62 protein-coding genes and 1 tRNA gene (1 of these 63 running past the window's edge) are annotated in these 94,305 nt (G+C 55.3%); 28 read left to right on the top strand and 35 right to left on the bottom strand.

All coding sequences use genetic code 11. From position 1 onward, the window contains the following. The first annotated feature begins 380 nt into the window (after positions 1–380). The 3 genes from AC5DDB_RS02315 to AC5DDB_RS02305 all read left to right on the top strand — a co-directional run bounded on the left by AC5DDB_RS02315 (position 381) and on the right by AC5DDB_RS02305 (position 6,463). Complete coding sequence (locus tag AC5DDB_RS02315; protein ID WP_491738051.1) at positions 381–1,904, top strand: sulfatase; 1,524 nt, start codon at positions 381–383, stop codon at positions 1,902–1,904. A gap of 126 nt (positions 1,905–2,030) precedes the next feature. Continuing rightward, positions 2,031–3,869 (top strand): arylsulfatase, encoded by a 1,839-nt coding sequence (locus tag AC5DDB_RS02310; RefSeq protein WP_491738050.1) that lies wholly within the window; start codon positions 2,031–2,033, stop codon positions 3,867–3,869. 92 nt (positions 3,870–3,961) lie between these two features. Continuing rightward, positions 3,962–6,463 carry a multiheme c-type cytochrome gene (locus AC5DDB_RS02305; RefSeq protein ID WP_491738058.1) on the top strand — a complete coding sequence of 834 codons (2,502 nt, stop codon included), beginning with the start codon at positions 3,962–3,964 and terminating at the stop codon, positions 6,461–6,463. A 32-nt stretch (positions 6,464–6,495) separates the two neighbouring features. Here AC5DDB_RS02305 and AC5DDB_RS02300 read toward each other — a convergent pair whose 3' ends face one another. Both AC5DDB_RS02300 and moaC read right to left on the bottom strand, forming a co-directional pair. Continuing rightward, on the bottom strand, positions 6,496–7,488 hold the full coding sequence (locus tag AC5DDB_RS02300; protein WP_491738049.1) for a polyprenyl synthetase family protein: 993 nt from the start codon (positions 7,486–7,488) through the stop codon (positions 6,496–6,498). A 91-nt stretch (positions 7,489–7,579) separates the two neighbouring features. Further along, the gene (gene moaC / locus AC5DDB_RS02295; protein ID WP_491738048.1) at positions 7,580–8,071 is read right to left on the bottom strand and encodes a cyclic pyranopterin monophosphate synthase MoaC; all 492 of its coding nucleotides are present in this window, start codon (positions 8,069–8,071) and stop codon (positions 7,580–7,582) included. Between the two features lie 249 nt (positions 8,072–8,320). Here moaC and aroF point away from each other — a divergent pair, with 249 nt between their 5' ends. The 5 genes from aroF to AC5DDB_RS02270 all read left to right on the top strand — a co-directional run bounded on the left by aroF (position 8,321) and on the right by AC5DDB_RS02270 (position 15,829). Continuing rightward, entirely contained in the window at positions 8,321–9,349 is a 1,029-nt protein-coding gene (gene aroF / locus AC5DDB_RS02290; RefSeq protein WP_491738047.1) for a 3-deoxy-7-phosphoheptulonate synthase, read from the top strand. 113 nt (positions 9,350–9,462) lie between these two features. Further along, positions 9,463–10,917: a Gfo/Idh/MocA family protein gene (locus AC5DDB_RS02285; RefSeq protein WP_491738046.1), complete on the top strand. Its 1,455-nt coding sequence runs from the start codon at positions 9,463–9,465 to the stop codon at positions 10,915–10,917. 99 nt (positions 10,918–11,016) lie between these two features. Continuing rightward, positions 11,017–13,215, top strand: coding sequence for a DNA helicase RecQ (gene recQ / locus AC5DDB_RS02280; protein WP_491738045.1), 2,199 nt, complete (start codon positions 11,017–11,019; stop codon positions 13,213–13,215). Between the two features lie 10 nt (positions 13,216–13,225). Next, positions 13,226–14,911, top strand: a complete 1,686-nt coding sequence (locus tag AC5DDB_RS02275) for a hypothetical protein (protein ID WP_491738044.1) — start codon at positions 13,226–13,228, stop codon at positions 14,909–14,911. 18 nt (positions 14,912–14,929) lie between these two features. Next, positions 14,930–15,829: a sugar phosphate isomerase/epimerase family protein gene (locus AC5DDB_RS02270; protein WP_491738043.1), complete on the top strand. Its 900-nt coding sequence runs from the start codon at positions 14,930–14,932 to the stop codon at positions 15,827–15,829. 98 nt (positions 15,830–15,927) lie between these two features. Here AC5DDB_RS02270 and AC5DDB_RS02265 read toward each other — a convergent pair whose 3' ends face one another. Next, positions 15,928–16,803 (bottom strand): sugar phosphate isomerase/epimerase family protein, encoded by an 876-nt coding sequence (locus AC5DDB_RS02265; protein ID WP_491738042.1) that lies wholly within the window; start codon positions 16,801–16,803, stop codon positions 15,928–15,930. 270 nt (positions 16,804–17,073) lie between these two features. On the opposite strand from AC5DDB_RS02265, the gene AC5DDB_RS02260 reads away from it, so the two are divergent. After that, on the top strand, positions 17,074–19,485 hold the full coding sequence (locus tag AC5DDB_RS02260) for a CehA/McbA family metallohydrolase (RefSeq protein WP_491738041.1): 2,412 nt from the start codon (positions 17,074–17,076) through the stop codon (positions 19,483–19,485). 82 nt (positions 19,486–19,567) lie between these two features. Here the strand turns inward: AC5DDB_RS02260 and AC5DDB_RS02255 are convergent, their stop codons facing one another. Then, on the bottom strand, positions 19,568–20,410 hold the full coding sequence (locus AC5DDB_RS02255) for a sugar phosphate isomerase/epimerase family protein (protein ID WP_491738040.1): 843 nt from the start codon (positions 20,408–20,410) through the stop codon (positions 19,568–19,570). 434 nt (positions 20,411–20,844) lie between these two features. Between AC5DDB_RS02255 and AC5DDB_RS02250 the strand changes: the two genes are divergently transcribed. Together AC5DDB_RS02250 and AC5DDB_RS02245 are read left to right on the top strand one after the other, a co-directional pair. Further along, positions 20,845–21,810, top strand: a complete 966-nt coding sequence (locus tag AC5DDB_RS02250) for a hypothetical protein (RefSeq protein ID WP_491738039.1) — start codon at positions 20,845–20,847, stop codon at positions 21,808–21,810. Between the two features lie 191 nt (positions 21,811–22,001). Continuing rightward, positions 22,002–22,511: a fasciclin domain-containing protein gene (locus AC5DDB_RS02245; RefSeq protein WP_491738038.1), complete on the top strand. Its 510-nt coding sequence runs from the start codon at positions 22,002–22,004 to the stop codon at positions 22,509–22,511. Between the two features lie 91 nt (positions 22,512–22,602). Here the strand turns inward: AC5DDB_RS02245 and AC5DDB_RS02240 are convergent, their stop codons facing one another. Continuing rightward, the gene (locus AC5DDB_RS02240) at positions 22,603–23,922 is read right to left on the bottom strand and encodes an outer membrane protein assembly factor BamB family protein (protein WP_491738037.1); all 1,320 of its coding nucleotides are present in this window, start codon (positions 23,920–23,922) and stop codon (positions 22,603–22,605) included. A 22-nt stretch (positions 23,923–23,944) separates the two neighbouring features. Here AC5DDB_RS02240 and AC5DDB_RS02235 point away from each other — a divergent pair, with 22 nt between their 5' ends. Both AC5DDB_RS02235 and asnB read left to right on the top strand, forming a co-directional pair. Further along, positions 23,945–24,130, top strand: a complete 186-nt coding sequence (locus AC5DDB_RS02235) for a hypothetical protein (protein ID WP_491738036.1) — start codon at positions 23,945–23,947, stop codon at positions 24,128–24,130. A 15-nt stretch (positions 24,131–24,145) separates the two neighbouring features. Continuing rightward, complete coding sequence (gene asnB, locus AC5DDB_RS02230; protein ID WP_491738035.1) at positions 24,146–26,047, top strand: asparagine synthase (glutamine-hydrolyzing); 1,902 nt, start codon at positions 24,146–24,148, stop codon at positions 26,045–26,047. On the opposite strand, the gene AC5DDB_RS02225 is transcribed toward asnB, so the two are convergent. After that, a complete protein-coding gene (locus AC5DDB_RS02225; protein WP_491738034.1) occupies positions 26,048–26,755 on the bottom strand; it encodes a 3-keto-disaccharide hydrolase in 708 nt (235 codons plus the stop codon). 106 nt (positions 26,756–26,861) lie between these two features. After that, positions 26,862–28,199: a PhoH family protein gene (locus tag AC5DDB_RS02220; RefSeq protein ID WP_491738033.1), complete on the bottom strand. Its 1,338-nt coding sequence runs from the start codon at positions 28,197–28,199 to the stop codon at positions 26,862–26,864. A 380-nt stretch (positions 28,200–28,579) separates the two neighbouring features. Between AC5DDB_RS02220 and AC5DDB_RS02215 the strand changes: the two genes are divergently transcribed. From AC5DDB_RS02215 to AC5DDB_RS02180, 8 genes are all read left to right on the top strand, one after another. Continuing rightward, positions 28,580–29,008: a hypothetical protein gene (locus tag AC5DDB_RS02215; protein ID WP_491738032.1), complete on the top strand. Its 429-nt coding sequence runs from the start codon at positions 28,580–28,582 to the stop codon at positions 29,006–29,008. Between the two features lie 36 nt (positions 29,009–29,044). Then, positions 29,045–29,713: an RdgB/HAM1 family non-canonical purine NTP pyrophosphatase gene (gene rdgB / locus AC5DDB_RS02210; RefSeq protein WP_491738031.1), complete on the top strand. Its 669-nt coding sequence runs from the start codon at positions 29,045–29,047 to the stop codon at positions 29,711–29,713. A 131-nt stretch (positions 29,714–29,844) separates the two neighbouring features. Further along, the gene (locus tag AC5DDB_RS02205) at positions 29,845–30,279 is read left to right on the top strand and encodes a GntR family transcriptional regulator (protein WP_491738030.1); all 435 of its coding nucleotides are present in this window, start codon (positions 29,845–29,847) and stop codon (positions 30,277–30,279) included. After that, positions 30,276–31,238, top strand: coding sequence for an ABC transporter ATP-binding protein (locus tag AC5DDB_RS02200; protein WP_491738029.1), 963 nt, complete (start codon positions 30,276–30,278; stop codon positions 31,236–31,238). Before AC5DDB_RS02205 ends, AC5DDB_RS02200 begins: the two co-directional genes overlap by 4 nt. After that, the gene (locus tag AC5DDB_RS02195) at positions 31,235–34,057 is read left to right on the top strand and encodes a hypothetical protein (RefSeq protein ID WP_491738028.1); all 2,823 of its coding nucleotides are present in this window, start codon (positions 31,235–31,237) and stop codon (positions 34,055–34,057) included. The genes AC5DDB_RS02200 and AC5DDB_RS02195 overlap by 4 nt, the downstream gene beginning before the upstream one ends. Positions 34,058–34,102: 45 nt before the next feature. Beyond that, a complete protein-coding gene (locus AC5DDB_RS02190; RefSeq protein ID WP_491738027.1) occupies positions 34,103–34,540 on the top strand; it encodes a secondary thiamine-phosphate synthase enzyme YjbQ in 438 nt (145 codons plus the stop codon). 131 nt (positions 34,541–34,671) lie between these two features. After that, on the top strand, positions 34,672–35,742 hold the full coding sequence (locus AC5DDB_RS02185) for an NHL repeat-containing protein (protein WP_491738026.1): 1,071 nt from the start codon (positions 34,672–34,674) through the stop codon (positions 35,740–35,742). Between the two features lie 7 nt (positions 35,743–35,749). Further along, positions 35,750–36,121: a DNA polymerase ligase N-terminal domain-containing protein gene (locus AC5DDB_RS02180; RefSeq protein ID WP_491738025.1), complete on the top strand. Its 372-nt coding sequence runs from the start codon at positions 35,750–35,752 to the stop codon at positions 36,119–36,121. A gap of 9 nt (positions 36,122–36,130) precedes the next feature. Here AC5DDB_RS02180 and AC5DDB_RS02175 read toward each other — a convergent pair whose 3' ends face one another. Further along, positions 36,131–36,847 (bottom strand): hypothetical protein, encoded by a 717-nt coding sequence (locus AC5DDB_RS02175; protein ID WP_491738024.1) that lies wholly within the window; start codon positions 36,845–36,847, stop codon positions 36,131–36,133. 323 nt (positions 36,848–37,170) lie between these two features. On the opposite strand from AC5DDB_RS02175, the gene AC5DDB_RS02170 reads away from it, so the two are divergent. Then, positions 37,171–38,424, top strand: a complete 1,254-nt coding sequence (locus tag AC5DDB_RS02170; RefSeq protein ID WP_491738023.1) for an outer membrane protein assembly factor BamB family protein — start codon at positions 37,171–37,173, stop codon at positions 38,422–38,424. Between the two features lie 12 nt (positions 38,425–38,436). On the opposite strand, the gene AC5DDB_RS02165 is transcribed toward AC5DDB_RS02170, so the two are convergent. The 3 genes from AC5DDB_RS02165 to lpxD all read right to left on the bottom strand — a co-directional run bounded on the left by AC5DDB_RS02165 (position 38,437) and on the right by lpxD (position 41,715). Then, on the bottom strand, positions 38,437–39,534 hold the full coding sequence (locus AC5DDB_RS02165; RefSeq protein WP_491738022.1) for a dienelactone hydrolase family protein: 1,098 nt from the start codon (positions 39,532–39,534) through the stop codon (positions 38,437–38,439). Positions 39,535–39,639: 105 nt separating this feature from the next. Then, the gene (locus AC5DDB_RS02160; RefSeq protein ID WP_491738021.1) at positions 39,640–40,542 is read right to left on the bottom strand and encodes an LpxI family protein; all 903 of its coding nucleotides are present in this window, start codon (positions 40,540–40,542) and stop codon (positions 39,640–39,642) included. 84 nt (positions 40,543–40,626) lie between these two features. Beyond that, complete coding sequence (lpxD, locus tag AC5DDB_RS02155) at positions 40,627–41,715, bottom strand: UDP-3-O-(3-hydroxymyristoyl)glucosamine N-acyltransferase (protein WP_491738020.1); 1,089 nt, start codon at positions 41,713–41,715, stop codon at positions 40,627–40,629. A 299-nt stretch (positions 41,716–42,014) separates the two neighbouring features. Between lpxD and AC5DDB_RS02150 the strand changes: the two genes are divergently transcribed. Further along, a complete protein-coding gene (locus tag AC5DDB_RS02150; protein WP_491738019.1) occupies positions 42,015–42,509 on the top strand; it encodes a hypothetical protein in 495 nt (164 codons plus the stop codon). A gap of 3 nt (positions 42,510–42,512) precedes the next feature. Here the strand turns inward: AC5DDB_RS02150 and AC5DDB_RS02145 are convergent, their stop codons facing one another. From AC5DDB_RS02145 to AC5DDB_RS02135, 3 genes are all read right to left on the bottom strand, one after another. After that, positions 42,513–43,331, bottom strand: coding sequence for a lipopolysaccharide kinase InaA family protein (locus tag AC5DDB_RS02145; RefSeq protein ID WP_491738018.1), 819 nt, complete (start codon positions 43,329–43,331; stop codon positions 42,513–42,515). Beyond that, complete coding sequence (locus AC5DDB_RS02140; RefSeq protein WP_491738017.1) at positions 43,300–44,139, bottom strand: glycosyltransferase family 2 protein; 840 nt, start codon at positions 44,137–44,139, stop codon at positions 43,300–43,302. Before AC5DDB_RS02140 ends, AC5DDB_RS02145 begins: the two co-directional genes overlap by 32 nt. Before the next feature lie 66 nt (positions 44,140–44,205). Then, positions 44,206–44,802, bottom strand: a complete 597-nt coding sequence (locus AC5DDB_RS02135) for a fused DSP-PTPase phosphatase/NAD kinase-like protein (protein ID WP_491738016.1) — start codon at positions 44,800–44,802, stop codon at positions 44,206–44,208. 285 nt (positions 44,803–45,087) lie between these two features. Between AC5DDB_RS02135 and AC5DDB_RS02130 the strand changes: the two genes are divergently transcribed. Both AC5DDB_RS02130 and tsaE read left to right on the top strand, forming a co-directional pair. Further along, entirely contained in the window at positions 45,088–46,005 is a 918-nt protein-coding gene (locus AC5DDB_RS02130) for a DNA-methyltransferase (RefSeq protein ID WP_491738015.1), read from the top strand. An 11-nt stretch (positions 46,006–46,016) separates the two neighbouring features. Next, positions 46,017–46,502, top strand: coding sequence for a tRNA (adenosine(37)-N6)-threonylcarbamoyltransferase complex ATPase subunit type 1 TsaE (gene tsaE / locus AC5DDB_RS02125; protein ID WP_491738014.1), 486 nt, complete (start codon positions 46,017–46,019; stop codon positions 46,500–46,502). On the opposite strand, the gene AC5DDB_RS02120 is transcribed toward tsaE, so the two are convergent. The 3 genes from AC5DDB_RS02120 to AC5DDB_RS02110 form a co-directional block, all read right to left on the bottom strand. Next, on the bottom strand, positions 46,488–47,309 hold the full coding sequence (locus AC5DDB_RS02120; RefSeq protein WP_491738013.1) for a ThuA domain-containing protein: 822 nt from the start codon (positions 47,307–47,309) through the stop codon (positions 46,488–46,490). The genes tsaE and AC5DDB_RS02120 overlap by 15 nt on opposite strands. Before the next feature lie 40 nt (positions 47,310–47,349). Further along, on the bottom strand, positions 47,350–48,936 hold the full coding sequence (locus AC5DDB_RS02115) for a hypothetical protein (RefSeq protein ID WP_491738012.1): 1,587 nt from the start codon (positions 48,934–48,936) through the stop codon (positions 47,350–47,352). Positions 48,937–49,099: 163 nt separating this feature from the next. Beyond that, on the bottom strand, positions 49,100–50,521 hold the full coding sequence (locus tag AC5DDB_RS02110; RefSeq protein WP_491738011.1) for a sulfatase family protein: 1,422 nt from the start codon (positions 50,519–50,521) through the stop codon (positions 49,100–49,102). A gap of 171 nt (positions 50,522–50,692) precedes the next feature. Between AC5DDB_RS02110 and AC5DDB_RS02105 the strand changes: the two genes are divergently transcribed. Further along, positions 50,693–52,183: an arylsulfatase gene (locus AC5DDB_RS02105; RefSeq protein ID WP_491738010.1), complete on the top strand. Its 1,491-nt coding sequence runs from the start codon at positions 50,693–50,695 to the stop codon at positions 52,181–52,183. 18 nt (positions 52,184–52,201) lie between these two features. On the opposite strand, the gene AC5DDB_RS02100 is transcribed toward AC5DDB_RS02105, so the two are convergent. From AC5DDB_RS02100 to tssK, 15 genes are all read right to left on the bottom strand, one after another. Beyond that, on the bottom strand, positions 52,202–52,972 hold the full coding sequence (locus tag AC5DDB_RS02100) for a hypothetical protein (RefSeq protein WP_491738009.1): 771 nt from the start codon (positions 52,970–52,972) through the stop codon (positions 52,202–52,204). A 123-nt stretch (positions 52,973–53,095) separates the two neighbouring features. After that, positions 53,096–58,162, bottom strand: a complete 5,067-nt coding sequence (locus AC5DDB_RS02095; RefSeq protein WP_491738008.1) for a carboxypeptidase-like regulatory domain-containing protein — start codon at positions 58,160–58,162, stop codon at positions 53,096–53,098. Between the two features lie 59 nt (positions 58,163–58,221). Further along, the gene (locus AC5DDB_RS02090) at positions 58,222–58,515 is read right to left on the bottom strand and encodes a PAAR domain-containing protein (RefSeq protein WP_491738007.1); all 294 of its coding nucleotides are present in this window, start codon (positions 58,513–58,515) and stop codon (positions 58,222–58,224) included. Positions 58,516–58,608: 93 nt separating this feature from the next. Next, a complete protein-coding gene (locus tag AC5DDB_RS02085; RefSeq protein ID WP_491738006.1) occupies positions 58,609–59,553 on the bottom strand; it encodes an FHA domain-containing protein in 945 nt (314 codons plus the stop codon). Between the two features lie 23 nt (positions 59,554–59,576). Then, positions 59,577–61,436, bottom strand: coding sequence for a type VI secretion system Vgr family protein (locus AC5DDB_RS02080; protein ID WP_491738005.1), 1,860 nt, complete (start codon positions 61,434–61,436; stop codon positions 59,577–59,579). A 5-nt stretch (positions 61,437–61,441) separates the two neighbouring features. Then, on the bottom strand, positions 61,442–62,572 hold the full coding sequence (gene tssG, locus AC5DDB_RS02075) for a type VI secretion system baseplate subunit TssG (protein WP_491738004.1): 1,131 nt from the start codon (positions 62,570–62,572) through the stop codon (positions 61,442–61,444). Continuing rightward, positions 62,536–64,434 (bottom strand): type VI secretion system baseplate subunit TssF, encoded by a 1,899-nt coding sequence (gene tssF, locus AC5DDB_RS02070; RefSeq protein ID WP_491738003.1) that lies wholly within the window; start codon positions 64,432–64,434, stop codon positions 62,536–62,538. Before tssF ends, tssG begins: the two co-directional genes overlap by 37 nt. Continuing rightward, positions 64,431–64,958, bottom strand: a complete 528-nt coding sequence (gene tssE, locus AC5DDB_RS02065; RefSeq protein WP_491738002.1) for a type VI secretion system baseplate subunit TssE — start codon at positions 64,956–64,958, stop codon at positions 64,431–64,433. The genes tssF and tssE overlap by 4 nt, the downstream gene beginning before the upstream one ends. Positions 64,959–65,084: 126 nt before the next feature. Next, a complete protein-coding gene (locus AC5DDB_RS02060; RefSeq protein WP_491738001.1) occupies positions 65,085–65,573 on the bottom strand; it encodes an Hcp family type VI secretion system effector in 489 nt (162 codons plus the stop codon). A 77-nt stretch (positions 65,574–65,650) separates the two neighbouring features. Beyond that, positions 65,651–67,138: a type VI secretion system contractile sheath large subunit gene (gene tssC / locus AC5DDB_RS02055; protein ID WP_491738000.1), complete on the bottom strand. Its 1,488-nt coding sequence runs from the start codon at positions 67,136–67,138 to the stop codon at positions 65,651–65,653. Between the two features lie 3 nt (positions 67,139–67,141). Beyond that, positions 67,142–67,669, bottom strand: coding sequence for a type VI secretion system contractile sheath small subunit (gene tssB / locus AC5DDB_RS02050; protein WP_491737999.1), 528 nt, complete (start codon positions 67,667–67,669; stop codon positions 67,142–67,144). A 282-nt stretch (positions 67,670–67,951) separates the two neighbouring features. Further along, positions 67,952–69,022 (bottom strand): type VI secretion system protein TssA, encoded by a 1,071-nt coding sequence (tssA, locus tag AC5DDB_RS02045; RefSeq protein WP_491737998.1) that lies wholly within the window; start codon positions 69,020–69,022, stop codon positions 67,952–67,954. After that, a complete protein-coding gene (locus tag AC5DDB_RS02040; RefSeq protein WP_491737997.1) occupies positions 69,006–70,550 on the bottom strand; it encodes a hypothetical protein in 1,545 nt (514 codons plus the stop codon). Before AC5DDB_RS02040 ends, tssA begins: the two co-directional genes overlap by 17 nt. A 53-nt stretch (positions 70,551–70,603) precedes the next feature. After that, complete coding sequence (locus tag AC5DDB_RS02035) at positions 70,604–71,245, bottom strand: DotU family type IV/VI secretion system protein (RefSeq protein WP_491737996.1); 642 nt, start codon at positions 71,243–71,245, stop codon at positions 70,604–70,606. A gap of 115 nt (positions 71,246–71,360) precedes the next feature. After that, positions 71,361–72,836: a type VI secretion system baseplate subunit TssK gene (tssK, locus tag AC5DDB_RS02030; RefSeq protein ID WP_491737995.1), complete on the bottom strand. Its 1,476-nt coding sequence runs from the start codon at positions 72,834–72,836 to the stop codon at positions 71,361–71,363. 372 nt (positions 72,837–73,208) lie between these two features. Here tssK and AC5DDB_RS02025 point away from each other — a divergent pair, with 372 nt between their 5' ends. Beyond that, positions 73,209–74,561 carry a transporter gene (locus AC5DDB_RS02025; protein ID WP_491737994.1) on the top strand — a complete coding sequence of 451 codons (1,353 nt, stop codon included), beginning with the start codon at positions 73,209–73,211 and terminating at the stop codon, positions 74,559–74,561. Positions 74,562–74,711: 150 nt separating this feature from the next. Beyond that, complete coding sequence (locus AC5DDB_RS02020; protein ID WP_491737993.1) at positions 74,712–79,472, top strand: vWA domain-containing protein; 4,761 nt, start codon at positions 74,712–74,714, stop codon at positions 79,470–79,472. Between the two features lie 303 nt (positions 79,473–79,775). Here the strand turns inward: AC5DDB_RS02020 and AC5DDB_RS02015 are convergent, their stop codons facing one another. The 3 genes from AC5DDB_RS02015 to AC5DDB_RS02005 form a co-directional block, all read right to left on the bottom strand. Then, positions 79,776–80,027, bottom strand: coding sequence for a hypothetical protein (locus AC5DDB_RS02015; protein ID WP_491737992.1), 252 nt, complete (start codon positions 80,025–80,027; stop codon positions 79,776–79,778). A 263-nt stretch (positions 80,028–80,290) separates the two neighbouring features. Then, positions 80,291–80,364: transfer RNA gene (locus tag AC5DDB_RS02010), tRNA-Val, on the bottom strand. A 188-nt stretch (positions 80,365–80,552) separates the two neighbouring features. Continuing rightward, a protein-coding gene (locus tag AC5DDB_RS02005) for a Calx-beta domain-containing protein (protein WP_491737991.1) crosses the window boundary here: on the bottom strand, positions 80,553–94,305 show its 3' portion. Its footprint extends 1,643 nt past the window's final position; 13,753 of the gene's 15,396 nt are visible here — the last part of the coding sequence; its start codon lies off the right edge, out of view; the stop codon is at positions 80,553–80,555.

Genomic DNA, 94,305 nt, shown 5'->3' with positions numbered 1-94,305 from the left:
CCTGGACCTACGGATTAAAAGTCCGTTGCTCTACCAACTGAGCTACGCCTTCGGGGTGGTTGTTGAACTGTTGGGAGAATGTTAGCGTCTTGGTTCCGAAATGCAAACCACAAAGCGAGGGGAAACAAAGGGTTTGCTGGAATTCGCTTGGTGACTCGCCCGAAATTCCGCCTGATGTCCAAGTTTCGTTCAGGGAAGAGTCCATTTTGTCACGGAAGGTTCGCAGTTTTTTCGGCATTTCTGTCTGACTCGTTTTTCTAATCGGGATTTGTGATCAATCGCATGCCGAACGCCAGGTCGGTTGGGAATTCGGTTCAATTTGGGTACATATGAGGAAGCATTTCTGCACCGAGATTCGTCCGAAGCCCATTGGAGACAACATGCAGCTTCCACGCATTCCCGAATCTTGCCAGCGTTTGGTTGCCGATGTGTTTGTGATAATCGTTCGACACCAGCGATTAATCTCGTGCGTGTTGATCATCGGCTGCCTGCTGATTCCCGCCGATTCAACGGCTGAGGAGCGTCCCAACGTTGTTGTGTTGCTTGCCGATGATCTGGGTTACAACGGTCTCGGCTGCTTCGGAAGTGATCTTTACGAGACTCCGAACCTCGACCGGTTAGCAATGCAAGGGATGCGGTTTACAGATGCATATTCCGCCTGCACGGTTTGTTCACCGACACGAGCCTCGGTGATGACGGGCTTGTATCCGGCGCGTCTGCATTTGACCGACTTCATCGCCGGGCAGAATCGACCGGACGAACCCGTTCTTCCACCCGCGTGGACGAAGTATCTTCCGCACGAAACTACGACAATCGCCGAAGTGCTGCGGGACGCAGGCTATTCGTCGGCACAGGTCGGCAAATGGCATCTCAATCCGAGGAACGATCGCAAACGCGAATACGATCCGACCGATCATGGTTTTGATGTTCAGGTCCTCAAACCGCCGGCCAAAGGGTACTTCCTTCGAGCAAATGATCAGCTCGGTATTTCGGAAGGCGAGTACTTAACCGAATATCTGACCGATCAAGCCGTCAATCTGATTCAGAAATGGCAGGATCGACCGTTCTTCTTATATATGGCTTATCATGTGCCTCATACGCCGATCCAAGCGCCGGCGGATTTGGTCAAACGCTATGAACAGATTTTGGAGGAGCGGGACACCCCCGATGCCGTCCACAAGAATGCCGTTTATGCAGCGATGGTTCATCAACTCGATGTCAGTGTCGGGCGAATCCTCGAACAACTGGAGTCATCAGGGATTAGCGATCGGACGATCGTGTGGTTTACGTCAGACAATGGCGGATTGACCCATCGTTATGGTCCCGAAACTGGTTTCACGGATAACTCTCCATTACGTCGCGGCAAAGGTTCCGCGTATGAGGGGGGAATTCGCGTTCCGTTGATCGTGCGTTGGCCCGGGCATGTGCCCGCTGGGAAGGTGTGTGAAACTCCTGTTTCGACCATTGATATTCTGCCGACCGTTATGGAACTTGCTGGTGTCACGCAAACGATACCCACGGACGGGGTGAGCCTTCGCCCGGTGCTTACGCAACGGAAGGCGAAGCTGTTACGGTCGGAGTTGTATTGGCATTATCCGCATTACCATGCCGGTGGCGACGGACCACATGGCATCGTGCGGTCCGGCGATTGGAAACTGATCGAACGGTACGACGGACAACCCGTGGAACTCTACAACTTGCGAAATGACCTGAGTGAGTCACGGAATCTGGCGGCGATTAATCCCGAGGTGACGACGCGATTGACTCAACTCTTGGCTGACTGGCGAAAAGAAGTCAACGCCCAAATGCCAATTCCGAATCCGCAAGCCGATCCGAAACGTGCTAAGGCGGTCGTCGAACGCAACCTACGGCAGTTGCAACGGGAAACCAATTCATCCCGGTGAGATGAGGTTTCACGTCAAATACGGAGACGTGAAACGCGTTTCGTTCTGTGGTAGCGTGTCGACTTGCCAATCATGCTACCTTCCGAGTGTCGCCGGCCGATAACACCTTCGACGAGTAACGCACACATGCTGAATTTACGATATCGGGCGGCCTTCGCTCTGCATTTTTGCACGACAATTTCGGCGTTGTTGATCGCTTTCGCACATCCCGCGTTGTCTGCGGCAGACTCGCCGAATGTGGTCCTGATTTTGACGGACGACCAAGGTTATGGCGATCTCAGCATTCATGGGAACCCGTACCTCAAAACACCGGTTCTCGACAAGTTTGCTCGCGAGGGCGTCCGGTTCGATCGTTTCTATGTGAACTCATTCTGTGCACCGACGCGGGCGGCGTTGTTGACCGGTCGTTATCCACTCCGCTGTGGTGTGTGGGGCGTTACCCACAACAAAGAAGCCATGCGGCCCAGCGAAGTTACGATTGCCGAGGCTTTGAAAACCGCGGGATATCGCACGGGATGCTTCGGCAAATGGCATAATGGCGAACAATTCCCATACACACCCAATGGCCAAGGGTTCGACGAGTTCTTCGGCTTCTGCAACGGCCACACGAATGCATACTTCAATGCAGAACTTACTCAGCAATCGAGTCCGGTGCAGACAGAAGGATACATCACCGATGTTCTCACAACGCAAGCGGTGAAATTCATCGAGCAAACCGAGAAACAGCCATTCTTCTGTTATGTTTCTTACAACGCTCCCCATTCTCCTTACCAGGTGCCCGACGAATACTACGACAAATTCCGTAAACAGGGTTTCGACGAGAAAACGTCGGCTTTCTACGGAATGTGTGAGAACATCGACGAAAACGTGGGGCGGATTCTTGAGACATTGGAGAAACGCGAAATTGCCAAGAACACGATCGTGTTGTTTCTTACAGACAACGGCGGAACGGCTGGCGTTAAGCACTACAACGCGGGGATGCGTGGAGGCAAAACCAGCGTGCATGAAGGCGGATGTCGAGTGCCGTTATTCGTGCGGTGGCCGGGGAAACTCCCCTCATCGAGCACGGTCACGCAGTTAGCATCCCATATCGATATTTATCCGACTCTGCTGGAATTGTGCGGTGTCGAACCGCCTGTCGGTCCGCCGATTGATGGATTGAGTCTGGTGCCGTTACTCAAGAATCCGCAGGCAGACTGGGAAGATCGCGTCCTGTTTACTCATAATCCGATCTCGCAGTCGAACCGATATCCCGGTGCAGTTCGCACACAGCGGTATCGTTTGGTGCGGACGATTCCCGGTCCTCAAGGCGGATCCAGTGCGCGGCCCAAAGATGACAACGCCTCCGCATGGAAACTCTTCGACATGCAGAACGATCCCGGCGAGAAAACGGATATCGCCGAACAACATCCGAATGTCGTCCAGGAACTGAGTCAGCAATATGAGGCTTGGATCGATGACACATCGCGTGTGCCACTTGAGCGTTTTGCGATTCCGGTTGGTTATCCTCAGGAAAACCCGGTGATCCTTCATGCACCACAAGCGTATGCCGATCCGCCGCTGAAATACGATCACGGTCCCGGGTTTGCCCACGATTGGCTAACCGAATGGACCGATGTGAATGCGAAGGTTTGGTTTGATCTCGAGGTGCAACGCCCTGGGCGTTATGAAATCGAACTGCTCTACGGCTGTTCCGAATCGAATGCGGGTTCTCGCATCCAAATTCAAATCGGTGACGAGACGCTCAGCAAAACTCTGCCAGGTGCGGAAGCGAAGGTTCTGGATCTGCCGAACCGAGATGAACGTAGCCGACAACGATACGTCAATCGAGATTGGGGGCGTCTTGAATTCGGTGAAGTCGATTTGCAACCCGGTCGGCGACGGTTGGAAATCGAGGCGACTGAATTAGTCGGGCAGGAAGTCATGGATCTCAAAGGGATTGTCATGACGCGGCGAGCTGACTGATTCGCGGCGGAGGATTGCATGTCCGGGGCGGTTCGAACTATGGTGGTCCTGCCGACCCCGTCGCTTCCTATTCGGATCCCAACTCGGTGAGCATGCAATACTGCGATCAAGTCCATTCACGTTGTCCATCTCGATTTCGGGCTGTTATCTACAGTGCTTTGACGGTTTGGATCATCCCTGCCGCCGCGATCATTGCCCAAGATCGGCTGGTCGATCATTTTCCCGAGGCTGCGCAATCTGGCTGCATGACCTGTCATGGTGAGATCGAACCGATCCGCGAGATCGGTTCTGAAATGCTTTCGCAGATCATGACGCGAGGCAAAGCGGCAGGCGACCCGGCCGGGTGCATCGTTTGTCACAATGGCGACGCAACCGAGACCGAAGACAAAGCGATCGCCCACGGCGGAGACGATTTCTACCCTGATCCTGGAAGTCCATGGGTCAACGAGAAAACTTGTGGTCAATGTCACACGGAACAAGTTCGTGTGCAGTGGCAAAGTTTGATGATGACCGAGGCGGGAAAGATTCAGGGCACGTGTTGGTCGTTCGGTGCGTTGACAGGGTACGAGCACAAGTACGCGAACTATGCGGTCGAGAATCCGCAGAACTATAAAGATCGCCTCGGCACCGACACCTATCGACGTTACATGGAACGGCTCAAGAAACTCGAACCAAACGTCTTCGTCGATTCCCACGAGCCGTTGCCCGATGCGTTGGGTTTCGATGAACTCGATCAACTTCGCGATCACCCCGAAAAGGCCGTCTATACGTACATTCGTCAAGAGTGCAACCGTTGTCATCACGCGGTCAAGGGACGTTCCAAACGTGGCGACTTCCGGGGCATGGGGTGCTCTTCGTGTCACATTCCCTACAGCAACGAAGGTTTCTACGAAGGCCGTGACAAAGCCATTCCGCAAGACGAACCGACACATCCACTAACACATCAAATTCAAGGCACGCGGGAAGCGACGGTCACGATTCACGATGTCAGTTACCACGGATTACCTGCAGAAACATGTACGACGTGTCACAACCGCGGTAAACGCATTGGGGTGTCGTTTCAGGGACTGATGGAAACCCCGTATGCCTCTCCATTCACTGCGGAAGGTGAGAATCAGCCGGGTCTGCACACGAAGCATTACATCGCGATGGATCAGGACATTCATTATCAAAAGGGAATGAAATGTCAGGACTGTCACACGTCGATTGATGTGCACGGCGACGGTTTTCTTGCAGCGACAAACTTGGCGGCTGTGCAGATCGAGTGTGCGGATTGTCATGGTACGCCCGATGCATTTCCTTGGGACCTTCCACTGGGGTTCATGGATGAGTTTGACACCAAACCCGCAACCGGAAAGCCGCGGGGCGTCGCCGAGAAACAGTTGCCGCACACTTGGGCGGGAACCGCTTACGAAAAGAAGGACGGATATTTGCTGACGACTCGGGGCAACCCATACGAGAACGTCGTGCGAGACGGTGATGAGGTCATCGTTCACACCGCTGCGGGAAAAGACTTACGGTTGAAACCCCTCAAGAAATTGGTCGACGAAAAGGCCATCAGTCTCCGTGGCTTGGTTTCGATGAAGGGCGTCTCGAAACATCTGGATCGCATGGAGTGCTACACCTGCCACGCAAGTTGGACACCGCAATGTTATGGTTGTCATGTCCATGTCGATTACAGCCAGAAAGACCAGTGCCCTGAGATTTCCGAATCCCGCAAAGGTTTCGACTGGATTGCCGCAGGACGCAAACATCAAGAGCCGGCCTATCGGGCCGACGATGGCGAAGCCGATTACGACTTGATGATCCCTGGTAAAGTCAGTGAGCAACGAAGTTATTTGCGGTGGGAAGAACCGATTTTGGGGGTCAACGGAGAAGGTCGAGTGACGCCGTTAGCTCCCGGATGTCAACCGGCGATTACGATCATCGGCCCGGAGGGCGAACCGATTTTACGGAATCACATTTTCAAGACGCCGGCAGGTCTCGAGGGCAGCGGTGACGACGGGCAATTGGCGATCGACATGAGTCCCACGCAACCGCACACCATGACGAAAAATGCCCGGACCTGTGAATCCTGTCATGCGTCAGACAAGGCATTGGGATTAGGGATCGACGGGACACGACCTTGGAACGAAAAGCATTTTGTCGACTTGGAAACGACCGACGGGACGGTCCTTTCACGGAAGGCAGTTCCCCAGATGGAGGCGATCACCAATCTCGACCATGATTGGTCACAAATCGTGGACCGTGACGGTAATCAACTTGCGACGGTCGGGCATCATTGGAAGTTGTCGCGTGCGTTCAACAAAGATGAGATTGAACACATGACACGCACCGGCACCTGCCTGGCGTGTCACGAGGAAATCCCGGAGAAGTCGCTGGCGATCAATCTATTGCATCACGTCGCCGAGTACACCGGTCAAATTCCCAAAACCAATTCCGAACACAGCGGCCTCATCAATAAAATCGCTGTCACGTTTGCCTGGGTCCAGGTAGTGGGAGGCGGGATGTTGGTGCTGTGCGTGATTGGTGGATTCGTGTGGTGGCGAAAACGTCGCGGCTCACGATCCGCAAGTGAAACCACCCTACCCTAAAGATCGGTCGAAGGACGACGCGACTTACCAGTTCAGAAAGATCGATGGAGCACGAAGTCCGTCAGCGATTCCAGAATTCGCCGGGCGGGTGAATCGGGCAGGATCGACAAGCGTGAGTTGGCGGCCAAGATCAATTCTTCAGCGCGTTCTCTGGTGTAGCTTAGAGCGTCGGAGGCTTCGAGGAACGGCAGCAACTTTTCGCCGGTGTGTTCATCGGGTTCCGCGATCAACGAGCGAATCGTCACCGCATCTTCGGCGTTCGCCGTTGCGAGTAACCGAATCACCGGAAGTGTGAGTTTCTGCTTGAGCAAGTCGGAACCGAGCGTTTTGCCGGTCCGGTTTTCGTCACCCGTGAGATCGAGCAAGTCGTCGGCAATCTGAAATGCCAAACCGAGTGAGCGACCGTAATCGGACAATGCGTCGATCACGTCATTATTGGCACCAGCATACATGCCACCGAGTTGTCCACAGAGGGCACACAACTCTGCCGTTTTGCCATCGATAATCTCGAAGTACCGCTCTTCGGTGAGATCGAGATTCCCTCGTTCGGAAATTTGCGTCAGTTCACCCTCACAGACGACATTGGTCGCATGTCCGATCAGTCGACAAGCGGTTGTGGAGTCCAAACTTGCCGCCAAATGAAAGGCATGGGTAAAGAGATAATCCCCGAATAGCACGCTCGTTTCGTTGTTCCACCGAGCGTTGACAGTGGCGACGTGTCGGCGAGTCTCCGCTTCGTCGAGGATGTCATCATGTACCAGCGTCGCGGTGTGGATCATTTCGACAACCGCCGCGAGGACGTGGTGGTCCTTGCGAATTCCACCGCTGGCCGCCGCAGACAGCAACAACAACATCGGCCGCAGCCGTTTGCCTTGGAATTGTACGGCATGACCGAAAATGTCTTGGACGCACGGACGACGACTTCTCAACTCCTCGCGAAAGATGCGATCGGCTTCTTCCAACGATCCACCGAGAAACTGGTGGATACGGGCGAGCAAGTTCGGTCCGGATACTTGAGGATTCATAGGCCAACCGCCTGACTGAAAAGTGATCGTCAAGCCAATGTTTAAATGGAATCGTTAGGGGCGAAACGCCACTGTGTGAGTCGCTGGGAATTTAACGGGGCTCGTTGTCGGTATTACGCTGAAAGTCTCCGCTTTTGCCGCCGCGTTTTTCGAGAAGCTGGATCGGCCCGATCACCATTTCCCGATCAACCGCCTTGCACATATCGTAGATTGTGAGTGCGGCGATACTGGCCGATGTAAGGGCTTCCATCTCCACACCTGTGCGAGCACTGATTTTAGTCGTCGCCAGAATTCGCACAGTACGTTCGTCCCGAATATCGAAGTCGATCGTAGCCGAGTCGAGTCCGAGCGGGTGACACAGCGGAATCAATTCAGCTGTTCGTTTGCTCGCCATGATTCCCGCCAACCGTGCGACCTCGAACACGTCTCCCTTGGCAAATTTGCGGTCACGGATGAGTTGCAGCGTTTCGGGCTGCATCGTAATGCACGCTTCCGCAACCGCGACCCGCGTCGTAATCGGTTTTTCACCGATATCGACCATACGGCTGGCACCGCGTTCGTCAAAATGGGTTAAATCGGCCATCGAAGTTTCGACTGTGTTCAGGCGGTTAAAACGGCTTCACAAATGCCGCTGCACTATAGTCCCGCCACTTTCGACCGACAACCCCGCCGCATAGTTCGATCTGGGGAACCACACCGTTAGGCGGCGTACGCCGTAAAACACTCACGATCGGAGTTTTGCCGGTATCTGGAAAATCCGGGTCAACTCTGCGAGGATTCGTTTCAAAGTTCTATTCATTAATTGCTCGTTCTCTGGCTGAGGAATATTGGGATGATTGTCGTTTTGCATCCGGGACGCTCCGAGGACGAAATTCAGCGGGTGGCCGCTCGCGTGGAAAGTCTCGGTCTGAAAGCCCATGTGATTGTCGGAACCGAGCGGACCGTCGTCGCGGCAGTCGGGTCAAAACGGCGTGACGAAGATCGGGAAGCGTTGGAACGACTTGACGAAGTCGACAAAGTGGTGCCGATTCTTGCTCCCTATAAGGTTGCCAGTCGAGAGACAAAGCCAGAGCCGTCGGTTGTCAAAGTTCGTGATCTTGTGTTCGGTGGCGGTCACGTTGGTGTCGTCGCGGGGCCATGTTCCGTGGAGAGCGAAGAACAAATCATCGAGACGGCTCGGTACGTCAAAGCAGCGGGTGCAACGGGGCTGCGTGGTGGTGCTTTCAAACCACGAACAAGTCCATACGCCTTCCAAGGGTTGAAAGAAGAAGGATTGAAATACCTGTCGGCCGCCCGGGAGGAAACCGGCTTGGCGGTCGTCACGGAAGTGATGACGCCCGAGCATGTCGATTTGGTCGGGAACTATGCGGATGTCCTCCAAATCGGAGCCCGCAATATGCAAAATTATCATCTTCTGCAGGCGGTCGGCGAAACGCAGATACCGGTGCTCTTGAAACGTGGACCGTCTGCAACAATGGACGAGTTCTTGCTCGCAGCCGAGTACATTTTAGACCAAGGGAATCAGCAGGTGATTCTCTGCGAACGCGGAGTGCGGACATTCGAGTCTCACACGCGTTTCACGCTCCCGTTGGCCACGGTCCCTTACTTGCAAGAACGGACCCACTTACCGATCGTGGTCGATCCCAGTCACGGGACGGGGATTGCGTCGTTAGTACCGTCCATGTGTCGTGCCGCCGTCGCGGTCGGTTGTGACGGGTTGTTACTCGAAGTTCATCCGAATCCGGCGGAAGCCGTTAGCGATGCCGCTCAAACGATTTCGCCGGACACATTCGCCACGATCATGGACGAATGCAGGAAAATTGCGGGTGTTCTCGGGCGATCCGTTGATGGACAGGCTTGAAGATTCCCGTTCGGGACGAGTAGACTGGTCGAGAGCGTCGTCGGTCGTCCTCATCCACTCGTCGGCCACCCGCCAGTTATTGTCCCGCCATTCTGAATTCAGGAGTGTTGCTGATGACCAATCGCAGCCGTCGTGAGTTTCTTGAAAACTCGATGTTCGCAACCGCTGCCGCTGTCGCCGCTGGTGCATCGTCTCAAACTGTTCTTGCGAAGGACGGACAGTCCGACAGTCCGAACGAGTTGTTACGGGTTGCGGTTGTGGGTGTTCGCGGTCGTGGACGGTCGCACTTGAGTGCATTTTCCGGTCGTAAAGACACCGAAGTCGCGATCATCTGCGACGCCGATGAAGCCGTCGGTCAGGCTCAAGTGGAAGAAATCCATAAGAAGACCGGCAAGAAGCCGAAGTACGTCAAAGACATGCGGGAAGCTTACGACGATAAAGACATCGACGTCGTCAGCATTGCGACTCCGAACCACTGGCACGCGTTGGCCACGATCTGGGCCGTGCAAGCCGGCAAAGACGTGTACGTCGAAAAACCCGTCAGCCACAACGTCAGCGAAGGCCGACGGATGGTGCAAGCCGCTCGGAAGTACGACAAGATCGTGCAAACCGGGACGCAATGCCGTTCGACAAAGGCCACTACGGAAGCCGTCGAGTACGTGCAATCAGGACAAATCGGCGATTGCAATTTCGCTCGTGGTTTGTGTTACAAACCGCGTGGCCCGATCGGACCGGCCGGCAAATACGATGTGCCCGGCAGCGTCGATTACGACCTTTGGACCGGACCGGCCGCTCTCCAACCATTGACCCGTCCGAAATTGCACTACGATTGGCACTGGGTGTGGAACACCGGCAACGGCGACTTGGGCAACCAAGGTATCCATCAAATGGACATCTGTCGTTGGGGGCTTGGCGCGACGTCCGTGGGCAAACGCGTGATGGGTTTCGGGGGACGCTTCGGTTATGAAGACGCCGGCGAAACCGCCAACACCGAAGTTACCTTTCACGACTACGGCGACAAAAAAGTCATCTTCGAGGTTCGTGGATTGAAGACCGGTGCCGAACGCGGTGCGAAGATCGGTGTGATCTTCTACGGCAGCAACGGATATGTTGTGATGACCAGCTACAACGGCGGAGCCGCCTTCGATCTCGATGGCAACGTCGTCAAGAAGTTCAGTGGTGGTGACGATCACTTCGGCAACTTTGTGACCGCTGTCCGCAGCCGCAAAGTGAGCGATTTGAACGCCGACATCGAAGAAGGCCACTACTCATCCGCAATGTGTCACCTCGGCAACATTTCGATGCGGATGGGCGAAATGGTCACTGCGAAGGAAGCCGAAGCTCGTTTGTCGGACGATAGCGAACTGGCCGAAACGTACGATCGGTTCTCGTCGCACCTCCGCGAAAACGGTATCGATCTGAGCCAAAACAAAATGCACTTCGGACCGATGCTCGAAATCGATCCTGAAACCGAAGAGTTCATCGGCGAACACGCACGAGCCGCGAATCCTTGGCTGACGCGTGAATATCGCAAGGGCTACGAAGTTCCCAGCGAAGCAGATTTGTAATCGAAACTCAGTTCCGCGATGGCGGAATTGATTCTCATGGAATGATGAAACCCGGTTTCTTTGGGGGCCGGGTTTCTTTTATGACGGAGCACCATGCGGATGGCGGACGCATCGCCCAATGATTCGACGGACCGACTGCGCGCGTGTCTCAAGCAGTACTGGGGCTACGACGATTTTCGCCCTCTCCAAGAGCAGGCGATGCGATGCGTCATGGAAGACCGCGATTCCGTAGTCGTGTTGCCAACTGGCGGCGGAAAATCGCTGTGTTACCAAGTTCCCGCGCTGTGCCGAGATGGCTTGGCGGTCGTGGTGTCGCCCCTCATCTCACTGATGAAAGATCAAGTCGATGCATTACGCGGTTGCGGTGTGTCGGCGGCGTGCGTGAACAGTTCACTTTCGGCATCCGAACGCAAGGAGGTTGCCTCCGCTGTGAGGCGAGGTGAAATCCGCATTCTCTATGTCGCTCCCGAGCGAATCGTCCAAGAACGCACGAAGGACTTCTTGGAAGAATCCAATCTGAGTTTTATCGCCATTGACGAGGCCCATTGTATCAGCGAATGGGGCCACGATTTTCGTCCCGAGTACCGCGAACTCAAAGCGCTTCGGCAACGATTTCCCGATGTTGCCTTTCACGCTTACACCGCTACCGCAACCGAACGTGTCCGTTCTGATATCGCTGAGAACCTCGGTCTCAATGATCACGAACTACTAGTGGGTTCGTTCGATCGCTCGAACTTGTTCTATCGGATTGAACGACGGCGGAATCGGCTGGTGCAGATTCAACAAGTGCTCGACCGTCACAAAGGGGAATCGGGAATTATCTACTGCATCAGTCGGCGGGACGTCGACGAACTCAGCGGCACCTTGAACGATCTGGGTTACAAAACGCTGCCGTATCATGCGGGGATGGATGCGGACGAACGGCAACGAAATCAGGATGCATTCATCGAGGACCGCACGGACACCATTGTCGCGACGGTCGCGTTTGGCATGGGGATCGACAAGCCCAATGTCCGTTATGTGATTCACGCGGGAATGCCGAAAGCTTTGGAGAACTATCAGCAGGAAAGCGGCCGCGCCGGTCGCGATGGTCTGGAAGCAGAATGCTGTCTGTTCTACTCCGGTAGCGATGCTCAACTGTGGCGACGAATCATCGGTGAGGAGTCTGCCGGGAACGTCGATGCCGCCATGGAATCGCTCGAAGCCCTCGATCAATTTTGCACCGGCGTGACGTGTCGTCATCGGTCGTTGGTAACGTACTTCGGGCAGGACTGGCCCGACGAACCGTGCAACGCATGTGATGTGTGCGTCGGCGATCTCGACATGCTTAGCAATCCGTTAGAGACCGCGCAAAAAATTGTCTCGGGAGTTGTGCGACTCGATCAGCGATTTGGTGGTGATTACGTGAGTTTGCATTTGTCCGGGTCGCGTGACAAACGGCTTTTGGACAACGGTCACGACCAACCAAGCACCTATGGAATTTTGCAGGAACACGATCGGCGAGCCATTCGGGACTGGATCGAGCAACTGGTTTCGCAAGGTTTCCTCGAAAAAGTTGGGGAGTATCGTGTCGTCCAGGTCACTCCGAAAGGGCGAGAACTTCTGCGGGGCGATGCGTCGCCGAGATTGCTCCAGCCACGGAAACGGAAATCGACGGCGCAGGCATCAGCCGAGGTTCGGCGGGAGAATTGGGAAGGTGTCGACCGCGGTTTGTTCGAGCGGTTACGCGAACTTCGGAAGGAACTGGCCGACGAACGGGGAGTACCCGCCTACATCGTGTTCGGCGATGCAACGCTCCGGGAGTTGGCCCGTGAGAAGCCAACCTCGATCGAGGAGTTTCAAGAAGTTCGCGGCGTGGGTGAGAAGAAACTCCGTGACTACGGCGAGGTCTTCGTCGAAAACATTCGGTTGTATCTTCAGGGGGAAGCCGATCCGAACCCTGTGAAAACGAGCGGTGTCGCTAAGAAAGCGGGGCGGAAAGTCTCGGCGTCCTCACGTCGTGCCTGGCAGTTTTTTCGCGATGGCATGTCGATTGGGGAAGTCGTCGAGACCACTGGTCGAGCAAGTAGCACTGTCACAGGTTATCTCTGCGATTTTCTAGAATCCGAAGGCCGGACCGATCCGTTGCCCTGGGTGAAGGCGGACACGTTCGAACGCATTCGCGCCAAAGCATTAGAGTTGCAAACTGATTCGGCCAAGCAAGTCTTTGAGGTTCTGAACGAATCGGTTGCCTACGACGATATCCGCATTTCCTTGTCATGCTTGGTCAGTGAACTGGAGTCATGTGCCCGGCAGTAGGAAGCGAGAAATGAGCGACGAAAACCTGGACATCGAACCTCCAATTGAAGAACTTGCGGAGCCATTGCCACGTTGCAATGTTTGCGGTCGGGAGTTGGAATTTGGCACGGGTGAATCGCGTCCGGGGTTAATGCTCAGGTGCGTTTCCCGGCATTGCGGAGTTGTTTTGGAACAGCAGATCGACGGGGATTTCCGCACGAGGACGTTTCAATTCGCATCGACGGAAGATACAGATTCGGGACGGCATGTCTCGAACAATTACTCACTCTTGGTCCTGCCATTCTTGTTGGACGATGCGGACCGCAAACAACCGTTTGCTGCGATCGAGAAGTCAGCCCGTTGGCAGCGTCGCGAGTTTTCTCCGACCGTAAAAAGCGATGTCGACCGCACGGAATATTTTCTCCCATACATTCGCCGGTTTTTGTTCCCCAGCTTGTTCAAATCGGCGATGGATGGTCCGGAACTGCAAACCTGTCGACACTATGAGTTCCCCCTGGAGCTACTCGGCGGAAATAGTGAGGGGCTGCAATTCGACGTGGGGTGTTGGGATACCTTCAAAGAATTCAACCAGACGTTTCCGGTCAGTTTAGACCGTATCGAGTTGACCGTATTCAGCTACCGCGTGGGATTCTTGATTCTCCGAGTCCGCTGCAACGACGAGGAAGCCACTTTCTTCGATCAGATGAAACTGGCACACACATTACGATTTATCCGCAAACCACACGACGATTTCGCATTGCCAATTTTGTGTCCGAAGTTGGCTGCTGGTCATGGTGATCCGACACAATCGACGGCCTACGATATGCCAAGATTGGTGTCCTGGTTGCTGGATGAGTTTCGTCGTGATACCAGGCCATCCGCAAACACACCGACCGAACAACCAACAGGCGGGCCGTCGCTTCATAGTCGCTTACCCGTGCGTCTGGTTTACGACGACCGCTTGTTAGTCTACACATTTAGTTGCCTCGATAAATCGTCGTGTCTGGACGACCCGGACACGAATCGCACGCTGCTTGCCAGACATGTGGTCGTGCGGTTCGACGAGGAAACCCAGGCGACAGGTCGCGCACGGACCCCGGACCGACCGGGCGACGATTGGCGTCGAAAACGGTGGGAAAGTTATTCCAAGGACGGCGGTTGTCTGGTCGTGTTCGACACCGACGAGTATCACCGTACGGCGATCGGTGGATATTGGGAAACCTATTACTTCGATGTCTTCTTGCTAGCAGCGTTACAACGCGTGACATTATTGTCGCTGTTCGAACGGATGGCCGACATTCGCAGCCTGACCGGCAGCAGTCATGAGTCACGTGTTCAACTGCGGAACATTCGGTACGATTTGCTCGTTTTCAAAAACCAATGTTGTTTCAGTCAGATCACCAACCGTGAACGTGGACTGACCCTGTGGCGAAAATGGCAAAATGTGTTCGAGACGGAATCACTACTTCGCGAGGTGAACGAGCAGTCCGAACAACTCGATGGCTTTCTCGAGATCCGTTCGCGGGACAAAAATGAACGCCTACTACGATTGGCCGGGGTCGTAACGACGGTCACGCCGGCTATCTTCGGTTTGGAAGTGGTGTTCGGGGAGGAACCGTGGTTGGCGGGCGTCAAATGGGCGTTGTTGATTGCGTTGTTCATCGGAGTTGGTTTGTCCGCCTTAATTATTTTGAACCGCGAACGACGCGAAATGTAAACGCGAGAAAGATTGACCATGCAACCGAAGATTGCGGCGTTTCCCAAGTGTTATCTGGACGACATCGCTGGCACGAAGACGATGACCGTCTTCGAGTGGATCGAAATGGCACGATCGCTCGATGCGGATGGGTTGGAGATGTATGAAGGCTTCCTGCCAAGTCTGCACGATGACGACGTCGATCGAGTGGGGACCGCCATTCGGGAGGCAGGGTTTGAAATGCCGATGCTATGTTGTTCACCGGACTTCACGAATCCAGATCCCGATGCCCGTCGAAAAGCAGTGGAACATCAGATTCGGATGATCGAGGTCTCACGCAGACTTGGGGGAGCCGGCACAGTCTGTCGAGTGTTGAGTGGGCAACGTTACCCGGAAGTCTCCCGCGAGCACGGGTTGCAATGGGTTGTGGAATGTATCGAGGAACTCGTGCCGATCGCCCGGGAGAATGGCGTCATCTTGGGTTTGGAAAATCACTACAAGGACGGCTTTTGGAAGTATCCGGAATTCGCCCAGAAACAGGACGTCTTCCTCGAACTACTCGCAGCAGTCTCGGAACGCGAATATTTTGGCGTACAGTATGATCCTTCGAATGCCATCGTGGCGGGTGACGATCCGGTCGAACTATTGCGGAAGGTGGCCGATCGTGTGGTCAGCATGCATGCTAGCGATCGATTTTTGGCCGGCGGAACAACGCTCGAAGAGCTTCGGCAAACCGACGGGACGCTGGGGTACTCGCCGAACTTGTGTCATGGGGTCACCGGTCAGGGCTTGAACGACTACGACACGATTTTCCAGCTGTTGGCCGATCATAACTATCAAGGTTGGATCAGCATTGAAGACGGAATGAATGGCATGGAAGAAATGGCGGAGTCACTCGCGTTTCTCCGCCGCATGGTTGTCAAATATTTTGCGGTCTAAACCGTTTCACAGTCTTCGACGGACACGAGCGATGCGAGAAGACCTGAGTGTACCGGCCGTCACGAGACCTAAGCCGCTACGATGAAAAGTGAACTAAGCTAGCTCGTCATTTCCTCGAACAATTCGCGTTGTTCTCGCATGGCGGCTATTTTGTCTTTGGGATTCGTCCGGCACTCGAGAAGAATCCAGCCAGTGTAATCGGCTTTCTGCATGAGTTGAAACAACTCGGCATATGGGTAATTGCCGGCGTTGAATTCTCGCACGTGCGTGGTGGTGGCTAAGCGATCTTTAACGAGATTGAAGTTATATTCCAGTCCTTGGCCCGCCAGGTCGACATCGTTGGAATTCCAGCAGACTCCGACGTTCGGATGGTCGGCGACTTCAAAAATAGCCTGCATGACGGGCAGTTCGCTAGTGCCGTTTCCGTGAACTTCGACGCGAATTTCCTGGCCATACTTTTGACCGTAGGCAGCCACGGTGTTGAGTGACTTTCCGATCTGTTCGATCGTTTCCTCACGTGGCACACCTTTGACGAAAGCATTGGGTTTCACCTTCACGCCGGTGGCGCCACAGTCGTGCATCAGTTGGACATACTGCTTCGTCAACTCGATGTTCTGCTGGAGTTTTTTGGGATCGTTCGAATGAAACTCGGCGTTCGAACCGTAACCGACAAGTTCGACCGGGCTATCCGCGAACCGCTTGCGGACTTCCTTTCGTTCCGCCGCCGACAGCGAGGGCTCGACGCCATGGGCATGTTGCGTTCGTACTTCCACGCCGCCCAGTCCCGACTTCTCGCAGGCAGAGATCAATTCCGGCAGCGTCATATCTTTACCCCAGAGATACGTCACCAACCCGAGCTTCATCTTGCCCGCCGGTTTTGATTCAGCGGCCGTTAATTGGCGGATGCCAAGTCCGGTCAAGGTGGCGGCGGTCGCTGTAGTTGCGAGAAAATCGCGACGCGTGAAAGTAGGCATAAGGAACTTTCTTGGGTAGGGAATTCGTGGTTCGAACAGCTACGGAAACATGCAAAACACGGTAAACAATTTCTCGGCGGAATGTGAGTGAGTCACCCAAATTCGACTTGGACCGCAACAACCGATCGGCGAATGAACTCACAGAAATCGCACGCGTTTCGCGTGTTCCTTGGGATGCGAATACGTTGTCTGCTTGCGATCGATTTTGGTTCGCTGCAGAATGAGATCGTTACGAAACGAATTTGCGTGCATCTGCGACAGGAGATAAGAATGAAGCGTTCAAGAAATAGCTTTCTGCTCCGTCTCATGGTATTAGGAGTCGCCCTTTGCGGTCAGGCAACTGCTGAGGAGTTTCCGCAAGTTCGTGGGGTGTCCTCGCAGCCGTTGATTGCGGCCTCGAAGCGTTTGACTGAGGCCCTGAAATACGTGGGCGCTCCGCTCTCGGAGGAAGATCAGAAAGAATTGAACGCGGCGTACGTCCTACAGGACGAAACCGATACGCTCGTGGCCATCCAGAAGATTCTTGATCCTTATTGTGTCGCAGCTGTTGATATCAATGCGGAAAGCCGGGTGCATGTCGTCGAGGGACCCGCGAAGAAAGAATTGATTCAACAAGGGTGGCGAACGTTTCTGGTAAAGGTTCACAACCAAGCAGGGATTACGCCGACGCTCGTCGCGGAGAGTCCAAATGCGTTGCCACTCTACATGCGGGGACGCGGTGCCCGACAACGACCACAAACCGAACAAACGCTCGTGCCACCCGGTGAAGTGGAACAGCGGTGGTTGAGTTTGGAAATGTTCGACAAACCGCCGTTGAAACCTCGGCTGTCCGGTTTGGCGCTCGAATACCGGATCGTTCAGCTTTACAGTCGAGATACCGGTCGGCGGGAAGCGGAGTTGGCGTTTCACGTTGGTCAAGGCACGCAAGATCTCGGGTTCCGCAACGCCGTACCGATTCTGTTTCAGTGTGAACCGGCCGTCGAAGTGGCGTTCGAAGTCCGCGATGTCGACGGCTCTCCGACCACAGCCGCGTTCGTAATTCGCGACAAGTTCGGCCGCGTTTATCCAAACCCCGCTCGACGATTGGCACCCGACTTCTTCTTCCACAATCAGATCTATCGGGCGGATGGAGAAATCGTGTCGTTACCCGCAGGGGAATATACCGTCACCGTGTCTCGCGGTCCGGAATACCTAACGCAGAAGAAGAAAATCACGATCTCCGAAAACGTCGCCAGCTTCAAAACTCGCTTCGACCTGGAACGTTGGACCCACGCTGCCGAGCGTGGCTGGTGGTCTGGGGATCATCACGTGCATGCGGCCGGATGTGCCCATTACGATAGCCCGACTGAAGGCGTGACCCCCGCAGACATGCTGCGTCACATCCTTGGCGAGGACTTGAATGTCGGTTGTGTGTTGTCATGGGGACCATGTTGGTACACGCAGAAGCAATACTTCGAAGGCCGAGTTTCAGCGTTGTCGCGACCGGATTATCTCATGCGGTACGATGTGGAAGTCAGCGGATTTCCGTCGTCGCATGCCGGCCACTTGTGCTTGCTGCGACTCTCTGAAGACGATTACCCCGACACAAAAACCATCGAGCAATGGCCCAGTTGGACGCTGCCCGTATTGAAATGGGGGCAAGAGCAAGATGGCGTGGTCGGGTATTCGCACTCCGGTTGGGGGTTGCAGTTGCCGGATGTGATGCCGGACGGCTCCCGCAGTTTCGTGAACTATCGAAACGTGCCAACAGGATGGAACGGCAGCGATGCGAAAACGTTGCCCGACTACTCCATGCCGAGATTCGACGGGATCGGGGCCAATGAATTTATTGTGACCGTGGCTCACGATGCATGTGACTTCATCTCCGCGGTGGACACGCCCGCGATTTGGGAATTGAATATCTGGTATCACACGCTCAACTGCGGCTTCCGGAGCAAGATCAGCGGCGAAACCGATTTCCCGTGTATCTACGGCGACAAAGTCGGCCTCGGACGGATTTACGTAAAACTGAAACCGGACGAAAAACTCACCTTCGATTCTTGGATTCAAGGCGTGAAGGAGGGACGAAGTTATTGCGGGGATGGACTCAGTCACGTCTATGACATGCGGGCGACTGTCGTCGATGACAAGCAGAGCGTTGCCCTCGGCGAAATGAGTTCGAAAGGCAAACTGAGCGAATTGTCGCTGAGTCAACCCGGCGAGGTGACGGTGGAGTGCGAGGTCACCGCGATGCTCGATGCGGAACCGTCGGCGGAGGTGGAAGCGATTCGAAAACGGCGTCTCGATCAAAAACCTTACTGGCATCTCGAACGTTGTCGCATCGAGGGAACTCGCAAGGTGCCGGTCGAGTTAGTTGTCAATGGAGAGGTTGTCGCTACGAAAGAAATTGTTGCCGACGGTTCGGTGCACTCGCTGAAGTTCGACGTCGAAGTTGAAGAATCGAGTTGGATGGCTGTGCGGATACTCCCCAGTGTGCACACCAACCCAATTTGGGTCAGCGTCGATGATCAACCCGTCCGCTGTAACCCACGCAGTGCGGAATGGTGTCGGGACGCGGTCGATGTTTGCTGGAACTCCAAGAAGGGCCAAATTCGACCCGACGAACGGGAAGCCGCGAAACAGGCGTATGATCAGGCCCGCGAAATCTACGAACGCATTCACGCCGAAGCGTCCGCGAAGTGAGGAACGTATTCAACGTCAACAAACGACCTCTCCCGTTCGCGGGAGAGGTGAAAGTCTTTCACACAGGTCGAGTACCGACCGACTACGACGTGTAGCGTTTCATCAGGGCGAGGGCGTTTTTGCTGAGGTGTTCTTCGCTGGGGAACATTGATCGCCAGATCTTCGTGGCGGCTGCAATCTCCGGCAATGCGGAACCAAACGCTTCCACCATCAACCAGCCGTCATAACCTGTCTCTTTGAGAGCTGCGAAGGTCGTGTCGAAATCGACATGGCCTTCACCGGGTGTGGAACGATCGTTTTCAGAAATGTGCACGTGGACCGTTTGGTCCGCACAGCATTTGATGGCTTCGGCGAGATCTTTTTCTTCCAAGTTGGCGTGGAAGGTGTCGTACATCATCTTGAAGTTGGGATGATCGATCTCCCGGCAAAACTGCGCGGTGTCCGCGGCACAGTTGAGGAAGTAGCACTCGAAGCGGTTGAGGTATTCGCAGGTCAACATCACGCCGGCTTCTTTGGCATGATCGGCGGCTTGCGACATGGTTTCTTTGCCGTACTTCCACTCGTCATCCGTGCGGCCTGTTCCCGAGAAATGGCCGATCGTACTGTGAATCGGTCCACAGAGGTGTGTCGCTCCGACGATTGCACACATGTCGATAATGCGTTTGAGATGCTCGAGACTCGCCTGCCGACTGGCGGCGTCGCTCGAAATCGGATTTGCTTCAGTCGAACCATGGACTGTGACGGCGGTTCGTTCCAGACCAAGATCGTCCAATTTGCTGGCGACGTCTTTGTATTGGCTTTCGTTCGCACTGAAGATTGGAAGTTCGACACCGTCGAAACCCCATTCTTTGAGCTGTTCAAGCTGGGTATAATTGTCGGGGGTGACGTTGTCGGTCCACAACAGCAAATTCATGCCATATTTCATGGGTGCGCTTTCCTCGGGATGTGCGGGTTTCGGTTTGGCTCAGTCTGACGCTCTGGCGTCTGTGTTTCAAGCGAATGGCGAGGAACGAATACCGACAAAAAATTGCGAATCGCTGCGCAAAATGCGACGAGGAATGCATTCTATTCTAAAAGCGATGTTGTAGTCGCTAGACTTGGTACGATAGGCAAATCACGACCGTGAATGTCGAAAACTTTCCGACCGGCCACAAGGTTGGCCGATTCTGGCCCAATTTCGGTTATGCTTGCATTGCACCGACCAAACAGCCGGGAAGTGACCTCGCATTGTGTCGGCGACTGTTTCCAATCTGCCGGATTTGCAGGTTTTGACATTGTCGTGCTGAACTGCGACACACGGAATTCGGGATTGCATCGGTTCGGTCGCACGCCTGTTTCTCATGAAAAGGATCGTCAGATATGTTGTCTGTTCGAAGAATGGCCCGCTGGCTGACTTGTTTCGCCGTTCTCGTTGCGTGTACCGGCATTTGGGATGGAGATTCCGCATCGGCCGCGAAACGAACCCGGGCGAAGAAACGCGCGATTTTACCGCGTCTCACATTCGACGCCGACGCCGAACAATTCCAATTGTTCGATGCAATGAAAGAAGGCAAAGTCGACGTCACGATGGTTCCCAAGGATTCCACCGGGGGCTACATCTTAATTGACAACGTCTCGGATAAACCGGTCTCGGTCCAATTGCCGAACGCCGTTGTTGGTGTTCATACGATGCAGCAATTCGGTGGAGCCGGTGGATTCGGCGGTGGCGGTTTAGGTGGTGGGGGTCTTGGTGGCGGACTTGGCGGCGGCGGCGGACTTGGGGGCGGTAACCAAGCTCAACCGGTCGGCGGTGGGTTCGGTCAAGGTGGCGGCGGCCAACTCGGTGGTGGTGCCGCTGGTGGATTCGGTGGTCCTGGTCTTGGTGGTGGTGGAGCCGGTGGCGCCGGTTTCTTCTCGATTCCGCCGGACAAAACCGCTCGCATTCCTTACGGTTCGGTTTGTTTGGCTCACGGAGCAATGGAACCCAGCCCACGCATGACTTACCGCATTGTGCCGGTTGAAAAGTTCACAACAGACGAGTCACTCCAAGAGTTGATCGGCATGGTCGCACGGGGACGCGTTAATACGCGAGTTGCCCAGGCAGCGGCTTGGCACCTTTCGAGCAAAATGAGCTGGCAAGAATTGGCTGCGAAGTCGCACATTCCAGCCTTCGGCCAACCCCGCGAACCCTACTTCCACCGCAATGAATTGATCGCTGCGGTCGGACTGGTCAAACAGGCTGAAGCTCAAGCGAAAGAAAAAGCCAAAGACAAGAAACCAACGGAAGACGAAGACAACGATCGTCGTCGCAACCGTGGTCCGCTGAAGATTGAAGCTGCCGAGTAATCTCGCAGTTCCGAGAGAACAGAAACGATGCGAAAAGCGAATCGATTCATCGATTCGCTTTTTTTCGTGTTTTTCTGATTGCCGATTGGTTCTGCAGGTCTAAGAAGACTGTGAACGATTTGAACGTTTTTCGCCGGCAAGAGACGTTCATCGAATCCAGTTTTCCCCCACCCTGATTGAAGGTCACACTGATGAGCCAATCCCGAATGCTGCCCCAAGCTATTGCTGCCCTCGCGATCGCGTTTACCGCGATGACCGTCCACGCGGAAGAGAAAAGTGACATTGTTGACACGGCTGTTGGAGCCGGTCAGTTTAAGACACTCGCTGCAGCACTGAAGGCGGCAGATTTGGTCGATGCATTGAAAGCCGACGGACCGTTTACGGTCTTCGCACCAACCGACGCTGCTTTCGACAAGTTGCCAGCAGGCACAGTTGAGACGCTGCTGAAACCAGAGAACAAAGACAAACTCACCGCGATTCTTACTTATCACGTCGTTAAAGGCAAAATCGATTCCGAAGCCGCTTTGGAAGCCGGCAAAGCGAAAACGCTGAACGGCAAAATGGTGCGGATTCGTGAAAACAAAGGCACAGCTATGGTCAACAAAGCCAAGCTTGTGAAGACCGACATCATGGCAAGCAATGGCATCATCCACGTCATTGACACCGTCTTGTTGCCGCCGGAAAAGAAAGCAGCCAAATAAATCCTTGATCGGACAAAGCTAAAAAAGAAGTCGGCGACACATTCAGACATGTCGCCGACTTCTTTTCTTATTTAGATTGCGAACCAACTTTTTATTTTTCGATCCGGAACAAGTGCGTTTCCGTGCGTATGAAGAGTGCGTTGTCTACGACGGCTGGTGACGCCATGAATCCAGACTTCATTTCGTTTTGAGCAACTTCCACATACTCAGTGCCTGGTTTGATCACGGTGGCGACACCTTCTTGACTCCACAAGTAGATATGGCCATCGGCAAATAGCGGAGAGGCCGAGTACTGGCCACCGAGTCGGTGTCGATAATGTTCCTCGCCGGTTTTGGCGTCCACGCAGGTCCAAATCCCGGCATCGGACAACAAGTAAAGTTCATCGCCGATCAACAGCAACGACGGCTTCTTCGGGATTTGTCGGCCTGATGTCCAGACCACATGCGATTCACTGACATCACCTTGGCCATCATACCGGACCGCCAACAATTTTGACTGCATAAAACTCGTCACAATGTAAGCCATTCCGTGGCCGATAACAGGACGTGGCACCGTCGAAAACCCGAGACCACCATAACTGATTCGCCAAATCTCGTGGCCACTCGCGGGGTCGTAACCGTAAACCCAATCGGCTCCGGGGGAAATCAAAATCGATTTGCCGTCGACCTCGACGACATGAGGAGTGGCATACGCTTTCTGAAATTCGGGACGATCGTTGAGCTTTCCAGAACGTGGCGTGTTCCACACGATTTTCCCGGTTCGTTTATCGAGAGCCGCGACGAACTGACGGTCGATCCCATCGTATTGGGCGATGAGCAAATCGTTCCAGACGATCGGGGATGCTCCGGGACCATTTTGGTGGTCAACCGTTAGTGTGCGTTGTTCCCAAATTTTCTCGCCGGTTTTCGAATCGAGACACGCGGTGCCATAGGTTCCGAAGTGGCAAAATACACGCTCGCCTTCCACGACGGGCGTGGGTGACGCGTAACTGTTGAGCGAATGAATCGGTTGTGGGTCGGCAACCTGGAAAACTTCGACGTCTTGCAGAATCTCGCCGCTCTCAGCGTCAATGCAAATCGCCCGCAACGATAACGACCCGACCAGTTCCAGGCCGTTGGGGTTCTTGACTTTTGCTAACCGGGCTTTTTTCTCTTCCTCGGAAAGGGTCTCGGTAACGGCGGTTGTCAACCACACGCGACCATCTTCGATCACCGGGGAGGAATGCCCATCACCAGGAATCGCGGTCTTCCAGGCGACGTTTTCGGTTTCGCTCCACTGGGTGGGAAGATTCGTCGCATCAGCATGGCCATTCCCCTCGGGACCACGAAATTGCGGCCAACTCTCGCCGGCAAATGCAAGCGAATTCACCAAGCACAGCAGACATAGCAAACTCAAGCGAACAGGATTCAAGACAGCACCTCGGAGAGAGTTGGTGAGTGAACAAGGCCAGATACGTAACTTACCACGCCGACTTGGAGAGCAACAACCGATCGAGTCAATTCGGAGAATCGATACAACCGTTCGTGATGGAAAAACCGTTGTCGTGCTTGCAAAGCGTCAGAAGCGAGCGGCAATGACGTTGCCACGGTTTGCGGTCGATCTTGAGGATATCTATTAGACTCCGGGAGTTTCAATGTGCGGTATTGTGGGGATCGTTGCCAAGCCTGGTCGTGAGCCACAAGTCTCGGCGGACATCCTGCGAAAAATGAGCGACGCGATTGCACATCGCGGTCCCGATGGCAGCGGCGAATTTCGTCGGGCTGAGGTGGTGTTTGCTCACCGATTATTGGCCATCCGCGACCCGGAACATGGTCGGCAACCGTGGATCAGTGCAGACGGTCGCTGCGTACTCACGTACAACGGCGAAATCTACAACGACGCGGACTTGCGGACGGAGCTTGCGGCATGCGGCCATCGGTTCCAAACGCGGTGCGACACCGAAGTCGTCATGGCGGCGTATCGTGAGTGGGGGACGGAGTGCGTTCGTCGTTTGCATGGAATGTTCGCGTTCGCCCTCTACGACTTTGATCAGCACGAATTGTTGTTGGCACGCGACCGGTTTGGCGTGAAGCCTCTCGTGTGGTGTGAAGCGGAAGAGTGTATTGCATTCGCGAGTGAACCGGGGGCGTTGCTGGCGTGGCCGGCCGTGTCACGACAGCCCGATTGGGCGGTGATCAGTCAACACCTGACAACGTTCCGCACCACTCTCGGTGAGCGAACGGTGTACACCGACATTCGACAACTACCACCCGCACACTTCGCCGTGCACAACACGAGCACGTTCCGAATGACAAGCTATTGGGACTATCCGAACGCCACATCTCCGTCGCAAACGGATTCGTTTGAGGCGGAATTCGATTCCGCGGTTTCCCGGCGTCTTGTCAGTGATGTTCCCGTGGGACTGTTTCTGAGTGGTGGTGTCGATTCGAGTTCGATCGGCGCGAAAGCTTCGGACTATCTCCAACCGGGTACGCCGAGTTTTTGCGTCACTGGTTCTCAAGTGGACAACGAACCGACCGACTCCCATTTTGCCCGCCGGTGTGCAACTCATTTGCGAACCGACCATTCCACGATCACGCTGGATGCCGAGTCCTACTGGACTCGGTGGCAGGAGATGATTCATCGGCTACGCGTGCCACTCTCGACGCCGAATGATGTCCTGATTTACGAGATGGCATCGACCGCGAAACGGTCGGTCAGTGTTGTCCTTGGTGGCGAAGGCGCCGACGAGCTATTGGGGGGATACGCTGCCGTGCAGTGGTCGGGATTCGATTTTGATCGAAGTCGGCAATTTGCCGAAGACCGCTTTATGGGTTCATCGGCAGCCCGGCGGATTGCAGAAGTTAGTCTGCAGCGAACATACGGTCGGACTCGGTTCGAATCGCCAACCGACCATTTTCTCACATCAAACAGCTTGATTCCCCTGCCCGTCAAGCCGCATCTCCTCACGCCTGAAGTCTGGGAGAAGGCCGAGCACGATCAACCATTGCTCGCGGCATACGGGGCCGCCCTCGACGGACCACCCGAACGATCGACAAGCGAGCGTTACGCGCGGTTGCTGCATCGGATCAATCTCGAAGGATTGCTGGGACGGTTAGACCAAGCCACGATGTTGGCCGGATTAGAAGCCCGGGTTCCGTTTACCGATCACCGCTTTGTCGAATTCGCGAGTGGTCTTCCAACGCAGGAAAAACTCCGAATTTCGTCGACGGAATCCGCACCGTTTCTGTCGGCAACGGAACTCGCGACACGCGGGGCATTGGAGTCGAAAGTCGCACTGAGAAGTTTCGCCCGGGAACGACTACCAGCAAAATTGGCGGAGCGACCGAAAGCGAGTTTCCCGACCCCGGTCGCCAAGTGGATCGCCAACGAGTGGCGAGAGCGAATTCAGATCCGTCTCGCGACCAGTCCGTTTATTCACTCCGTCTTTCAGCCGGAAGCGGTGCAGGAACTCTCGGCGAACCCCAGCGCTGCTGGCATGTGGCTGTGGCCGATTCTCAATCTGAGTTTCTGGGGCGACGAATTTCTCAACTGACTACGGCAGTTCTCGGATTCGCAGATTCCGAAATTCGATCGGAGAACCTTCGGATTCGAGACACAAGAATCCTTGAGCAGGTTGACAGTCGGCTCCGCCGGAGACTTCCTCCCCATTGACCCACAATCGAACTTCGCCGTTAATCGCACGTACGTAATAGTGATTCCACTCGCCCACGCCCTTGCTCAGTTCCTTGGAGGGAAAGCTGCGGGAACCGTTCGGTGAAATTGGTGGGAATGGTTTCATCTTCGATGTCCCCACGGGGAACACATCACCGTGACAGGTGAACCAATCCGAATCTTTCCCGGTCCGCTCTTTGTACTGCTCGGCATAGCCGAGATCGAGCACTTGCACCTCAATGCCACCGCGTGGCAAAGTTCCTCGTTTGAGGCCATCGAACACGGTCGGCGGAGCCCAGAGGAAAACACCGGAGTTCCCGGCTTTCTTCAGATGTCGCCACTCGACGACCAATTCGAGATTCTTGTATTCCTTCTTGGTCCGCGTCACTCCGACCGGTTGTCCGGTACAACGAATGATGCCATCGCTTTCATCCCAGGTGTCGGGGTCGCAGTTTGCGTTGACGAAATCGTCGAGTGTCAACGTTTTCCAACCCGGCCCGGTAGCGATTTGAAATGGGGCTGGCGTGGCGTCTTCCGCGAACGCCGCCGACGTAACGAACGCAAGACACAGTAATCCGAAACAACGCATCGAGTTCATCCCAGTTTGCGAGTAATTCAATTGGAACCGCTCTAGGGTGTGGTTCCCATCAACGATTGTCAATTGAACAACGCCGTTCGATGCGGAAAGGCCGCGACTAGAGTAAGTTGCTAGCCAGTTCAGCAAGTTGGGATCGTTCACCTTTTTCCAAAGTGATATGGGCGTAAAGTGGCTGCCCGACCATCCGGTTGATGAGGTATGTCAAACCGTTCGAGAGCGAATCGAGATAAGGGTGGTCAATCTGCTGAATGTCGCCGGTGAGTACAATTTTCGTACCCTCGCCGGCTCGCGTGATGATGGTTTTGATTTCGTGCGGCGTCAGATTCTGAGCTTCGTCGATGATGAAATAAATCCGCTGCAAACTCCGTCCACGAATGTAAGCCAACGGAGTGATTTCGAGTTTCTTCGACTCGAGCAACTCCGGAATTCGCTTAGCGTCGTCGCTGTCACCAAGTTCATGACGGATGACGGTCAGGTTGTCGAACAAGGGTTGCATGTACGGATCAAGTTTGGCGGACACGTCACCGGGCAGAAACCCGATGTCCCGGTTCGATAGCGGAACCACCGGGCGTGCGAGCAGAATCTGCCGGTATTCCTTTCGGCATTCCAAGGCCGCTGCGAGTGCTAATAACGTCTTGCCGCAACCGGCTTTTCCCGCGAGTGTGACGAGTTTCACGTCGGGATCCGTTAGTGCATTCAATGCAAAAGACTGCTCCGCATTTCTCGCTTTGATGCCGTAGGCTCGGTTCGCGATTACTCGGGTAAACGTCAAGTCAGGGGAACTATAGCGGGCGAGCACACTCTTCGAGTGATTTTTCAGAATGAAGTTTTCATTCGCCACTGGATTCATCACCTGAGTTAAATCCGTCGCGGACACTCGCCCTTCCAGCCGATAAAACGCATCGACGACATCCGCTGGCATATCGTTCACGGTGCGTTTGCCGGTGTAGAGCTTGTCAAAGCTTTCGATTTTATCGGTCTCGTAATCTTGAGCGACCAAACCCAACGCTTTGGCCTTCATGCGAAGATTTGTGTCTTTCGAGACCATGACCGTACGACGGGGATATTCCTGCTGCGCAACCGTCAGGCCGGTACTTAGAATTCGATGGTCGGGGCTGTCTTGGAGAAAAGCGGTCTGAACCTGTTCGGTGAGTTTGGCGCCAAAGACAACGCGAATTCGCCCGCGTCCTTCTCCCAAGGGGGCACCCCGTTTCGAGAGCACATCGCCGCTGAGTGCGTCCAACTTTCGCAACGCTTCTCGCGCATGAAAGTTGATGTCTTCGTTGCCTTTCTTGAACCGATCCAGCTCTTCCAAAACGGTAATGGGAATTGCGATATCGTGTTCTTGAAAATTGAAAATGCAGCTGGAGTCGTGCAGCAGCACATTGGTATCAAGCACAAAGACCTTGCGTGCGAGGTCGGGTTCCGAGTCCATCTTTGAAACTCCGCGAGAAAGCTGCGGTCTCCATTGGCGTTGATGCCGCAAATGCAGCGTAGTTCGGGCTGCAAGTCCCGGTCAAGCGTTGCTGTGAAGGCAATGGAGACTTTTCCACCGACAAGCAAACGGGGGCGTTTCACAAGGAGAGAAGGGTACACTTGCTAAGTAGATCTACCAATGTGAATTTTTGCACGAATCTTGATGAATCGGCGTTGTCGAATCCAAGAGGCGATTGTATAAACGAACGGGTGGTATTAATTGGGACGGGTTACATATCCAACTCGACCACCCTTTGCCGCAGTTTGACTGCTTCCACAAGTTGGACTGCTATGAAGGCAGTCCATGCAGTTTTTCCGTGTTGAGAACGGGAACGGGGCATGAGCGCTCGAGAAATCTCAGTGTCACCGGAGAGACCGGCGGCCGAAGAAAGTCTGTACGACGAAGCCTGGCAGGAAGCTCTTCGCCATAAGTGGATCGAAAGTCAGAAGCGTGGCTGCGATCTCGGTGAAAATGCGATTGACGACTGGTACGATCGGTATTGGTCTGCATACTGCCGATTCAAACGAATCGAACACCTGGAAGGTCTTCGGTGTTGGCGTGAGTTTGGCTCCGAGGACTTTGGGAATCTCTACTCTTTAATTGTTCAGGGCGATTTACTGGCGGACCGGATTCTCGATCGTTATTTTGCTGGTTACGAGAATCTCGATATCATCAACTGGGCGCTGGATTGGGGTCTTTCTCTCAGCGATGTCGTCGGGATTCTTGTGCAAATCGACATGAATCGCGCACGATTGTACCGCAGTTGATTTCTCGGTTGCGAATCCGAGGAACGAGATCTCTGGATGATGCCCGAAGAATCCGCTGAAACGACGCTTGTCTTGGCGAGCCGAAACCCGAAAAAGAGTCGGGAAATTTCCGCGTTGCTCGCTCCGTTTGGACTGGAAGTGGTCGGGGTCGATCAGTTTCCGCATGTGCCCGAGGTCGACGAAGACCGCGACACATTTACTGGGAACGCGCAGAAAAAGGCCGTCGAAGTTGCCAAAGTCGTGCGACGGTGGACCATTGCTGAAGACAGCGGGTTATGTGTCGACGCCCTGAACGGTGACCCCGGCGTGTATTCCGCGCGGTATGCGATCGAGGATCGACCCGATCATGCCGAGTCCGTCGACCGTCAGATGCAAGACGACCTCAACAACGCGAAACTCATTCGTGAACTCGCGAATGTTCCGCCCGAGCAGCGGACCGCTGGGTATGTTTGCCATGTGTCGGTTGCTGATCCCGATGGTGTCGTGCGGTTGGATGTGGAATGCTCGTGCCGCGGACGGATCATCGACGAACCACAGGGCAACAACGGATTCGGCTACGATCCATACTTCTTAATCCCCGAATATCACCGCACGTTCGGAGAACTCAGTGCGCTCGTCAAAAATTGCCTGTCTCACCGTTCGCGAGCGATGCAACGTCTGATCCCACAGTTAGTTGCGTTACTGTGTACTGATCGAACTTCGTAAGGTCCGCTATGCGGACCATGTGAAATGGCTAGCAGTCCGCGTCACGGATGCTCTCACACATTTCTTCCTTGCTGAAAATTTTCTCAGAATTTGCTTGATTGCTGTGCTACTTCGATAGTACAGTGATTGGCATGATGTTTTTACGAATCGATCCTCAGAACGGTTTGCCAATTTTCGAGCAGATTGCTCGGCAATTGAAGTATGCGATTGCGTCGGGGGTGCTGCCGGAACCGGGTCGCGTGCCGTCGATTCGGGAACTCGCCAAGCGAGCGGCCGTCAATCCGAACACCGTCGCCCGTGCCTATCGGGAGTTGCAAGCCGAAGGTGTGCTGGGAACGCTGCGGGGTGAGGGCTTGTTCGTCACCGAGCAAGCCCAAGCATATTGCCAAGAGGACCGGCGGCGTTTGATTGGCGAACGCCTCCGCCAGACGCTTCGCGAAGCCGTCGAAAGTGGTCTTCGGACCGACGAACTGCGCCGATTGTTGGACGAGGAATTCCAGGCGGCTCAGGCCGACGCGCAAAACTCCACACCGTCCGCTACGTCAGCGGAAGGAGACAGCGAATGACGACGATGTTCCGCTTCACTGATATTACCAAAAGTTATGGCTCCCAAGTCGCGCTCGAAAGCTTTTCGCTCTCAGGTCATGAGGGCCAAGTTGTGGCGTTGCTTGGTGAAAACGGAGCCGGCAAAACCACAGCGATCAAGATTCTGCTCGGGCTCATTCAGCCGGATCGCGGGCACTCGTCCGTGATGAAGATGAACAGTCAGATTCACGGCCGTGAGATTCGCCGCGTTGTCGGTTATGTCCCGGATCAGCCGGCATTGTATGACTGGATGACGGTCATGGAGATCGGGTGGTTCACTTCGGGTTTGTACGCTCCGGGTTTCTTCGATGCCTATACGGCGTTGGTGAAACAGTACCAACTGCCGGAGGATCGCCCGCTCAAACAGCTTTCGAAAGGGATGCGAGCGAAAGTCTCGTTGGCCTTGTCGTTGGCTCATGAACCGGAAGTTCTCATTCTCGATGAGCCGACGTCCGGCTTGGATGCGGTCGTCCGTCGCGAGTTTTTAGAGAGCATGGTCGATGTGGCGGCGACGGGACGTACCGTGTTCTTGTGCAGTCATCAAATCCCGGAAGTCGAACGGGTCGCAGACACTGTGGCGGTCTTGCGGGGCGGCCGATTGGTCTTGTCCGAAGACTTGGCGAAACTCAAGTCGGAGACATGGATGATCACCGCGGCCGCGAACGTGGATTCGCCGGTACGCTGGCCGATCGATCTTCGAATTCTCAGTGCAAGACACGAAGGCCATCAGCGGGAATGGATGGTTCGCGGTGATCGCAAGCAGATCGAACTTTTCCGCGAGCAGAATCCTCAGTTTACGAATCTCCGAACCGATTCGCCGAACTTAGAAGAGATTTTCGTTCGAGTGATGCAGCCGAATTCGCAGAATGGTCAGACGACGTCAACCGATTGGTCAGATCCTGCTGCATGGGAACGCAGAACCGAGGAGGCCACTCCGTGAACGAGTCCGCATTAGCGCTCCGTCTGATCTGGAAAGAGTTCCGCACGCAAACGTCGTTCTTCGTTTCCGTCGGTATCTCTAGCGTTCTGTTTCAAGGTCTATTTCGCGTTCTTTCGACACACACTGAGACGAGCGATTGGGCGATGATTTGCATCGCGCTGGTCATGCCTTGCTTGTATGCAGTCGGTGCGGCGGGAACAGCTTTCGCGGGAGAACGAGAAGAAGGGACCGATCGATTCCTGCGACTTCGGGGCGTGCCCTATTTGCCGTTTTGGACGAGCAAGTTCGTGTTCCTTGCGGGCACGATGCTGTTAATGAGCGGAGTGCTTTGGCTCTCCGCCGGCATGTTGGGAACCGATGACGTCGCTGAGATTTTCTACCGATACTTGCCACGTGGATTGTGTCTGTCGATTCAGCTGTTGGCCTGGGGCATCTTGATGTCCATGCTGTCATCGACCGCACTGTTCGCGGTGGTGTGCGCGGTCGTGGCATTCATCGTGACGGTCACGATTGTCACGATGGCGTCACCGGAAGAATTCTCGCCGATTCATTACTTCATCACCGTCGCATTGTTGGCAATCGACATTGCGGTGACCGACTACTGGTTACGGACCGAACCAGGACGGATCACCGGTTGGTGGCAACGAATTCGGGCGTCGCGACCGCGAGTGGATCATCGTCGACAATGGCGGTGGCGATTCAAAGAAGCAGCCACACCTGCAAGACGAATGTGGCAAAGATTGTGCTGGCTTGAGCGACAAGAATCGCGGTTTTTGTTCGGCGTGATCGTCTTGCAATGTTTGCTGACGATGGGGTCGGTCTTAACGACTCGCGATTCCTTCGGATTTGTATGTGGTGGAATGTTGTTCCTTTTGTTCTACACGCCGTTCCATAGTGGACTGCGGGTATTCCGTGCTGAGCAACAACAGTCAAGATTCCGATTTTTCCACGATCGCGGCGTCTCACCCAGTTGGCTTTGGTTTAGCAAGCAAACGGTCTGGATGACAAAGACCATTATCACGACCGCCCTGCTCTACTTCGCGACTTGGTTGGTGTTGTCGGCGAATCGACAAACCGATCATATTCCCGCCGAACTATGGACGAGTCCGAATTTCCCAGGCGGCATAGTGATTGCAACGCTCCTCGCCTACGGCATCGGTCAACTTTGTTCGCTGCTGTTCGCGCGGGCGGTGATTGCGTGGTTTATGGGATTGGTCTTTGCGGGCATTGTCGTGATGTGGTGGCATGAAGTCGCGTTCCTGCAGGGCTCGCTATTTTTCGTCTTGGCAATCTGGCTGTGGACTCTGATCGTCAGCTATGTCTGCATCGGTGATTGGCTCAGCGAACGACACGGCGGCGTAGCGCGGATTCGTCTGGCGGGTGCCGTCCTGATTCCTGCAGTGTTGTTGTCGACTGCATGGGCGGTAAGCCGCGTGCAAAGTATTCCCGCAAGTTCGACGGCCCGCCTCGAGCAGGTCTGGCACGCGACCGGGGACTCGAACGGTGGCGGCATCGAAGCCGCGTTACAGTCTGCCCATGAAAAACTGCTGGGGCATGAGAATCGTTCGGCGTTTCAACAAGTTGGATCACTCGATGGTGCCCCGCCGATGTGGTCGGACCTGACGATGGAGCAGCAGAATTTTGTAATCGACAACGAAAACGTTGTTCGAGACTTAGTTTCCGCCGCGAATCAGGTTAGTACCGCTGGAACTTCCCAGCTGACCAACGGTTACTTGGACACGATTCGAACTTTGCTGTGTTGCGATGCCCGTCGATTGGAAGCCGATGGCGAATTAAAGGCTGCTTTGGAACGTTATTTGGCGGTTCTAAAAATCGCTCGGCTACGGGCGCAAGGACAAATGTGGTGGAAATGGCGTGAGCTCAACCTTCACCAGATGCTCTTGATGCGTTGGTTACCAGGTTGGGTAAACGCGGATCGACAAAACTCGGCATCCGTCGGTCGCGGTCTCAATAGTCTGACCGAGGAGTGGGAACGATTCCCCAGTGCCTCGACAGCGCTGAATAACACCTTGCTCGTGCAATGGCATGAGCTGCAGGACCAAACACAACTTCGAAATTGGCCAGTGGCTCAGGTTCCCAAACGGTACAGTCGGAATCCGTTCTTGGGCGATGTGCGTGGGCAAGTCTACATGCTGATGCCGTTCGAAGTTGCTCGAGCCGAGCGGATCTTTCTGCGTCGCACTGCTAGCCTATTTGAGCAACTTCAACGGGAGAAGAAGTGGATTGAGTTTGCTGCCGGTGCGGGAGATTCTTTATTGGCGTTGGACTTCGAAGCGAGCCCGACTGTCATCGTGGGTGATGATACCGTTCATGAATGGCTGGAATCTTCTCCGCTAGCAGACGACCTTGCGGTGCCAAAGCATAGGGATGTTCTCAACCATGTGACAAATCGTGAAATGGTCTACCGGATGTCGGTGATCGCAATTTGGCTCACCGACAAAGCTCGCGAGACCGGCCGGTATCCTGACACGCTCACCGAAGTAGCGTACAAATTATCGACCACCATGACACCTAGTGATCCGTGGACGTCAGAGGACTTTCTGTACTATCCGCAGGGAATTCTGAAAGACTCGTTGATGCGTCACAATCGTCTTTGGAACGACTATAGTGATCCCCCACTGATCACGAGTCGTGGGTTTCGCCTCCCCTCGGAAACCCGGCGAACGTCCTCTGGCAGCTTTGACATGAATCAGTTGGAAGGCGATGTCGTAAACGTTCATGTTCCCTTGTGGCCGACGTATGAAGCCCCGAATGCAATCACGTTGCCGCCGGTGGCGTCCGGCGCGGGTTCGCTCTAAAATCGAAGCTGGAATTGGCTTCGAAATAGAGCGATCGGCAGAACCATGATTTGGACCCAACATGAAATTCGACTTCCCGCGTTTCGGCGGGGATGTCATATCGTGACCCGGCAAGTTGTTGATGGTTGTCCAGAGATAGCGGACGTGGGCGTCGGTTTGTTGCACGTGTTTATTCTGCACACCTCGGCTTCGCTATCGATCAACGAAAACGCTGACCCAGACGTGCCGATCGATCTAGAACGCTCTCTCAGCGCAATCGCACCTGAAGACTTTCCATATCGTCACACCTGCGAAGGTCCCGACGATATGCCAGCGCATGTGAAGGCCACTTTGACGGGGTGCAGTCTCAGTATTCCCGTCCGCGACGGGCGTTTGTGCCTGGGAACTTGGCAGGGGATTTATCTCTGCGAACATCGCAACCATGCCGGCTCACGGCGGCTGGTACTGACGTTACAAGGTAACAGCCGAGTAACGAATGATTGACATCGCCTTTTCAGTCATCACAATAGACTTGCCCGTAGGCGCTGCGGCACAACCATAATGAGTTCGGTGGATTCTGACTTTCAAAGTTGACTCGGACTCACTTTGCCGACGGATCGAGAAAGGAAAATGTGATGGCATTGAGGACTCACAATTACTTGAGCGTGTATTCGGCCGCTTTGATTCTGATCTCCCTGTGTGTTCTCCATCGTCCATCATTGGCTGCTCCCCCGGAAATTGTCGTCCATGATCCGTTTGAGGACGACACATATTTGCCGCCTGATCTCGAGGGTGACCCAACCCGTGGCATCTCGCAACTTGATGATGGAAGTTCGCACCGTCACCGCCCAGTCCGACTGAACGCTCGCCCGATTGTCTCCAGGTTCGACGTGGCCTTGTCGAAACCACGACGAGTGTTGATCGACCCAGATGGTTCGATGTTGGTCGCCGACTGGGGGGCCGATGTCGTTATGAAGATCACGCCGACAGGTGAAGCCAGCGTATTCGTCAGTAACTTGCATGAACCTGCCGGACTCGCCCGCGACTCTGCGGGAAATCTGTATGTGGCCAACCATGCCTCGGGAATCGCCGGGCAAGGAACGGTTGTCAAAGTCTCTCCCGGCGGAATGCCGATTTTGTTCGCCGACGGGCTGACTGGCCCAACCGGGTTGGCATTCGACCCGCAAGGCACCTTGTACGTGGCCGACTTCCAAGGGGATCGTATCGTTCGCATCACTCCCGATGGGGACGCCCAAACGTTCGTCGACGAACTCCCGACACCGGCCGCAATCGCTTTCGACCAAAATGGCTACCTTTACACCATTAGTTCGACGGAAGGCACCGTTTATCGGTTCGACCCGATGGGGAATCGGTTCATTGTGTTCCAAGGACTCTCCGTGCCGTCCGATTTGACGTTTGATCCGCAGGGGCATCTCATTGTAACCAACTATGGCGGAACCGAACTGACCTACGTCGATACGATGGGCTCGGGCCGAATTTTTGCAACGGTCCCCAAGGGCACCATCAGTTTGAGTTTTGACACCGACGGCAACTTGGTGTTCGTGAACTGGGATTTTCAATCGTTGATGAAAATCACGATGAATTTACGAATTCCCTGTCCACATTGCGGGCAGACGATTCCCTTGCGGTTGCGACCGACCCCCAAGAAGAGTCCGCAACCGAAACCTAGCGGACCAGTCATCTAAATCCGCAATGCCACGTTTCACGATTTCGCACCATGATCATCCCGACGAGCATTGGGATTTCTTTCTGGAGCACGGCGGAGAACTGCTCACATGGCGTCTGGCACAGCCGATGAGCAATCGCGACACAATCGTTGCCAGGAAACTGCCGAATCACCGGTCAGTCTATTTAGACTACTCCGGCCCGTTGAGCGGCAATCGCGGTACCGTGACACGGGTCATGACCGGCCAATTCGAATGGCGGGTCGGCGATCCGGATGCCGGCATCATTGAGATTCTATTGAGCAGCGACGTCATCAACGGAGTCTGTGTCCTGAGGCACATCGACGCTGACGATTGGGAATGTCACTTTCAGACGATGTCATCTTCGTCGGACTCTTGAGTCGACGAGTCAGTTTCGCCGATCAATGACACCGGGGGGAACTTGGCTGGCAACTTTCGGTGGAGTGGCCAAACCACCGATAATTTCGACGGCCCCATCGAGCACTTGAATCGATTCCAGCCGAATTGGTCGACGCGGATTACTGCCGAAATCAATGATGGCGACATCGTTCCCGTTGGACTGTCGCCATTCCACATCGAAACCTGCTTCTTCAATTTCCTGGGTCAGTTCGTGCAGTGTTTCCTCGAGCGGAATCGGAATGAGCCCAGCACGAATCTGTTCGACTTCAAGGGCTAAACGGAAGTCTTCAGTCACCCACGGACGCACGAAAACACTCGCGATGCCGTCCCACGCCTTGTACTTCATTCGAAAACCGACTTGTATGACGTCGGTCTGAATCAAGACTCGCGGATCGCGAATGCCGTCCGGGATGAGTTTGGCGTATTCCGGTCGACGAAGTTCTTCCACGACCCAACTATTGACCTGCGACTGTTGAAAGGTCGCAGTCCATCGGTCGCTGTGATTGATGTCGTTCACCAAACCGGTTGTCGCCTGGACCAGTTCTTTGGCTTCCTGCTGGCGAACCTCCGGGTCTTTCGAAACCGAGGATGCGGCCTGGGTGTAGAACTCCGGGACTTGCCATAACGCCCAGAAGACCGCTGCACTCGCCCCGCCCGCAAGCAGGACAAACGACACGCCGAATACTAGCCATTTTTTGCGTGTCATCACGGTTTCCTTCCCTCGGGGAAGAGCGATTGGAAAACTCTCCGAACAGGGGTTCGCAAGCGATTTCGCGAGCCAAGAGAGCTGTTGACGTCGTGATAATCGTAGGTTTCATAGCGAATAGGGTCAAGATGAGGATTCCGCGGGTCCGGTGACATCCGGGGCACGAATACCCGGAATCAATTCGCTGAACGCGACAAAGCGACCGAATCGCGATCTGGTTTGGAAAACCCGGATTCCTCAACCGGAATTTGCCGGACAACGACCGAACAACCAATTAAACTGAGAATACACCTAGGCCCATTCCCGGAAAGTTGTGCATCGCCATGCGTCGATTTCTATACCCTTTACTGTTTGCCATCACCGTGAGTTCGGTATCGCTGCCCAGTGTGCAAGCTCAACCGGGCGGTCGACAACCTCTCCTTCCCACGCCGCGAATTCTCAACCGCTATGGTTTGGAATTGGCATGGTGGAATCGGGCCGTGCTCGATCCCGCCCGAGATGAAGTTGCTCATCTGACCGCTGACGAAGAAATCGTCTTTGTTCAGTCCACCGCCGGTACCGTGACCGCATTCGATGCCGACAATGGCATCAAACTGTGGGCTATTCAACTGGGTTATCGCGACGCTCCAAGTTATCCGATCACGACCAATGCAAAGTTGGCGTTGGTGACAACGGGCTCTTACATTTTCGCCGTCGAAAAGTGGAAAGGGAATCTCCTATGGCAGATTCGCTTGCCCAGCCAACCGTCCACAAGCCCGACCGTTGACGAACGTCGCATGTTCATCGGCATGCTCGATGGCACCATGTACGCCTACAACCTCAAGAAGATCAAAGACCTGTTCGAAGACGCCAAACTGCCGGAATGGTCGTATCAGACGATCGAATGGAACTTCCGTACCGATGGTGCCGTCGCGACTCCCGGGATACCAATCGAACCGGCGTTGTTTTTCGCCAGTGAAGATCGTTCGCTATATGCCATCACCACGAACGACCGCGCGTTGAAATTCCAATTGGAAACAGACGCCACGATCACGGCTCGATTGGCTCACGCGAATGGTTTGCTGTATTTGGCCTCAGAAGACTTCAACGTCTACGCAGTGGATGAAGTGACCGGGCAAATTCGTTGGCGGTTCGTCGCAGGTTTGCCGATCCGCAAACCACCAATCGCCATCAAGAACGACTTGTTTATTGCTCCCGAACGGGCGGGCGTTTACTTGCTCGATGGCGTAACCGGGCGTCAACGTACCAACGGCTATTGGCCCCGTCTCGACAAGTTCGTCACCGCCACCGAGAACCTCTACATGCTGACCGACCGCACGGGGAATATTGTCCTCGTCAATCGGGAGACACTCGGCGTGGAGGGCGTTTTGCCGCTGAATCGTTACGACAACATCATCTACAACGAAAAGACCGATCGCCTGATCATGGCGACAAGTCGTGGGCTGGTTGCGGTCATCAAGGAAATTGGATCCGAGTTTCCGACCTACTACCAATCGCCAGAAAAACAACCAATTCTGCCGCCGTTGGCTCCGGAAACCGAACCAGAACCGGAAGCCGAAATCGATGCCGGAAACTGACGAAACTCACGGTTAGAGCTCACCATTGAGAACCCGCTCGATGAATTCGTAGGCTTGCTCTCGAATCTCGGGCGGGAAATCGTGCTGACAATCGGGATACACAATGCGGAATCGATCCGGCTGCTCGTACCGTTCGAAGACAGCTCGAATCTTTGGTTCCGCTTTTTTCACGCCGCGGTAGTCGAAGTTGGAATCACCGATCGGAGAGCTAGAGAAGAATCCGTTCGGGGCGAGAGCGGCACAAAGTTCGTAGAAATCGAACGGCACGCGATCCGGGTTCAGATCATACTCGGTTTTCAAAGCCGGCATATATCTGTCGCTCGTCCAGCCGGCAATCTTTCCGCCATAGTAATCATGGAACGGCGTCCAACCGCAACTCGACACCACCGCCTTCAACCGTCGGTCGAACATTCCCACGAAAATCGCGTTGTGTCCACCCAGCGAGTGACCGATCACGGCGAGCTTTTCCGCATCGACTTCCGGTCGCGCGACCAGTAAATCGACTCCGCGGATGTGATTGACGATGCCCTTCAGAGTTCCCGACTTATAGCCATCAGCCGTGAAGTCGTACCCCTCGAGATCGCCGAACGGAGGATAATCGGGGGCTAGCACCACATGTCCACGGCTGGCAAGTTCGGCGGCGTATTGTCGATTCGGACGGTTGGCTTCGCCGGCGACGATCAGTTTCCCCGCGTTCCCGGTCGGGTGAAGTGCCAAGATGCCGCTGCGTTTTTCGTTCGACGGAATATTCTTCGGCACATAGAGATGAGCAGTGACGCGGCCGCTTTCATCCGCAACGTACGAAATCGTTTGCCGTGTGAAGTCGTCGGTCTCCACACTCGACAGGACTTTGACATCCAGCGGCGGGAGTTTCGAAAGGTCCGGCAGCGGCCCGGTTACTTTCTGAAATTCTGCGAGTACGTCTTTTCGACGCGATTCCCAATCTGCACGATTTCGAATCGCTTGCGGTTCGCCGTTCGGTCCGCGATACCACGACAGATCGGAATGTGACGCCATCGGTGTTTCCGCAATACCGACGCGAATTCCGCAGACAAGAATGAACGTAACCGCAACGTGTGCCACACGCATGGCATCGGACCCTTCGAACATGTGTGAAGTCTGAACGCTAGGAATCGATCTTCGGGATCGATTCTAAAGAATTGTCGTTTCCGAACAACTCTCGCGAGAACCTCACAGTTCGATAGGCCAAACGCTTCAAGAAGCGACTTTGAGTTGCAGTTCTTCGGCGTTGAGCGAAACCAAAGTGATGCCGACCTTATTCGCGAGATCGATCACCTTCGCTTCGTCGAGTAGGATCGTACGACCTGACTCGATGGCGAGAACACGAGCCCCGGCTTCACGCATGGTTTGAATCGTTTGCACGCCGACGGTGGGCACGTCGAACCGCATGTCTTGCTGCGGTTTCGCGACCTTGACGACGGTAAACTTGCCGCGTTTGCAAAGCTGACCGGAGCGGCGGATGCATTGATCCGTCCCTTCGATCGCTTCCACGGCGATCACGGCTTGGTCGCTGACGGTCACGGTTTGACCGACGTCCAGCCGTCCCATTTCCTTGGCCAGTTCCCAGCCGAATTTGATGTCCCGCCATTGGGCCGGCGTGGGTTTACGTTGGGTAAGAAATCCGTGCTTCACGAGCAGCTCCGGGCAGTATTCCAGGGCTGAATCAAAATGAATGCCGTCACGTGCGAATTCGCGAATGACGGCTAACAACAGTGTATCATCTCGACGATCTTTGACTGCGTAGTTGAAAATCATGTGCAGCGTTCGCCAATCGGGCAGATGACGCAAGATGCGAAATCGGGCCAACAGCGTTGTCTTCTCGACCTTTCCCGCCATCACCACGCGGTCGACACCAGCTCGTTTAAACAGCCGGATCGCTTTGCCGATCCGACCCAACGGAGCGGTGACAAAGTCGTCGCAGATTTCCCCGAGTTCATCAGGAGCCATCCCGACAACACCAACTGCAAACACCGACAACCCTTGTCGCCGAGCCGCTTCCGCGAACGATATCGGAAATCGACCCCCACCTGCGAGCAAGCCCACGCGTGGAGGTTTGCGGGAATGTTGTTTGCCGCGAATTGGGATCGTGCCGTCCATGATTGATTTCAACTTATTCGCATTGGCATCTTGCCAGTACGTTGTTCAAACAAAGTTCAAATGCGAGCAACGTCAATCGACTCACTAAGCCGCTTCGCGAGTTTCGGGTGTTTCCCGCTGGGATTCGAGTTCGGCTTCAAGTTTTCGAACCTGCTTGACTAACCCACGAAGCGTTTCTCGCATTTCCGGCAATTTCTTGGAGGCCATCATGACCTTAAAAGATTGATCGGCTTTCATCGCCGGATGCCCGATCCAAGTTTCCCCTGCTGGAATATTTTTATTGATTGCGGCACGAGCCCCCACGACGACGCCATCGCCAAGTTGCACATGGTCTGCCACACCAACCTGGCCTGCCAACACGACGTATTCCCCCGTCGTGACCGATCCTGCCATGCCTACTTGTGAGACGATGAGGTTATGTCGACCAATTTCGCAGTTGTGCCCAATTTGAACGAGGTTGTCGATTTTGGTTCCGGCACCGATGACAGTTTCGCCAATCATCGCCCGGTCGATTGCAGTATTGGCTCCGATTTCCACATCGTCTTCGATGCGAACGCAACCGAAATGCGGTACTTTGACGTGTTTGCCGTTCACCTGCCGATAACCGTAGCCGTCACATCCAATGACGACTCCCGCGTGAATCAGAACGCGATTTCCGATTTGCGTGTCCGGATAGCACACGACGTTCGCGTCGAGAACGCAGTCGTCACCGATCTGAGTTCCTGCACTGATGACAACGCCCGGATGAATTTCGCAGCGTTCACCAACGACAACGTCATCGCCGATGGTGACACCAGGATGGACATCGGTTTCTTTGCCAATTCGAGCAGAAGCGGCAATGTTCGCTTGGGGAGAAACACCGATCTGGCGACGTTCGCGTGCCGGACGCAGCATCGTCAGCACGACAGTCATCGCGGTCTTCGCATTCTCCACGAAGAGTTTTGGGATGGTGATCCCCGCAAGACGCGGGGAATCTGCCAGGGAGGCCGTCAAAATGACGGCACCGGCTTGGGAATCGTGAAGCCGATTGAGATTCGCTTCGTCGGCGACGAATGTGATTTCAGTCGGCTGAGCCTTGTCGATCGCCTGAGCACCGGCAATTTCTAAATCGCCATCGCCAACGAGTCTCGCGGAGAGCTTCTCGGCCAATGTCGTAAGACGAACGGATGCCATTCTGGAGTCCCTTCCGGAGTGGTCAATTGTTGGCAATCGTAGATTCACGGGTGGAGGACACCCGGTGGATTCGAGAACTTCTAGCGAAAATCGAAATCTGTCGCAAGAGCGGATCAGTCAGGCAAGAGCACGAAAACTAGGCAAGTTCGGAAAGACTTTTGCGTTGGATCGGCTGTAGGAGTCCGTGTGTACCGGTTCACACGGTTTGAAGGATTTCCCGTGAGCATTCAATTGTCGAGTGGTGCAGAATTCCGATGACAAGGACGTGCCAATCGAGGAGCGATGGAAAGGGATTCCGAATGCCGAATCGAATTCAAATGCTTGGAAGCTGTACTCTGGCCGCGACGATCGTGATCGCGGCGGTGAACTCGGTTCACGCGGACCCAATTCCACCCGCGATGCCGGCGGTCGGACCGATCGGCAACGGTTACGACTACTACCGCGAGTACCCACATCCCGGCTATCCGCCGAGTGCGACAGCGGCACATCCCAATTACGATCTGCCCGCGAAACACTATGACGTGTGGTATCGCCCGAAGTTGTTCGGTTGGACCAAAGCGTTGCGGTGTGCGAAGGAAGACACCTTCCGTCCGCGGGGATACGGTCGTCTTTTCGTGGAACCGGAAACACCGAAGCGGATGGACTACCACCGTGCGGTGTTGCTGCAACCGGTCAGCGGCTATGGCCCGGCGTACTATCACCGTACGCCTGACCAACGCTGCAAATGCTTCCTCGAAAACTGTGACTGCGTCGATTCCAACGCCAACGGCACCTGTGATCACTGCGAAGAGTGACGGTTACCGTGTTGGTCGGCAGGTCTGAAGAAGTTGTGCCATCTGCTCCGTGGTGGCTTTGTCCGCGGCGGAGCAGTTCATCGCTTTCATCATCTTTCGATGATCGCGTTTCTGATCTTTTTCAGCTTGGGACCGATGCACGCCTTCGCAGTCGATTAGCCAGAGTTTCCACGTTCCGTCGGCTGCAAGCGCCGGAAAAAAGTGACGCGTACAAACGCCACGCCATGCTAATCGGGCTTCGTGAATCTTGCCCAACGTTCTGGCCACACTGACGAGCAATTCCGTTTGCAGTTCCTTGCGAAGACGGTCCCACCGACCATTGGCGAACATATCGTGCAATGAATGCGGGGGCGGAACTTCTCGCAATACAACGGCTTCGCGAAATCGCAGAATGCCATGTCTCAGCAGAGCGATTCGCTCCGGCACACGGAGACCGATGCTGCGAAGCCGTTCGATTCCCAACCATTCCCGGTGAGGGAAACTTTTGAGAAACTGACCGCTTTTGATATCGGTCATTCGTGGCCACACACGCCGACGTCCCCAGTTGAGCTTGATGAACGACGGGATCGCCTTTTCATTACCGGGCAATGCCATCGGCACGACAGCGCGACCACGATGTCCGTGGACGCTCAATCGCGTGAGCGAAAAAAGGCGATCGAGATTCGTCAACCCGCTACGATGCATGATCTCGCGTGCTTCCGCGGATTCGTAAATCGCGGAACCGGAGAACGGCGAAGGCCAATCCAGACGAAACCGCGTAGGCCAGTCTCCCTGTGCGGGAAACGCCCAACTAGGCGGCGCGATTGTTTCGGAAAGAGGCATCCAACGAGCTTTCGTTCACGAGGTGTTGAATCCACGGTTCCGCAAATAATTCGGAAACCTTGTTCTCGACTTTCTTTTGCGCACGACGATGGTTCAAGGGCTTTTCGGGACGAAGCGCCGCGGTTCCGTGCGCGACGTGAAACACGTCCTCCGCCATGTCGCGAACAGGGACGAGCCCCGTTTGATAGCCCGCGTCCCAGATCTGCTGCGCGATGGCATACCCCCCGCCCTTCATGCCGTCTTTGTGAAACGACAATCCATTGGCTCGCAGCGTTTGCGTGCGATACATTGCACAATAGTCTCGGGGGAATTGCCGCGTCTTCCACGCCTCCGCGGTTTTGCGTCCGAGGGCCGATTTCACACGATTCGTGGCGAAACCGATGACGCGTTTCTGCCAAAGATAAAATGGGTGTTCCAATTCCAATTTCCAGGCCCCGGACGCAGCAATGTTTTCGTCACGTTCGAGGATGGCCAGCATTCGGTCGAGCCAGCGGTTCTTCCGAACGAACACGTCCGAGTGCATCGTGACGAAGTAATCGCCCGAGGCTAGTTGGAGTCCGCGGTCCCAAGCCGTGAACACATTTTTCGGCCAGTTGTCGGAGGTTTCATCCGGTCGTTCGAACAGATGAATCCACTCCAGCGACCGGAGGTAATTGAGACTTCCGTCCTTGGAACCATTGTCGACGACGATCACTTCCAAATCATAATCTTCGGAGTGCTGCCGAATGGATCGCAAGCAGGGTTTGGCGTATTGCTCGACCTGCCAATGCGGTATGCAAATTGTGATACGCGGACCAGCCGATCCCATTTCTCAACCCTTCATGCGGACTTTTCACGCAGAATCCGTTTGGTACGCCAAGCCGTTCGACGCCACTTATTGCCGCAACACGCGAATGTCTTCGGCAGATGCGGTGGGATAGAGTTTGTTGTGCTCTTTGTCAAAATTCTTGACGAACGCCCGCACATTCACATTGTGATCGTCACGTCCGAACAGCGGTTGCCGAGCGAGGGAATCTTCCGCGCTCAAACCACGATATTTGATGTCGTAGAGTGACAAAAACTTCGCAGTCCGCGTGACACCGTGTTGACAGTGGACGAGCATCGGATAATTGTTCGGGTCCGAGAGCACTTCGAGGTGGTCGGAAATCGTCGGATCTTCGGCTTCCACATTGAGCGTCATTGGCAACTCGATCAGTCGGGCACCGGCATTGGTGACGGCTTTGCGTTCACCTTCCCAGCGCGGTTCACCCATCTCGCCCGGATTGCAAAGATTCACGACGGCGCGAATCTGGTACTTTTCGATGACTTCATCGAGTACATCCGGTTCTAGCCAAGCGGCTCGATAAACCAGACCCTCGTCGTGAGTGGCCAAGTGTTTGTACCGATGATGTTGATTGTAGAAGTATCCCCCAGCCACAGTGCCGATCACAGCGGCGAGGCCGATTCCCCAGATAGTCAGTCGTCGTTTCATGGAAGAGGCTCCGAGTGCGAGTCCATTCGAGAGTCGGAAGCCGGCGAAATTCGCCGAGGTCGCGCGAGGGTTCTAGGACAAACGTTAAACTTCGTCAATCGTTATTTCTGATCTCACGACCGACTTTCAGCCCCGGGGCGGTAACAAATGACCCCAGACGTTCGCTGTGGACGAGTCGCTTTCGAGTCAAACGGACGAAAATCTTGATAGGCTTGCGCATGCTGGCTTCGCTCCTTATTATGGGGCCGAACATGATTTGTCTGACGTTAGGAACAAACTGCACCAATGGCCAAACTACGAAGCAACCGTTTAGTACAAGGCGATTGCCTGAGCGAATTGAAGAAACTACCCGACGGTTGCATCGAACTCGCTTTCGCCGATCCGCCGTTCAATATTGGCTATCACTATGATCAGTACGACGACAATCTTCCGGCCGACGAGTACGAACAGTGGTGCGAAGAATGGATGACAGAGGTCGTCCGAGTTCTGAAAGATGATGGTACCTTCTGGTTGGCAATCGGGGATGAGTACGCGGCCGAACTTAAAGTCTTGCTGAAGCGTAATTTAGGGATGCATTTTCGCAGTTGGGTGGTTTGGTACTACACCTTTGGCGTCAATTGCAGTCACAAGTTCAGCCGGTCGCATGCTCATTTGCTGTATTTCACGAAGCATCCGTCGAAATTCACCTTCAACGCAGACGATCCGGCCGTGCGTGTGCCATCGGCCCGGCAACTTGTTTACAAAGACAAAAGAGCAAATCCCAAGGGGCGGCTTCCCGACGATACTTGGATCATGCCGCCCGTGCTTCGCGATCACGAGGGTTGGGTATTGCGTCCGCAAGACGTGCCCAAGAGTTTCCAGTCAACCGAGGATACGTGGTACGTTCCGCGTGTTGCCGGGACTTTCAAGGAACGCAAAGGTTGGCACGGGTGCCAAATGCCAGAGCAAATCTTGGCTCGGATCATCCGGAGTTGCTCGAACGAGAACGATCTGGTGCTCGATCCGTTTGCGGGAAGCGGCACTACCTTAGCCGTCGCCAAAAAGCTGGGGCGGAAATACCTCGGCTTCGAAATTAGCGAGGACTACGCTAATTGGGCGAGCGAACGATTGGAACAAATTCAACCTGGTGATGCCCTCGACGGAGCCGACGATCCACTACAAAGCGCACCGTCCACACGTGCGGGACGCAAGCTCGAACAATGAGATGATCAAGCATGGCGAATCTTCAGTTTACGTCAAGTTGCGAGTCGAAGACTCAACAATTCGGACAATGCCTTGGCATGGTATGCGAACCCAATTTGGTCGTGGGTTTGGTCGGTGATCTCGGGGCTGGGAAAACTCGGTTGGTGCGGGCGGTTGCTGGGGAGTTGGGCGTTGCGAGTGAATTGGTCAATAGCCCGACATTCGTGTTGATCCACGAATATGCCGGTCGTTTACCGGTCTTTCACTTCGATACGTACCGGCTACGCGATGAAGACGAATTCTTGGAACTCGGAGCAGAAGAACTATTCACCGCTGATGGCGTTTGTCTGATCGAGTGGGCCGACCGCGTCGTGGATATTTTGCCGACAGATCGTCTTTGGATTGATATTTCCGTCACCGGCACGGAGAGTCGGCAGTTTACCATCACCTCGAGTGGGGAACTGTCGGATCGAGTCGTGACGAATCTACAACGCCAACTCGATTCAACGCGGTTCTAATTTGAGTGCTGTTGGCTGAATATCGACATCCGCCCCGGCTTTGGGAATCGGTTGTTTCGCAGTCCACAAAATGCCCTGAAGCATTAACCTCCGATAGCCTGCCAGTTCCCAGTTCTTGTGATAATGTCCGCCGCTGAAACCAAATGAACGCCCGCCGTCTGCACGTTCCCAAGCCCACGCAACAGTTTCGTCTTGGCCTTCGATATTCGCAGAGATCAGCCCCGTATGGTTCTTGCGTTCCGCCGGGAATTTGAGCTGATAGTAGAATTCTTCATGCACAGGGATGGGCGTGATTCCGTTTAGAATCGGGTGCATCTTTTTAGCGGGCCGAGCGGTGGTTTCGACCACTTTGAACTTCCGATCCGGTCCGCCATGACATCCGCCAAACAGGGAGACATAAGCCGGGATATCCTCGGCATCTTTCGTGCCCATGCCCCAGTGAAGGCATACCAATCCCCCACCCCGCTGAGCAAGACGTTCGAACGCGTTCAGTCGATCGGCATCGGCATTGAGCCACTTTGCACCCTGCGATAGAAACACAACGACCACGTCAGCACCATCGATGAGTTCCGGTCCGTCGGTCCAAGCGTCGTCCGCGGAAACCACGATGGTTTGGAGGTTCTCGAACGGCTGCAGAAGTTTGGCCATCAGGTTGACACCGGCCATGTATTCGTGCGTTCGGAACGGGTGTCCGTCGGGTTTCTGCCCGAGCAGCAGGATCCGTTTCGGTCGAGGATTCTCAGCCGCGAATGCACAGGGCCCCGCGGTCAGAAAATAACCGAGAACCAACGCGAGCAAAATTCGCATCAAGCCACCTTTGTTCCAATCGAGTTGTCCGCCAGATCGCTTACTCGGTCATGTTGAGAATTTTCGCGAGCGGACGGGGCATAAATATGGGGCCGTCAAAGAAGTAACTGATCACGTTAACCACAAAGTAGAAGACGATTGTCCCGACAATACCCCCGACGATTTTTGCGGTGCTGTTGTCCGGTTCCTCGGCATCGGGCGCGTTCGGATCTTTGACCTTCGGACCTTCCCATTTCGTTTCTTTTTCCTGCGTGATCAGATTCAAGTCTGGCTGGTAGTAATATGTCAGCCAGCCATTGAGACGCATGAGGAACACACTAGGGATGCCCAGCAATGCGATCGCACCGAGAATCATCGCAAAGGGACCGAGTAGCTGTTTGTACTGGATTTCCGGGACAGCGTCCTCGCCTTCGGCATTGACATAGGCCTTCATGGCGACCATTTCGCTATCCGTCGTATCAAACCAAAATCCCTTCGGTGATTTGGACTTGTATGACAAGGGCATGGGTCCGCCTCCGCCGCCACCTTCGGAACCGCCTGTCTTTGGCTCCTCGAAGAGTTCGACAGCACCACGTCGGGCGTTCATTTCCACTTGGTCGATAATCGTGGAGACACCCTTGCCGAAACTGACAACCATGCCGGTCATTAACAAAATCGCGGGTAGCATTCCGATCACAAAGAACATCGCCCAATGCAACGCCGGTTTCGCGACACCCTTGGTGAAGAACGGAGGAAACGTCTTCCAGAAACACCAGCCGGGCCACTCCTGAGGCATTGAAAAGTGGGACATTGCAATCGGAAAGAAGGGAATCAAAGGCACACAGCCAAGCAGGATGATTCCCACACCCTTCCAGAACATAAGATCGTTGATCTGCATGATGCCGTAGATCAGCGGTCCAATGATGATCGGAAAACCGCCGACCAAAACCCAACCGAGAAATTTGAATCCGTTAGCGGCCGATTGGAAGAAGTCGAACCGGGGGTGTTTCCAGACTTTCCGACGGGTGTCATGTGTGAACCGAACGATTTCGGTGTGGAGCAACCATAACCAACCGGGGATCACTGGCAGGAAGGTGCAGGTCACGAGAAACCAAAACGCCTTCAGCGGTCCTTTGCTGCAATACAGCACCATGAACAAACTGAGCAGGCCCAACGCGCCGCAGATGACATGATAAATCATCGTGCGGAATGCCACTTTTTTGTGCTCGAGGAGGAACTGCCAAGCGTCGGGCACGCCTTTTTGAAAGTACTTGGCCGGGTCGGGACCGCCGCGTTGTTTCAGCTTCTTCTTCCGCGCAGATAGCTGTCCCGTTTCCAGGTCGACCCCGCACTTATCACACTCGATATCGTCCTCACCGGCTTCCGCGCCGCATTTCGGGCAGATTCGGGTGTTGGCGTCTTCGACACGCGAGAGGTCGATCCGTGCAAGTACGTCTTCCACATCCCCACCGCCACCCGGCGAAGGAGCTTCCTTCCGTTTGCGACGCGGAGCGGTCGACTTCTGCGAACCGCCCCCGGGCACGTTCACTTTTCCTCCGCAGTTCGGACAACGAATCGCCCGACCACGAGTTTTATCGGGGAGAGTCAGTCCCTTTTCACATTCGGGACAACGAATTTTCACCGGCATCGAAAAACTCCCAGCGGTCCGTGCTCGAAACAAATGCTCATCGAGAGCCGAGCTACGTGGAACGCTCTGTCACAATATTCCTGCTCTGCACTTTACCATGTTTCCGACCGCTGTCATGTCGATTCGTCGGATGAAGCGGGCGAAGTCAAAATCGCGTTACCAATTACTTCGATTCCGGCGCTTGCCAGGGGATTTGTCCGTAGGTCCGAATCTGGGTTTGCAACTCGTTTGCCAGTTCGCGATAAACTTGGCGGTTGTCGGAAAGCAAGTTCTTTTTCTCGAGCGGATCGTCGTCGAGGTTATACAACTCCTGCGGCCCAAATGGGCTGTTTTGGAGTAACTTCCATGGACCACGACGAACGGCATCGATCGTTTTGCCCTGATATTGGATGCCGCCTTCACGTCGACGGAAGAACATCAGCGAACGTAACGGTTTTTGCATTTCGCCTTTGAGAGTCGGTAGAAAACTTCGCCCGTCGAGTTTCCGAGGCATTTCGGCGTTGGTGGCATCGACGATTGTGGCGAAGATATCCATGCTCAACGCAGTGAACGAGGTTTTGGTGTTCTTCTCGATCACTCCCGGCCAAACGGCGATCGCGGGGACTTTCAAACCGCCCTCGTAGACGGTTCCTTTGCCATCTCGCGTGGGGCCATTGTTGGCACCGACACTAATCTGGCCGCCGTTGTCCGAGGTGAAGATCACCAGCGTGTTCTCTGCCAATCCCGTCGATTCGAGACACTGCATCACCTCGCCGATTCCCGCGTCCATATGCTCGATAAGCGCGACGAGTTTCGCCCGTCGTTCCGTGATGCCGGGTTCACGTTTCTGAACTTTCGTAACCCATTCCGCCGGTGGCTGAATCGGCGTGTGCGGCGCGTTGTATGCGAGATACAGAAAGAACGGTTCCGGCTGGTCGACACGCGATTGCAAGTAATCACATGCCCACTTCGTGAACAAGTCCGTTGCGTGTCCTTTCGGATCAATCTCTTGTTCATTGAGACGCATGTAGTTGATGTCGTGACGACGGTGCGTGTAATAGTCGTCCATCATATCGCCCAGGAACCCGTGGAAATGATCGAAGCCGCGTTCGTTCGGGGTGTTCGGGGAGTCCAAACCGAGATGCCACTTCCCCACGATCGCAGAGTGATACCCTTGCGACTTCAAGACCTTCGGCAACAACGTCGACTCGGGAGACAACCAACCCCAACTATTGGAAGCATAAGTGCGAATCACTCCCGGCACGCCAACGCGATCCTGATACGTGCCTGAGAGAAGTGCCGCTCGCGTGGGAGAACACACGGGGCAGTTCGCGTAGAAATTTGTGAACCGCAGACCGCTACTCGCCATTTTGTCCAAGTTCGGCGACTGCAGATCCGGTGCACCGAAACAGCTCAAGTCGCCATATCCCAGATCATCCGCCAGGATGACAATCACATTGGGCTTTTGCGAATCCTGGGCAGCAAATCCGGGCCTTCCGGAAGCGATGATCGACCCCAAAGCGGCGACGAACAGGATCAAACATGTCGAGTAAGTGCGGTCTTTCGCCTGTGTTGATTGTGGACAGAAACCTCGTACAGGGAACATGATTGCGTTTCCGAGTGAGCGTTTTGGTGAATGTTTCGATGTGAGGTTGTTGAGTATCCAGGTCTGACTACAGAAGGTCAACTTCCACGCAGAAAACGATAGACTTGCGATCGCTCGACGAATGCGTGATGCTTTTTTGAGATCCCGTTGTCACTTCTGGAAAGGCCAACAATGTCGCTCAACCGCTGTTCTCTTGGATTCCTTGTCTTTCTCATTTTTATCGGGGGCGAACTCCGGGCGGAATCGCTCGCAGGCTCTCGGCCGAACATCATCCTCGTGATGACCGATGATCAAGGCATGGGCGACCTGTCGTGTATGGGCAATGAAGTCTTGCGGACGCCGAATCTCGATCGCTTTCACGCGATGTCCACTCGGTTTACCGATTTTCACGTCAGCCCGACGTGTGCTCCGACCCGCTCGTCCATCTTCAGTGGCCGGCACGAATTCCGCAACGGCGTGACACACACAATTAAAGAACGCGAGCGAATGGCGCTCTCGACGACAACGTTTCCTGAACTTCTCCGTAAAGCCGGTTACGAAACGGGCATCTTCGGGAAATGGCACTTGGGAGACGAGGACGAATATCAACCATACAACCGTGGATTCAGCGAGACCTTCATCCACGGAGCCGGCGGAATCGGGCAGTCTTACCCCAGCAGCTGTGCGGACTTTCCTCCGAACCGTGAAAAAGAGGGTCTTTACTTCGACAATGTCATTCTGCACAACGACACGATCGTGCAAACCAAAGGGTTCTGCACTGATGTCTTCTTTCAAGCGGCACTCGGGTGGATCAAGCACAACCATGAGAATCAAACGCCGTTCTTCGCGTACATAGCCCCTAACGCGCCGCACGGTCCGATGATCGCTCCCGAGAAGTACAAGAAGCGGTTTCTCGAAATGGGTTGGGATAAGAATACGGCCGGTCGTTATGGAATGATTGAGAATATCGACGACAACTTCGGCTTGTTGATGCAGAAACTTGATGAGTGGAAACTCTGGGACAACACGCTCGTTATCTTCATGACGGACAACGGCCAAGCCGGATTGAATGGCCAACTGAACGGCAAGCGAACACGCATTTTCACCGCCGGGTTCAAGACCGGCAAAGGTTCGCCCTGGGAAGGCGGCACCCACGTCCCGGCATTCTGGCGATGGAAAGGGAAGTTGAAAGAGGGCGTGGATATCCCTGCATTGACGGCACACATCGATCTTTATCAGACCTTCTGCCAACTCGCGAACGCCGAGATTCCCGACGACACGCAACCGTTCGATGGACGATCACTGTTGCCGCTGTTGGAGGATCCTCAGGCGGATTGGGAAGATCGTCATCTGTTTGTGCATAAAGGTCGTTGGGAGAAAGGTGCAGACCCAAACAAAAGCAAGCTCAAAGATTGTGCGGTCCGCACGCAACGTTGGCGACTCGTCAACAATCGAGAGCTCTACGACATTGCCAACGATCCGTATGAAGCGGAGAACGTCATCGACGAGCATCCCGAGGTCGTCAAAGGGCTTCGTCAGGCCTACGATAAGTGGTGGGCGGACACTGTTCCGCTCATGGTCAATGAAGATGCGTCGTACTCGAAGGTACAACCACAAGCCGTCCGCTATGAACGTCAGAAACGTGAGCGTGGCATTCCGGAGTGGACGCCGCCGGAAATTTGAAACCAGACGACGCGAGGATTATTCGCTCATCGCTTCGAGCACGATTTCCGGAGTGGGACGTTCCGCTGAAGTCGGGGGGACGTCTACTTCGGTCGAGTTCGGGAGCGGGCAACCGCACGTTCGATACGCCTGTCTGGCTGCAAGACGAACTTGGCCAACCGGCTCACTATGACAACCGTTCGGGTGGCGTCCCCATCCAATGACGAGAAGACGTTTGCGGATACTTGGCGTGCAACATGACTTCTCATCGCAGTAGTTTTCGCCCCGTTCCACACTGTCGCGGATGGCTTCTGCGGCTGCCAAACGGACTTCGGGAAAACAGTTGTTGAGTCCTGCCAAAAGTGCTTGTTCCGCTGCCGGGTCGCAGGCACAGCCGGACTCGGCAACACTCGCCAAGGCCGCCTTGATTTGTGGAACCTGTGCCTTTTTCCTCGCGACTTCACTCGCTGCCCGAACCGAATCGTTCGTGGAATGAGCCAATTCCGGGTGAACCATCGATTTCATCGGTGAAACCGGTTTGGCCGCCGGAATGTGAAGCTCCGCCAACGCGACAGCGTGTTGCGCTTTGTCGCCCAGGTGTTTTAGGCACTTATCTAAGCCTAAGAATTGCCAAATCACGAACTGACGAGGTTCGCATTGAGGAGCGGTCGGAAGTGTCGGAGCCCCATGAGGACTCACACAACCCGCGAACACCGTGCTGATCACCGACAGGCAGACGAAGAACCCAAACCGGACGGATTTTCCGACCGCTGGTGCGAACGCCTGCCTGGGTTTGGTCACAAATTGCAACGGATGGCCCTTCATCCTCGCAAGAAAACTCGACTCAGTCGGAATTATCGGCAAAGTCGCATGGCAAAGATGAACGCAAATCGGCTGGTATCGAAACCGATTCCCGTCACGAGCGAAAGAATTCTAAGGCTTCGTCGATTCTTCGGGATTCGGTGGTCGAGTGAAATCCAGTAACAACGGTGAATTGGCGGCATCCGAAGCCACTTCGATCGGCCAAGTTGCCTGGGACCGAAAACCCGAGATCGATCCGGCCACTTCGACCTTCCACTCCCCCGGCGGAACATTGCGAAACAAAAACGCACCGTCGTCGTTCGTTTCCGTCGAAAGTTCGGTTCGTGTCTCGTCCGATTTATCTTTGGCGTTTTTCGGGGGAACCGGGATCAATTTGACTTCGGCACGACCAACGGGCTGATTTACGTAGACAACGCGGCCAGTCACATCCGGGTAGGCGGCTTGTCTTCGACGCGTGATTTCCTCGGCGTCGAGAAGTTCGATGGATTTCGAAAACGTGGAACCGATATTCCCCACGATATCAATGCCTCGGACGAGTACGGTCGAAACACCGGCTGGCAAACCTTTCATCGGCACCTGGACGATCCATCGCCCCTCATCCGAGAGCACTGCAAGTTTCGGCTTCTCACCCGGCGGAAATTCACCGGAACGCTCGACATCGACGATCGCTTCTACACGGTCTGTGCCGGAGAGTCCTTCGTCGTCTGCTTCGATACTCAAGGTCACCGTGGAGTCGACGAGCATTTCCGCAGGCGAAAGAATTTCGACACCACGGATTTTCGGTCCTTCGCCGTCGAAAATCAGAGGAACGAACGTTCGTGCTTGTTGATCGTGTCGCTGGACAACGGCCACTAAGTTGGCCCGAGTTTCGCCGGTGGGATTCAACGGGAATTGGAAGTCAAAATCGGTAACTCGCGATTCCCAAATGATTTCACCATCATTGGTGATGCCGTGGAAGTCGGACCGGATTTGGCGATCACTGTCAAAGTGTATGACTTGGTCTTCTGGCCAACGACTCTGTAACCTGTCCAGCCCGATTGACAGTCGGATCGGTCCGCCTTCAAGTCGACGACGTGGGGCATCCACCCGAAGTTGAACTGGAATGGCTCGAATACTGGGGGATAAAGCTGTCGAAGTTACGGGGGATACAAATTGAATCGCGGTCGGGCCAGCTGACGCTGTGATATCGACTGCACTATGGTTTGTGTCGACATCGTAATGGAGAATTCGCGGCCAACCAGCAACGTCCAAAGTCACGCGATATTGTTGCCAGCGATCATCGATGCCGGTCAGCACGAGTTTCTGTTCTGGTTGGTCCGGCATCACCACACCCGACCGGTAGCCGAGCACACTGTGATCGTCGGGGTTTCGCAACGACATTCGCACCGGAATACCCTCAGCGGGAATCGGCAAGTCATCACGCCAGCGGAACCGCGCTTCCATCTGACGCCGAGTGGCATCATAGTCGACTCGCGTTTCGATACTTGCTAACGGATCACGTGGCGAACCGTGCCAAATCAAACAACATGTCTCGAATGTTTTTGAATCGCGGATCACAAGGAGTAACCCGCGGGAAATATCCAAGGGTTGTTTCATCTTGGTTTTGGGAAACGGGATCGGAACCGCCGAACCGTCGGTTGGAAGGTTCAACGACGATACCGCGAACAGCGGAGCATCCAGACCCAGCGACAATAACAGGTCATTAGCCGCCTGACGCGAGAGTGTGTGTTTCGGTATCGTTAGTTCGTCATCCGCTGGATACCGATAGCAACGAACTTCGACAATGCGTTCCGTAGAACCGGGATTCGCCAATCGGCAAACGCAACGCTGTAATTGATTTGGCCAACCTCGCATCCATTGAACCGTTTGACTCCGGTCGAGAATGCCATTCGCCGACGGTGCCCAATGCGCTAACGCCGAATTGCCATTGAGCCAAGGGACCTCGACACGGGTGGTATGAAAGGCGTCTTGCGGAATTCTCGCGTTCGATTCCTTTCGAAGTGTCGGTGTGACCAGTCGTATGGCGAGTCTTCCGGGAGTGATGTATCCCCGGGCAATCTGCAATGTCCCAATAACTTCTCGACGCTCACCCGCATCGAGAATAAGACTTTGCACGGCGTTTTGTTCGTTCTGTGTGTATGGCGGGAACGGCAACTTATTGGAAGTACCTGTGACGACTTGTGTCGGTAGCTCTGGTGAAAGTGTGCATTTCACTTCGCGTGGCAGTCGAGACATCCACAACCAGACCGGTAATGTGACCGCCGACCGGTTATGGAGTTGCAGTCGCCAGGTGATTTTGCCAGCCGCGTTGTCGGAGACGTCGTCGATGACCAGTTCCGAGTTTAGCGGCAACTCTGCAACCGTCACAGGCGAATCGGGATTCATCTGAATGAGTGACTGCAACAAGACATGCTTTTCTCGACGCAACCCCGCTAACTCCTCTGAATTAGCATCTGAATCGAAGCACAAACGTCGTCGAAGTTGGAACTTTAGCACGTTCATCCATTCGGCTTGCCGAATCCGCTTTGTCATCTCTTCGACAGCCGGGGGGACTTCGTCACGTGGATCGATAAGAGGCAGCAGGTGTGCGACGTCGTGTTCATCAGCGACAGCCACATTGATCAAAGTCGTCGAGATTTTTCCATGACACGCTTCGAGTTGATCCGCAAAGGCATTCAACCGATCTCGGAAAACCGATTCGGCCGTCGTTTCGTCCGAAGCATTCCAGTCGGCCGCCGCCCGCTCTAATTGTGTCCAGCTTTTTTGCAACTGGGTCGTGACGTCATTGGGCTGGTGGTTCATTCGCGAAATCGGTTGCAGCAATTGTGCGAAAGCGACTTCGCGTCGACATCGTCCCATGAGGGCCTCGAGCGAAACCGGATGAAAATCAAGTGTTCTATACGCTGGCGAGGGGTTCGACAGGTTTTCGTTCGAGGGCGAAACTGTTTCTTGTCGATCGAACCACTCTTGCCATAGCTTGAGCCGGTCATTTGTGGAGAACAGATCACCCCGCAATTGAACCGTCGCGGGCAGGCGATTGTTCTTGCTGTCCCCATCGAGATAGAGAATTTGTCGCAAATGTGTTTCGGCGGCTTGGACCGCGCGCCGAGCGCGTCCGAGTTCAGCAACTTGGCGGGAATTTGGTGCATCGAGCAATGTCAGTAGATGTCGCAACGATTGCACGAGATTCGAAAATGCCTCATCCAATGATTGATTTGCTGCCGGAAAGTGGTTAGCGAGTTTTCGATAGCAAGAGATTCTTCTGAGCGTAGCATTCCGCGTTTCGTAGGCGGCAGTCACGTGACGGGTTTTGGTAGCGATCGTGCGATACTGGGATAAACAATCGCGACTCACCGCAGCGCCGCGATCGAGCATCTTCGCTTCGACACCTTCTAGTAACAATCGTTCGGACAGGATTCGACTTCGGTCCGTCGCGATGATTTCGTCGGCAAACCACGTCGTCGCTTCACTCGAAGCCGCTAGTTGCTCGGCGAGGATTCGTGTTTCTGTCACTAAGCGGATTTGTGAATCGGTAAGGCCCGGGCGTTGGTTCAATCGATTGAGAAAGTCGATCTCCGCGAACTTGCCGAGCGTAACCTCTTCGGTTTTTTGGCCTTTCGTTCCGATTGGGTTGTCTTCGTCGAAGCTCGTCAAGAACTGGCGGGCTTGAGTAACTTCGGAAGACGGTGATTCACTCGAAAGAGCGACGGCAGACTCGTGCAATGCTAACGACCAGACACCGTTATCCCACGGGAAGTCATCGCCGATCGGACAGGAGAACCGCTTGGTCCACTCCGGCACGAACGACAAGCCACCGGTTTCGCCATTCACCACTGACAAGTCTTGACAGCGACTGAGAAGCCACGGTTTGAGCGAGTTCTCCGTACGCGGATGTGGCCATGTCGCGAGCCGTTCCATTGAAACGAGTTGCTCGCCCAACCGACGCCAGGTCGCCGGAGCCAATTCCGATTTCGATCGACGACGAGTCAACGATTTGGTCGGGTTTATCGCACTTAACTCGTCACGAAGCCGCCAGCACTTGGCGAGCAATTCCGTCGTCGACAGATTACTGAGTGCCGGCGACTGACCATCCGCCAAAGGTTTGGCGTCGTGAAGCGGGACTCGCCAGGTGGGGGCGTTTTCTGCATCGGATGGCGACTGACCCGTCGCGGTCGCGAAGACTGGCAATGAAAAGTCTCTTTCGCGAATTCGATTGACCAAACCCTTGCTGTCGAGGACTTCGACGATGTGCGATTGCGAAACGAAGTCGAGGAACTCCTGTCGATTAACGATGCCATCGGCATTGACGTCTGCATCGCCTTGTGTGCCGGTCGCAATGACTTCGATAAAGCTCGGAGACGCATGGGCATTGTCGATTGTTTTTCGCGAGTGACCTATCACAACCCGGATCGTAGGACAGTCGGAAATCGCCTGCGACACCATGTTCCGTAGGGTGTCGTGTCCATTCTGCAACAGTCCCGAACGTGGATCGATCAGCACTTGGTCGAAATCGAGAAACATAGTGACCCGTGCGGACGTCGCGTCGGCAATCGTGTGGACCACATCGTCTAAACTAATCAGCCCCTCGGTAGAGTCCGACGGATCGAGATGCCCACAGAAGGCCAACGAACCACGTCGACACGCCAAAGGGAACTCGGTTAGGCAAAAGACCTCATCGCGAGCCGACAAATTGGCTTCCGCCAACGTCGTCCGAATCAATGGAAGCCAATCAGCAGCAGATGCAGGTTCGACGAGGTCACTCGGGATTGGCGAGGACGTTTCGTCGGTACTGATGAGGGATCGAAAAATTTCACGAAGCGGACGCTGCAACGGTGTGTCTGTCCGTGTGAGCAATTCCTCGGCCAAGCCGCTCGGCAATGCGTTGGTGCTAACGAGAAGCACCCGCGTTTGTGATTGTCGAAACGGACTGATAATCGCCCAGATGAACGCCGACAGACTGACGACCAATGCGAGCAGCGAAAATATCAGCCATCGGCGGTTGCGACGATACTTCGGCGACGGGGCCAACTGCCAACCACGTGGTGGAGGATTTTCGTTCTTCGGATCCGTTTCGGCGGTTGTTTTTGAAGGAACGTCGACTTCCGCGACCGATTCGTTTGGGGCGTTCTCGGACGCATCGTCCGTGGGAGGTGTTGGGGAGTCGGCAACGGTATCCATAGCCCGCCTGTCAATCCATGTCACAAATCGTTATCAGCGGGTCGGTCGGGAAGTAGAAGTTAACCGCCGATTAACACCGTCGGTGCACCCAGCACGATCGACCCGCCATGCGCGGTTTGATCGCCCATGCGTGCTGCCGGCATACCTCCTAACAAAACCGTCCCTGACCCCGCTGCGATCAAGTCCGGTGGACCGACACAGACACACATCGTGTTTGCCGTCGCCGCCGGCATGCTCGTAATCAACACCGTTGGCGCACCTGGTCCCGAAATCGGTCCACCCACGTGCGGCACAATTCCTGTAACCATCGGGCACACATGCGAATCACCCACGCGAGCAGCCGGTTGTCCCATTGGAATTCCTCATCGTCTTCAGTTGGGGGAATGCTTGATCGGTTCCCGCCGTCCCCAGTTGGAGATCACGTCAGTTTGCGAAAACCATTCCGATTACGCGGATTGTTCGAGCAAAACGCGCGAACTAGGTGGCTGCGTACCTCCCGATGTGTCTGCTTGCAGGATCGTTTGTCCTTCAGCAATCCAATTCATTCGGGCGTCTGCTGGCGTGTTGCCTGCCGGGATCGGCAAGAGTTGCAACACTTGCAATCCGGCAATGATCGGCAAATGGGGGGCTGGCGGAATCGGGTCGACATCGGCTGGTCCGAGTGATTCACCCGCCCAGAACACCATGCACAACAACCACCTCCAAGGGTTCTTCGTCGCAAGTTGCCGACCGATTTTGTTGAGGTCGCGTCGCAGTTCTTCGTCGGGTTGCTCGCGAAACTTCTGTAGTTGCTCAATCAAAGAGTCCGCAGAGAATTCTTGGTTCACTGTTGGCACTGAAATGCACAATGGCAGCAACCAATCGAGGCGTTGTATCTCCGACATCAACCCGAGCAGAATCATTGCCGCCGAATGCCAATCGCCATCTGCAACGCAACTGTCGAGACACGCATGCGGGTCTGGCTCCGCGGAGAATCGGGCTTCCTGGTCGGCGGTCAATCGGCAGCCATCGACGAGTTGGATCGTTGTCGCTGGATCCGAAGATGTTTTCGGTTCCGAACCCTGGGTATCGGTTGAGGCAGACGTCGGTTTCGAATTGGTAACGTGCAACACACGAAGTTGAAATGGACCGACCGTGAGCAAATCATCTTGGTTAAGCGTCCCCTGGGAAACGGGCGCGTCATTGAGGTGGACACCGTCCGCGTCTCCGGCGACTTGGAATTCCGTATCGGGTTGGCAGGTGACCCGAAAATGTCGCGGGGCGATTTCATCAGCGGTCAACGTGACATCGTTCCAAGCCTCACGTCCGAACGTGAGTGCCTGCCCGTCGCGAACAAAAATTCGCCGGGTTTTGACATCACGTGTGTCTTTGATTTCGAGTAAGACGGACATGGAAATCTCGTGGCAGGGACGGTTTAGTTGATCATGACAATGCCACCTTTGACGGTGACTTCCGCGGACCCGGATGCTTCGAGCGATGCCGACGAACTGAGTTGCAAACTCGCGTCAGCGGAAACTTGGACTTGGGAACCGCTAATCGAGATCCCCGATTCTGAAAGATCAATCGAATTTCCGCCGACCGTCAGTGTGATGCCGCTCGAAGAAATTTCGATCTGATTGCCGCCCACTTTCAAGGTGATTGACTTGCCGGCATCGAGCGTGATGCTGCCGGAATCACACGTGGTACTCGCATCACCCTCAGAGATCTCCACTGATCGGCTGCCAGAGTTCAGAGTGAGCTTGTCGTCGCCTTGATCGATCGTCGTGGTCCGGTTGCCGGAGACTTCGAGCTTGTCATCGTTGTCGACAACACGCGAAAAGTCGTTCGTCGAATGAAACACGATCCCCTGCGTTTCCGAACTGTTATCCTCTGTGAAGATCAATTGATGCCCGGAACGCGTTTGCAGAATGGTCTGGTTGGTCAGGTCACCATCCGGCGGCAGATTGGCGGAGTTGTGCAGCCGACCGATGATCACCGGTCGATTCGGGTTTCCGTTCTCGAAACCGATGAGAACTTCGTCGTCCTTTTCAGGGACCGAGTGACCGCCAAAACTGTTTGACGCCCACATTTGCGAAGTTCTCGCCCACGCCGTCGATGCAGCGGAGGCGTCGTCTTGGCCGTCCCAGAAGAACCGCACTAACAATCGCCCGAGATTCAACGGGTCGGCATTGTCGATGACTTTCGCGGTTTGAATGCCGTCAATCCGTGCCCGACTGGGAATGTCAGGCAAACCCGGCAGACGATCTGCCCGCACGAATTCGTATCGCACTTCGATGTCGAGATCATTGCTCACGGGAGCGTCGGGTTCATACCGGCTATTGGTGATTTTGAGATCAACGCTCGTAATGACGACCTTGTTGGTACTCGAGTCGCTACCGCTTTTCAAACGATCGACCCAGGCCGAATCAAACGCCCGGCCGACGTGAATCGTGGGGTCATCGCTGCGAGCCGACAGCCTCTCGAATGCCCGGTTCCAAGTGGAATTCATGGCCTGAGTGCAGGTGTCGGCGGCACCATCTAAGGACAAATCGTCTTGAGAATCGACAATCCGCTGTAAGTCTTTTAAGTCGTTGCCGTAGCCGCCGTCGTCGGATTTCGTGACAACATTCTGCGGGTTCTGATAATCGTAGCCCGTTTGCTGAACGTTGTTCGTGCAGAGTTGGTGACGTGCGGTGACTTCCTCTGGTTCGTCAATCGTGATAGTTGGCAGCGAAGCGGGATCACTCACGATTTTCATCGTCTGCGAGCCATCGGCGTGCACGAAGAAAAACGTCAGTCCTTCACGTTGGAGCAGTCGATAAAGAAACTCAAAATCGGTTTCGTTGTACTGTGCATCAGATACGCGTGTGTTCGGCGTGTCGGCGATGTCGACGTCAATTTGCGCATCGCCGCATACCGAGGAGACGATGTCGCTTACTTTCATATTCGCAAACGTTCGACAATGACTCTTCTGCGTCAGCAACCAGGCCCACGGTCGGAACTCCAGCACGTATTCGTCAAGCGGATCTTCCAGGGGGGAATCGGATTCGCACGTTTGCTCGAAGGCCGTGATCACGCCGTGTAGGTATTCACCGTCATACTTGATCGTGCACCCGGTGCCCAATAGGTCGGTGTAGGCTACCGATTCGTTCTCCGATTGCACGACCACGCGATAGACATAAAGTTCGCCAAGCCGTTCACAACCGGTGACGGAATTTAGAAGCAATACGTCGCTACCCAACTCCGTTGTGAGTTCGGCAAAGCGATTTTCTTGTGTGAATGTCTGGTCGGCCATGGAGATCAATCCTTTGACGAGGCGAGATGGGCGTGGCGAAGAAGTTCATCGCTGAGAGTCAGGTCGCTGCGGTCGCTGGATTCTTCGCTGGACAGTAACCACGTATTGAACCCCAATTCACAACCGCCCTGCCCGTTCGGTTCGTTCTCAAAACCAAGTCGGGTTTGCGGGACGTCTCGGGCGTTGAGGACGAGCGTGACATCACAAGCAAGTTCATCGCCCACGTAGTCCGTGATCGCACTCGCTAAGAGCGAATGAAGGTCGCCGGCTGGCATCAATCGTCGAAACAGCGATGCAGACATGGGACCGAGAATCACGCGACAACGCGATTGACGATCCCACAACGTATCCCCAAGCACTGCGGACATGCCAAGTTGGTTGCTGACGGACGGTTCACCCAACTGTGTTTGTGCGGTCTCGGGGATGTTGATCCAATGCCCGGTGAACGATTCCACTTCGACCGGCACCTGGAAGATGTGTCTGAGCAGACTGACGAAACCTTCCGCGTTGCGTGTTTGCCGACTGAGATGCCCGGCGAAGTGCAGTTTCGTTGCATCAGGAACCGCACTCAGATTTCGCTGTGACGGCAAACCAATGCCAAGCAGCGAGCCCATGACCACGCCGAAATGATCCTCTTCGGGGCGATCGTATTGCACGGTCGGTTGTGCCGCCGCCCAACCCCGATAGAACAGCATGAGCATCCGATGATGGAACACGTCCAGAAACGCTCGGAACGTGTGGTCATCGAAATGACGTTCGCGTTCGAGGGCGTATTCCGTCAGATGCAATGGCAACGGCCCATTCGGACCCAGCAAACCAAAGAACCGCACGAAGAGTTCATCCGTCGCGGGTTCCTGATCAACTTGTTCCGCATCGACCGCTTCAGCAGGGTGAAACTCGCTGAGATTCGCTGGCGCAAACTCCATCCCCGGCGACTGTCGCAGCCGCACGGGATCGTCAGCGGGGTGGGATGAAGTGCCCAACCGAGGATACGCAGAGTGTTCGTTTTCGAACCGCCGTAAGACTTGGAGAAATTCGAACCGCCACGGCTCCTCGTGAAGTTCGTCCTTCCAGTTCTTGGGCTTGGGATTCGGTTCGTTTACAGGGTCGGTCGTTGTCCGATGCGTGGAAGCCATCGCATCACCTCCCCTCGTTGGTGCGTTTTCAGAACGGTTTGCGTGAAGGAATTAATCGAGCTCAAACGGGTGAAGAACTGCTCGAGAACGGCTGTGAGCAGAAACGCACCGGCACCGACGAAGGCTTCTTCATCGCACGTCACGGTCAATCGCGAACCGCGGCCAAACGCAAGTGGGCCGTTGAGCGGCAGTCGTTCGGTGACGGACTCCGTCTCAAGCGCCGTGATCCCGCGAATCTGTTTTTGGACGGCCGGCAGCGAGGCGTCTCCGTAGAGCGCCAACGTATCTTGCAGCACCTTCGCGTTTCGCTGCGGGTCTTGGCTCGTGAACGTCAAATGGTTGAGCGAAAGGTGGTTAATCAAACGCCATCCCAATTGCGGATTGGACAACGCTAACGAGTCTTGAGCCGACGTGGGACCGTTGACGCATCGCACCGAAAGTACCGGCGCGTATTTGTCGAGCATGAAATCCATCGACCGCGTGCCGATCGGCAACTCGTCGCAGAGATGCCGGTTCGTGCATAGCGTTTCAACGGACAGCGTTTGGATGTCCGACGAGTACGGGGCTTCGTTGGCATCGACCAGCGAAAGGAAAACTTCCGAACCCTTGCGAACCGGTTTCTGTGGGGATTCCGTCGTCTGCGAGTTTTGCCGGAGTCGACGACGTATCGAAAAGTACGCGTCGTGCGGAGAGTCGAGTCGACTTTGATCGGCGGAATAGAACGGCAAGAATTCTTGCACGATGTCTTCACGACTCCCAATGCCAACGACTTTTTGCACAGCGTACACTTCGTAGTCGAGTGGACGAGTGCGGTCGGGGATCAAGTGGTGTTCCGTTTGCCGGTGATTCAAGTGAATGCGACCAGGACGTTTCGAGAACAAGTTGATCGCCGGCGTGCAGAACAAACTAAAATCATCCCGCCGAATCGAACGCTCAAGCGACGGATGGAATTGATCGAACAGAAACAGCACTTCCAACTCGATCCCGGAACACGATGCGAAAGCGTCGGCCAGCCCAGCTAGTTCGAAGAAGTGGAATCGTTCCGGGCAGGCGAAGTATTCACGCAGTAAACGGAAGCCCGAGAAGGCGTTCTCCCGCTGGGGCAGCAACGCGTTTTCGTCCATCATTCCCGGCAATGAAACAGCTGACGAAGGCAGAATGAATTCGCGTGTTTTCGGCGTATCGCCGATGCTCGTACGCAGTGCTCGGTTCTTGCAAACCGGGCGGACAATGATGCCCCGCACGTTTGCACAAACTTGTTCGAGTAGCAGAGCGTGGGAATTTCCGTTGAGAAAGATCGGCAATCGCTCCAACTTCAATCGGTCCAAGGAACCGCCGTCGATTGTGCCGAGATTGAGTCGCAAGACCGCCTCGACGCCATTCGTGACCGGCAGTTGGTCAGCGTATCCGCTACGAGGGGCATACTCGGCGGAACGGATTTCAAGGGGCCACAGCGTCACATCGTGTGCGGTGCGAAACTCGCATTGTGTGCCGCCCTGTTGAATTTCCGGTGCTCGCAACACCGTGCCACGTGGCAAAGGAATTCCCTGCGTGAGTTTTCGGGACGGATCCGGCGTGAAATGCACGATCGCTGTCGACGGTACCGGAGCCAGGTACTCCGGGTAGATCACGTCCAACAAATGCTGAGTGAACTGTGGATACTCTGAATTGATCTTGTGCTGCACACGCGCGGACAGAAACGCAAACCCTTCGAGCAATCGCTCGACATACGGGTCCGCGCACTGGAATTGATCCAAACCCAGCCGACCGGCGATTTTGGGATAATCGCGAGCGAACTCGCCACCCATCAAACGCAGATGTCGCAGTTCTAGATTATAAAGCCCAAGCAGTTCCGCGTTCATCGTGCACCTCGCTCGACATTGCCAGCTGGTTGGTGACACAGTCGTCCAGTTTCCTGATCGATCTCCGTTTGGAAGTCGACGCTCACTGGCGTTTGCATGCCGACCAAGTCTGCCAGAATCGACACTCGCAAAGCGGTGTTGTTGTAAGTTTCGTGGTCGCGTTCCACCGTGACTTTGAGCGACTCCGCTGCAATCCGGGGATCGAATGTCAACAGAGTGTCGCGGATGTGCCGAGCGAGTTTTTCGACCGACAAACTCGCGGCTCGTGAACCGGTGAGGTCCATCATGCCGAAGTTGAGCACGCTGGTTTGCAGTTCGGGATAGGCATCCAAATTGGTAACTGCATCCAATTGCACGGTGCCGAGTAAGGTCGCCCAATCCATCTGCACGCGGGCGCGGATCTCGTGCGGATCGAACGCTAGGGGCGTCGATGGTTCGGTGAGTTTGTGGGGCTCGTCATCACGGAGCCGGTCGATTAACGACGGCTGCAACGCACACCGAGCCTGTGAATGTGTGAATTCCATGATTCGCTGGGAGCAGATCGAGAACGGTCCATCGGAACACATGCCGTCGGTGCTTGGGGGAAAGCATCATGGCATGCAAAAAACGGACTGGATGCGTGGGCGCATCCAGTCCGAGAATCACGCGAATTAAGCCACGAGGTTGGTTGCCACGTCGTAGCTGAACTCTTTCTCGCCGCCAAGTTTCGCTCCGTCGTCGCCTTGCTCTTGGTATTTGAAGGTGACTTTTTGGAACGACAAGTGAACGACTTCGTCAATGCCTTCGGATTCTTGATCCACATTGACTTCGACGCTGGTGACAATGATCTTCTCGAATTCGTAGATCACGTATTCGACTTGCTTTTCACCACCGGCTTTGCGAACGGTCAGCGTGCCCGTTGGGATGTGGCGTCCGTTGACGCAGCACTTGGTGAGCATTGCCGAGGAAGCATCAACGGACTTGTAGCAAGCCAACTTGTTGATGTTCACGCGACCGACGCCACCACCGAAACCGTGCGAGAAGTCGCCGAGTTGTTCGACGCTCCAGTTGTAGCTGTGAATATCAATCTCTTTGGCGTGTGCACTGTCCCGAGCTTCGCCGGGAACGCCATCGAGCTTCAAAAACATATCAACGGCCATGAAAGACCCTTTCTATCTATTCAGCGGAATTTCGCTGAGAAAAGTTGAATGAAGTGTTGGAATCAAGCTCGAGAAGATCAGCCGCCAGCTGGCAATCGGGAGATCAGACGGAGCGAAACCGTCAGGCCTTCCAACTGGTAGTGCGGACGCAAGTAGATGCGGGAGTTGTAGTAGCCCGGGTTGCCCGGCACATCTTCCACAACGACTTTGGCGTCGGCGAGAGGCTTCTTCGCTTTGACAACTTCCGAAGAGTTGGCAGGATCGCCATCGACGTAGTTGAGAATCCAAGATTGCAGCCAGCGTTCCATTTCGTCGCGATCTTTGAACGAACCGACTTTGTCACGCACGATGCACTTGAGGTAGTGCGCGAATCGGCAGGTCGCGAAGATGTACGGCAGACGAGCACCGAGGTTGGCGTTGGCCGTCGCATCGGGATCGTCGTAGACGGCCGGTTTGTGCAACGACTGAGCACCAATGAAGGCGGCGAAGTCGGAGTTCTTCTTGAAGACCAATGGCATCATGCCGTTCTTGGCCAACTCGGCTTCACGACGATCGCTGATTGCGATTTCCGTCGGGCACTTCATGTCCACGCCGCCATCGTCCGTCGGGAAGACGTGAACCGGCAAGCCTTCGACGGCTCCGCCCGATTCGATCCCACGAATTCGCGAGCACCAACCGTACATCGCGAAGCTGCGGGTGATGTTGGCAGCCATCGCGAAGGCGCTGTTGGACCAGGCGAACTTTTCGTGTGTCGCGCCGGCGGTGTCTTCTTCGAAGTCGAACTCATCGACCGGGTTCGACAATGCACTGTAAGGCTGACGAGCAAGGAATCGTGGCATCGCCAAACCGATGTAGCGTGCGTCGTCCGTTTCGCGGAGCGAACGCCAGCCGGCGTATTCGGCGGTTTGGAAGATTTTGGTCAAATCGCGAGGATTGGCCAACTCTTGCCATGAGTCCATTTGCATCAGACCCGGATCGGCTCCGCCGATGAACGGCGTGTGGCTAGCGGCACACACCTTGGCCAACTCGCCCAGGAGTTCCACGTCGGGTGGGTTGTGATCGAAGTGGTAATCGCCGACCAAACACCCGTAGGGTTCGCCGCCGAATTGGCCGTATTCTTCTTCATAGACTTTCTTGAAGATCGGGCTTTGATCCCAAGCGGTGCCTTTGAACTTCTTCAGCGTTTTGTGCAACTCGGCCTTCGAGATGTTGAGGACGCGAATCTTCAACATTTCGCTGGTTTCGGTGTTGTTGACCAAGTGCGACAAACCACGCCAGGTGCCTTCCAGCTTTTGGAAGTCGGGGTGGTGAATGATGTGGTTGACCTGTGCGGTCAACTTCTGATCGATCGCAGCGATCATGGCTTCGATCGTGCGGACGACATCTTCGGAAACCAAGTTTTCGTCGGCGAGTGCTTGAACGGCTAGCGTTTGCACGGCGGATTCGACGAGGTCACGAGCGTGTTCGCTACGCGGTTTGAACTCTTGCTCCAGCACGACCGACAAAGCATCGGCGGTTGGGGACTCTGTCAACGGATCGGCAACTGCGGTTGCGGTGTCAGACATGGATTAAGCCTCCTCTTTCTGGGCGTCTGCGTCGGCTGGTTTCTCTGCAGCTTCTGCCAAAGACTTGAGCAATTCAGGATTTGCCAACACGCGGCTCATCAAGTTTTCCGCACCAACTTTGCCGTCCATGTAGGTCAGCAAGCTGGAGAGTTGCTGACGGGCTTCCATCAGTTTGCTCAGCGGTTCGACTTGCGTCGCGACCGCAGCCGGAGAGAAGTCATCCATGCTTTCGAACTTCAAGCTGACCGACAGTTCGCCTTCTTCGTCGGTCAGAGTATTCGGCACACGCACACTCACATGGGGAGCGGCGGCTTTGAGTCGTTCGTCGAAGTTATCGCAATCGATCTCCAACGCTTTCCGCTCGCTCACGGGAGCCAACGGTTCTTCCGGTTGACCGGAGAGATCGGCGAGCACACCCATCACGAATGGGAGTTGCACCGTTTTCTCGGCACCGTAGGTTTCTACATCGTACTCAATTTGCACTCGCGGAGCTCGATTCCGCGCGAGGAACTTTTGGCTGCTTTCCGGCAAGACGCACCTCACAATTTTAAAGGGGATAAAACGGTCATGACGTTACGCGTTCGTCATAGCCGTCGGTTGACAGGACTCGCTGGCCCGCTGCGATTCGTCCGCTTGGAAAGTGCCAGTGAGCACGCGATGTTGACTTTTTGCAACGTCGTGTAAGACTAGTTCGCCGGTGCACCGAGGCAGTGAAAAACCGGCTGAAGATACTCATTTTCTTAGGATTGGTCAGGAACCGTCCGTGGGACAAATTGCATGGTCGTCGCAGGCCGACGGCAGGTTGCGAGCAGTTCAAGTCACGGTCGCTCGCGAGCCGCAGATCTCCTCTGCCTGAGGCAAACCGGCCGACGCCATCTCTTGCAGAATGTCCATGAAATTCATCGTTGCCAGACGTTCGGCACGTTGTAGCAACAAGGGAACTGGGCTCGACGGTTCATGACGTTGGTAGTAGTCACAAATCCGCCGCAAGGTGTTAACGACTTCTTGTCGATTGGAGATCGTGCCAGGGTTCGTCGGCGGTGCCGGGCAAACGCTGTTTGTTGTTTCCATGAGTGGGCTCGTGTGATCATCCAAACTCGTTTCGTCGGCCGAAGAAGCTTCATCCGGCTCCGAGTTTTGACCACCGTTCCGATGTTCGATGAGCAACGTATCAATGCGTCGCAAGAGATGTCGCAACGGTCCGAACTCGGGCGTTTGGACTGTCCCCACGCGATCCGCAAGCTGTGTTTCCAGTCGATCGAGTGCCGTTAAGCTCTCGCGAACTGACGCTTGTACCGACAGAAGTTGATCCTGATCACACGCCAGAAAGACCGCGTTGATTTCTCCTGCCGATCGGGCATCGTTGTGTTCGTCGTTTGTCGAGCCGCTTTCGATCAGTTCGCGATAACAAACCGGACGGTGCCCCTGGGCCACTGCCAAAGGTACGTCTTGGATGGCTCGCAACATTCGCTCGGGATGCACAAGATCCGCGAACGCGTTGATGCGAATCGTGGGGTCATTGTCATCGTCGGGATCGAGTGCGGGATGAAGGGTCTCCCATTCGGTTTCAATCCAGTTCGCCAATAATTCCAGCGCGGCCGGTAACGGCGACAGTCCTTCGAGATGAACCAAAGATTCTGCCAATCGCACACCGACTCGGAGGTCGTGCGTCTTCTGACAGAGTTCGAGACTCAGCGACCGTAAAGATTTCCAGTCCGGCGCTTCGGCTTCGATGAGCGTATCGCCGAACTCTTGTTCCTTCCGTCCGACCGCAGCTCGCTCCATGTCGCCGAACTTTTGGTCGTATTCCAGATTCGGTCCACTCGGTGATTTCGATGAGAGTGGATTTTTGAGTGCCGACAATTCGTCAATCCACAGAGACATGCACATTTCCTTCCACTGAGAATTCGACGGGTGCGTGTGTCGCTGTCTGAACGACCGCCCTGCCCGCCATTCCTAGAAATGTCAGTGCCAAGGCGAACGACATCGCAAGGAGCGCCCGGCTAGCGTACCGGCAAAACCGATCTGTTCTCCGTGGACGCGGATGCCAAGCGAGGCGTTCTTGCAGCATTTCCGCATGACGTCCGAATGGCGCGGCAAACCCGAGTGATGGGGGCGTCTCGCCAGTCGCCATCAGGAAACACCCGGAAACTGGCAATTTGAAATTTGAGGTCTCCCGAGACTCACGCTCCGCGATTCCACCGACGAGAATGGAAGTCAAAGTCGGTCGAAGAATGACCCGTACGTCGCTCAGCAATTGATAGAGCAACGAATTTCCAGCATGCGTGAGTGCGTCAGGACGTTGGAAGATTTCGTCGATGTGACCTTCGATATCTGCGCAAGCGAGGTCGGCAATGGCGATAAGTTGTTCTGGTGTGGACCGACTTTCCACATTGCAATAGCAACCGGGCATCAGGTTCTCCGCGGCATGCGGACCGAGTCGGCGAATCAACTCCACGAAGCCGGGGTGTCGTTGCCAACCGTCGATCACGATGGAGACCGTTGCATCGAGCTGCAATGTTTCCCAAATGATTTCCAGATCCGACCGCAACACGCGGGCAATTTCGTCGGCGTATCCTGGGTGACGCAGCAACAATGTTGCCGGCAGCCGAATGACCAAATGGTTCACAGGACACAATGGTTCTCGAACTTTGATCAAACGCTCGCAGACTTGTTGCAACCGGTCTCGTGCGACCGTCGCTTCGGCATCGGTGAACAAAGTGGGATGGATGTGTCCGGGACGCTCTTGGATGAACCGCAGGAGATGCGAACCCGGCGAAGACGACATCGGATTCGGTTCCCAACCGACTTGCCGAAGTCTCGTCAATAACGGATCGAAGGCATCAGGATTCGGTTCGGGATCTCGTTTGCCAGAAATGGTTTCGAGTCGCTTAAGCGTCAGATTCAGTAAGCCACAATCGATCGGCGACAGTGTGATAGCTTGGGAACTCGCGAGCCATTGCACCGTTGCGGCTGACTCGATCTTCGAATCTGAACGAAGCACCGAACTCGTTTGACTAACGAAACGTGTCGAATCCTCTGCCGTCGGCGAACCGATGAGCAGGTTGATCGGCAGGGAACTGGGGAGGATGCCCCGTGTCCGCATGGCTCGCACACCAGCCGCGAATTCCCGGTCAATGCTCCGATCCGGGAAGAACACGCCACCGGTCCAGATGCGAATCGTCAGCCAAGTTGATAACGAAACGGCCACCAACAATACGAGGAGAAGTGCAATTCGGGTCCAACTCATGTAGTTGCCCAAATTGACCAGTCGCGGATCGAACCCGTAAATGATCCACAAGCTTGTCGTAACGATCGTCAGAATCACGCCGATGCTGACGCCCATCCGAATCGGGAACCCCCACCGCGTGGGAGCCGTGATGACGTTCAGGATCTGTTGTGGGACGTTCATCGAAAGATTCCAGAGGATGTCAAATCAGGCGAGGCGAGCGGCTCGTGACAAGATTAATGGCGATACCACAGGTGGAAACCTGCGACGTTCACAATGCCTAACATCAACATTAAAACGGCTGACCACACAAAACGCTTACGACCTGTCAACGGGGCGGCACCTGGCAGAGTGCGAGCGGGTGGACCTAATTCGGAACGTCGATCTTTGAGCCGCAGACCGATCGCGGCTTGTCGCAACCATGTTTCCAGATCAGGCGGATAGGACATCGCCTGCGAGTATTCGCGGTCGAGTTTTCCGCTTCGATAGAATCCCCGGAACCCCAGCAACACGCAGTTGTAGTACACTTCAAACGCATTCCGCTGCGGCAACTCGGATGCTTCCGCCGCATGATGGAAGAACTGTTCGCTACTCAGTCGCGTGTTGAACAGTGTGATTTCGAGAATGTTGTCGTTCCACCAATCCGCTCCGTTCCACGGTGTGTCGACAAGCATTTCGTCGATCCAACTCACCAACGCATAACGAGCGAGATCCCACTCACGAGAGCAACCGACAATCGCTTCGCCGCGTTCGATCAACTCGCGGATGGCTAGTTGCTCGGCCGCCGGATCGAGTGTTCGACCTTGCGCCATCTGATCCAGCAGCGCAAGCACTCGCTGAAATATCGGATCGACGGCGAGTGCGAATCGGGGTGTCATAGAAGCGGAGCCTTTTGAAGCAGTTGACGTTTGAGCGTGGCGGATTTCGTATCGCGGGAGCCGGAGTGCAAAGGCTTATTCGCGTTGGTTTCGGACGTCAAAGATCGCATACGGTCTAGGCGTCGGGTTCGGAGACGGCGAACAACGCAAAACGCAGCGAGACCACACGGGGGCCGTTCTGCACTCGCAGTTCCGTCCCGCCGTGTCGAAGTTCATCCGCGTTGGAAATCAACGATTCTCGGATGCGAACGGCGATCGACTGCGAATCGACAACATCCCGCCACACGCGTCCGTTGTCCTTCGTGACTTCGTAGAAACTCCACGATGAACGTGTCGGCAAATCTCTCACGTTGCGGTTGAGCGGCACGAGGTCCAACCCGGACGCACGCTGTGAGTACAACGATTCCACCTGCCGCACGCTACCGAATTTCCAATCGAGCATGCCAGGACTCAGAAGTTCGCGAACTTCGCTCGCGGACAACGAACCACGATGCACACCGATGAACCACTGCCAATCCTCTTGGAACCACTGCGGATCGAGCACGGCATGGAGACCGGCTCCCGAGCCGCGGAAGTCCCGCTTGTGGTAGGCATAGTCGCGGACGTTCTCGAGACCGGCTTCAATCAATTCCCGAAGTCGCCGGAACACGGTGCCCAAATCGTCGTGATCGTACGCGGGGACATCAGCCACGGTCCGCTGCGGACTGAACAACGCGAGCCGACCGACGATCTCACAAAGTAAACGATAGACATCGACGGGACGCGGACGCGATGTCAGTAACGCCGTGAGTTGAGCGTGCGCCTCGTTCAAGTGGCCGAGCATCAGAATCCGGTCAAGATCGCCTGGTTCCTGAGCGTGAATGTGTAAACCGCGACTCGAAAGTTGCTCGCCGAGCACACCTAACTTGTAGGCGATTCGGTCGTGAAGTCCGCGGATGAGATCCCGCTCTAACGGCGACCACGCAGAGACGGAGAGCAGCGGCGGGATATAACGAACGTCGACTTCCGGCACACTCCCCTCAGCCGAAGACCGTGTCACCTGTGCAATCGGCAATACATCGTAGCCATCTAAGTCGTCGGTCGAGAGCAACAAGCGGACGTTGAGATCTCGTAAACCGATCGTCTGATCGTTTCCACCTTGGCTTTCGTCTTGCAACGCGATCTGCCGTTCCACAAACCGCGTGCGAGATTCGCTTTGGCCGAGTTGAGATACGTTCGTCGTGCCCATCCGAAACCGAGGCACACCAAGATAAACGCGAACGACCTGCGACGAGTTAAACGCCTCACTGAGGTCGACCGTGGCACCGTCTTCACTCGACCATGCGTTCCGCAAACTGCGGCGATCGGGAGTTTGACCTTGGTCGAGTGCGATCAACGTACCATCGGGCATACGGGCCTGAATACGGTCGATCTGAAGTTGCGAATTCGCGAGTGCATCGCGGCTGTACTCCAACGACTGCAAGCCGTAGCAGTAAGGATGGTCCCACTGTTCTGCCGTCTGCAGTCGTTCGGTCCAGAACCGATCGGCTGCCTGAAAGTGCTGAGGCCGAAGGAACAATCCTTCGTGCCAATGAACGGGAAGATGTCGCATGGATGGCCCAGGCTCGAACAAACATAGAACAGAGTGTTGCGTTTTCGCCACACTGCAGTCTTCCCTGTTTTTTCCGCAACGCCGGGGGAATCCCCGTAGGAGTTCTAGAGAAAGGGGGGTATCCACATGAGCCATGGTATGTATGCGGCTTCTAACGATTATGCCGATTCCGAGTGCGACCGATGCGACTTCAAACTTGAGGGAATCTCGTGACTTGTCTTCACTTTGTGTTGGTTACCCACCAAGCGGATGTGAAAACGTCAAACTTTGCCTCACCACCCTGATCGGAACGGCCGATAGTGAGAAAAGAATGGGTTCGCTCGGCAGTTTCCACGTCGCTGAGCTTCGGATTCCCTCAACAAGTCGAACGTTATGTTGGAGCGGTTCCACTACCGACGTGTCTGGGCGTTGTCGATTTCGGCAGTGGCGATCGTGCTATTGTCCCTTGTGACAACCGCGATAGCGGAAGATCACAGTGCGTCTCGCGAGCGAATCATCGCCCTGCTCGACGATGCCCGCGCCAACGCCAATGCTGGGACGGTTCCAACAGTTCCGACGCCAACGCCAACGCCAACACCAAAGGCAACTGCAACGGTCCGGACGGCGAGCCATTTTATCGAGGTTCCACCGCTGCCCGATCCGATCAATATCGAGGACTACATTCCCGAGGTCGAAGCCGCACCCGTCGAGGTGAATCCCAATTTCGAATTGGCTCCCGTGCCGGCCGTCGAGGAGTCGAGCCCGTTAGTGCCCGAACCGGAACTGGCCGTGGCCGACGACTGTCCGGAGTGTTGGCAAGACGGTGTGTACATCGATCCTCTCGCAGAACCGGGCGGGCCGGGATTGTGCGCCGTTGCCAATCTAGAAACGTGGGGATGGAACCACCAGACCGGCGATTTTGGTTTGGGAAGTCAGCAGGTTCCGTTCGCATTGTTCGACATCGACTCGGCGAAACCATACACCCAATTACGATTGCGGATCGACAACCGCTACGGCATGTCGACTCCCGATCGGGCGGAATACTTCTGGGCTAATCCGGCATTAGGACCGAAACAGCCTGAGCAAAGTCTCGATTTCCAGCGGTACAGCGTGCGTCAAGAGATTGGCGGGGAAGCTTTCGGTGTGTTCACGGAAGTCCCGCTGTTGTCGATCGACCCGGTCATCAATCCGAATACGACTGGATTAGGGGACATTCGCGTCGGTCAAAAATTCCTGCTGACCAATGCCAAGAATCGCAAGTGGCAAGTCGCTCAGATCCTGACGACGGTCCTCAATACCGGTTCGATTCACCGTGGGTTGGGCAATGGCAACACGGCATTTGAACCGGGCATTCTCGTCCGTCGGACGTTGTCGGAAACAACATATCTCCATGGCGAATTGAAGTACTGGATTCCAATAGGAGCCAACCCGAAACACTCCGGGGAGGTTTTGCGATACGGTCTCGGGTTGAGCACGGTTGCCTATCAGACCGACTGCTTCGCGATGATGCCGACCGTCGAAGTGATCACGCACACCGTCACCAGCGGGCAAAAGACAACCCCGAGCGGAAATCTCGTGGATGTCGACGGCGAAACCTTCACGAACCTGCTCTTCGGCACACGCTACGCCTGGGGACCGCCGAGCGACTTGGGGCTTTTCGAGATCGGTATTGCCGGCGGATGCCTGGTCGGGAACGATGGCTTCGACGAAGCCCGCATGACGTTCGACTTCCGCTGGAGTTTCTAGAGCGGCCCGGCAACGTGACCGGTCAGGCAGTCTTTACCGTCTATGACGACGCTGCGGGCACGCTTCAAGTCATTCCGTCTGAACTCCGATGAGCAGAGAAGAGATCTCTCGACCTGCGCGCGGTCGTTTCATTCGGCGAGCATCGAACTTATGGCAACTCCGGTTTCGACGGTCCAGTCCGCTTCGCAAACGACTTCGTCCTGGAGAGGAACGACGAAGCCGCCGGAAGATGTGCCCACTCACGACTGGCAAACCGAGACGCCACCGCCCCGTCGAGTTCGTTCGGTCCCGAAATTTTTTGCGGTCGTCGTGTTGCTCGTCGGGCTGGGCTTTCTGGCGGCATTTGTTGTCGTCGCGTTGGATACGCCCGCGAAAACGCCGCTGGTATGGGTGGACGGATTTGCGACCGATGCGGTCGAGAATCGTTGGGGAGCTGAAGACTTCCAGCGGTTCGCTGCACTCGATGGCCAAACCGCTAGCGTCGTGAAATTGGCCGTGCGAAATCGGGCTGTCGATGGTGGATTGGTCGGGCTGGCCGAAGTCATTCGTCAGAAAAAAGATCAGATCGCAGCTTCCGAACGTCTGGTGCTTTTCTTGAATGTGCCAAAAGGTGTGAACGACGCCGACGAACCTGCGTTTCTCCTGCCAGACAGTGACCCGCTCAATGCCGCCACGTGGGTTTCGCTTCCAGAGATTCTTGACCAAATCACGGCGAGTTTGCGTCAGGAATTGCCCGACGAAGCCGAGGCAATTTCCACGCTGTTGCTGATCGACGGTCCGGATTCCCGCGTGAATCTGATGGCCGGGATGCCACGGAATTGGTTCTGCACACGGGCAGCGGATTGGCTCGGCGAACATCACCAGCAAGATCGTTATCGTCAGTTTACCCTGTTGCTGGGGGCGTCGGGTGACCAGACTGCCACTGTCTCGAATCAACAATCTGCCCGTGCGTTCGCATGGGCGGTAGCCAGTGGCTTGGCGGGGCAAGCCGACTTGGATGCGAACGACGTCGTCACCTGTGAAGAGTTGGCATCGTGGGTGAAAGACGAAGTCGATCGCAGTGCGTATCGGCTTTACCATCGTCGACAGATTCCCCAACTCGTACACGCCGGACAATCCCATCTTAGTGTGATTCAATCTCTGGCGTTGGCGTCCCGAAAACAATGGCAGCATTCCGCCAAAAACATTGCAAGTCCAAACGGTTCCGTGTCGTTGCGAGATGTCGACGCGCTCTGGGACCGATGGCTGCGACAGCGTGACCGTGAAATCTGGGTGCATCAACCCGGCGAATGGGTTCATCTGACAAAGCAACTTCTTCAACTCGAGTCTCTGAGCCGGGGTGGTCAGAACACACGAACACCGGCCATGCGATTACACGAAGTTCTCTCGCTACGTCTTCAACAACTCGAAGAGAGACCGAGGGTCGCGAGCGACTTCGAGATCGGCGACTTCAAAATGTTCAACGCGTCGATCGCCGACCGCTTGGGATTGTGGAGCGATGCTCAACTTCAAGCGGTGACGCAGTTCCGACGTAGTTTGCAGAACCTTTCGACTTTTGAAGACCTATATACTGCGTTCCGCGAATTTCAGCAATCCCCCGATTTCACTCCCTGTGATCTGGCACGATTCATCGGACTTGTTGTGAGGGAAGCTCCCAATGCGAGTCGTGGGCAAAGTGAGTTGGTGCGATTGTTTGCTCGGCTTTCGTGTCGACTTTCGATCGAGCAAGGTCCAGTGGATGCGAGAAATCACCACAAGTTAGTACCGGCTTTGTCGGAAGCCGAATCATTGCGACGCGAGTTGCTTGACGACTTGCTCATTGGCACTCCCGAAACGCTGCGACACGCGTTGTCTCAGCAAACCGACATCGAAGCCATACTTGCGAAGCTGGACGAACAGGTTCGAGTTCAGCGTAAACTCCTCAGTGGCCGCGATCGACTTTACGCAAAACTACCGACCCTGTTGCGTGTGCAAGATTCGCTTGCGGAACCGGAAGCGTCGCGATTGGCCACGGCCCTTGCCGACGTGCTGGAAGCACTTCAGGAATTCGATCAGGAGTTGCAGGACTCGCAGTCGATTTCAGTCGAACAAGTGAATTATTGGCTTTCACAGCTGACAGCGTACGAGACGGAGTTGCAAGCGGTCGTCGATCGCGTGTACGACCGGTTTCTCACCGCCGAAGTTCTGGCGTCTGCCGATCGTGCGGCGATCGAGGTGTTGTTGTCGACGGGCCTGCTTTCGAGCGGTGTAGACTCTCTGAATCGTTCGCCGCTTCAGCAACGCAAAACGCTGCGTGACCGGTTGATCGTGGCCGACGAAGACGTCGCTTCCACAAAAACCGTTGATCCATCGCTGCCACCATCAGTTCTCGCACCGATCCCGCAGACAGATTTGGCGTTAGTCCGTTTGTTCGATCGCATCACCGCAGAGACGTTTTCGAACCATGAGTTCGCAGATGCTCCGTCACCCACCGAGCTTCGCGAACGATTGGCCCGGTTTCGGGCACGTCTTCACAGCGTCACCGGCATTCTTCCCAATAATCACGCTGCCACCGCCGAGCACAATGTGAGCGAGTTTTTGAAAGTGGCGTCACGGTTCCGGCAACTCGCTGAATGGCTGCCAAAGGAGGAGACGGACCAGATTGCCAAAGCTCTCCACGATCACGCATGGGCCGCACGTTGTTTCCAGCAAGCAGAGACATCCCTGGATGATTTCCTCGCGGCTCATCAAATCGGACAGGCACCATGGTTTGTCTTGACCTCTAACGCATTGATTGCGGTGGGTGAGGTCATGCTCCATCCATCGTTGAACGACGGCGTCAAATATGCCGGTGTCAACCGTCTGAAACAGCAGCGGTGTGCAGTGCTTGAGTCGGGGCTGCCGATTCGCGGAATACCTATTCCGACCGCGGTGTCTGGCGATCCACTCAGGACCGATTTGACACTCCCGATTTCCGCTTCGATTCGTCAGCGACTACCGTCCGGACGTATTGCAATTGGCGTCGGTCTTCCAGGCGAGCGCCGGTTCCTCACCGCTGCCGCTGTGTCTAGTCATCACGGAACACAGAGCCCGATGACGGTCGAATGGATCAATCCTGCGGGCGTCGATGTGACTCATTGGCACGGCGTGGCCGACTTTCGCGGGCATCACTTTGCCGACCCACTGGCACTCAAACCGGTGGGCGGTCTGACGGTGAAAACACATCAGTCGCCAATTGGACCGGCGTCGGTTGTCGTCGAAGGGGGAGACTTAGAACCTCAGGCGATTATGTTCGTGTTGGACTGCTCGGCTTCCATGACCGAGACCATCGGACGCGAAGGGCTCACCGGCGAAGTCCGGAAACTCGATGCCGCGCGAGAGGCTTTGTTGCAATTACTCGACTCCCTGCAAGACCGACACAATTTGCATTTGGGGGTCATGTTGTACGGTCATCGAGTGGCAGCCGGGGCGAATTCAGCAGCTGGTCCTCAATGGCAACGTCGGTACGTCACCCAGTTCCCCTGCTCGACCGATCTTCGACCATTTGAAGACGTGGAAACCATTTTGCCGCCCGGTCGGTTTCGGACGTTGGAGCGGGACATGGTCGCTCAACGTTTGCGATTGCTGCTGCCTTGGGGCGAAACTCCACTGCATCTCTCGTTGACGGAATCCGTCCGGCAGTTGAGTCGGCTCGATGGAATGCGACGCCGCACGATTGTCGTCATCACCGATGGTCGGAACTACCAGTTCAATCCGACTGCCGAAAAACGACGGACCGTCGACGAAGTCATTTCCACGGCCAACGAATCCGACGTCGCGATTCACTTAGTCGGTGTCGGACTGCCGATCGACCAGCGAACTCGCGCCCGTGCAGAATTCGAACAAATCGCCCAAGCTACTGGAGGTTCGTGTGATGTCGATGTCGACGATGCGGACCGCTTGCGAATGAAACTTCGGGGCTTGTTCGCGCTCTCCAAGTTTTCACTCACCAACTCCGATGGCGAACGACTCGAACAAATGGTCGGACAACCGATCTCGATTCCCGCACCTCGGCAACAGCCGGAGAAATGGACACTCGCTTGGCGAGATCAGTCCGTCGGTTTGACGATCCGCGGCCAAGAGAGTTTGTCGTTCCGACAGGAAGATGACCTGTCCCCGCTGCAGCTCGCCCGAAGTGCCGCCGTGCCGGTCCGGGTGAGTGCGATCATCGACGAATCCGCACGTGCAACCGGTTTGCAATGCGGCTGGTTCGCTCCAAAGTTTGAGAACGAGCAACTCACGTTGTCGGCTCGCATTTCGCGTGAGGATCGCACTTATCTCGATTGGGATCGACGATTTCTCGTGATGGCCACTCCGCTCACGCAAAACGGTGACGCGATTGGCAATCCCATCGTGCTGTGGGAAAGTTTTCGGGAGCCCGGTACGGGAAATCCGACGTATACATGGACAATCTCCAATTGGCCCTCCGCCGCGAAAGCCGTGCGTGTGGCGTGTTGGTTCCCCCGCGACGAAATCGCAACAAAACTCTCCAACGTGTCCGAGTTGCTGGAATCCATGCTGCGTGGGGAATCAATTTCTCCCGAGGTTTCCGAGAATCTGCAATGGCAACTTCGTGTCGACAACAAGACGCTCACGCTCATCGAACGCTTCGGTCGACACCGGGGATCGGCGGAACGGTTCGTGTTGCACTTGGCATCTCCCTCCGTCATCGAGGAAGCGGCCCATCGACGTGACGATCAGAATCAAGTCGCGGTGCACAGTTGGAGGACGCAGAATGGCGATTTCTCAGGTCTAGTGATTGAGCGTCTGGATGTCTTCCAATTCAAACAACACGCTCTACGAATGGCCAACACCTTGGAACTTCCCGTCCAATCGCAGCCACCGCTCATCCCACTCACGAAACTCCCCCACCCAGCAACCGATACTCAGTAGAGTAAATTCGTCAGAACGCCTCGCAAACGCCTGCATGGTAGGAGAGGCATGCAATATCGGCACGAGTCGAGACTGCTGCAACGCTATTGTTAGGCAATTAGGTTGGGTTGCGTTAGCGTAACCCAGCATGGGATCGCTGAATATCCGATCAAACCCCCACACGGAATTTCTCAGGATATTCAGGTCACACGAGAGCCTGCGGACCGGCATTCGGACACTCGGTTGTGAAACAGCCTGTCAACAATGAACCCGTTGCGATGCGAGTCGACTTCAGATTCGCCGCCGATCAGACAATCGAGATTGTTATTGCTGACCGTTCTCCATGACCTCGATTGTTTTACTCACACCGTCGAGTAAATCCGGAAGGCTACTTAGCATTTGGACAAAACCAAAAAACAACACTCCATGGTGAACGCCGAGTTGGAGTGAATGCTCCGTGCTCGAAATGTCTGAATAGATCGAAACAATTCCGGAGGCAAATAGGATCATTCCCGTGGTGAGCGTCATGGCAGGATGTCCGGTAATCCATTTGAGCTTTTGGAGTGCTGGTTTCATCTACCCATCCAAGAGTCATTTTGTGACAAGCTTATCAACCAATCTTGAGCGGCTTTCCGCGATTCGTACTCAAGACAGACTGTAGGCACAGTGCGCGAAGCGTAACCCAGCTTTTTAATACGTTGGGACTTCAGAGAATGCAAGTAGAGTGGGTTAGCAAAGCGTAACCCTGCATTCGATAGCGTTGGGACTTCAGAGAAAGCTCGGCTATGTCCCAGCTAACTAGCCCGCGATAGATTGCCAGATCGTGCAAACCGGCGAAGTGGTCCCGACAGGACTCGAACCTGTGACTTCCACTTTGTAAGAGTGGCACTCTAGCCAACTGAGTTACGGGACCAAAAAGTTGTTGATGGGTATTCTAGCCATCGCGACGAAATACGCAAGCTTTCCGAGCGAACTGAGAGGGCCGGTTCGGTTTTTCGATAGGTGACGAGTTTCTCGGCACGCGAGAACAGGGAACCAACAAAAAAAGCCAGCCTGTCGAAAATCGACGGGCTGGCGAGGTTTCTCGGGATCGTTACGAAATTAGTTCAACAGGGCATCGAAGTCGGCGAAGACTTCATCGAGGCTGCTGTTGTCGTCGGTTGCCAAGTCGAGAGCCATTGGGGTGGTGTCCAAGGAGGACGCCGGGCTATCGGTTTGGGCCGGCGGTGGTGTGACAGTGTCCGGCACGGCAAGCGTGTCGGGATTCAACGGCGGCACGGTTGGCATGGCCATTCGGGATCGCTGCGTGGCGGCCCCGTAGAAGAACAAGCCGGTGGTGTTCGGGCCGGTCACATCGCTGAAGTAAGGCACGACTTGGTCAAAATCGTCGCCGTTGATGGCGGTTGGCTCGACATCGTTCGTGCTGATGACGAAAGGATCGCCATCGAACAAGGTTGCCAACGCGGTGCGGTTTTCTCCGGTGACCGGGTTCCAGAGGAAGATATCGTCGAGACGGTTGTCGTCGAAGTCGCCGACTGCAATCTGGGTGTAAGCGTTGCCGTTGAGGGCGGCCGCTGCGATACGGTTCGTCTTGCTATCGAGGAACGTGACCCCGCTGCCCACATGAGCCGGGTCGAAAGTGATAATCCGGTTCTTGCCGGTCGTCAGGTTGACGAAGAACAAGTCTTGCGGATCACCAAAGTCGAAGTCTCCTCCCCGCATGAGTTGGAAGTCGTTCCCGTTGATTTCGCTGACGGGAACCCGATTCGTTTGGATGACGTCCACCGTCGTGACCGTGCCTGGGACTTCGGCGATGAAGTCGACAGTGCGGTTTCGACCGGTGATTGGGTTCCAGAAGAACAGTTCGTCGAGGTTGTCGTCGTTGAAATCGCCGGCAGTGACTTGGGTGAAGTCGTTGCCGTTGATGGCCGGGCCGGCAATAACGGCCGTTTCAACGGTGGCAGTGACGTTGGTTCCGGCGGCACCACCGTTGAAGTGAACCAAACGGTTGCGACCGGTGACGGGGTTCCAGAAGAAGATATCGTCTCCGCCGCCTGCATCGAAGTTGCCTACGACGAACTCGGTGAAATCGTTTCCGTTGAGCAGCGTGGTCGGAATGACCGAGTTCTGCTCACGACCGTCCCCGAAGATAATTCCGTTGGCACCGGTAATCGGATTCCAGAAGAAGATATCGTCGGCATCATCCAACCCGGGCACGCTGTTGTCGAAGTCCCCGGTAATCACACGGGCCCCGGCTCGTACGCTCGAAGGAGCTTCCGGTGCATCGGTGATGACGGTGAATTCGAGCGGCTGCACGAGTCGGTCGTCGTTTAGAATGGTGCCGGTCGCGACGTTGTTGCCCGGCGTAGTGTAGCCGGCTCCCGCTTCGACCGTGAAGACCACCGTTTCCGCCGGTTCAACGGTGAGGTCCACGTTGGGGTCGGCGTTGACGACCACGGTATCGCTGTTCGCCGCGAACACGATGGTTCCGTTGGGGCCGTTGAGCGAGTTGAGTCCGCGAAGTGTGTAGTCGACTTCGAAGATCGCACTTCCCGTCAGACTGACGTTGACGGTCAACGGTTGATCCAGACCGAAACCTTGACGTCGGAACGTGTAGATCAGGATGCCTGCACCATCTTCATTGACGGCAGCCGGGAAGACGTCCACGGTCACAGTGGTGTCGTCATTGACGATGGTTCCCGTGGCAGAACTTTGCGTCGCGGCGACGTATTCCGCAGTCGGAACAACGGTCAGCGTGATCGACTCGTCGGCTTCGAGATCGGTTTCGGCGATCGGGTCAAGCGTGACGACAACGGTATTACTGTTTGCCGGGAAGGTAATTGTTCCCGCCATGTCGCTGAAGCTGTCGGCACCGGTGACGACGAAGTCTTCGTCGACCAACGCGGTTCCGTTCACCGTGAAGTTGGCGGTCAACGGAGCATCGAGCAACCCGGTACGAGTGAAGGTGAAGACCAATGTGCCGTTGCTGTCTTCGAAGACAGTTTGAGGCGTAACGGTCACACCGACTTCGACATCGTCGTTCAGGATTGTGGCGGTCGCGGTGTCCGGGGTATCGACGATGTATCCGCCGCCAGGGACCAATGTCAGCGTGATGGTCTCGTCGAGTTCGATATCGCTATCGGCCACCGGCGTGACGATGACATTGATAGTGTCCTCACCTGGAGAGAACGTCACGATGCCGGAACTCGGGTTGAACCCGGAAGCCCCTTGCACGGTGTAGTCGGATAGGTCGTTGCTCCGGAAGGAAGCGGACCCATCGACTTGGAAACTGACGGTCGTTGTGGTGTCCAGCAGCCCGGTTCGCGTGAACGTGAAGACGATATTTCCGTTGGCGTCTTCGGCGATGCTGTTCGGTGCAACTGCCAGGCTGATGCCGGTTTCATCGTTGATGATGGTTCCGGTTGCAACGTCTTCGCCCATGTCGTCCTTGATTTGGTAACCCGCACCCGGCAGGATCGTAAAGACCACGTCTTCGTCGAGTTCCAAATCGACGTCGTTGGTGGCATCGACCGTCACTGTCACTTGCGAGACGTTCGCCGGGAAGAAGACGGTTCCGCTGGTGGCATTGAAGGAAGCAGCACCGGCGACGGCGTAATCAGTGCCGAACTCAGCGGCGCCGCTTACCCCGAAGCTGGCGGTCAGCGGTTGATCGATCGGACCGACACGGAAGAAGGTGTAGACCAACGTGTCGGCAGCATCTTCTTCGACGGCCAGCGGATCGACTGTGACACCCACACCGACTTCGTCGTTGAGGATCGTGCCGGTCGCACTCACTGGAGTGGCCAACACGTAACGGCTGCCAGCTGCTAACGTCAGCGTGACGGTCTCGTCGAGTTCCAAAACACCATCGACGGTGGGATCGATCGTGACCATGGCCGTTGTACTTCCGGCGAGGAACGTCACGGTTCCGCTTGTGCCGTTAAAGGTATCGGCCCCGATGACGGTGTAATCGTCATTGAAGATCGCGGTACCAGCCACTGTGAAGTTCACAGTTCGGTTTTGATCGATCACACCTTGCCGTGTGAACGTGAAGACCAAGTTGCCGGTGCCATCTTCGAGAACGGCGGTTGGCAATTCGATGTCCAAACTGACGGCGGTGTCGTCGTTGTCGATGATGCCGGTTGCTTGGCTTGGTCCCACCACGAGGTAACCACCACCGGGCACGACCGCAACAATCACGGATTCATCCGCTTCAAGGTCGGTGTCGACGGTGGGAACGATCGACAGCGTTACGGTGCTGCTGTTGGCAGCGAACGTGATCGAACCACCAGCCGCGGTAATACTGTCGGCCCCGAGTGTGGTGTAATCCACTCCGAACTCGGCCACGCCGGCGAGTGTGAAGTCGATGGTGAGCGGTTGATCGAGCGAACCCGTTCTGGTGAACGTGTAAGCCAGAGAATTGCCGCTGTCTTCCTCAACATTCGTCGGCGAAACGGCCACGCTGACTTCCACAGTTGGCGGAAGAACGGTCAGTGTGAAGGTGTCCGAAAGCGGGCCTTCTGCGAAGGTTTGACCGGTAAGCGTGATCAAAGCATCGCCATTGAATCCACTGACCGGGTCGAGAATCAAATTCCCATCACGGAAGGTCGCGGTGATCGGCTTGCTGAACTCGACACCCGCCGTGTAGGTGATCGGCAACCCGTCGCTGGTGATTGAAGGCAGCACGACTTCCGTGGTGTCCTCGGTCGACAACATGGTTTGATCGGCAATATCAAGGATGTCGGCCAAGGTGGCTGTCGTATCAATGATGGAGCCGTAGCCGATGCTATCAGCGATGCCTGCATTGACGACATTGGAAAGTTCAATCGAGAAGTACTCGAAGACTTCGTCAATGTTGTCCAAGTTGGTCGGCACCGTGATCGACTGGATTAACGGGCCAGTGTTCGAGAACATCAATGTGCCACTGACGGCTGTGTAATCGAAGCCAGCAATCGCGGAGACATCCGCTGTGGTGTAATCGACCGTGACATCCTGGCCGGATTGCGGTCGCTGCGTGATGGAGACCGTGAAAATGAGATCGCCACCTTCGGTCGCCGTGACGTTGTCGATCAGCACTTTCGGCGTATCGTCGTCCAAAATGAGCCCACGTGCTCGACCGTCGAGAATCACTGGCGGAATCGGCGGAGCAGGAACGGCTCCGCTGGGTGGCAACGCCAGATCGATGAAGAAGGTCTCATCAGCTTCGGCGAGATCGTCGTTCGTGATTGGCACGGTGATTGTGCGGGTATCGCCGGGGTCACCTTCCAGCCACTCCAACCGACCACTTTGCGGTGTGATGTCGGCGAGACTTGCGGTTCCCAACACGGTGGAATAGTCGACGAAGTAGTCGCCCATGGTTGGCCGGTTCAACAATGTGACCGTGAAGACCGCCTGTGCCGGAGTAGCCGGATCGTCGTTCTCCAGAATTGTGACATCGTTGATGAAGAAGCTCGGCGTGTCGTCGTCCCGAATTGTACCGGTGACGATGACTTCTCCGTTGACTTCGCCCACCAGGTTGGCTGTGCCCGGCGTATCGAGTTCCATGACAAGCAGGAAGTTCTCGCCGATGCCCTCCGCGATATCATCACCGATGACCTGCACCTGCACGCTGTACATTCCCGGTGCTGTGAAGGTGAGTTGCGGATCGAGCAAGATGTAATCGGCCGGCATATTCGCGGAGCCGTCGATCGTACGGAAGTTGACGGTAACATCTTGATTGAAGTCGCCCGTGATATTGATCGGGAACTCCATGATGATATCGGTGTCGGCTTCGGTGATCGTCGCGGAGCCGAGTTCGATAACAGGTTCGTTATCGAGAATCGTGCCGGTCGCAATAGCGTCGGCAATTCCGATCACGCCGGTGCCCGGACCGGTGATCAGGCCGTTATTGTCGACGACCACGCGACGGGCTCCCGAGAGAACCAGGTTGAAGTCTTCGGATGCTTCGACATCGATATCGTCGATGATCGGCACTGGAATCGGCACGACCAAATTGGCCAGTGACGAAGCATCAAGCGAAGCTTGCTCGGTGATGTTTCCGCCTTGGTCGATGAAGACACGGTAAGTGTCGCTGCCTGCTTCGTATTTCAGAATCAGCGTGCCGGAAGTGGCGACAAAGTCGGTGTCGGATGTCGCCCGATTCAGGGACATGGTTTCGGCAGTGGTGAAGTCGACTGCCAAGCTGTCTTTCGGATCGGCAAGCAAGGCCACTTGGAAGACGATCGGCCCTTCATCTTCCAAGACCTGCGGATCGGGCACGTTGGTCGGGAAGGAGAACTTCGGATCGTCGTCGGTGATGGTGCCGACGGCGGTCCGGTTCAGGTCGCGTTCGGCATCGTCGATCCCCAAAATGCGGGCGTTGATGGGGCTGTCCGACAGTTGGACCGTGAAGGTTTCGTCACCTTCGATGATAGTGTCACCCAAGATCGGAACATTGATGATACCGCTGCTTTGCCCTTGGTTGATCGTCAATGTGCCGGTGAAGGCGGTGTAGTCGACATTGGCGGTTGCGTTGTCGCTGTTATCGGTGCTGGTGAACACCGTGTAGCCGACTTGAATGACCGCGTTTGTCGGTTCCGAAAGGGTAACCACGAACTGGGCTTGTGTCGTACCGAAATCGCCTTCAGCGACGGTAACATCGCCAATCGACATGGTGACGCCGAGCAGATCGATTTCGAAGCTCGTGTCTCCGTTGACTTGGTTGGCTTGCAGCGTGTTGCTGGCCAAGTCGCGGATGCCGGTGGACGGGTCGTTGTCGATGTTCAACTGATATTCACCCGGCGGGAACAACCCGGTCACATGGTTGAGCACCGCGATGTCGGTTTGGCTGTTGTACGTGAAGATCACGTCTGCACCGACCGTTCCCGGATCGCCGATCACCAACGGCACGCCATCACGTGTGAGCGAGAACTGAGCAAAGGTGACGGTGTTGTCATCGAGACCGATACCGCCAAAGTCATCGAGGTTGATCTGAATGCCGATAATGCGTTTGTTCTCGAACTCGGCTCGTTCGGGTGTTGGGTCTTGGTCGACCGGTGCCGGGCTTTGTCCGAAGATGAAATTGAGGGCGGCTCGCGGTCCGTTGAAGTCGGCCCTTTCGATGGCACCGCGATCGATGAAGACGTTCGCACCACCGCCGAGCGGTTGTTGGTTCGGGTCGTCGACTCGCAACGTTCCGAAGCGATCGAACTCGGGCGCGACAAGGTTCGAGATCGGAATGCCCACTTCTTGCGTCACTGCGGTGAGAATGGCCCGCTGTCCCAAGGTGCTCAACGACGTATCGACCGCGAAGTTCGGGTCTTGGTTCGTTCCCGATGCGAGATAGAAGTTGCCGTTGACCGGATCGACGAACAGCGGTTGCGTGTTCTGATCGACGACGATGTCTTCGCTGCCGATCATTGCATTTGCGAAGAACGTGGTATTCCCGATGATTCCATTTCGAGTATTACCGCTGTAGATGTTGTAGTTGATGACCGACCGTGTGTTCGACAGTGTCGATGTGTTGTCGGCCTGAATCGCGGTGGTCGTGTTGGCGATGATGTTATTCAGGATTGTCGGGGCGGCATTTTGCGTGACGTTAATCCCGATACCATTTGGTGATTCGGCACCGTAGATCGTATTGTTGATCACACGAACCAACGGAACCGCCGAGGCTGGGCTATTGCCGGAGTTCGGGTCGCCGCTGACGAAAATCCCGCCAGTGCCGCTGTCGCCAACGACGATGACGTTATTCATCAGCACCGCACCGGGAGCCAGTCGATTGCTGTTGAGCGTTGGGAAGGCAATTGCACCACCCAAGGCCGGGTTGTTGTTCGCATCGCGGTCGGCATCCACGGAGATTCCGTAACTCGACGAGTTAGAAATCTCGTTGCCTCGGATGATGATCTGACCTTGATCACGGAAACGGTTCTGGTCGCCTTTGCGGTTCACTTTGGAAAATGCGATTCCAGAGACAGAAACCGCACCTTCTTTGTTAGCACCGGCGAGGTGAACCAATTCGCTATTAAAGTGCGAAGTTGCGGTGATGTCGAAGTCGGGCAGCAAGTCCGGCAAGGCCGTATTTGTGCTGTTGATCGCGTTGGCAATCACGTTGCCCATCGCGTCGGCCGACAGACTGCTCGCGAACGGTACACGGACTCGCTGCGGACCGGGCGTAAACATGTTGTTCGAGTCGAACTCGTAGGTAATCGTCCAAACCCCATCGCTGATGGTGAAGGTGTCGCCATCACTGACGAAGCCACCCGCGGGAGCAAAGAGCGAAAAGGCGCTTCCGGCGAGTCGATCATTGGTGTCGAAGATGTCGGTCTGTACGATCGTGTCATCCAAAGCCGTAGCCAACGCCGAATAGGTCTCACCTGGGCGAATTTCGAGTTGGTAGGCTCCGGAGGCAACTTCCGGTGTGGCACCCGGGTTCGGGCTCTGCGGAACTTGGAAGAACCCATCGCCCGCACTGCCGGAGTTCGTCACCATCTCTCCGCGTTCAGCAAACCCGACGATAATGTCGTCGATGTAGAAGCCTTCGAAGTTGTTATCGTCTGAACTGCCATCTCCGTTGCCTCCGACATCGGTGCTACTTCCGTATTGGCCAAGCGTTCCCTCACCATTCGTGCGTTCGGGCATCAGACCGTACGTCGAGAAGTCGAACCGCAGCAGGATATCCTGTTGACCCGCAAAGTTAGCCAAGTCGACGCGAGCTTGTCGCCAGTTCCCCGAGTTATCGAAGAGTTCTTGGACGTCTTGCCGAGAATCACCGAGGGCACCGAACGCATTCTGGGAAACGCTGAGAGTTTCCGGCAATTCGGAGTCGGAGGCATTACGCGGGCTGTTATTCGTGACGAGCAGATCCCACGTGAGACCGCCGTTTGTCGAAGCCCACACACGGGCTCCATCTTGGAAGTTACCATCCAAGATGTTGGAGTTTTCGGTTTCCAGGAAGTAATTGAAGTACAACGTGGGTTTGTCGGTCGCGTCGTAGTCTTCTAACGAGAACCCATTGGTGATCAAACTTCCGTACGCACCACCGGGAGCGTTGTAGTTGTTGCCAATATTGCCATTAGACGTTAAGTCTCGTTGGACCGTGTCGTTAAGGACTCCGTATTGGCCATTGTTTGAATAATATCGGAAATAGTTGTTGCCGAATGACGTGCTGAATTGTTCCAAGCCAAAGTAGAAGCTTGCTCCACCAACCGACTCCGAAGCTGTGAGACCGGTGAACGGGCTTGAAACGTTGACGTCGTATCCGCCGGTTCGTGATCCGTCGGGAGCATCACTCACACCGTGACCGGCATCTCCCAGTCGCCGAATGGTTGGGTGCCAGAGGTTGAAATCGAGCGGCGAAAATGCCAACCCATCCATACCGGGGCCGAGAACGACGATGCTCGCATCCGCGGTGCCGTCGGCATCCGCATCAAAGGTGTTGAGACGCGGAGTGGCGACGGTTTCCGAGCCGTTCAGGTTGAAGGCAATCATTTGACCGGAAGACGTCACAGCAAATAGCGTGTCAGCTAATTCTGCCACACCGTTGGGAAGCTCATCCGGAAAACCGTCGCCGTCAGAATCCAAGTCGTTGATAACATCAAGGTTCTGCGGACCGAACGTAATACCTTGAATGACCCCCGTCATCCCTGCGGTCGTGAGGGCGGTAATGTCAATTTCCGTCCAACCGCTGAGGCCAAGGTTCGTGGTGGTTCCACTTCCGAAGACGTCGGCTCGGAAGAGACGCCCGTCCGTCGTCGAGGCGTAAATTCGATTGCCGCCAGTTGGGTTCATGGCTAACGCATTTACACGCCCCGGCGGGTTTGCCATGAACGCAGGATCGTCGGCTGGCAAGCGACCGAACGGATCCGGTTCAGGATCATCCGCCGTACCACCCACGTGGTCGTTCGCGTCACCCGCATCGTTAATCACGAACAGCCCAGCGGGGAATATTTGATTGTTGCCATTGGTGGTGTCGACGTCGTGAGTATCGTTCTGGGCGCCGATTCGCACGAAGTTATCGTTGCCCTGTCGCCAGTGGGCGATCCCACCCCAGTTTTGGTTTGGTGAGTTTCCGGCACGGTCCTCAGTCTGGACACCGCTACTGCCTGGGTTGACGAGATCAACTTCAATCAGTCGACCACGGTTGCCACTGTTGCCGTGTGCATAGAGCGTCCCGTCCTGGCGGAAGGAGAGATCGTTCGGTCCGTTGTTGGGAAGTTGACCGAGGTTATCGAAAATTTGGCCAGTGAATGGATTGATGGCAAACAACGAACGCCCGGAGTTCGCGAACAACAGCACGTCGGAGAACGTGTGTGGGACGACGTGAGCTTGCAAATCAATTGTCGTTGCCATTGGCAACAGCGGACCGGTTGTCGGGTCGACCTTTGAGGTCACCATGGTTGTTGCGTCGCCGGTCGTGTGCCCGATGTAGCCGATGTGGTCCTCGACGATGCGTTGGACCGAACTGATCGGTTCCAGCCGCACAAGCGGATTGCTGGCACCCGTTGTAAACTGAGCGTTCAACGCATTCGGCAATCGGGAGTTACTCGAGATCGCCACGTAATAGGTTCGGCTGGCCGCTGCGGGGAGGTTGGTCGAACCGATGAACGGATCGAGATTCCCAGCGGAACCCCGTGAGAGGTCGTCACTGTCGAGACCTTGCCCACCACCGGCTTGATCGTCTTCGATGTCGGAGTCACGCCCGACGAAGATCAGGCTGCCGGAGGCGTCGAAGACCGAAATCGTCGTGTCTGGACGGGTCAGACCGTTCGCGTAATCGATGTCAAAGACTGTAGCGAAGCTCTTGCCGCCGTCGCTCGATCCGCTGATGACTTGGATCAGATCGAAGTCGAGGTCGAACTGGTACCAGTCCACGACGGCTGGCCCGGAAATATTGCCACTGACTGCGAGTGCAGCCCGATCACTACTGAGCAAGTTCCCGAGGAACTGAGCACTCCCGCGTGAGTTATTGCCTGATCGCTCGGCGGACTCGGCCAACAATGGCGAATGGCCGGGAAGCCCGACGATGTCGATCCCGGTGGTCGCGTAAGCGATCTCAGAGAATTGGACCGTGGAACCCGGAATTTCATCGCGTTGTTGCAGACGGATTTGCAGTTGGTATTCACCGCTCGTAATACCACCGGTCGTGCTCATGCGGGGTTGACCGCCGACGGTCGTCAACTCGCTGTTGATGTCGGCATCACCGACGAAGTTGCGAGTTGTCGAGGCGCTGCGGACGCGAACGAAGTACGTTTGTTCGCTAGGTCCCGTGCCAGGCAAAATCAATCGCATGCCGGGATCGAACGGGTTGTTCGTGTAGTAATCGCCACCGAGTTCAGTGAACTTTTCGAGCGAGTATGCCCGTGTGTCGAATGTGAAGCCGGCCGTGTTAAGTGAACTGAAGATATCCCCATTATCGAGCGAGATCGCCCGCACATCGCCATTCACGCGGATCAACTCGACGATTGCATCGAGCGAACCGCCAGTGCGATCGATATCGAGCCAAACTTCGGTTCCCGGAACACCTCGGAAACTGTACACGTCGACGTCGGTCGGATCATCGAAGTTGATTGTCCCACGAACTTCGAAGCCCAAGCGTCGATTTTCGTCGCCGCTCTTTTCGTTCGGGGCAATCGTTCCCAATAGTTGGGCATTGCTCGGCGTGTTGTTCGTGAATTCGTTGCCAACGGATTGTTCGCGTTCGTTGACGACTTCGACGTTGCGATCGTTGCTGAGTTGCTCCAGTCGAATGCTGTTCCAATCCCCTGGGCTGGGGGTTGTGCTGGCACCATCGTTGTTGGTGTCGGTTTGCAGAGTCCCATCGAGTTGGAAGCTCGCACCAACGGTGTCATCAAACAACGAGGTCAGAATGACCGGGCGACCAGGTTGACCGATAAACTGTACTCGGCCGCCAAGTCGGTCGTCGATTTCAAGCGTGTATCCTGTCGCGAGGAATCCGGCGTTGTTACCTTCGAGTTTGACGACCAAACTTCCTTCGGTGCTACTTTGGATCCGCAAACCACCGTAAGTGTGGTGATTGGTTGACGCAATACCGTCACGGAGAATGTGCACGATATCGATATCGTCCCACACGGTTTCCGTAGTGAGCGATTGCCCACGCACGGTCATCCCGTTGAGGCTGTTTTGCTCCATGCGGTTGTTGCGGGCGAGTGGACCAAAGTTCCCGGCGTATTCCGTATAGCGATTGGCAAAGCCTGTCGCACGACCTTGGTCGGAATTTTGCACCGCTTGCATGGCGTTTGCGTTGATGTTGATCACGCTGCCAGCATTCGCGACGAACTCGTTTCCAACAATAACCGGCTGCGCACCTTCCACGTAAATCAGTGCAGCCGCGTTGGAGCCTCGGCCGTTTCGACTCCCCCCAACGCCACCGAGACCACTCGCATTGTTTTCGAAAGTGCTATTCGCAATTCGAACGTCGGCTTGACGGATCTCGATCGTGTTGAAGCCGGTGAAGCCACCGTCGTCCTGGACGATCCCCCCACCAAAGGCGATGAAGGCATTGTCGATGTAACCGGCGGTCGCTGCGTTGAACGTGAGCCCGCCCCAGTCCCCTGGCAAGGCCGCCTGGAATGGGCCCATGCCTTGGTTTTCGATTCGCGTCTCGAAGGTACCACCAATTCCGTAGCGGTTATCGCTGAGACTGGTGATGATGACTGGTTGAGCTTCGGTTCCTTCGGCAATCAGAAGTGCACCGCCGCGTTCGGCTTCAATTCGTCCGCCGTCCGCCTTCACGATGATGTCTGGATCGATGATCAAACGACCGGCCACGCGTGCCTGTCGAACCCCACCGACAAGAATCGGGCCACCCGGTTCCCCATTGATCAGCACATTTTCTTGCAGGATGTGCACGATGTCGGTGTCATCGAAGCGTGCCAAACCTTCCAGTTTGTCGACGCCTTGACCAAGCTGCGTTTCCGTGCGGATGAACATCCCGTTCAGCGAGTTGGCGATGACGGTGTTGTCATGGACGTCTGGTCCCACGCGATTGAGACGATCGCGGAAGCTGTCGGGACTGGCGGAGACAGCCGCTCCGGAACTGAGTGTGATCGTGTTGTACGTGATCGTCGGGCGAGCATCGATCAAGTGAATTGGTGCGTATGGCGATTCGACGGAGTTCACCGACACGCGTCCGCCACCGTAACGGAATTCGGCCTGGTTCACGAAGTTCAAGAAGACCGGATTCTCGATCTGATCTTGAACAGAGCGTCGCAACGCACCGGGTTGGGAGAGTTCGTTCCGAAGGTTGGCATCGAATTCATCACGGAAGAGGAAGTCGGAATCGTTCCGGAAGACCAATCCGCCCCACTCTCCGCCTTGCGGAGGCGGCGTCACTCCTGCCGTATCACCGCCGAGTGTGTCGTCACGGAAGGACGTGAAGAACACGTTCCGCAGCGGCGTACCGAGAACCTGCAACGCAGCACCGTTCTCATTGATGCCCTGCGAGGTCGTTCCCGCGTCGATGTTTGCGGCACTGAGTTTGAAGATCGCGCCTTCATCGATCATTACCGTCACACCGCCAGGAATTTCGAACTCCTCGCCGTCTTCGAGTGGGTTGAAGGACGCATCGAAGCCGATTTGGTAAGCGGCGTTGCTGCTGTTCCCCAAGATTCGAATGACATCGACTCCACCGTTCGCGTTCGCGAATGCGATTGCATCGTCGATGGTGTTGAACGGATTGTCGATCGTTCCGACATCAGCAGCGAACGTGGTGGGATTGATGCGGTCCGCGACGGTATCAACTTTGTCGACGAAGAGAGTCGACATTGCCGTGGCCACTTCGAATGAGAACTCGAACGTGCCACCGGCTTTGCCATCGGCATCACCATCGAGCGCGTTCGGTCCAAACATCACGCCGGGATTATCGATGTCGGTCAACGCATTCGCGGGAGCCGTCGTGACGTTCAGGCGAAGTTCATAGCTGCCGTCCGTACGACCACCCGAGCCGCTGTTCGCGACGTTCGGGTTGTAATCCGAGTTGCCGTCACTGGTGATCCCGATGTAGTACGTACCGGCATCGAGCACGAGATCGAGAAACGCATCGTGCCCGTTGTAGTCGTTGTTCTGGGCAATGACATTTCCGCCAGCATCGAAGACGGTCAGCACGCTATCCAGCAAGCTCGAATTGTCGAGACGCTGTGCAATGACTTCCGCAGTGAATCGCGAACCATCTTCGCTAATCGCGAACTCGTAGAGATCGATGTCCGTCGCGTCCATCGGCTGAAGCCGGTTGAGGTGGAGAACATCGTAGTCTCCAGGGTAGGTTTCCCCGAGCCCCGCACCGTAACCAGGAATACCACCGCCTCCGCCGCCACCATCGAGGAAGGACTCAATATCAGAGGAGTGGCCTAGGCCCAAACTGTGTCCGAGTTCGTGGACCGCGGTCGTGAACCAACCACCACCGTAAGGCGACGTGCCCCAGTCGATGCTGGCATTCATGATCGCCAAGCTCCCACTGGCAATCCCGCCGACAGCACCCGGATCGATCAGCGGATCGAGAATCCGCGGGTCACCGGTAGCGACGGTCAAACCGGAACTCGGGGTCTCGACGAAAACAATTCCCGTGTACTGCGAGTACAACTCGAAGACTTCGCGTGTCCGCTCTTTTTGGTTCTCGGTGATCTGATTGAAGACCGGCTGCCCGCTAACGGGGTCGAAGCCGTAAACGTCTTGGAAGTTGTATTGAACGATCTGAATTTGATTTGGCGTGACTAAGCCGACACCTTGGGCACCGTTATGACCTTCCGAGCCAATCACACCGCCTGTTGCGACTACGATGTCATCAATATCGCGGTGACCCGGTTCGTCGTTCGACCCCACGCCCAACGGCAACGGAAACTGCGTTTGCGCTTCGATC

Source organism: Thalassoroseus sp. (assembly GCF_984380535.1).
The sequence above is the reverse complement of the archived record's forward strand: the minus strand, read 5'-3'. Positions and strand labels throughout refer to the sequence as shown.

Coding starts and splice junctions, on each gene's coding strand:
- AC5DDB_RS02315 (WP_491738051.1), top strand. CDS start 381: ATGCAGCTTCCACGCATTCCCGAATCTTGCCAGCGTTTGGTTGCCGAT.
- AC5DDB_RS02310 (WP_491738050.1), top strand. CDS start 2,031: ATGCTGAATTTACGATATCGGGCGGCCTTCGCTCTGCATTTTTGCACG.
- AC5DDB_RS02305 (WP_491738058.1), top strand. CDS start 3,962: ATGCAATACTGCGATCAAGTCCATTCACGTTGTCCATCTCGATTTCGG.
- AC5DDB_RS02300 (WP_491738049.1), bottom strand. CDS start 7,488: ATGAATCCTCAAGTATCCGGACCGAACTTGCTCGCCCGTATCCACCAG.
- moaC (WP_491738048.1), bottom strand. CDS start 8,071: ATGGCCGATTTAACCCATTTTGACGAACGCGGTGCCAGCCGTATGGTC.
- aroF (WP_491738047.1), top strand. CDS start 8,321: ATGATTGTCGTTTTGCATCCGGGACGCTCCGAGGACGAAATTCAGCGG.
- AC5DDB_RS02285 (WP_491738046.1), top strand. CDS start 9,463: ATGACCAATCGCAGCCGTCGTGAGTTTCTTGAAAACTCGATGTTCGCA.
- recQ (WP_491738045.1), top strand. CDS start 11,017: ATGGCGGACGCATCGCCCAATGATTCGACGGACCGACTGCGCGCGTGT.
- AC5DDB_RS02275 (WP_491738044.1), top strand. CDS start 13,226: ATGAGCGACGAAAACCTGGACATCGAACCTCCAATTGAAGAACTTGCG.
- AC5DDB_RS02270 (WP_491738043.1), top strand. CDS start 14,930: ATGCAACCGAAGATTGCGGCGTTTCCCAAGTGTTATCTGGACGACATC.
- AC5DDB_RS02265 (WP_491738042.1), bottom strand. CDS start 16,803: ATGCCTACTTTCACGCGTCGCGATTTTCTCGCAACTACAGCGACCGCC.
- AC5DDB_RS02260 (WP_491738041.1), top strand. CDS start 17,074: ATGAAGCGTTCAAGAAATAGCTTTCTGCTCCGTCTCATGGTATTAGGA.
- AC5DDB_RS02255 (WP_491738040.1), bottom strand. CDS start 20,410: ATGAAATATGGCATGAATTTGCTGTTGTGGACCGACAACGTCACCCCC.
- AC5DDB_RS02250 (WP_491738039.1), top strand. CDS start 20,845: ATGTTGTCTGTTCGAAGAATGGCCCGCTGGCTGACTTGTTTCGCCGTT.
- AC5DDB_RS02245 (WP_491738038.1), top strand. CDS start 22,002: ATGAGCCAATCCCGAATGCTGCCCCAAGCTATTGCTGCCCTCGCGATC.
- asnB (WP_491738035.1), top strand. CDS start 24,146: ATGTGCGGTATTGTGGGGATCGTTGCCAAGCCTGGTCGTGAGCCACAA.
- AC5DDB_RS02225 (WP_491738034.1), bottom strand. CDS start 26,755: ATGCGTTGTTTCGGATTACTGTGTCTTGCGTTCGTTACGTCGGCGGCG.
- AC5DDB_RS02220 (WP_491738033.1), bottom strand. CDS start 28,199: ATGGACTCGGAACCCGACCTCGCACGCAAGGTCTTTGTGCTTGATACC.
- AC5DDB_RS02215 (WP_491738032.1), top strand. CDS start 28,580: ATGAGCGCTCGAGAAATCTCAGTGTCACCGGAGAGACCGGCGGCCGAA.
- rdgB (WP_491738031.1), top strand. CDS start 29,045: ATGATGCCCGAAGAATCCGCTGAAACGACGCTTGTCTTGGCGAGCCGA.
- AC5DDB_RS02205 (WP_491738030.1), top strand. CDS start 29,845: ATGATGTTTTTACGAATCGATCCTCAGAACGGTTTGCCAATTTTCGAG.
- AC5DDB_RS02200 (WP_491738029.1), top strand. CDS start 30,276: ATGACGACGATGTTCCGCTTCACTGATATTACCAAAAGTTATGGCTCC.
- AC5DDB_RS02190 (WP_491738027.1), top strand. CDS start 34,103: ATGATTTGGACCCAACATGAAATTCGACTTCCCGCGTTTCGGCGGGGA.
- AC5DDB_RS02185 (WP_491738026.1), top strand. CDS start 34,672: ATGGCATTGAGGACTCACAATTACTTGAGCGTGTATTCGGCCGCTTTG.
- AC5DDB_RS02180 (WP_491738025.1), top strand. CDS start 35,750: ATGCCACGTTTCACGATTTCGCACCATGATCATCCCGACGAGCATTGG.
- AC5DDB_RS02175 (WP_491738024.1), bottom strand. CDS start 36,847: ATGACACGCAAAAAATGGCTAGTATTCGGCGTGTCGTTTGTCCTGCTT.
- AC5DDB_RS02170 (WP_491738023.1), top strand. CDS start 37,171: ATGCGTCGATTTCTATACCCTTTACTGTTTGCCATCACCGTGAGTTCG.
- AC5DDB_RS02165 (WP_491738022.1), bottom strand. CDS start 39,534: ATGTTCGAAGGGTCCGATGCCATGCGTGTGGCACACGTTGCGGTTACG.
- AC5DDB_RS02160 (WP_491738021.1), bottom strand. CDS start 40,542: ATGGACGGCACGATCCCAATTCGCGGCAAACAACATTCCCGCAAACCT.
- lpxD (WP_491738020.1), bottom strand. CDS start 41,715: ATGGCATCCGTTCGTCTTACGACATTGGCCGAGAAGCTCTCCGCGAGA.
- AC5DDB_RS02150 (WP_491738019.1), top strand. CDS start 42,015: ATGCCGAATCGAATTCAAATGCTTGGAAGCTGTACTCTGGCCGCGACG.
- AC5DDB_RS02145 (WP_491738018.1), bottom strand. CDS start 43,331: ATGCCTCTTTCCGAAACAATCGCGCCGCCTAGTTGGGCGTTTCCCGCA.
- AC5DDB_RS02140 (WP_491738017.1), bottom strand. CDS start 44,139: ATGGGATCGGCTGGTCCGCGTATCACAATTTGCATACCGCATTGGCAG.
- AC5DDB_RS02135 (WP_491738016.1), bottom strand. CDS start 44,802: ATGAAACGACGACTGACTATCTGGGGAATCGGCCTCGCCGCTGTGATC.
- AC5DDB_RS02130 (WP_491738015.1), top strand. CDS start 45,088: ATGGCCAAACTACGAAGCAACCGTTTAGTACAAGGCGATTGCCTGAGC.
- tsaE (WP_491738014.1), top strand. CDS start 46,017: ATGGCGAATCTTCAGTTTACGTCAAGTTGCGAGTCGAAGACTCAACAA.
- AC5DDB_RS02120 (WP_491738013.1), bottom strand. CDS start 47,309: ATGCGAATTTTGCTCGCGTTGGTTCTCGGTTATTTTCTGACCGCGGGG.
- AC5DDB_RS02115 (WP_491738012.1), bottom strand. CDS start 48,936: ATGCCGGTGAAAATTCGTTGTCCCGAATGTGAAAAGGGACTGACTCTC.
- AC5DDB_RS02110 (WP_491738011.1), bottom strand. CDS start 50,521: ATGTTCCCTGTACGAGGTTTCTGTCCACAATCAACACAGGCGAAAGAC.
- AC5DDB_RS02105 (WP_491738010.1), top strand. CDS start 50,693: ATGTCGCTCAACCGCTGTTCTCTTGGATTCCTTGTCTTTCTCATTTTT.
- AC5DDB_RS02095 (WP_491738008.1), bottom strand. CDS start 58,162: ATGGATACCGTTGCCGACTCCCCAACACCTCCCACGGACGATGCGTCC.
- AC5DDB_RS02090 (WP_491738007.1), bottom strand. CDS start 58,515: ATGGGACAACCGGCTGCTCGCGTGGGTGATTCGCATGTGTGCCCGATG.
- AC5DDB_RS02085 (WP_491738006.1), bottom strand. CDS start 59,553: ATGTCCGTCTTACTCGAAATCAAAGACACACGTGATGTCAAAACCCGG.
- AC5DDB_RS02080 (WP_491738005.1), bottom strand. CDS start 61,436: ATGGCCGACCAGACATTCACACAAGAAAATCGCTTTGCCGAACTCACA.
- tssG (WP_491738004.1), bottom strand. CDS start 62,572: ATGGCTTCCACGCATCGGACAACGACCGACCCTGTAAACGAACCGAAT.
- tssF (WP_491738003.1), bottom strand. CDS start 64,434: ATGAACGCGGAACTGCTTGGGCTTTATAATCTAGAACTGCGACATCTG.
- tssE (WP_491738002.1), bottom strand. CDS start 64,958: ATGGAATTCACACATTCACAGGCTCGGTGTGCGTTGCAGCCGTCGTTA.
- AC5DDB_RS02060 (WP_491738001.1), bottom strand. CDS start 65,573: ATGGCCGTTGATATGTTTTTGAAGCTCGATGGCGTTCCCGGCGAAGCT.
- tssC (WP_491738000.1), bottom strand. CDS start 67,138: ATGTCTGACACCGCAACCGCAGTTGCCGATCCGTTGACAGAGTCCCCA.
- tssA (WP_491737998.1), bottom strand. CDS start 69,022: ATGTCTCTGTGGATTGACGAATTGTCGGCACTCAAAAATCCACTCTCA.
- AC5DDB_RS02040 (WP_491737997.1), bottom strand. CDS start 70,550: ATGAACGTCCCACAACAGATCCTGAACGTCATCACGGCTCCCACGCGG.
- AC5DDB_RS02035 (WP_491737996.1), bottom strand. CDS start 71,245: ATGACACCCCGATTCGCACTCGCCGTCGATCCGATATTTCAGCGAGTG.
- tssK (WP_491737995.1), bottom strand. CDS start 72,836: ATGCGACATCTTCCCGTTCATTGGCACGAAGGATTGTTCCTTCGGCCT.
- AC5DDB_RS02025 (WP_491737994.1), top strand. CDS start 73,209: ATGTTGGAGCGGTTCCACTACCGACGTGTCTGGGCGTTGTCGATTTCG.
- AC5DDB_RS02020 (WP_491737993.1), top strand. CDS start 74,712: ATGGCAACTCCGGTTTCGACGGTCCAGTCCGCTTCGCAAACGACTTCG.
- AC5DDB_RS02015 (WP_491737992.1), bottom strand. CDS start 80,027: ATGAAACCAGCACTCCAAAAGCTCAAATGGATTACCGGACATCCTGCC.